The sequence below is a fragment of the Actinomadura sp. 3N508 genome, assembly GCF_044326375.1.
Classification (GTDB): domain Bacteria; phylum Actinomycetota; class Actinomycetes; order Streptosporangiales; family Streptosporangiaceae; genus Spirillospora.
In genome coordinates this window covers 229,933-343,632 of sequence record NZ_JBIRAX010000004.1, presented here as the reverse complement: position 1 = coordinate 343,632, position 113,700 = coordinate 229,933, and the positions used below count along the sequence as shown (strand labels likewise).

Here is a 113,700-nt window from a genome sequence, read left to right as displayed (position 1 = left end):
GCGCGTAGAACGACGGCCAGCCGCAGTGGCTCTCGAACTTGGTCTCCGAGCGGAACAGCTCCGTCCCGCAGGCGCGGCACCGGTACACGCCGACGGTCTTGGTGTCGGTGTACTCGCCGGTGAAGGGCTTCTCGGTACCGGCCTCCCGCAGCACGTGGAACTCCTCGGGGCTGAGCTCCGCCCGCCACTCATCCTCGCTCTTGCGGATCTTCTCCATACCGTCGACGGTACCCGCCGCCCTGTCCGACCAGTGGGTTAACGTGCTGGGTATGGCCTCGCCCTACATCGAGATCCCGGTCGGGGATCGGCTCGTCAAGGTGTCCAACCCCGACAAGGTCTACTTTCCCGAGCACGGCTACACCAAGCGGCAGCTCGTGGAGTACTACCTGGCCGTGGGGGAGGGCATCCTGCGCGCCACCCGCAACCGCCCGACGACGCTGGAGCGCTGGCCCGCCGGCGTCTTCGAGGGTGCCCGCATGGCCACCCGCGAAGACTACGCGCGCGGTCAGGCGGGCGTGGGGGGCGCGGGCAAGTCCGACGCGTTCTACCAGAAGCGCGTCCCCAAGGGCGCGCCCGACTGGGTGAAAACGTCGCGCATCGCGTTCCCCAGCGGCCGCTCCGCCGACGAGGTCCGCCCGACGGAGGTCGCCGTGATCGCGTGGGCGGCCAACCTCGGCACGCTGACGTTCCACCCGTGGCCCGTCCGCGACGGCGACGTCGACCATCCCGACGAGCTGCGCATCGACCTCGACCCGCAGCCCGGCACCGACTTCTCCGACGCCGTCCGCGTCGCGCTCGGCCCGGCCCGCGAGCTGCTCGCCGAGCTGGGGCTCACCGGCTTCGTGAAGACGTCCGGGAAGGGCGGCGTGCACATCTACGTCCGGATCGAGCCGCGCTGGACGTTCACCGAGGTCCGCCGGGCCGCGCTGGCGTTCGGCCGCGAGGTGGAGCGCCGGGCTCCGGCCGAGGTCACCACCCGGTGGTGGAAGGAGGAGCGCGGCGAGCAGGTCTTCATCGACTACAACCAGAACGCCCGCGACCGGACGATCGCGTCCGCCTACAGCGTCCGGCCCGCCCCGCACGCGCCCGTCTCGGCGCCCGTGACCTGGGACGAGCTCGCCGACGCCGACCCGCACGACTTCACCATCGCCACCATGCCCGCCCGCTTCGCCAAGCTCGGCGACCTGCACGCCGCGATCGACGACGAGTCGTTCTCCCTCCAGGGCCTCCTCGACCTCGCCGACCGCGACGAGCGCGACCACGGCCTCGGCGACATGCCGTATCCGCCGAACTATCCGAAGATGCCGGGCGAGCCGAAACGCGTCCAGCCGAGCAAGGACACCGACAACCGCTGACCGCGGAAAGTCCGGGGTTCCTGGGGCACCCGTGTGGTGTATTTCACTGGCCGATTCCGGACGGGGAAGGTGTCGCGCGGTGAGCTGTCACTGTCGCGTTGAGTGATCAACCAGGTCATTTTCTGCGCCTGTCAAGAATCGTCGGAAGTCATTTACCGTGCTGTCCGTCACGTGCCGTCGTCGGCACGTCTCCCAGAAGGAGCATGATGGACCAGCCACACCATGGCTCTTCCCGCCGGACGTTCCTGGGCATGGCCGCCACCGCCACCCTGGTGCAGGTCATGACCGGTGCCGCGCCGGCCGAAGCGGCGTCCGCGCCGGCCGGCCCGCCGAAGCCGCCGGGGCGGAAGGGCCGCGGTAAGACGGTCGCGATCCTCGGCGCGGGCGTCAGCGGGCTGACCGCCGCGCTCAGGTTCACCGAGGCCGGCTACAAGGTGACCGTCCTGGAGGCGCAGGACCGCGTCGGCGGCCGCAGCTTCACCGCCCGCCGCGGCGCCACGATCACCGAGGTGTGGGCGGATGGATCGGCCCGCACCCAGACCTGCCGGTTCGACCGCGGCCTCTACGCCAACCTCGGCCCCGCGCGCCTGTCGAGCGACGACCAGCGGGTCATCGCGATGTGCCGCAGGCTCCGCATCCCGCTCGAACCGTTCCTGATGAAGTCCCACGCGAACCTGTACCAGACCGAACGGGTGTGGCAGCGGGCGGCCGTGCCGCACGGCCGCATCACCAACGACGTCCAGGGATATGTCGCCGAATTGGCGGCCGCGGCCGTCAAGAAAGGGCTGCTCGACGGCGGCGGAGGCGGGCCGTCGGGATTGAGCGAGGCCCAGCGCCAGGCGTTGCTTGTTCTGCTCACCGAATTCGGCGATCTGGACGAGTCCGACCACGTTTACAAGGGGTCCACGCGGTCGGCTTTGGCCAAACCCCTCAGCGTCAAGCAGCAGCCCGAGAAGGCCGATCCGCTCGCTCTTCCGGACCTGCTGGAAAGCGCATTCTGGGAGCATCGGTATTTCGATTACCTCTATCACGGCTACCAGCCCTCGATGCTCCAGCCGGCCGGCGGAATGGACGTGATCGTCCGCCGGATGGCCGCCGCGCTGCCCGCCGGGACCGTCACGCTCGACGCGCCCGTCCATGCCATCAGGGCCGCCGAAGACGGGGTGCGCGTCGCGTGGAAGGACGGCGACGGCGAGCACGACGAGCGGTTCGACTACTGCCTGAGCAGCATCCCCGTCCCGGTCCTGCGGCAGCGCGTCGAGCTCGCCGGGTTCTCCGCCGAGTTCGCGCGCGCCGTCGCGGGCGTCGGGTTCGCGCCCGCGTGCAAGATCGGCTGGCAGGCGAACCGGCGGTTCTGGGAGTCGGAGAAGTACCGGATCTACGGCGGGATGAGCCGGATCGACAACGAGATCACCCAGGTCTGGTATCCGTCCACCGGCCACGTCGACCGCGCGGACAAGGGCGTCCTGATCGGCGCCTACTGCTCCTACGACAACGCCGAGACGCTCGGCGACCGGCCGCACGACCAGCGCCTGAAGGTCGCCCGGGAGGCCGGGGCGAGGCTGCACGGCGAGTTCGCCGACCGGTCGATCGTCCCGGACCGGCAGGGCATGTCCGTCGCCTGGCACAAGGTGCCCTACCAGCTGGGGTCGTGGGCCAACTGGGACCACACCGTCCCCGAGCAGCGGGAGATCTACGAGACGCTGATCAACCTCCAGGGGCACGGCAACGTCCTGGTGATCGGCGACCAGATCTGCCCGCTGCCCGGCTGGCAGGAGGGCGCGATGATGTCCGCGGACTGGGCCTTCGAGTCCATTCACGGGCGGCGGCGCGGTCGCGTGACCGCCCACCGCGTCCCCGACTCCAGGCGCGTGACGGCCGTCCGCTGACCGCGCCGCTCCGGACATGGCGAGGCCGCCGCCCCCTCGGGGGACGGCGGCCTCTTCGTCGGATCAGTGGAACTTGCGTTCCTGGACGGGCAGCGTGACACCGGACGGGCCGCGCCACGTCGTGAGCGGCTGCGGGGCGAGCGCCGTGGCGTCGTCCCCGCCGACGACGACCGGGATGCTGATGGAGCTGCCGCGCAGGTCCACCGTCACCTTGGCCTCGGTCGGCGTCTCGGTGTTGTAGTCGGCGTCCGTCCCGGCGATGACCAGCGCGAGGCGGTGCCCCTTCTTCAGCACGTACTCCTGGCTGAGCGTCTCCCACCGGACGTCGTAGTAGCGGCCCGGCTTCAGCGGCGCCGGACGGCTCAGCGACCGGTCGTTCTGCGCGTCGAGCCAGCCGCGGGCGACCACGTTCACCGGCGAGGTCACCGTGGTGGTCTCCGTCTGCTTGTAGCAGGCGTCGTCACCGGGCGCGCTCTCACCGTTGCAGTCCTCGGTGTCGAGCGTCCGGATGCCGGAGCCCCGCCCGAGGTAGTCGACCCGGGTGTCCTCGCCATAGTCGACGAGCAGCGCGGTCAGGTTGGACGTCGGCTTGTCCAGCATGATCCGCAGGCGGGCGTCGGGCGTCCCGGACAGGCGTCCGGTCAGCGGCAGCGGGCCCGACACGAACGCGGCCCTGAACGGCTTCGCCGTCCCCGGGTCGCTGACCATCTCGCCCTCCGAGTGGCCCGCACCGCGCGGGCCGGCGGCGTCGGTGAAGGTGACCGTCGAGCCCTTCGCGGCGGGCTTCAGGCCGAGCGAGCCGTCCGCGGCGGGCCGCAGGGTGAGGGGCCGGGCGTCCCGGGACGGCCAGTCCCGCTGCGTGATCCACTGGTCGGGGCCGATCTCGATGTCGGCGCGCGGCTCCCGCATCACATCGTTGCGGATCTTGTGCAGCTCGTGGTCGAACCACTTGTGCAGGGTCGCGACCCACTCGTCCCGCCGCGTGTCGAACGGGTCGACGTGGCCGCGCTGCGACAGCCACACCTTCCGGTCGATGCCGCGCCTGGCGAGCTCGTTCCACCAGAGCGAGAAGTGGTTGCCCTTCACGTTCAGGTCGTTCACGCCGTGGAAGGCGAACAGGCTGGCGCGGACGTTGCGGACGTCGCCGACCGTCCCGTGCCGGTGGTCGGCGGTCCGCCAGTAGGCGTTGTAGTTGCCGGTCGCGTCGTCCTCGCCCTCGTCGAGCGCGGCCCTGACGGCGGCGCACTTCTCGGGCGGGTCGGTGTCGACGTAGTCGGAGAGCCACGGCTGCTCGTCCGTCCAGTACTTCACGCCGTTCATGCGGCTGTAGTCGTACCAGCTGCTGATCGCCGAGATGGGGACGATCGTCTCCAGGCCCTCGACACCGGTCGCCGCGACGCCGTTGGCGAGCGTCCCGTCGTAGGACTTGCCGATCATGCCGGTGCGGCCGGTGCTCCACGCGGCCTTCACCGCGCTGCCGTCCGCCCGGGTCGCCTTCGCGCGCCCGTTCAGCCAGTCGACCACGGCCTTGACGCCGAGGATGTCGGTCGGCCCGCCGCTCACCGGGCAGCCGTCGGACTTCGTCGTCCCGATCATGTCGACGGCGAGGAACGCGTACCCGCGCGGCACGAAGTAGTTGTCGTAGTAGAGCGGGAACTTCACCGGGTTCCCGTTCGCGTCGTAGGTCTTGCGCTCGCCCTCGTTGCCGCGTCCCGCGTTGTCGTAGTACGGGCTCGCGTCCATCACGATCGGGACCTTGAGGCCCTTCTCGGTCTCCTTGGGCCGGATGATGTCCACGTTGACGCGGTCCTTCTTGCCGTCGCCGTCGCTGTCCACCCCGGACTCGACGTACACGTGCTCGCGGATCGCGTCCTTGTAGGAGAAGACCGGCTGGGTCACGCCGTCCTTCACCACGATCCTGGGGGCCGCCTGGGCGAACGCAGTCGCGCCGCCCGCCGCGATCAGGGCCGCACCGGTCAGTACGGCCACCGCCCCCGTCCGCCGGGTCCGTCTCAGGGATCTCCTGGCCAACCCGCACCTCCCGAATAAAGAATGATCTCTACGGGGGCACAGGCTCTCGCCCGGGGATGGCCGGGTAAAGGGCGGGTGCTCGGTTAACTCCGGCCGGATTTGGTCATGTCCTGCCCTTGCCATCAGGCCAGGTCGGCGAGGAGGGGCGGCAGGTCGCCGTCGTGGACGAGCGTCAGCCGGCGGGTGGCCCTGGTCAGCGCGACGTAGAGGTCCTGGCCGCCCTTCGGGGAGCCGGCCAGGATGCCCGCCGGGTCGACGATGATCACGGAGTCGAACTCCAGGCCCTTGGCCTCCTCGGTGGTCAGCACGACGACGGGGGAGTCGAGCGCCTCCGGGGTCGCGCCCGCGGCGGCGTGCGGGAGGGCGGCCAGGACGGCGGCGTGCCGGGCGGCGGACGCGATGACGGCGAGCCGCCCCTCCTTGAACGCGCCGCCGATGCCGTCGGGGGTCCCGGCGGCGATGCTCGACAGCTCCGACCGGACGAGCGAGGGCAGCTCCGCGACCGGCAGCGCGAGCGCGGCGGGCGGCGGGCCGTCGTCGCGGACGGACTCGGGCGGTGTCTGGCCGGGCGCGACGGCGGCGAGGACGCGGGCGGCGACCCGCATGATGGCGGCCGGGGTGCGGTAGTTGACCAGCAGGCGCTGCTCGCGCCAGCGGCCGGGGACGTACCGGTCGAGCATCTGGCCCCAGGACGCGGCCCCGGCGGCGTTGCCGGTCTGGGCGATGTCGCCGACGACGGTCAGGGAACGGGTCGGGACGCGCTTCATCACCGTCCGCCAGGCCATCTCCGACAGCTCCTGCGCCTCGTCGACGATCACGTGCCCGTACACCCATTCGCGGTCGGCCAGGGCGCGCTGGGCGGTGGTGAGCGGCGGGCCGCCGTCCTGGTGGCGTTCGGCCAGGTCGGTCCCGGAGATCAGATCGCCGGCGGCGAGCGCCTCGGCGCTGCCGGTGCCGGCGGACTCGATCACCTCCTGGGCGTACTTCGCCTCCCGCGCGCGCTCTGCGGCGGCGGCGCGCTCGCGGGCCTTGTCGGCGGAGTCGTCCTTGCCGAGCAGGTCGGCGGCCTCGTCCAGGAGGGGGACGTCGGAGACCGTCCAAGGGGCGCTGGACGGGCGGGGCGCCGAGCGGAGCTCGTCCGTTGAACGGTGGTGGGTGGGGGCTGGAGGACGGTGCAGGAGTGCCGACTCGGCGGGCTTCAGACCTGCTTGGGCGCCCAGGCGGTCTAGGGCATCGGGGTCGGCGAAGAGGTCGGACAGGAGCCGCTCGGGGGTCAGTTCGGGCCAGAGCGCGTTGATCGCGGACTGGACGGCGGGTTCCTGCCAGAGGTTCTCCTTGGCGAGGCGGAGTTCCGTCTCGTCCAGGAGGGGCTCGTCCTCGGCCTCGTCGATGAGTTCCTGGAGCCAGGCGGGCAGGCCGCCGTTGCCGGCGATGTCCTCCAGGGGCTCGTCCATGATGCGGTCGAACTGCTCGGCGCGGTTGACGGCGAGCGCCTCCAGCAGGTCGTGGACGAACCGGCGCCGCTGGATGTTGTGGGGGAGGTGCAGGCCGCGCGCACGGTCGCGTGCCTGTTCGCAGGTCTCGGCGTCCACGACCAGGGTGAGGCCGTCGGCGCCGACGTGCAGGCCGTCCTCCGGGACGCGCTGCCGGTCGTGGACGGCCTCCCGCAGCAGATCGGCCATGCGCAGGTCGCCTTTCACGACGGCGACCGCGGGGTCTTCCGTGGCGGTCGCCTTCAGGCCCGGATACAGCTCGCCGACCGTGGAGAGGGCGACGTCCGTCTCGCCCAGGCCGGGGAGCACCTGCTCGATGTAGCGGAGGAACGTGGCGTTCGGGCCGACGACGAGCACGCCGCGCCGTTCGAGGACGTCCCGGTGCGTGTACAGCAGGTACGCGGCACGGTGCAGCGCGGCGACCGTCTTGCCGGTGCCGGGGCCGCCCTGGACGACGAGCACCCCCTGCAGGCCGGAGCGGATGACCTGGTCCTGCTCCTCCTGGATGGTGGCGACGACGTCGCTCATCCGGCCCGTCCGGCCGCGGCGGAGCGTGGCGAGGAGCGCGGCCTCCCCGACGATGCCGCCGCGCTCGGACTCCGCCAGGCCCTCCAGGTCGAACACCTCGTCGTCAAGCCGGACGACCTCGCGGTGGCGCAGGTGCAGGTGGCGGCGCCGGGCGAGGGTGCCGGGCGCGCCCGGCGTGGCGGTGTAGAACGGGCGGGCCGCGGCGGCGCGCCAGTCGATCAGAAGGGGCTCGCGGTTCTCGTCGCGGAGGCCGACGCGGCCGATGTAGAACGTGTCGCCGGGGCCGTCCGCGTCGGCGCGGTGGTCGATCCGGCCGAAGCACAGGCCGTGCTCGACGCCGCCGAGCCGGGCGAGGCGGCGGGCGGCCTCGTCGGTGGCGACGGCGCTCTCCAGCCGGGCCTGGAAGGCGCTGCCGCCGCCCGTCGCGGGGCCCTCGCGCAGCGCCCGCTCGGCCTGCTCGCGCTCGATGTCGAGCCGCGTGTACACGCGGGACACGTACTCCTGCTCGGTGCGTATCACGGCCTGCCGCGCATTTTCCTCGCGTTCGGGGTTGACAGCGTCCGCTTGACGGAGTCCCATGCCTGTGCTACGCTCCTATTCATAGGATGGAATTTTTGTGCGCAACTCGTAAGTTGCCACCCTACCATCCTTTTCCTGCGCGCTGTGCGCGATCTTTCGGCCCGGCCCAAAAAAGATCATGTCTGTTGGGGTCGTGGTCATCCCGGCGGTACCCGCGGGCCATCGGCCTCGGTGAGGCTTTCGGCGATCGATGCCGGAATCTCCCGAAAGGTCGCTACCCCCATGGCCGACATCGCACGCCCGCTGAACCGGCGACGCTTCCTCGTCACCAGCGGGCTCGCCACCGCCGTCGCCGTGGCCGGCGCCCCCGGCCCCGCGCACGCCGCCCCACGACCCCGGACCCTCGACGGTGACCCGTTCACCCTCGGCGTCGCGTCCGGCGACCCCGAACCGGACGGGTTCGTCCTCTGGACCCGGCTGGCCCTCGACCCCATCGCCGAGGACGGCCTCGGCGGCATGCCGTCCCGGACGATCCCCGTCGGCTGGGAGGTCGCGTCCGACGAGCGGTTCCGCCGGATCGAGCGCCGCGGCACCGCCGCCGCCCGCGCCGCGTCCGCGCACTCCGTCCACATCGAGCTGAACGGCCTGCGCCCCGGCCGCGAGTACTGGTACCGCTTCCGCGCCGGCCGCCACATCTCCCCGGTCGGACGGACCCGCACCGCCCCCCACCCCGCCACCTACGGCCCGGCCCTCGCGATGGCCTTCGTGTCGTGCTCCCAGTTCGAGCACGGCTACTTCACCGCGTACCGGCGGCTCGCCGAAGAGAACCCCGACCTGATCCTGCATCTCGGCGACTACCAGTACGAGTACAAGAAGGACGTCTACAACATCCCGGGCGGCAACGTCCGCGACCACGAGGGCCCCGAGACCGTCACGCTGGCGACCTACCGGCAGCGGCACGCCCAGTACAAGTCCGACCGCGACCTGCAGGCCGCGCACCAGTCGGCGCCGTGGCTCGTCGTGTTCGACGACCACGAGGTCGAGAACAACTGGGCCGACGACGTCCCCGAGAACAACTCCGACACCCCGTCGCCCGAGGCGTTCCGCGCCCGCCGGGTCGCCGCGTTCCAGGCGTACTACGAGAACATGCCGCTGCGCCGCCGCTCCATCCCGCGCGGCCCCGACATCCAGGTGTACCGGCGCGTGTCCTGGGGCCGGCTCGCCAACTTCCACATGCTCGACACCCGTCAGTTCCGCGACGACCAGGCCTGCGGCGACGGCTACAAGGACTGCCCCGACGCGCTCGACCCGAAGCGCTCCATCACCGGCGACCGGCAGGAGCGCTGGCTGCTGGACGGCTTCCGCCGCTCCCGCGCCCAGTGGGACGTCCTCGGCCAGCAGGTGTTCTTCGCGCAGCGCGACAACACCGACGGGCCCGTCAAGAAGACCTCGATGGACTCCTGGGACGGCTACGCCGCGTCCCGCGACCGGATCACCAAGGGCTGGCTGGACGCCAAGGTCCGCAACCCCGTCGTGCTCACCGGCGACGTCCACGTCCACTGGGCCAGCGACCTGAAGGCCGACTACGACGACCCCGGCTCGAAGACGGTCGGCGCCGAGCTGGTGTGCTCGTCCATCACCAGCGGCGGCGACGGGGCGGACTCCGACCCCGCCGACCACCCCTTCCTCAAGATCAACAAGCATCTGCGGTTCTACAACAACCAGCGCGGCTACGTCCTGACGACGATGTCCAGGGACGAGATGAAGGCCGACTTCAAGACGCTGCCGACCGTCAGGACGCACGACGCGCAGGCGTCCGTCAAGGCGACGTTCGTCGTCGAGGACCGCGTGCCCGGCGTCAAGCAGACCTACCTGCGCCCCTTCGACGCGCCGAAAGGAGCTACGCGCTCGGGCTCGGACGAGGAGCTGATCCGCCAGACCATCGAGAACGAGACCCAGCGACCCTGACGATCCGGCCGCCCGCCCTGGCCCGGGACGCAGCACCCGGGCCAGGGCCTCAGCGGTCGACGCGGGGGCTGGTGGCCTCGCCGGAGAGGATGTCGGCCAGGTCGTAGGCGACCGGGACCTCCAGCTGCTCGTAGGTGCACGACCCGGGCGTGCGGTCGGGGCGCCAGTTGCGGAAGCGGGCCGTGTGCCGGAACCGGTCGCCCTCCATCGCCTCGTACGCCACCTCGACCACCAGGTCGGGGCGCAGCGGCACCCAGCTGAGGTCCTTCTTGCCCGTCCAGCGGGAGATCGCGCCCGGCATCCGGTCGGCGGTCGCCTCGGACTGGCTCGCCCACTCCGCCCACGGATGGTCCGCGATGTCCTGCAACCGGTACGGCTGGAGCTCCTCGACCAGCTCGGCGCGGCGCTTCATCGTGAACGACGCCGCGACCCCCACATGCTGGAGATGCCCCTTGTCGTTGTAGAGGCCGAGCAGCAGCGACCCCACGATCGGGCCGGACTTGTGCCAGCGGAAGCCCGCCACCACGCAGTCGGCGGTCCGCTCGTGCTTCACCTTGAACAGCACCCGCTTGTCGGGCTGGTACGGGACGTCGAGCGGCTTGGCGATGACGCCGTCGAGCCCGGCGCCCTCGAACTCGTCGAACCAGCGCAGCGCCAGCTCGTAGGAGTCGGACGCGGGCGTCACGTGGATCGGCGCGCCCACCCCCGACAGCGTGCCGACGAGCCGCTGCCGCCGCTCGCCGAGCGGAACCTCCAGCAGCGACTCGTCGCCGATCGCCAGCAGATCGAACGCGACGAACGACGCCGGAGTCTCCTCCGAAAGCAGCTTGACCCGCGACGCGGCCGGATGGATGCGCTGCTGGAGGGCCTCGAAGTCGAGGCGCGTCCCGCGCGGCAGGACGATCTCGCCGTCGACCACGCACCGCTCGGGCAGCTCGCGCCTCACCGCCTCGACCAGCTCGGGGAAGTACCGGGTCAGCGGCCGCTCGCCCCGGCTGGACAGCTCCACCTCGTCGCCGTCGCGGAACACGATGCAGCGGAAGCCGTCCCACTTCGGCTCATACAGCAGGTCGCCCTTGGGCATGGTCTTGACCGCCTTCGCCAGCATCGGCGAGAACGGCGGACTGATCGGCAGGTCCATCCCCCTATAGTGCGCCCCCGGACCGACAGAGGGACACGGCGGGGGCCGGAAAGATCGTCCGATAACCTGCAGGTCATGCGCCGTCTGCTGCCCGAACCCGCCGTCGACGGCGTCGATCCGTACGACGCCTACGGCGATGCGCCCGGGCTGCGGCTCGGCATGGTGATGAGCGCCGACGGGTCCGTCACCGACGCCGACGGCTGGACCGACGGGCTCGGCGGCGACGCCGACTTCCGCGTCTTCCGGACGCTGCGGGCCCTCGCCGGCGCGATCCTCGTCGGTGCCGGGACCGCCCGGACGGGACGCCTCGGCCCCGCCCGCCTACGCCGCGATCTGCGCGCGCGCCGCGGCGGGCCGCCCGCGCCCATCGTGGTGGTCAGCCGCTCGGCCGACCTCGACTGGACGCTCCCGCTGTTCACCGAGGCCGAGACGCCGACCGTCGTCGTCACCTCGCGCGCCGCCCGCAGCCGCGTCCCGAGCGGGATCCAGGTGGTCGCCGAAGGCGAGGACGACGTCGACCTGCCGGCGGCAGTGCGAGCGCTCCGCGAAGGGCTCGGTCATGAGCGCCTGCTCTGCGAAGGGGGCCCGGCGCTGGCGACCGCGCTGATCCGCGCGTCCCTCGTCGACGAGCTGTGCCTCAACATCGCTCCGACGCTTCTGGGCAGCCCCCGCCACACCCGCCTGCTCCATGAGCTGGACGTTGAGGTGCCGCTCGAACCGGCTGCCCTCTACCTGGACGAAGGCGTGCTGTTCGTCCGCTACCGGCTGCGGACGTAGCGGAGGAAGAGGAAGTCGTCGTCCTGCAGCGCGTGGGCGAGGCTCAGCTCCGGCGGGACGTCCACCGGCGGCCCGTTCAGGATCCGGGTCGGGTTCCCGCCGAGCAGCAGCGGGCTCAGGGTGAGGCACAGCTCGTCCAGCAGCCCGGCCGCCACCACCTGCGCCAGGACGCCCGGCCCGCCCTCGCACAGGAGGCGCCGGTGGCCGCGCGACGCGAGTTCCGCGAAGGCGGCGGGGAAGTCGAGCGAGTCCGTCCCGGCGACGATCACGTCGGCGCGTTCCCGCGCGGTCTCCAGCCGGGACGGGGTGGCTGACGCGGTCGTCAGCACGATCGTCCGGGCCTTCGCCTCCGTGAAGATCGGGGCGTCGAAGTCGAGGTCGAGGGTGCGGGAGACGATCGCCAGCGGCGGGACGGGCGGGCGCCCGTCCCGGACCCCGTCCCAGCCCTCGCTCGGCGAGACGGGCCCGTAGCCCTCGGCGCGCACCGTGCCGGCGCCGACGATGACGACGTCGGCGAGCCCGCGCAGCAGCAGGAACAGGTGCTGGTCGGCGGGGCTGCCGAGGCCGGCGCTGCGCTCGTCGCGCTGCGCCGCGCCGTCCAGGCTGGCGACCATGTTGGCCCGCAGCCAGGTGCCGTCGGGCGGGTAGGCGTACCGCTCGGCGAGGTCGACGTCGCCGGCGTCCTGAGTGAGGGCTCGCATAGGACGCCCAAGCTACTGCACACCGATGCTGACCGTCCGTGCACCAATCTGTACGAATCCGTCATGGCAGGCCCCTGAAAAGGTGACACTGGGGCGGGGGACGGGGGTTTGAGAATTGCATGGAAGGAGCCGGGGGTGGAGTTCGCCGCGCTTGCCGCGTGGATCCTCGCCGCCGTGGCGGGCGGCTACCTGCTGATCATCTGGATGGCGCACGGGGGAGCCTCGACGAAGGTGACGCGCTTCCCGGTCCTGGTCGTGGTCGGCCATCCGCTGGCCGCGATCGGCGGCCTGGCCTTGTGGATCCTGTACGTGGCCACCAGCGGCGCCGCCTACGCCTGGGGTGCGTTCGCGGCGCTGCTGGTCGTCATTCTCCAGGGGTTCATGCTGTTCACGCGCTGGCTCGTCGGCCGCGGTGGCCGCCACGCCCGCGGCACGGAACAGGCGTTCCCCGCGGCGGCCGTGGCCGTCCATGGCGGCGTGGCCGTCGCGACGGTCGTGCTCGTCTTCCTCACCGTCATGGAGATCACCGGAGGCTAGGGGCGGGGTTCACGGGACACGGCGCAGGACGGTCAGCGACCGGTCGGTGAGGGCGAGGGTGTCGCGCGCCTTGACCCGTGGGCGCTCGCCTGCGGTGCCGGGTTCGGCGGTGTCGAGGGCGACCTCCCAGCGCTCGCCGTACTCGCCGCCGGGCAGCGTGAACTCCACCGGCCCGGCGCCCGCGTTGATCAGCAGGAGGAAGGAGTCGTCGCGGACGCGCCGCCCGCGCGGGTCGGGCTCGGTGATCGCGTCGCCGTTGAGGAACACGCCGAGGGACTTGGCGAACCCGACGTTCCAGTCATGGTCGGTCATGCTCTCGCCGGCCGGGGTCAGCCACGCGATGTCGGCGGCCGCGCCGGTGCCCGTCCCGGTGAAGAAGCGGCGGCGCCGGAACACCGGATGGTCGTGCCGCAGCCGCGACAGGGTCCGGACGAACTCGGTGTCGCCGGTGTCGTCCCAGCGGACCCAGGCGATCTCGTTGTCCTGGCAGTAGGCGTTGTTGTTGCCCTGCTGGGTGCGGCCGAGCTCGTCGCCGTGGGAGAGCATCGGCACGCCCTGGGACAGGAACAGGGTCGCCAGGAAGTTGCGCCGCTGGCGTGCGCGCAGGTCGAGGACGGCCGGATCCCGGGCCGGGCCTTCGACGCCGCAGTTCCACGACCGGTTGTCGTCGGTGCCGTCGCGGTTGTCCTCGCCGTTGGCGTCGTTGTGCTTGTGGTCGTAGGAGACGAGGTCGGTCAGCGTGAACCCGTCGTGGCAGGTCACGAAGTTGATGGACGCGAACGGCCGCCGCGCGCTGTGCTCGTACAGGTCGGACGACCCCGTGAGCCGGGACGCGAACTCCGGCATGGTCGCGTACGAGCCGCGCCAGAAGTCGCGGACGGTGTCGCGGTACTTGCCGTTCCACTCCGTCCACAGCGGCGGGAAGTTCCCGACCTGGTAGCCGCCCTCGCCGACGTCCCACGGCTCGGCGATCAGCTTCACCTGCGACACCACCGGGTCCTGCTGGACGAGGTCGAAGAACGTGGCGAGCCGGTCGACGTCGTGCAGGTCGCGGGCCAGCGCGGACGCCAGGTCGAAGCGGAACCCGTCGACGTGCATCTCCAGGATCCAGTAGCGCAGCGAGTCCATGATGAGCTGCAGCGCGTGCGGGTTGCGGACGTTCAGCGAGTTCCCGCAGCCGGTGTAGTCGAGGTGGTAGCGCCTGTCGTCGTCGCGGAGCCGGTAGTAGGAGGCGTTGTCGATGCCGCGGAACGACAGCGTCGGGCCGAGATGGTCGCCCTCGGCGGTGTGGTTGTAGACGACGTCCAGGATGACCTCGATGCCCGCCTCGTGCAGCGCCCGGACCATCGCCTTGAACTCCAGCACCTGCTCCCCGCGCTGCCCGGACGACCCGTAGGCGTTGTGCGGCGCGAAGAACCCGATCGTGTTGTAGCCCCAGTAGTTGCCGAGGCCCCGCGCCACCAGCGCGTGCTCGGGGATCGACTGGTGCACCGGCATCAGCTCCACGGCCGTCACGCCGAGGTCGAGCAGATGGTCGATCATCACCGGGTGCGCGAGGCCCGCGTACGTGCCGCGCTGCTCCTCCGGGACGCCGGGATGCAGCTTCGTGAGGCCCTTGACGTGCGCCTCGTAGATGACGCTCTCGTGGTACGGGACGCGCGGCGGCCGGTCGTCCGCCCAGTCGAAGAACGGGTTGATGACGACGTTCTTCGGCATGTGGGGGGCGCTGTCGTCCTCGTTCAGGACGTCGGGGTCGGCGAACCGGTACGAGAACAGCGACTCGTGCCAGCGGACCTCGCCCTCCACGGCCTTGCCGTAGGGGTCGAGCAGCAGCTTGGCCGGGTTGCAGCGATGACCCTCGCGCGGATCGAACGGCCCGTGGACGCGATACCCGTACCGCTGCCCCGGCCCGATGCCCGGCAGGTAGCCGTGCCAGACGAACCCGTCCACCTCGGGAAGCGCCAGCCGGGTCTCGTGCCCGTCGGCGTCGAACAGGCACAGCTCGACGCAGTGCGCCACCTCGGAGAACAGAGCGAAGTTCGTGCCGGTGCCGTCCCAGGTGGCGCCCAGCGGATAGGGGTCCCCGGGCCAAACCTCCCGCATGCGCTTCAACTCCTCGACCGGTCCGTCCTGGCACGTCGATTGTGGCCTACCCACCGTCCTCCAGCCCCCACCCACCACCATCCAACGGACGAGCTAGCTCGACGCCCCCTGCTCCAGCCCCCACCCACCGCCATTCAACGGACGAGCTAGCTCGACGCCCCCTGCTCCACCCCCCACCCCGCGTGGGGAAGGCGCCAGACGGTTTCGCCGTCGTCGGTGGTCTCGGGGGTGGGCCGTAGCCCGAGCTTGGCGGCGACGGCCTTCGACGGATGGTTGTCCGGGTGGACGGTCGCGACGACGTCGCGGACACCGTGCGCGAGCAGCCAGTTCAGCAGCGCGCGGGCGGCCTCGGTCGCGAACCCGAATCCCTGGTACGGCATCCCGATGACCCAGGCCACGGACGCGATGCTGCGCGGCGGGCCCGGCGTCACCGTCGAACCGGCGGACGCGGGCGTCACGGTGAAGCCGGGCGGCGCGGGCGCGACGGTCGCCTGGACGTACCCGATCGCCTGCCCGTCGCGGAGGCGCCGGACGATCCAGTTCAGCCAGTGCTCCTGGTGGTACGGCGCGGGCCCGGCGACCAGGTGCGCGTAGCGGGCGCGCAGCTCGGCCAGGGTGAGGGGCTCGCCGCCGATGTGGCGGTGCAGGCGCGGATCGTCGAGGACGGGCGCCATCTCGTCGGCGTGCTCGACGGCCAGCGGCTCCAGGACGAGGCGCTGGGTCCGGATCGGCTCGGAGAGCGTCCCGTACACTCCGCCGATCGTATGTCCTCGGCGGGAGATCGGGGCCGGTCAGAGCCGCCGTGTCCAGACCCCGCGCGCGTGCTGCTTCGGGGTGAGCCACAGCCACGGCTGGGAGTGCCGGAACGGCAGGTCGGTGCCGGGCTGCCAGGGGAACAGGCCGTCAGGGTTGGGCCAGACGACCTGCAGCATCGGCAGCGGCGGCCGCCGGTAGAACGCCACCGCCCCGCCGAACAGGCCGTCGTACCAGTGCGGGTCGACCTCGCGGAACGCGGCGGGCTGCCCGCGGACGATGCCGTCGCGGCGGTCGCCGTCGGCCGGGAGCCGCCCGTCGGCGGTCTGGCGGCCGAGCGTGTTGAGCGTCTCCTCCATCTCGTACACGTCGCCGCCGAACATGGCCAGCTCGGGCGCGCCGTGGCTGTGCCACAGGCCGATCGTGTACGCCCAGCCGGGCCCGGCGTCGTCGGGATGGACGAGGACGACGCTCCACCCGTACTCCGTGATGTGCACGATGGTGCGGAGCTGGAAGTTGTCCAAGCGGTCGCGGTCACCGTAGTCATTGCAGATGACGCAGGTGCACGGGGAGCGGCCGTCGGACATGACCTTCAGTTTACGATCCGTCGACGATCGGCATCGCTCCACTCCCCATACCGCCGGGTCACCAGAACACTCCCGTGTCGCGCGGCCGGGCCTCGCGGGCCGCGGGGGCGCCGGGCCGGGTGAGGCCGCGGGCGGCCACCGCGGCCAGCAGCATCGCGGCGGGCAGCCCGAGCGGCACGGCCGCGAGCGGCGCGATGGTGGCGAGCTCCAGCGCGGTCCCGCCGAGCAGGCCCGCGACGCCGAGGTTGTCGCCCTGCCGCGCCGCGGGCAGGACGAGCGCGGCGAGCGCGGCGGCGACGGCGACGCCCGCGGCGGGGAGCGCGAAGATCCGGCGCCGGACGAAGAAGCCCAGCGCGACCCCCGCCGCGCCCAGCACCGGCAGCGTGAGCAGCGCGAACCAGCGCACCGGGCTGGGACGCATCTCGACCGTCACGACCGGCGGTGGCGGTCCGGCCGCGTGCAGCCGCCAGGTTCGCCGGCCGGTCTGCGTCCCGTCCGTCTCCACCGTGGACGGCACGGACGGCAGCCGCAGCTTCATGGACGTGTCGCGGAACCCTTTCGCGTGGAGCAGCCGCAGCGCACCGGCCGTGTCGATCCGCACGGAGGCGCCGCTTCCCGTCCGGTAGGCGCGGTCGATCTCGGCGCGGGCGAACGGCATGCCGCGATCGTGCTCGGTGCGCACCCGGATGTCCGGCGCGCCGGGGAACATCGAGCCGGCGATCTGGCGGGCGAGGGCGCGGACTTCGGCGTCCGACCGCAGCCGCCCGGCCGCGTGGAGGTCGAGCAGCGCGCCGCCGTCCGGCCGGATCTCGACCCGGAACCAGGCCCGCTGCGGCGGGACGGGGCCACCGCCGCCGGCGCATCCGGCGAGCACGGCGACCGCGAGCAGCACCGCGCCGAGCGCGGCGAGCCGCCGAACCGACACCCCGACCTCCGATGCTGGACGCACGATCGCCTCCCAGCCTGACCGGACGAGGTCGCACGCGCGTCTCGTTCCGGTTTCGGACCGAAATTCGCTGATTCGGCTGCCGGAAATCGGAGATCCGGATGATCATCGCAGAGTTATCGCTTTGCGATCTTCACGGCGCATACTCGGCGGCTGTCAGCTGAAAACGCCGTTCAAGGGGCATTGGTGGCACAAGCGGAATTCGCGCCGTACGACTTCGACGCGAACACGCCCAATGCGGCTCGCATGTACGACTACTACCTGGGCGGAAAGGACAACTACCCGGCCGACCGGGAGGCCGCCGAGAAGATCATGGCGCTGGGCCCGAGCCGGGACATCTGCGTCGCCAACCGGCGGTTTCTCGGCCGCGCCGTCCGGCTCGCCGCCCGGGACGGGATCCGGCAGTTCCTCGACCTCGGCACCGGGCTGCCGACCCAGGAGAACGTGCACGAGGTCGCCCAGCGGGAGGCGCCCGGCTCGCGCGTGGTCTACGTCGACTACGACCCGGTCGTCCTCGCGCACGCCCGCGCGCTCAAGGCCATCGACGCGACCACGAACGTCGTCCGGGAGGACATCCGCACGCCCCGCGAGATCCTCGCGCACCCCGAGGTGCTGGGGCTGATCGACTTCGCGGAGCCGGTCGCGGTGCTGTTCGTGGCCGTCCTGCACTGCCTGACCGACGCCGAGGACCCGTGGGGCGTCGTCCGGACGTTCGCCGAGCGGATGGCGCCGGGCAGCCATCTGATCGTGTCGCACCTGACCGACGACGCCCATCCCGAGGCGGGCGCGGCGGCCCGGGAGGTCTACGACGGCGCGACCGCGCCCCTGATCCATCGCGGCCACGCCGCGATCTCCCGGTTCTTCGACGGGTTCGAGGTGCTGGAACCGGGCGTCACGGTCGTCAACGAATGGCGGCCCGAGAGTGACCTCGACCGGGAGCGTCCCGGCGGGGAATGGTTCTACGTGGGAGTGGGGCGGAAACCGTGAAAAGGCTGGGCGTGATCGCCGCGGCGGGTCTTCTCCTCGCGCTCCCGGCGTGCACCGATTCCGGCGGCTCCGGCTCGTCCGGCGCCGGTGACCCCAAGAGCATCGCGTTCTTCGGGTTCGCGAAGGCCAATTCGTTCTCGCAGGCGACGTTCGAGGGAGTGAGGGAGCAGGCGGCGAAGGAGGGCGGGAAGGCGGAGTTCTTCGATTCCGGTTTCGACGCGCAGACGCAGATCCGCCAGCTCCAGGACGCGATCACGGCCAAGCGTTTCGGCGTTTTCGTCCTCCAGGCCAACGACGGGACCGCGGTCGTGCCCGCCGTGCGGCAGGCGGTCCGGAGCGGGATCGCGGTCGTCGTGCAGTTCACGCCCGTCGGGACCCGCTACGACACCGCCGCGCCGCAGGTGCCGGGCGCGATCTCGCTGGTGGACGTCCCCGTGCAGAACGGCAGGCAGCTGGGCGTCCTCGGCATCGGCGCCTGCCAGTCCGTCAAGGCCAAGCCCTGCAAGGTCGCCTACCTGGAGGGCCTGAAGACGCTGCCGCTCGACAACGCGCGCACGAAGGCGGTCGTCGACTCCCTGAAGGCCGCCGACGGCGTGGCGGTCGTCGCGCGGATCGAGGGCGGCTACACCCGCGACTCCGGCCGCAAGGCGATGCAGGACCTGCTCCAGTCCCACCCCGACGTCGACGTGGTCATCGGGGCGTCGCAGGCGCTGTTCGGCGCCGAGGGCGTGGCGAAGGGCAAGGACATCCTGTACGTCGGCAACGGCGCGTCCCGGCAGGCGGTGACGGCCGTCCGCGAGGGGCGCTGGTTCGGCATCCCCTACCTGCCGGTCCGGACGGCCGGGGCGAAGGCCGCCGAGCTGGGGCTGGCGAAGGCGGGCGGCAAGGGCGTCCCGGCGACGACCGAGATCTCCTCCCTCGTGCCGAACGGGGGAACGCTCACCAAGGACCTGATCGTCTCGTCCGGGATCACCGGCGAGTACGACGAGTAGCGGTGTGGGTGGCGGCGTGGACGTCGCGCTCGAAGGCATCCGCAAGCGCTACGGCGGGATCACCGTCCTGCACGACGTCTCGCTGACCCTGCGTGGCGGGCGGGTGCACGGCCTCGTCGGCGAGAACGGCGCGGGGAAGAGCACCCTCGCCCGCGTCCTGTGCGGCGCCGTCCCGGCCGACTCGGGGCGCGTCGCCGTGGACGGCGAGCCCGCCGCCCTCCGCTCACCGCGCGACGCGCTGCGGCACGGGCTCGCGCTCGTCACGCAGGAAGGCGCGATCGTCCCCGGCCTGAGCGTGGCCGACAACGTCTTCCTCGGCGCCGGATCCCGCCGGCACGGCCTGCGCGACCCGGCGGGGGACCGCCGCCGCCTCGCCGCCCTCCTCGACCGGACGGGGTTCGTACTGGACCCGTCCGCCCGCGCGGGCGGCCTGCCGCTCGTGCACCGCCAGCAGATCGAGATCCTGCGCGCGCTGGCCCGCGGCGCCCGCCTGATCGCCCTCGACGAGCCGACCGCCCTGCTGCCCGCGCCCGCCGCCGAGCGCCTGCTGCGCCTGGCGCGCGACCTCGCCGAGCGCGACGGCATCGCGATCGTCCTCATCTCGCACCGGCTGGACGAGGTCCTCGCCTCCTGCGACACCGTCACCGTCCTGCGCGACGGGCGGCACGTCACCACCGCCCCCGCCGCCGGCCTGACGCCCGCGGCCCTGCTGCGCGCCATGGCCGGCCGCCCCGTCGAGATGCTGTACCCCGAGCCCGCGCCCGTCCCGGACGGCGCCCCCGTCGTGCTGGCCCTGCGCGGGCTGTCGCGCGGGACCGCGGTGCGCGGCGTCAGCCTCGACGTGCGGGCCGGGGAGATCGTCGGGCTGGCCGGGCTCGTCGGCAGCGGCCGGACGGAGACGCTGCGCCTCGCCTTCGGCGCCGACCGCCCGGACGGCGGCGAGGTGACGATCGCGGGCCGCCGGGTCACCGGGCGGGCGCCGTCCCACGCGATGGCCCTCGGAGCCGGGCTGGTGCCGGAGTCGCGCGCGGACCAGGGGCTCGTCCTCGTCCGGTCCGCCGCCGAGAACCTGGCCCTCGCCAGCCTGCCGGACCGGCGCCGCCTCGGCTTCGTGCGGCGCGGCGCGGAACGCCGTGCCGTGGGCGGCGCGGCGGAGACGCTCGGCATCCGCGGCGCGGGCCTCGACCGTCCCGCGTGGACGCTGTCCGGCGGCAACCAGCAGCGGTCGGTGTTCGGCAAATGGCTGGTCCGGTCGCCGCGCGTCCTGCTGGTGGACGAGCCGGCCCGCGGCGTCGACGTCGCCGCCAAGGTCCAGATCCACCGGCTGATCGCCGGCCTGGCGGCGCGGGGCGTGGGCGTGCTCCTGGCGTCCTCGGAGGTCGAGGAGGTGCTCGGGCTCGCGCACCGCGTCCTGGTGATGCGGGACGGCCGCGTCGCGGGGGAGTTCCCCCGGGGCGCGAGCGCCGAGGACGTCCTGGTGGCGGCGGGCCTGCGATGAGGTACGCGGCCGTCCGGGACCACGGGATCGTGGTGGCGCTCGCCGGGCTGGTCGTCGCGCTGTCCCTGTCGACGAGCACGTTCCTCACGAAGGGCAATCTGGTCAACGTCCTCGACCAGGCCGTCGTGGTCGGGCTGCTGGCGTGCGGGATGACGCTGTGCATCGTCTGCGGTGTGTTCGACCTGTCGGTGAGCGCCGTGCTGGCGGTCAGCGCGGTCGTCGCCGTGCTGGTCACCGAGTCGGCCGGGGTGCCCGCCGGGTATGCGGCGGGCGTCGCGAGCGGCACGCTGATGGGCATCGTGACCGGGCTCGTCGTCGCGCTGTCGCGCGTCCACTCGTTCATCGCGACGCTGGCGCTCAGCATCGTCTACCGGGGCCTCGCGGTCGTGATCACCGGTGGTGCCATCGTCTCCCCGCACGCCGATCGGCTCGACGCGTTCCAGGCGCTGAGCCTGCCGACCGTGCTCGGCGGGATCACCGTCCCGACGCTGGTCCTCGCGGGCGTCGCCGCCGCCTGCTGGGTCCTGCTCGCCGCGACGACGTTCGGCCGGGCCGTCTACGCCGTCGGCGGCAACGCCGAGGCGGCGCGGCTGTCGGGCATCAGGATCGCGCCCGTCCGGGTCGCCGTGTTCGCCGTCAGCGGCGCCTGCGCCGGGACGGCGGGCCTGGTCATGGCGACCCGCGCCGGCTCCGCCCAGGCCGGTCTCGGCTCGCTCCTCGAACTCACCGCGATCGCCGCGGTCGTCATCGGCGGGACGAGCATCCTCGGCGGCGAGGGCGCCGTGTGGCGCTGCCTCGCAGGCGTGCTGATCCTGACGCTCATCTCCAACGGGTTCAACCTGCTCGGCTGGGACCCCACCTACCGGCAGGTGATCGAGGGCCTGCTCATCCTGGCCGCCGTCACCCTCGACCGCCTCCTGCGCCGCCCGGCGCCGGGGCCGCCCGCCCTGTGAACCCCCGGCGTCCGCCCCCGCGGGGACCCCGTTCGGGCAAGGCTCGATCCTGCCGGTAGCCTGGCCTTGGCGTCCATCCTCCTGAAGTGGTGGGGCGATCTCGTCCGCGCGGCGGATTGCCCACGGTCACCGGGGGCATACCTTCGGAATCATGAGTCAGTCCAGTCCGCAGCCGGAGCGGCCGTCCCCGGGACGCCCGCGGGACGGGCGGCAGGACCTGCGCCCCGACCGGCCCGTCGGCGCTCCCCGCGACGAGCTCACGGCGGCGTCCGACGCGATCACGGCGGCCTCCGACGCGGTCCGCGTGCCCGGGGCGACCCAGTCGCCCGAGGCGATCCGCGCGTCCGACGCCGAGCGGGAGGCCGCCGTCGAGCGGCTGCGGATCGCCTCCGTCGAGGGACGGCTCACCTTCGAGGAGCTCGTCGAGCGGACCGAGGCCGCCTGCACGGCCGTCACCCGCGGCGACCTGGAGCACATCACCGCCGACCTGCCCGGCATGGGCGCGCCCGGCGCCAACCCCGCGCCGCTGCAGGTCAAGCGCAAGTTCAGCGCCTTCATGGGCGACTGCAAGGAACGCATCGTCGGCCGCATCGACGGGCCGCTTGAGGCCATCTCGGTGATGGGCGACGTCGAGCTCGACCTGCGCGGCGCCCAGGTCCCCGCCGGCGAGGTCAGCGTCACCGCGCACGCCGTGATGGGCGACATCAAGATCATCGTTCCGGACGGCGTCCGGGTCGAGGTGACCGGCCACAACTTTCTCGGTGCCCGCAAGGTCGCCGTCCGCGACCCGCTGCCCGGCGCCCGCGTCCCCGTCGTGCACGTCACCGCGCACGCCGTGATGGGCGACGTCAAGATCGTCGACGACGAGCACCACGCCCCCATCCGCCGCGCCATCGCCTCCTGGTGGCGCGACCGCACCTGACTCCGGCCGCCCGCGCCGCACATGTGTGGCGTGAAGACGGCGGGGAATGTACAATCGGCGTGCGGCAGCGTTCGCGCTGCCTCACCAGTCTGAGTCGACCAGTCCGCGTCCGAGTCCTGCAGTCGCAGTTGAGCAGTCGCAGTTCTGAGTCCCAGTCTTGAGTCTCCCAGTCGTCAGTCATCCATTCCCAGTCGCCAGTCGGCGTCGCAGTCCTCCAGTTTCACAGTTCTCGTCTGAAGTCGAAGTCCACCAGGAAGTCGCCGTCCCAGTTCGAGTCGCCCGAGAACGACACGTTAGAGGCGATGATGGACCGAGAGACCGAGTTCCTGATCTGTGCCGTGGTGCTCACCGGAACAGCCGTGACAGCGACGATCTTTCCCGCGCAGACCGTGGGTCTGCTGCTGGGCGTCAGCGTCGGCGCTTTCCTGAAGTGGGCATTGCTCAAGCGGGGCTAGCCAACGGGCGGCCCGCTCACTTTACTTCCGCTGGGGACCTCACTCATTCGATGATGAGGTCCCCAGCGTAAACGGAGGACGAGATGTACAGGCTCATTGATCTGACGCGCGCGCATGCGGGAACCGAAGGCGCGATTCTGGAGGCGTTCAACGCCGCCCATGAGGGCCCGCCCCCCACGAAGACCGAATACATCGTGGTGCCGGGCCAGGCCAGGCCCGCCGGCACCGATGGCCATATATGGACCGAACTCCCCGGGACGGTCGACGACGCGGCGGTCACGGCCGCCGTCCACGAGCGGGTCGGGCAGGCGCAGAAATCCGGTGTCGCGATCGCGGTGGCGTCGTTTCGCGGCAGCGTGAAGAGCGTCGCGGAGATGCTCGCCACCATCCACGGCGGCGTCGAGTTCATCCACCTGGGGACGTTCGCGCCCCCCACGGCCGGGGGCGAGCGCCTCGACTGGGACGACGGCTGGATGAAGCGCGAGGACGCCGTCAACACGCTGGTCCACGCGATAGGCGCGGCGTCCGGGCAGTCGCGGATGACCGACCTGCGCAAGCACCTCTCCGCGCGCGACCCGCGATTCCAGAAACAGGTCGGGACGTTCACGGCCCGCCCGAAGTTCATGTCCACGCTGGTGTCCCTGGCCGAGGAGCGTGGCCTGGTGGCCGTCGTCCCCACCGCGAACGGGGACAACAACCCGCAGATCGCCCTCACCGCCGCCGGGTACTCGCGGCTCGCGCCGGCGTCCCCCGCCGCCCCCGCGGACACCCCGGCGCCCGCCCCGGCCGTCTCCCCGAACGGCCACGAGCCCCGCTCGCTCTCGCACCTGTGCGTGGACGTGCTGAGGCAGAACAACATGGGGCCGTTCCAGGAACTGCGGCAGGACATCTACCGCGAGCTGGAGCGGCTGGTCGAGGACAAGTCCCGGACGCCCGACCAGCTCATCAGGGACGCGGTGCACGCCGTCCGGGACAGGACCCAGGACGCGCCGAGCAAGTCGGGCAAGCGGTTCCCCTGGAGCCGGATCAGGGCGTTCCTCACCCGGCTGACCCGGCAGGTGCCGGTCTTCCTGAGCGGCGGCGAGCCGGTCGCGGTCTCCCTCGGCAACAACGGGACCGTGGTCGACGGGCTCGCCGACGACTGGTGGCGGATGCTCGACGGCGAGCTCATCTGCTACGTCCTCGGCAAGGGCGTCACGATCACCCAGTACGACTACGAGGAGCTCGCCGGGGCCCTCTACAACAGCCGCTCCACCGCGTCCTACGACAAGGTGCAGGAGGTCGTCGACTACCTCGCCCGCGCGAGCCGGATCACCGAGGCGCCCGACGACGTGATGCGGATCGTGCTCGCGGGTCCGCCCCTGTCCGACGACGGGACGCCCCCGCCGGGCGGCTGACACGGGCTCCGGCGGCGCGAGAGCGCCGGGCCCTGGCGCGACGTGAGCGCGCCAGGGCCCGCCCACGCCTGTCAGACGGCGGTGGCGGTGCGGGCCGTCTCCAGCGCCTCGTTGTAGCGGCGGACGATCAGATCGGCGACCTCCGGGGCCGCGCCCAGGACGGGCGAGACCGCGGCGGCCCCGGCGGCGAGGGACTCCGCCCGGACCTTGTCGGCGAAGTAGCCCGGGGCCAGGAAGTACGACGCCACCGCCACGCGAGGGGCGCCCGCGTCGAGCAGGCCCGCGACCGCTTCGGCCGGGGTGGGCCGCGCCGCCGACGCGTACGCCGGGACCACGTCGTGCCAGCCGCGCGTCCGCCACTCGCGGGCCAGCCGCGCGATGGTGGCGTTCGCGGACGCGTCGCTGGAGCCCGCCGAGACCAGCACGACGGCCGTGTCCGGGTCGCCGGCGACGACGCCCGCGTCGGCGAGGCGGCGCTCCAGCGCGGCCACGAGCAGCGGGTGCGGGCCGAGCGTCCCGGCGGTGCGGATCCGCAGCCGCGGGTGCAGGCCGCGCACCCGGTTCAGCACGCCCGGGATGTCGGTCTTGCTGTGGTAGGCGGCCGTGAGCAGCAGCGGCAGCACGACCGCCGCACCGTCCTCCAGCCCCCGCCCGCCACCAATCAATCGACGAGCTCCGCTCGACCGCTCAAAGTCGCGGGCGAGGCCGTCCAGGACGCGGTCGGGCGCGGGCGCCGCGTGGTCCAGGAACGAGGCGTGCACGGGCACGTCCGGGCGGCGGGCCCGGACCGCGTCCAGCAGCGCGGCGACGGTCGCGGCGGCGCGGGGATCCCGGCTGCCGTGCGCCACCGCCACCATCGGCCGGCCGTCATGACTCACAGGTGGATACCGCATTCGGTCTTGCCCATCCCGGCCCAGCGGCCGCTGCGCGGGTCCTCGCCGGGCGCGACCGGACGGGTGCACGGCGCGCAGCCGATCGAGGGGTAGCCGTCGTAGTGCAGCGGGTTGACGAGCACCCCGTTGTCCTCGATGTAGTTGTCCATCTCCTCCTGCGTCCAGTCGAGGATCGGGTTCACCTTGACCATGCCGCGCTTGCGGTCCCACTCGACGACCCTCCGGTCGCGGCGGCTCACGGTCTCGTCCCGGCGGATGCCGCTGAACCACGCCATGTAGCCCTCGAGCGCGCGGCCGAGCGGCTCCACCTTGCGCAGGTGGCAGCACAGGTCGGGGTTGCGGCCGAACAGCCGCGGGCCGAGCGCGGCCTCCTGCTCCTCCACCGTCCGGGACGGCGTGACGTTGATGACGTTCACCGGGTAGACGGCCTCGACCGCGTCCCGGGTCCCGACCGTCTCGGCGAAGTGGTAGCCGGTGTCGACGAACAGCACGTCGATGCCCGGCTTCACCTTCGACACCAGGTGGATCAGTGCCGCGTCCGACATGGACGAGGTGAGGCAGATGCGGTCGCCGAACGTGGCGACGGCCCAGCGGATGACCTCCAGCGTGGGCGCGCCCTCCAGCGCGGTGGCGGCGGACTCGACGATGTCTTCGAGGTCAAGGGTTGGTCTGTCGGTCTCCAGAAGAGTCACCGAGGGATCTCCTTGCTCGTGGTGCGGGGAGCGCCGACACCGAGGAACTTCAATGTGAAGGAGCGAAGGCAGTCGGGGCAGAACCACGACCCGTGCTCTTCGCGGGGTTCGAGGCTCTCCTCGCCGCAGTACGGGCAGTAGAACGGCGCCATCCGCTCGCTCATTTGAGGTCCGCTTCGTCCGCGCGGTGCACCCAGTCGGCGAACGTCTCGCCGTCGGTGCGCTGCTCGTCGAACCTGCGGACGACCCGCTCGACGTAGTCGGTCAGCCCGGCCGAGGTGGTCTTCAGCCCGCGGACCTTCTTGCCGAACGACGCGCCGAGCCGCCCGCCCAGATGGATCTGGAAGCCCTCGACCTGGTCGCCGTTCTCGTCCACGACGAGCTGGCCCTTCAGGCCGATGTCGGCGACCTGGATCCGGGCGCACGCGTTCGGGCAGCCGTTGACGTTGATGGTCAGCGGCTGGTCGAAGTCCGGGAGCCGCTTCTCCAGCTCGTCGATCAGGTCCATGGAGCGCTGCTTGGTGTCGACGATCGCGAGCTTGCAGTACTCGATGCCCGTGCACGCCATCGTCTGCCGGCGGAACGTGGACGGACGCGCCTGCAGGTCGTGTTTCGCCAGCTCCTCGACGAGCGCCTCGGTGTTCCCCTCCGGGACGTCCAGGATGACGATCTTCTGCTCGTTGGTCGTCCGGACCCGGCCGGAGCCGTAGCGGCCGGCGAGGTCGCCGATGACGCCGAGCATCTCGCCGCTCACCCGGCCGACGCGCGGCGCGAACCCGACGTAGAAGTTCCCGTCCCGCTGCGGGTGGACGCCGACGTGGTCGCGGCGGGGGAGCGGCGCGGCGGGCTCGGGGCCGTCCGGCAGCGCGTACCCGAGGTACTCCTTCTCCAGCACCTCGCGGAACTTCGCGGCGCCCCAGTCCTTCATCAGGAACTTCAGCCGCGCGCGGCTGCGCAGCCGCCGGTAGCCGTAGTCGCGGAAGATCGAGGTGACGCCGTGCCACACCTCGGTGGCCTGCTCGGGCTTGACGAACACGCCGAGGCTCTGCGCGAACATCGGGTTCGTGGACAGCCCGCCGCCGACGAACACCTGGTACCCGGTCTCGCCGGCCTCGTTCACGACGCCGACGTAGGCGATGTCGTTGATCTCGTGGACGGTGCAGTGCGCCGTGCAGCCCGACATCGCCGTCTTGTACTTGCGCGGCAGGTTCGAGAACTCGGGGGAGCCGATGTAGTTGTCGTGGATGTCGCGGAGCTGCGGCGTCGCGTCGATGATCTCATCGGCCGCGATCCCGGCGAGCGGACAGCCGATGATGACGCGGGGCACGTCCCCGCACGCCTCCATCGTGTGCAGCCCGACCGCCTCAAGGGCCTCCCAGATGGCCGGGACGTCCTCGATCCGCACCCAGTGCAGCTGGACGTTCTGCCGGTCGGTGATGTCGGCGGTGCCGCGCGCGTACCGGGTGGAGATGTCGGCGATCGTGCGCAGCTGCTGGCCGCTGAGCTGCCCGCCGTCGATCCGCACCCGCATCATGAAGTAGCGGTCCTCGAGCTCCTCGTCCTCCAGCGCGCCGGTCCTGCCGCCGTCGATGCCCGGCTTGCGCTGGGTGTACAGGCCCATCCAGCGGAACCGGCCGCGCAGGTCGGCGGGGTCGATCGAGTCGAAGCCCGTCTTGGAGTAGATGTCGATGATGCGGCGGCGGACGTTCAGCCCGTCGTCGTTCTTCTTGTTCTCTTCGTTCTTGTTGAGGGGTTCGTGATAGCCCAGGGCCCACTGGCCCTCGGCCTTCTTGCGCTTGATCGCGGGTGGCACGGCGCGCGTTCCTCATCTGTGATGTGAGGGACGCGTAGCGCACCGGCAGTCATGGGCAGCCGGCTCGACACTGAGCTGGGTGGAGTGAAAGGTGACGCCGGTGCACCACGCGCCCGGCTGAGCAGGGGCGTGGTCGGAGCGTCACCGACAGATCGCGCTGCGGACGCGGAGGAAGTCGACGTGCCGGCGCTTGGCCAGCAACGGATCCGCGGCAGTCATACCTGAACTTTGACACGCCCTCTCGCGGGCTGTCCAGTTACGTCCGGCATGCGGGCGGGTGAGATGCGTCATCCTTGCCGCCTCCAGTTCACCGGAGGCTCCGCATCGTCGCTGGTCTCCGTGCCGGTCTCGGGAGGCCCGCCGTCGCGAGTCGCCGGGCCCCGCTTGTGCTGGCAATCGCACCAGGACCCGCCACGGCACTCCTCGTGGCGGCGCTCTCGGCACGACTCGCAGATCACGCTTCCATTGTCACCGATGGAGGACGGTGCCCTGTCCGTCCCCCCGCCGTGCCCTGTCCATCCGGAGACGATCTTGGTCCGGGCGACGTTCTGTGCCGTCAAATCGGGTATGTGCACAGGGATGCGCGGGGAACGGCAGCCAGCCCTGCGAGATGCGGGGGCAGGGGAGGCGGACGGGACGCGATGCGCGGAGCAGATCACTGGGATGGGTGATGCGACTTGTTCCGGGCGCGTAACGCTCTACGGTGGGGCGGTGTGACCACCGTCTCCGACCGCGCGGGCGTCTCCCCGGCCGGGGACTCCGACCGCGATGCCGAGCAGGACGCGCCGGATGTCCCGGATGCCCCGGACACTCGGAACGGCCCGGAATCCGGTGGCACCGATGGTGAGCGGCTCGATTCGCGCCTTCGCGCGTCGGTGGGGACGTCCGGACGGGTCGGCTGGGAGCTGATCAAGGGCACCGCGGCGGGGGCGTTCCGCTACCGGGTGACCGGGCTGGCGGCCGAGGCCGCGTTCTTCGCGTTGCTGTCGCTGCCGCCGCTGGTCATCGGGCTGATCGGCACGATGGGGCACCTGCGCGGCATGATCGGGCCCGAGACCGTCGCCGACATCCGCACCTGGGTGATCGAGCACGCCCAGCAGGTCCTCACCGGGCCGGCGGTCGAGACCGCCGTCGAGCCGCTGCTCGACGACGTGATCAGGGGCGGCAGCCCCGACATCGTGTCGGTCAGCTTCCTGATCTCGCTGTGGGCGGGCTCGCGGGCGACGAACGTCTACGTCGACACGATCACCATCGCCTACGGGCTGTCCGGCATCCGCGGCGTGATCCGTACCCGGCTGCGCGCCTTCTTCCTCTACCTCATCGGCCTGCTGATCCTGCTGATCGTCATCCCGCTGCTGGTGGCCGGGCCGACGCTGGCGCGGGAGGCGCTGCCGGAGAGCGCCGAGGCCGTCCAGGTGCTGTACTGGCCGGTCGTGGTGACCCTGTCGATCGTCTTCCTGGCGACGCTGTACCACGTGAGCGTCCCGGTGCGGACGGCCTGGTGGCGTGCGGTGCCGGGCGCGGCGCTGGCGCTGCTGATCTGGATCGTCGGCAGCATCACGCTCCGGCTCTACCTCACCGGCTCGCTGAGCGGCGTGTCGGTGTACGGGTCGCTCGCCGCCGCGATCGCGCTGCTGGCCTGGCTGTACGTCGCGGCGCTCGCGGTGCTGATCGGGGCGACGCTGAACGCCGAGATCGACGGGCGGTGGCCGAGCGAGGTCACCGCGCGGGCGCGGGCCGAGCTCGCCGCCAAGGCCGCGAAGGCCGCCAATGGAGACGCCGGCGCGCAAGCCGCGGCAGGGCCGGACGGAGATTCGGACACCGGGGTGGCCGAAGGTAAAAACAGGGCCGACTAGGGTCTTGAAAAGGTCAAACATGTCGTAGCCTCGCGTGACATGACCCCCCGACAGGACTCCGGCAGGCTCCGTACCGTGACCGGAACGATCCCGACGTCCGAGATCACCGGGCCGGTGCTGTCCCACGAGCACCTGCAGATGGACCTGCGGTGGCCCGCGCGCCCGCAGCTGGTGGAGTCCGACCCGGGCCGGTGGCTGGACGAGGAGAAGTCCGTCCAGCGGGAGCTCGCCGCCCTGCGCCGCGACCACGGGCTCGGCCTCGTCGTCGACCTCACGTGCTCGGGGATGGGGCGCAACGCCGCCGCGCTCGCGCGGATCAGCGCCGGGGCGCGGGTCGCGGTCGTCGCCGGGACGGGCGTGTTCACCGAGCCGTTCCACCCGTCGTTCGTCCGCGAGGCCCTGCAAGCAGGGGACGCGGAGGGCCCGGACGGGCGGACCGGCGTCGAGCGGCTGGCCGAGCGGCTCCTCGCCGAGGTCGGCTTCGGCATGGACGGGACCAACTCGCTGCCCGGCGTCATCGGCGAGATCGGCACCTGGGGCGAGGCGCCGACCGAGGCGGAGGAGCTGTGCCTGCGCGCCGCCGCCCGCGCCGCCCGCTACTCGGGCCTGTCGGTCGCGACCTACGGCCGCGCCGGCCTCGCCCAGCTGGAGATCCTCACGGGCGCCGGCCTGGCGCCGGAACGCGTCGCCGTCGGCCAGCAGGACCGGGTGGACGACCCCGGCCAGCACCGCAAGATCGCCGAGTCGGGCGCGTACGTGTCGTTCGGGACGCTCGGCCTCGCCGGGGACGACCACGCGGCGATCGGCGCCCGGGTCCGCTGCGTGATGGACCTGCTGGAGGCCGGGCACGCGTCCCGGGTGCTGCTGAGCACCGGCGTGTCCCGGATGACGCAGATCACCCGGTACGGCGGCGGGGGCTTCGGCTACCTCTTCGACACCTTCCTGCCCGCGCTGCGCGCCGCGGGAGCGGACGACGCGACCCTCGACACCGTCCTGCGCGACAACCCGCTGCGCTGGCTCACCGCCGCCTGACGAGCAGCCGGTCGCCGTCGAGGCTGCGGGCATATGCCTGCATAAGGCCGTGTACGTGCCTGTAACGGACGCGGGAGTGGGTAGGGGTGTCCCCGGAAGGGGGTGCGCCGAATGTCCTGGAAGAGACCCGCACGCGACCGCGGCGACGTCCGGCAGGCCGAGACCGTCCGGCTCCCCTACACCGACCGCACCGAGGCGGGCCGGGTGCTCGCCGAGCGGCTCGTGCCGCTGGGGCTGGACGGCGCCGCCGTGCTCGCGCTGCCACGGGGCGGCGTCCCCGTCGGGCATGAGATCGCCCGGCGGCTCGGATCGCCGCTCGACGTCCTGGTGACCCGCAAGATCGGGTACCCGCCGCAGCCGGAGCTCGGGGTCGGCGCGATCGCCGAGGGCGGCGCGCCGGTGTTCGACGGCGAGCTGCTGGAGCGGCTCGGGCTCCGCGAGGACGACCTGGCGGAGACCGTCGCGGCCGAGCGCGCCGAGCTGGACCGCCGGGTGGCGGCCTACCGGCGCGGGCGGCCGCTGCCGGAGACGTCCGGGCGGCCGGTGATCGTCGTGGACGACGGGCTCGCCACCGGCGGGACCGCACGCGCCGCCGTCCGGGCGCTGCGCGAGCAGGAGCCGTCCCGGCTTGTCCTCGCGGTGCCGGTGGGCGCCGCGGAGACCGTCCACGACCTGGAGTCCGAGGTCGACGAGCTGGTGGTCCCGGCGGCGCCGTGGGAGTTCCGCGCGGTCGGCCAGTGGTACCGCGACTTCGACCAGCTAACCGACGACGACGTGATCGCCTGGCTGGACCGGGCGGCGGGGGCCGGAACGACCGGCTGAGGCGCCGGGCGAGGCTGAGGCCGGGCTGAACCCGGGGCGGGCGGAGGCCGCGGGCGAGTCCGTGGCGCCGGAGCGCCGGGGTGCGGCCGGGGGCGGCAGAAAAGGGGTGTGGCGAATTTCTGCGAAATGGCCACACCGGGGGAGGCGGTGCGGTAAAAGCGCGGTTCGGTGGAAAGTCGAGGCCGTTGTAACGCAGATGTGACGCACATGTGACGAAGCCGCCGCGCCCGGTTCGAGTGGAACGGGGCGCGGACACGCAAACGGCCCCGCGATGCGGGGCCGTGACGTTTTCTCGGTGGCGTGCCGGGGTGCGCGATGGGAGCGTTCTGGCGGTGCGTACCGGCCTTGTCAGCTGACTACGCGGCGTTGGCGCGGCGCATCCTGCGACGGCGCTCGGACGCGCGCTCGTCTTCGTTGAGACCGCCCCACGTGCCGTACTTCTCGGGCCTGGAAACCGCGTAGTCCAGGCACTCCGTGCGGACGGGGCAGCCCATGCAGATCTGCTTCGCCTTGCGCTCGCGGATCTCCCGCTCGGGCTGGCGCTCACCGTCGGGACCGAAGAAGAGGACGAGGTCTTCCCCCCGGCACGCCGCGGCGTCCTGCCAGCCCCAGCTGGGACGAGGGAGGTTTGCCTGCCGACGTACCTGAGCCATGGAACACCCACCTTGATTGGTTTGAACAATTCAGGACATGGACGCTCGACATGCTTCGGGTGACATGCGTCAGAAGCGCCGAATGGTCCAACGTCTGGAGTTGCCGCTCTGTTCCCCGTCCGGTTACTCCGGAAACCTGGGGACGTGCGACAGGGAGACCCACGAATGGGGCCTCAGAAAGATTACACGAGGGCCGCCTCGTTGAGAAGGGTGAGTTCCCTAACAACGTAGGTTTTCAGGTTCTCCCCGCAGTCCGCTCCACATGGGGCGGACTGCTGGACGGCCTCCACGACGATGTGGTAACGGCTCTCCCGTAGCTGAACGACGGCCTCGTACCTGGTTGTTCCCGCGACCGCGCGGATGGAGACGCCGGTCACGTCGGCCAGCCCCAGCCGGCCCGCGTGCGCGCGGACGAAGTGCTCGGCGGCCTGCTCGGGCTCGGGCGTCCCGGCGCGCCCGCGCAGCCTGTCGAGGACGACCTCGCCCCGCAGGTAGGCGTCCGCCGCCGCCACCGCCTCGGTCTCCCCGAGGTTGCCGTAGCAGAACCCGTGGGGGAGGCACACGAGGTTGGCGGCGAAACGGTCGCCGCCGACGTGGGTCGTCTCCCAGACGAGGCCGTCGAAGCGGGCGGCGAGCGTCCGGGCGAGGGGCGCTCCGGTGCGGGCGCAGCAGGCGTTGTGGCGCCCGTGCGTGCAGACCAGGAAGATCGGCTCCGTCGTGCGCTCGCCGAGGCCGGGGGACCGTCCGGCGGCGAGGGCGGCCAGGTCGAGCGAGGCCAGCTCGGCGGGGTCGGCGAGCTCGCGTGCCTCGGCCCAGACCTCGGCGCCGCGGGAGTAGGCGGCGTAGACCTGGAGCGGCGGGGTGGCGCGGCGGCGTCCGGACCGGCGGATCAGCTGCGGGCGGACGCCCGCCCGCTTCGCGGCGCGCACGGCTTCGGCGACCGGCGCGGGCCGGGCGAGGTCCTCGACGCGCTCCGGCCAGGGGCCCGGGTGCTCGATGAGCAGCCAGGATCCCGCCTTCTCCGTGGCGCTGGCCAGGCACGGCCGCTGGCCGCTATGACTCCCTGGACAGTGCCCGCAGCCATTGCCGCGCGTCACAGTACCCCCCGTTGACCGCTCTCAATTAGGTAAGGTTAACCTAATCCAGCGCCGCGAAACCAGCGGGTCCGGGATGTAAACGATCAGCGCAGGGCGGCCCGGGGCAGCAGCGCCTCCGCGGCGGGGCGCGCGGCGGCCCGGTCGGACGCGACCAGCCCGATCCTGGTGCGGCGGTCCAGGAGGTCACCGGCGGTGAGGGCGCCCTCGTGCCGCACCGCCCACGCCAGCTCCACGCCGAGCACCGGCAGCCCCGGCACGACCGGCTCCAGCAGCGCCGGGTCGTCCGCGGCGAGCGCGGCCACCAGCGGCGCCTCGACCCCGTACCGCTGGACGAGACGCCGCGGGGCGTCGAGCGCGTCGAGCCGGTCGCGCGCGGCGGCGCCGGCGAGCGGGAGCCGGGCGGTCCGGCTCGGCCCCGCGTCCAGGCCGCGGATGCGGAGGGCGGCGTCGACGGCGTCCTGCGCCATCCGCCGGTAGGTGGTGAGCTTGCCGCCGACGATCGTGATGACGCCGTCCCGCGAGGTCAGCACGGCATGGCGCCGGGAGATGTCGGTGGTGGCCTTGCCGTGGCCGGCGTCCAGCAGCGGGCGGAGCCCGGCGAACGCGCCGATCAGGTCCGCGCGGCGGACGGGAACGTCCAGCGCCGAGCCGAGCACGTCCAGCAGGAACCCGATCTCGCCGTCCGTCGGCTCGGGGACGTCCGGGATCGGGCCGTCGGCGGGCTCGTCGGTCAGGCCCACGTACACGCGGCCGTCGCCCTGCGGCATCACCAGCAGGAACCGGCTGGACGTGCCCGGGACGGCGACCTGCATCCCGGCGGTCAGCCCGCGCAGCGTCTCCGCCCGCACCACGATGTGGGTGCCGCGCGAGGGGCGCAGCCGCACCCCGTCCACCAGGCCGCCCGCCCAGACCCCGGTCGCGTTGATCACCGAGCGCGCCCGGATCGAGAACTCGCGGCCGGTCAGCTCGTCGCGGACCTGCGCGCCGTCGCCCGCGAGCGCGACCGCGCGGCAGCGGGTGAGGACGCGGGCGCCGTGCCCGGCGGCGGTCCTGGCGATCGCGGTGACCAGCCGCGCGTCGTCGGCGAGCTGGCCGTCCCACGACAGCAGCCCGCCGCGCAGCCCGTACGGGCGCAGCGCGGGCGCGAGCCGCAGCGTCTCGACCGCCGACAGGCGGCGCGGGCCCGGCAGCACCGAGCGCGGGGTGCGCGCGGCGAGCCGCAGCGCGTCGCCCGCGTGGTAGGCGGCCAGGGTGGCGGCCGCCCGGGTGCGCGGCACCAGCGGCGTCAGCGGCGTGACGAACGGCAGCGCCCGGACGAGGTGCGGCGCGGTGTGCCGCATCAGCACGCCCCGCTCGACCGCGCTCTCGTGCGCCACGTCCACCTGCCCGGCCGCCAGGTAGCGCAGCCCGCCGTGGATCAGCTTGGAGCTCCAGCGCGACGTGCCGAACGCCAGGTCGTGGGCGTCGATCGCGGCGACCGACAGGCCCCGGGACGCGGCGTCCAGCGCGGCGCCCGCCCCGGTCGCGCCGAGGCCGACGACCAGCACGTCCACGATCTCGTCCGGCAGTTCGGCGAGCTCGCGCTCCCTGCGCGCGGCGTTGAGCGACGTCCGCGGCTCCGGTTCCGGTGTTCTCATGGCGCGAGCATCCTTTCCAGGACGTGGTGCAGGTCGGCGTCGAAGGCGTCCGAATCGAGCTCGCCGTCCGCCTCGTCGATCACCGTCCGCCCGGACAGCACATAGGACTGGACGACCAGCAGCACCGACCGTGCCTGCCGGGCGGGATGGTCGCGGCGGATCGTCCCGTCGGCGTGGCCCGCCCTGAGCGTCTCCTCGAACTGGCCCAGGAACACCAGCTGGCTGGCGCCGCAGCGGTCCACGATGTAGGGCAGCAGCAGTTCCGGGTCCACCTCGATGATCTTGCGGAACAGCGGGTGGTCGCGAAACGTCCGCACGCCGGTGACCAGGCCGTCCACCATCCGGGGCCGGACGGGACGGCCGTCGTCGGGCGGCTGCAGCGAGAGCCCGACCCACTCGCGGGTCATCAGGTCGGCGACGATCGTGCGGACGTCCGGCCAGCGGCGGTACAGCGTCATCCGCGACACGCCCGCGCGGCGGGCGATGTCGGTGAGCGTGGTCCGGCGCACGCCGACGGCCAGCACGCAGGCGCGGGCGGCGTCGAGCACCACGTCGTCGGCGGTCCGCCCGGCGGGTCTGTTGTGACGATTCGACGTCATGTGTCACAGTGTAAGCACAAACTCGATGACCTGGGGAGGCGCGGGGTGCGGACGCGGGACATGCTGTGGAGCGGCTGGGGCGACCCGGGCCGGGCCGCGCCGCTGCCGGAGGCGGTGGCGGGGCTGCTGCGCGATCTGCTCGGCGTCCGTCCGGCCGAGGCGCCGCCGGTCGCGCTGGCGGACGTCGAGGTCCCCGAGCCCCGGCTGACCGCCGGCGGGCTGGCCGCGCTCGCCGGGATCGTCGGCGACCGCAACGTCCGGGCCGACACCGAGTCGCGCGTCCGGCACACGCGCGGCAAGTCCACGACGGACCTGCTGCGCCTCCGCGCGGGGGAGACCTCCGGCGCGCCGGACGCGGTCGTCCTGCCCGGCACGCACGACGAGGTCCTCGCGGTGCTGCGGGCCTGCGCGGACCACCGCATCGCGGTGGTCCCGTTCGGCGGCGGAACCTCGGTCGTCGGCGGCCTCGCACCGGGGGACGTGGACGCCTTCATCGCGCTCGACCTCCGCCGCATGGACGCCGTCGTGTCGATCGACGAGGTGTCGCGGACGGCCGTCCTGCAACCCGGCCTGCGCGCGCCCGACGCCGAGGCGGCGCTGGCGGAGCGCGGGTACACGCTCGGGCACTTCCCGCAGTCCTACGAGTGGGCGTCGATCGGCGGGTTCGCGGCGGCGCGCTCCAGCGGGCAGGCGTCCGCCGGGTACGGGCGGTTCGACGACATGGTCGTCGCGCTGACCGCCGCGACGCCGGAGGGCACCCTGGAGCTCGGCCGGGCGCCGAAGTCCGCCGCCGGGCCCGATCTGCGGCAGCTCGTCCTCGGGTCGGAGGGCGCGTTCGGGGTGATCACGTCGGTGACCGTGCGGATCCGGCCGGTCCCGGCGGCGAAGGCGTACGAGGGCTGGCGGTTCGCGTCCTTCGGGGAGGGCGCCGCCGCGCTGCGCGGGCTCGCCCAGGACGGCCCGCTGCCCACCGTGCTGCGCCTTTCCGACGAGACCGAGACGATGGTCGGGCTGGCCGACCCGTCCGAGCTCGGCTCGGGTTCGTCCGCCGGATGCCTGGCCGTGCTGGGCTTCGAGGGGACACTGGAGCGCGTCGCCGAACTCCGTGCGGGCGCGGCGGACGCGCTGCGCGCCGCGGGCGGCGAACCGCTCGGCGCCGGGCCGGGCGAGAAATGGGAGCACGGCCGCTTCGACGCCCCCTACCTGCGCGACGCGCTGCTGGACGCGGGCGCGTTCGCCGAGACGCTGGAGACCGCCGCCTTCTGGACGGACGTCCCCGCCCTCTACAAGGCAGTCCGCGCCGCGCTGACCAACGCTCTCGCCGACGCCGGGACGCCGCCGCTGGTGATGTGTCATATCTCGCACGTCTACCCGTCTGGCGCGTCGCTCTACTTCACCGTGGTGTCCGCGCAGGGCGAGGACCCGGTCGCGACCTGGGCGCGGGCCAAGCGGGCCGCCGGGGAGGCGATCATCGACGTGGGCGGCACGATCAGCCATCATCACGGGGTGGGCACCGACCATCGCGACGCGTACGCGCGGGAGATCGGGCCACTGGGCGCGGCGGTGCTCCGCGCCGTCAAGGACCGGGTCGACCCGTCCGGGATCATGAACCCGGGCATCCTGATCCCGCCCGTCGCGAAGGAGCACCGATGAGCGAAGCGAACCGGGGGGTGTGGGGGGTCGACCCCCCACAGGAAGGTAGGCACATGGCCGAGGCACGCTCGTTCACCGCCATCGTCAACCCGGCGGCGGGCGGCTCCGCGTCCGCCTCCTCGCTGATCACACCGGCCCGGCTGCTGCGCGAGGCGGGCGCCGAGGTCGCCGTGGAGTACAGCCGCGGCCTGGAGCACGCCGCCGACGTCGCCCGCGCCGCCGCGGAGGACGGGCGCGTCGTGCTGGCCGTCGGCGGCGACGGCATGGCCGGCTGTGTCGGCGGCGCCCTCGCCGGGACGGACACGATCTTCGGCATCGTCCCCGCCGGGCGCGGCAACGACTTCGCGCGGCAGCTCGGTGTCCCGTCCGATCCGGAGGAGCTGGCCAAGCTGCTGCTGGAGGGCGAGCCGCGCGCCGTGGACGCCATCGACGCCAACGGGACGGCCGTCCTCGGCAGCGTCTACGCGGGCGTCGACGCCGTCGCCAACGACAACGCCAACAAGACCCGGCTGCTGCGCGGCTCGGCCGCCTACTACTTCGGCGCCCTGCGCGCGATCGTCTCGTGGCGGGCCGCCGACTACCTGATCACGGTGGACGGCGAGACGCGCGAGCGGCAGGGCTACACCGTCGTCGCCGCCAACTCCGGCTACTACGGGTTCGGCAAGCACATCGCGCCCGACGCCCGCGTGGACGACGGGCTGCTCGACGTGATCCTCATCCGGACGGCGCCCAAGCGGCTGTTCTTCGCCGTCATGCGCGAGCTGGAGGACGGCACGCACGTGCGGCGCCCCGAGGTCGAGGTCATGCGGGGTGAGGAGGTCCGGATCGAGCTGGCGGGCCCGCCCGGACGGACGCTCCCGTACGGCGCGGACGGCGAGCTGCCAGGCACGCTGCCGGTCACGGCCCGGGTCATGCCCGGCGCCCTCCGCGTCCTGGCCCCCTGACGCCCCGGGGCATCTCCTGGACTTGGCCCGAAGTTTGGGTCGATTTACGACTGCATTACGGCCCCTCGGGTACGGTCAGTTACGTCCCGCTAAGGGACCTTGGGGTTGTCTGCGGAGACATCATGGGAAGGCGACTGATCGCCGTTCTGGGGGGACTCATGATGACCGCGGACACCCGCGACGTGGTGGCGCCGGCGTCTCTGGGGGTGGCGCCGGTGTCCACCACGCTTATGGCCGCCGCGTAGCCCGTTCCTGGGCGCGCGCAGAAAGGGCCGATGCGCCCCGGTGAGTCGCTTGACGACCGGAATCGCCTCCGGACACGCTGTGAGAATCCCCTCACACGCTGCCGGAGGCGCCCTGTGTCCGCCGAGGAATCCCCCGGTCCTGAGAGCTCGCGCGACTCCGAGGCCGGGGCCGGGTGGGCCTGCGGGAAGCCCGGTACCTTCCATGACCTGCTTCCCGAGCGCGTCGCCGACTTCTCCTGGCGCCGTCCGAAGGTGCTGTGGCGGTCCCGCAACGACGTGCTCGCACGCTGGTTCGGCGACCCGTCGAACGCGATCCGCGGCCGCTGCATCACGGCCCTGGGCGAGCGCGGGACGCCCGCCGCGTTCACCGTCCACCGCTCCGACCCGGAGTTCTCGTTCGTCCTGCTCGGCGACACCGGCGAGGGCGACAAGTCGCAGTACGCGGTGGTCCCGCCGCTGCTGCACGCCGCCGGCGACACCGACTTCATGATCATCGCCAGCGATGTGATCTACCCGACCGGGGACGCGTCCCAGTACACCGAGAAGTTCTTCCGCCCCTACAAGGACTACCAGGCCCCCATCTACGCCGTGCCGGGCAACCACGACTGGTACGACGGCCTGCGCGGCTTCCTCCACGTCTTCTGTGACCTGGACGCCGACTGCACGCCGCCGCCCTGGCGCGGCCCGCTCTCGTTCCTCCCGCGCATGCTCTGGCGCCGCCCCGGGCACGTCGACCGGGACGCGCTCGCGGAGGCCCGCCGGAAGTACCGGGGCGCGCCCGGCCAGCAGGCCGTCCAGCCGGGGCCGTACTGGGCGATCGACACGCCGTCGCTGCGCGTCATCACCGTCGACACCGGGATGACGGGCGTCGTCGACCGCGCCCAGGGCCGCTGGCTCCGCGAGGTCTCCGCGGGTCCGAAACCCAAGCTGCTCGTGACCGGAAAGCCCCTCTATGTGGACGATGATCACCGTCCGGGGACGATCGAGGGCGGCGGGACGATCGACGAGATCGTCCGCGACCCGGCGCACAACTACGTCGCGGCCATCGGCGGCGACACCCACAACTACCAGCGCTACCCGGTGACGACCGAGGGCGGGCGGACGATCCAGTACATCGTCTCCGGCGCCGGGGGCGCGTTCATGCACGCGACCCACATCATCCCGAAGACGCACACCGTGGACGAGGACGACTTCCGCTGCTACCCGCTGCGCGGCGACTCCCTCTCCCGCTACAGCAGGCTGTACGGCCGGTGGCTGCACCTGCCCAGGCTCTTCGAGCTCACCCCCGAGGAGGCGACGGCCGCCGTCGAGCACCGGCTGGGCATCACCGCGGGGCGCGGCTACGGCAAGCCCGCGCCGACCCGCCGCGCCCGCTTCGTCGCCGCGCTCCTCGGCGTCCCGCGCGACGGCCGGGCCCGGTCCCGGTTCCTGCGGTTCCCCGTCCGCAAGGTGCCGCAGCGCTTCCGCTCGGAACTGGCCGACTGGGACGACCCGCCGTTCTTCAAGAGCTTCCTGCGCCTGGACGTGACCGAGTCGCAGCTGCGGATCCGCTGCCACGCGGCGACCGGATGCGGCGACCACGAGACGGCACCTCCGTGCGAGGACGAGGTGACGATCGACTTGCGTTGACCAGCCGATCTCTAGAGAATTCGCCGGTAATGTCAGGAAAGTCGGCGATCCCCGCGCGTCCCGTGCGCGGATGCCGTTACAGTCTTGGCTCACCGAACGGGTGAACGGTAACGGACGGTCGGCCGGAGAACGACCGCGTCCTTCAGGAGCGAAACTCAATGAGCTACCCCCAGCAGGGCCAGGGCCAATCACACCAGCAGCAGCAGGCCTACCAGGGCGGCTACGCGCCCGCCCAGCAACAACAGCAGGGCGCCGTCGCGCGCGGCACCGGCATCAACATGAAGCGCCGCAACCCGGCGGGCGTCTGGCTCGGCCTGCCGATCATCACCTTCGGCATTTACGGCCTCGTGTGGTTCTTCAAGGTCCACAACGAGCTGCACGAGTACGACCGCCGCATCGACAACGCGGCCACCAACGCGCTGCTCTCGATGCTCTTCGGCGCCATCACCCTCGGCATCTGGCCGCTGATCATGTGGGTGAAGCTCGCGGGCCGCATCGCCCAGGCCCAGCGCGCCGCCGGCCTCCAGCCCAGCTGCAGCGGCGGCATGGGCTTCCTGCTCGGCATCATCGGTTTCGGCACCCTCTACTACCAGATCCAGCTGAACAAGGTCGTCGACCGCTACGGCGAGACGCCCGCCGGCCAGCAGGTCTCCCTGGTCGCCTGACCGACCTCGGGGGCTACGGCCCTGGCTCCCCGCAAGCCAACAGAGAACCCCTCCGCGCTCACCCGTCGCGGAGGGGTTCTGTTGTTTATCTGGGGGGCGACCCCCAGACCCCCGGCTGCGCGGCACGGGTCTCCTCGCTTCGGTCGCTGGCGCTCCCTGCGCTGCGGGGACGCGGCGCGCCGGGCAGGCCCGCTGCCTTGTTTACCTGGGGGGCGACCCCCAGACCCCCGGCTGCGCGGCACGGGTCTCCTCGCTCTGGTCGCTGGCGCTCCCGCCGCTGTGGGGACGCGGCGCGCCGGGCATGCCCGCTGCGCTCGCTGGGGCTCGCTCCGCGTGCCTGCCCGTAACTGGTGGCTGTGGTTCAAACTGCCGGGGCTGGGGTTCAGGCCGTCGCCGTGCTGCGGGGACGCGGCGCGCCGGGCGCTGGGGTTCAATCTGCCGGGGTCGGGGGTTCGAGCCTCTGTCGGTGGGTGGGGGCAGTATTGGGCGTGTGAGGGTCGCGGTGGCGGTTGGGGCGCGGGGTGGGGGTGACCTGCGCGTTCTTGAGGAGGACGGCTCGCCTGCGGGGGCCGTCGAGCATGTGCCGGATCTGGTGGCGGCTATTGCTGAGCGCGAGAAGGCTGAGGCGCCCCGGTGGGTGTGGGCGTCTACGGCGCGGATCTATCCGCGGCTCATCGAGGCGGGTGTGCGGGTGGGGCGCTGTCATGATCTGGAGCTGGTGGAGAGTCTTCTGCTTGGGCATGCGGGCCGGTATGGGGAGCCACGGTCCGTCCGGGCGGCGTGGGCTCGGTTGCGGGGAGAGCCGGTGCCTCCTGATCGGGTCCCGCAGGAGGAGTCAGCGCAGGGTTCGTTGTTCGAGGATGAGCGAGAAGAGGCCGCTGACGACATCGGGCAGGTTGTTGGTGTGCATGCGGAGCAGCAGCGGGGGATGCGCGGGCTGGACGGGTTCGCTCTGCTGGCGGCGGCCGAGTCGGCGGGGGCGCTCGTGGCGGCCGAGATGGGGCATGACGGGCTGCCCTGGTCGGCGGACGAGCACGACGCGCTGCTCACCGAGCTGCTCGGGCCGCGTCCGGCCCGTGGGCTGCGGCCTCGCAAGCTGCAGGATCTCGCTGATCGCATCAGCGCGGCGTTCGGCCCGCGGGTGCACGTCAACCCTGATTCGCCCGCGCAGATTCTCAAGGCGTTCGCGTCGGCCGGGTTGCCGGTGACGTCGACGCGGGCGCATGTGCTCAAGCGGCTCGACCATCCGGCCGTGCCGCTGCTGCTGGAGTACAAGGAGCTTTCGCGTCTCCACACGGCACACGGCTGGGCGTGGCTCGACACGTGGGTGAGCGGCGGGCGGTTCCGTCCCGAATATGTGGCAGGCGGCGTGGTGTCCGGGCGGTGGGCGACGAGCGGCGGGGGAGCGCTGCAGATTCCGCGCGTCCTGCGGAAGGCGGTCGTCGCCGACCCGGGCTGGTCGCTGGTCGTCGCCGATGCCGCGCAGCTCGAACCGCGCGTGCTCGCCGCGCTGGCGGGCGACCGGGCGTTCACCGACGCCGCCGCGCACGGCGACCTCTACGCGGCGCTTTCCGACGTGTTCCACGACGAGGGCGGCGAGGGGATGAGCGCGCGCGACAAGGCGAAGCTCGCGCTGCTGTCGGCAATGTACGGCGGTGGGACGGGCGAGGCGGTGCAGCTCCTCGGCGTCCTGAAGAGCCGGTTCCCCGACGCGTTCGAGTACGTGGAGGCGGCGGCGCGGGCGGGGGAGCGCGGGGGGCTCGTCCGGTCGAGGCTGGGGCGGACGTGCCCGCCGCCGTCCGCCGGATGGCGCGAGCTGACGTCGGCGGGCGACGACGACGCGCCGGTGGCGGCGGCCGCGCAGGCGCTGCGCGGCCGCGGCCGGTTCACCCGCAACTTCGTCGTCCAGGCCACGGCCGCCGACTGGGCGCTCGCCCTCCTCGGCTCGCTGCGCCGCCGCCTCACGGCGATCGGACCGTCCTCCAGCCCCCACCCACCACCAATCAATCGACGAGCTTCGCTCGGCGCCCCCCGGTTGGTGTTCTTCCAGCACGACGAGGTCATCGTGCACGCGCCCTCGGGGCTGGCCGGGGACGTCGTCGCCGCCGTCCACGCCTCGGCGGACGAGGCGCGGCGGCTGCTGTTCGGCGACACACCGGTCGCGTTCCCGATGGAGATCGCGGTCGTGGACCGCTACTCCGACGCGAAGTAGGCCGCCATGGCGCGGACGGTATTGGCCGCGGCGAACGCGTGCCCGCGCGCGTTGAGGTGCAGCTGGTCGCCGCTGTAGATGCCGGGGTCGGTGGAGACCGGATGGTCGTAGGGGTTGGCGGCGTGGCAGGCGCCGTGCTCGGCGGCGACCTCGGCCGCCAGCTCGTTCAGGCGCCGCGTCCGGGCCGACATGACGTCCCGGTAGCGGGACGGGCCGAGGCCCGCGACGGTGATGTCGAGGAGGCCGATCGTGACGACGTCCGCGCCTGCGGCACGGAACGCGGACACGATCGCGGTCAGTTCGCGGCGCACCTCGTCCTCGTCGAAGTGCGGGCGGAGCATGTCGTTGCCGCCGGCCGCGACGAGCGCGAGGTCGGGGCCGAACGCCAGCGCTGTTTCGAGCTGTTCCGCCGCGACCTGCGCGGCGACGAGGTCGCGGCGGCCCAGGTTGCGGGCCGTGAACCCGGGCGTCACCAGGCGGAGGGCCTCCTCGACCCGGTCGGCCCACGACAGGTTGCGGTAGCCGGGCACGGGCTCGCGGACGCCCTCGGCGACGCTGTCGCCGACCGTCACCATCCGCTTCCAGGACACGCCGGCCAGCAGCGCGGCGGCCTCGGCCGTGGGCAGGACGGACGGGTCCGTCCATTCGGAAAGGGCCGTCTCGGTCATCTTCTCTCCTAGGAGGGCGCGCCGCGCCGGACGGTCAGCAGCAGCCCCGCGAGGCCCGCGCCGCCGGCGGCGAATGTGCAGAACAGGTAGACGTCGGTGTAGTCGTCGTGCACGGCCCCTGCGGGCAGCAGCGCGGCGAGCACGGCGATGCCGAACGCGCCGCCGAGCTGCCGGGCGGTGGTGTTGAGGCCGGTGGCCCCGGCGAACCGTAGCGGGTTCACGGCGAGGGCGGCGGCGGACGCGGTGCCGGTCGTGATCATCCCCATCCCGGTGCCGACCAGCAGTCCGATCGGGAGCCAGAAGGTGACGTAGTGCGGGTCGGACGGCATCGACAGCACCGCCCAGAGCCCGCACCCGACCATGATCAGCGCGCCGCCGGTCACGGCGGGGCGGACGCCGATGCGGCCGGTGAGGCGGCCCATGAGGATCGCGGCGGCGGTGGCGGTGAGCGCGCCGGGCGTCGAGGCGAAGCCCGCCTTCAGGATCGAGTAGTCCCACTCCGCGGTGAGGTAGAGCACGCCGACCAGCAGCCACGTGTAGAGGGCCGTCCCGTACAGGAACGAGGCGGCGTTGGCGACGGCGAACTGGCGGCTGCGCCACAGCGAGATCTCCAGCGCGGGCACCGGATGCCGCGCCGACCGCCACAGCGCCAGCGCGACCAGGGCGCCGCCGCCGATCAGCAGGGCGAGGGTGCGCGCGTCGGTCCAGGCCCAGTCCTGGGTCTGGGTGACGCCGAGCGCGACCGCGCCGACGCCGCCGCCGAGCAGGACGGTCCCGATCAGGTCGGGCAGGCGTCCCTTGCCGTGCTCGGCGCGGGGGAGGCGCAGCCCGCCCAGCAGCAGCGCGAGCCCGACGGGCACGTTGATGAGGAACAGCGACCGCCAGCCGAACTGGTCGACCAGGATCCCGCCGAGGCTGGGGCCGATCGCGGCGGCGAACGCGCCCGCGGCGCTCCACAACCCGATGGCGCCCGCGCGCCGCTCCGGTGGCGTGTCGCGCAGCAGCAGCGCCAGCGACGCGGGGATCATCGCGGCGGCCGCCGCCCCCTGGAAGGCGCGCGTCGCCAGCAGGATCGGCACGTTCGGCGCGAGCGCGCAGGCCAGCGACGCCAGCGTGAACAGCCCGATGCCCCAAAGGTAGAGCGTCCGCCGGCCGACCAGGTCGGCGAGCCGCCCGGCGGGGGCGAGCAGCGCCGCGAACAGCACCGCGTACAGGGTGATCACCCAGGTCAGCCCGGACAGCGAGGCGCTCGGGAAGTCGGCGTGCAGGTCGGGGACGGCCAGGTTCGCGACGGTGGCGTCGAGCATGGCCAGGAACGTCGCCCCGGCCGCCAGCCAGGGCACGTCGCGGCGTGCGCGGGGCGCGGCGTCCGGCGCCGCTGCGGTCTCAACGGACATGGGTGCCCTCCAGAAAAATAAACGACCGTTCGTACAATCTTCTTTGGAGGGCCCGTCCGTCAAGGGGGTGGCGGCATTGACTTTGAACGAACGGTCGTGCAGATTAGGCCGCGTGAGCACCGACGGAAGGATTCTCAAGGGCGAGCAGACCCGCAGGACGATCCTCGACCGCGCCGCCGACATCGCCTCGGCGGAGGGCCTGGAGGGCCTGTCGATCGGCCGGCTCGCCACCGAGCTGCAGATCAGCAAGAGCGGCGTGTTCACGCACTTCGGGTCCAAGGAGGAGCTGCAGCTCGCGACCGTCCGGCGGGCCGTCGAGGTGTTCCGCGAGCACGTGATCCAGCCCGCCCTCGCCGTCCCCCGGGGCCTCGGCCGCCTCCGGGCGCTCCTGGACGCGTGGCGCCGCTACCAGCGCGAACCCGTGTTCCCCGGCGGCTGCTTCTTCGACTCCACGATGGCCGAGTTCGACGCCAGGCCCGGCCGCGTCCGCGACGCGATCGCGTCCTCGCAGCGCGACTGGCGCGAGTTCTTCGAGCGCTGCATCCGCGAGGCCCGCGACCTCGGCGAGATCGACGCGTCCGCCGACGTCGCGCAGCTCGCCTTCGAGCTGGACGCCCTCTGCCGCACCGGAGCCACGTACGCGCTCCTGCACGACGACCCGTCCCTCTACGCCCGCGCCGCCCACGCCATGGACACCCGCCTCGCGGCGGTGACGACCTGAGTCAGCCCTTCGGCGGCGAGTACGACGGCCGCGAGTTGAGGGTCTTGACATCGTCGAAGGACGTCCGGCGGTAGGCGCCCGTGATGGTCGCCAGCTCATCGGCGGTCAGGACGTCCTCGATGGCGTCGAAGCCGTGCGGCGCGCGCTCGCTGACGGTGTGCAGGATCCGGTCGGCGGGCATGTCGCGGCAGGCCAGCACGATCGCGTTGACCGTCTCCCGGCGCGCCCGGTCGTAGGCGAGCAGGCCCTCGGCGGGGTCGTCGGCGCGCGCCAGCTCGTGCGCCAGGACGCGCGCGTCCAGCACGGCCTGCGATCCTCCGTTGGAGCCGATCGGGTACATCGGATGGGCGGCGTCGCCGAGCAGCGTCACCCGGCCGGTCGTCCAGCGGTCGAGCGGGTCCCGGTCGACCATCGGGTACTCCAGGATCTCCGCGGAGCCCGCCAGCATCGCCGGGACGTCGAGCCAGTCGAACTTCCAGTCGGCGTAGTAGGGGAGGACGTCCTCCAGGCTGCCCTCGCGGTTCCAGTCGGCGGTGGTGTCGAGCCCCTCGCCGGCGACCTTCACCTCCGCGACCCAGTTCAGCAGGGCCCGCCCGCGGCGCTCGGCCGGCATGGAGATCGGGTAGACGACCATCTTCGCCGCGGTGTTGCTGCCCGCGACGGCCAGCGTCCGGCCGGTCAGGAACGGGTCGCCCTCGGTGATGCCGCGCCACATCCGGATGCCGTTCCACAGCGGCGGCGGCTCGTCCGGGTTGAGCTGCGCGCGGACGGCGGAGTGCAGCCCGTCCGCGCCGATCAGCACGTCGGCCTCGACCGTGCCGGTGGTCCCGGACGCCCGGTCGAGCACCCGCGCCCGTACCCGCGTCCCGTCCTGCTCGAACCCCTCGAAGAGCGTCCCGGCGCGGACGGCGTCCTTCCCGAGCCGCGCCAGCACGGCGTCGAGCAGCGCCATCTGCAGCTCGCCGCGATGGATCGAGTACTGCGGCCAGTCGTAACCGAGCGCGCGGCCCCGCGGCTCGCCCCAGATCCGGCCGCCGAACCGGTCGAAGTGCACCATCTCGCCGGTCGGGATGCCGAGCTCGGCCAGCTCCCCGCCGAGCCCCAGCTCCGTCAGCTCGCGCACGGCGTGCGGCAGCAGGTTGATCCCGACGCCGAGCGGCCGCAGCCGGGCGGAGGAGTCGACGACGAGCGTCTCCACACCGGCCTCGTGCAGGCTCAGCGCGCAGGTCAGCCCGCCGATCCCCGCCCCCACGATGAGTACGCGCATGGAAGGTGTTCCCCCTATTTCTCCGTCACGATGTCCGATCCGGAATCGGTGTCCTCGGGTGCCCGCGCGCCGCCGCGGACGAGCCGCCCGACCTCCGCCCGCAGCCGGACGAACTCGGGCAGCCCCCGCGTCTCGATCTGGTCGCGGGACGCGGGCAGCCCCACCTCCAGGTCCGCGTGGACGCGGGCGGGCGAGCGGTGCAGCACGACGACCCGGTCACCGACGTAGACGCTCTCGTCGATGTCATGGGTGACGAGCAGGATCGTCATCTTCTGCGTCCGGTGCACCTGGAGGAGGAGGTCCTCCAGGTCCTCGCGGGTCTGCGCGTCCACGGACCCGAACGGCTCGTCCATCAGCATCAGCGACGGCCGGTACGCCAGCGCCCGCGCGATCGACACGCGCTGCTGCATGCCGCCCGACAGCTGCCACGGGTACTTGCGGCCCGCGTCCGGCAGGCCGACCGACTCCAGGGCCTCCTGCGCCGCCGCCCGCCGCTCCTGGCGCGACTTTCCCCGCCTGCGCAGCGGCAGCGCCACGTTGTCGCGGACGCTCAGCCACGGGAACAGCGACCGGCTGTAGTCCTGGAAGACGACGGCGAGATCGTCGGGCACGCCGTCGATCGGCGCGCCGTCCAGCGTCAGCGTCCCGCCGGTCGGCCGGATCAGCCCGGCGATGCAGCGCAGCAGCGTGGACTTCCCGCAGCCGGACGGGCCGACGATGCTGACCAGCTGCCCGTCCGGGACGGTCAGGTCGATCCCGCCGAGGACCCCGTGGTCGCCGCCGTAGGAGTGCGTCAGGCCGGCTATCTGAAGCATGGCCCAGCCCTTTCTCTAGGACGCCTTTTCATTGCGAACGTCATGTGAGCCGCCGCGCTCCCGTGTGCCAGGCCAGCAGGCGGCGTTCCAGGAGCATGAAGAGCGTGTTGAACAGCAGGCCGAGGACGCCCAGCATCACGATCGCCGCCCACATCGGGTTCGCCTCGAACGCGCGCTGCGCGCCCACCAGCCGCGCCCCGATGCCGGCGGTGCTGCCGAACATCTCGGAGAAGACCATCAGGATCAGCGCGAACGACAGCGCCACCCGCAGCCCCGCGAAGATCTTCGGCGCCGCCGCCGGGAGGATGACGACCACGAGGCGGCGGACCCGCCCGATGCCGAACACGCGGGCCGTGTCGAGCTGCAGGGCGTCCACGGCGCGGACGCCGTCGCAGGTGTTGAGCAGCACGGGCCACACCACGCCGAACGCGATCGTCACCACCTGCATGGTCGCGCCGAGGTGGAACACGATGATGAAGAACGGCACCAGCGTCGGCGGCGGCACCGCCCGCAGGAACTCGAGGACCGGGTTCAGCAGGTCGTACAGGACGCGCGACCGTCCGGTCACCGTGCCCGCCACCACCCCGGCGACGCCCGCGGCGGCCCAGCCGATGAACAGATGGGCGAGGCTCGTGGAGAAGTCGTCGACGGCCTCGCCCGTGAGGAACGCGCGCGACGCGGGCCCGGAGAACCACAGCTCGTGCAGCGACGTCGCGATGGTCGTCGGCGGCGGGTAGTAGACGTCGTTCACCGCGCGCGTGACGAGCTCCCACACCACGACGACGGCCGCGACGAGCCACGCCCGCTCCGCGAACCCCCGCAGCGGCCTCATGCGGTGTCTTTGTGAGGGGACGACCCCCCACACCCCCCGGTTCGCTCCGCTCATGCGAGGCCCTCCACCCGTTCCTCGTGCCAGCGGAACGCGATCCGCTCCAGCCTCCGCAGGCCGGTGGCCACCAGCAGCCCGATGACCCCGCTCCAGACGGCGCCCGCGAGCAGCAGGTCCGTCCGGCCGCCCGCCGACTGGGTCTCGCTGAGATAGATCCCCAGGCCGTTGACCCCGCCCGCGTACAGCTCGGTGCTGATCACGACGATGAGGGCGACGGACGCGGCGATCCGGACGCCGGTCGCGATGAACGGCGCCGCGCTCGGCAGCGAGACGTGCCACAGCACCGCCGGCGTCCCGAACCCGAAGCTGCGCAGGCTGTCCTTCGCCATCGGGTCGACGTCGCGGAGCGCGTACAGGGTGTTGATGAGGATCGGCCACAGGCAGGCGTAGAAGATCAGCGACATCTTCATCCGGGCCGGCTCGGCGACCAGGATGATCACGAGCGGGATCAGCGCGACCGACGGGATCGGCCGCAGCAGCTCCACCAGCGCCCGCGCGGCGGTGCCGAGGAACGGGACCGAGCCGAGCAGCACCCCCAGCGGGACCGCGACCAGCACCGCCAGCGCGAGCCCGCCGGACCAGGCCCCGAGCGTCGCGCCGACGTCGACCAGGAACTCCCCGTCGGCGGCGAGCTTCGCGGCCTCCCAGAGGACGGTCGAGGCCGGCGGCAGGGCGGTGTCGTCGACGAGACCGGTGCGGCTCACGACCTCCATGACGGCCACCACCCCGGCGACGCCGGCGGCGCCGAGCGCGATGCGGCGATGGTTCATGAAGGCGTCGCGACGAAGTTCTTGACGTCGATGGGCTTGTCCACGTACCCGAACCGCTGCATCAGGTCGGACACGCGCTTCAGGTGGGCGGCGTCCAGCGTGGTCGGGTACACGCCGAAGCCCATGGCGGCGGCGACCTTCGCGTCGATGCCCTTGGCGTAGGTGGGCAGGATGTCCTGGACGACCTTGCGGTCGGCGCACATGCCCTGCGCCTTCACCACCGCGCGCTGGAAAGCCGCGACCGTCTTCGGGTTCTTCTCCACGAACTTCTCCGTCGCGGCGAACCCGGCGATCGGGAGGTTCGCGGTCTCGCCGCTGGACAGGTCGGCGACCATCCGGGCGCCCATCGTCTGCTGCATCTGGGTGCCGAACGGCTCGATCGCCATGACGCCCTCGACGCTCCGGGACTTCAGCGCGTGCTCCATCGCGGGCGGTGGCACCTCGACGAAGCTCTTGTCGTCGTCGAACTCGACGCCCTGGGCCCGGCCGGCGGAGCGGACCAGCAGCGTGCTGATGTTGCGCTTGGTGTTGACGGCGATCGTCTTCCCGGCCAGGTCCTTGATCGTCTTGTAGGGGGAGTCGCCGCGCACCATGACGACATGGGTCCTGGCCGCGCTGTTGAAGCCCTCGGCGATGATCTTCGGTTCGAAGCGCGGGTCCTTGACCCCGGCGGTGAACAGCGAGACGTAATTGGTGAAGCTGATGTCCAGCCGGCCGCTGCGCAGCAGCGGGATTCCGGCGGCGCCGCCCTGGATGACCTGCGTTTTGACCGTCAGCCCTTCGTCCTTGAACAGACCCTTGGAAAGGGCGAGCTGAACGGAGGCGGTGTCGGCGATGGTCATCGTGCCGAGCAGGATCTCGGACTTCTCCAGGCCGTTGGCCGAGGCGCCGTCCTCGCCGCCGCCGCAGGCGGTCGCGGCGAGGAGGACCGTGATGGCGACCGCCCCGGCAACGGCCGCGCGGCGGTGGGAAGCGGTCATCAGCAGTGCTCCAACCATTCGGGGGAAGCCCGTCAAGTGCTGATTTTCAATGAGCCGGGAGCGTAGCGCAATGCGTGCCCGGCCGGAATGAGACGCGAGGTTCATTCGCGTTATTCCGAATTGCGCGTCCCGGGCCGCCAGAAGAGGACGCGGCGCTCCACCGCCAGCAGAATCGTGTTGAACAGGTAGCCGAGCACGCCCAGCAGGACGATCACCGCCCAGATCGTGGGCACGTCGGACGTGCTCTGCGCGTTGGTCAGCTCGAACCCGAGCCCGTCGGACGTGCCCGGCAGCAGCTCGGAGAAGACCATCAGGATCAGCGACAGCGACAGCGCCAGCCGCAGCCCCGCGAAGATCTTCGGCAGCGCGGCCGGGACGATGACGAACCGGATCCGCTGGGCGGCGGAGAGCCGGAACGCGTGCGCGGTGTCCATCTGGACCGCGTCCACGGCGCGCACCCCGTCCGCCGTGTTGAGCAGGACGGGCCAGACGGCGCCGAACACGATCGACGTGACCTGCATCTGCGTGCCGAACTCCAGCAGCACGACGAACACCGGCACCATCGCGGGCGGCGGGATCACCCGCGCGAACCGCAGCAGCGGCTCCAGGTAGGCCAGCGCCCGCTCCGAGCGGCCGAGCGCGATGCCGAGGACGACACCCGCCACGACCGACAGCAGCAGCGCGAGGCCCATCCGGGCGAGGCTCGGCGCGATGGACTCGCCCGCCGCCGCGCTGAGGAACAGCCGGTCCGCCGGGCCGGAGAACCACAGGTCCCGCATCCGCGCCGCGATGTCGGACGGCGGCGGGAAGAACGGGCTCCGCGCGCCGCGCGCCGCCGCCTCCCAGCCCGCGATGAGGACCGCCAGCGGGAGCCAGCGGTGCAGCAGACCGCCCACGAGCCGTCCGGCCAGGCCCCGGCGGGGCACGGTGCGGGCGGCGGCGCGGGCGGTGGCCGTCATGACGCACCGCTCCGCTGCGCCCGGTGCCACCGGAACACCCGGTTCTCGGACCGCACCAGGACGGTGTCGATGACCAGCCCGATGCAGCCCGCCCACACGGTCCCGGCGAGGACGTCGCGCGTCCCCTCCGGGTCGTTGCCGGCCTGCGCGATGAACATGCCGAGGCCGTCGCCGAACCCGGACAGGATCTCGGTGCCGACGGCCAGGATGAGCGCGATCGACGCGGCCAGCCGCACCCCGGTCGCGATGAACGGCGCGGCGCTGGGCAGCGAGACCCGCAGCAGGACCTGCGCCCGGCCGAAGCCGAACGCGCGCAGCGTCTCCTTGGCCGTCGGGTCGACGTCGTGCAGCCCGTACATGGTGTTGAACAGGATCGGCCAGCTGGAGGCGTACACGATGAGCGGCACCTCCATCGCGAGGCCCGAGCCGAGCAGCAGCCCCGCCAGCGGGATGAGCGCCACCGACGGGATCGGCCGCAGGAACTCCACGATCGCCCGGACCGCGGTGTTCACCGCCGGGACGCTGCCGAGCAACAGCCCGAGCGGCACCGCGATCGCGATGGCGATGGCGAGGCCGAGCGCCCACGCGGTGAGCGTGACGCGGACGTTGAACAGGAACTGCTGGTCGCCGGCCAGCTCGACGGCGCGCGCGGTGATGCTGGACGCGGGCGGCAGGTAGGAGCGGTCGACGATGCCCGCCCTGCCGAGGATCTCGCTCGCCAGGAACAGGCCCGCGATACCGGCGGCGCCCCGCGCCCACCTCCCCGGACGGGAGAGGCCGCGGGGCCGCGTCGTCGTCGAGCCGGTCATCCTGTGCCCGCGCCCCCGGTTAGGACGGCGGCCGAGCCTGGAACAGCACCGGCTTCAGGTCGGTCTTCTGCTTGAGCATCCCGGCAACGGTCATCAGGTCCACGACGCGCTGCATGCGGTTGGTGGTCAGCGTGCTCGGGTAGCCCGGCAGCGTGATCACCGCGGCGACCCGCCCGTCGATCTTGGTGTAGCCGGGCAGGGCCTGCTCGACCGGCTCCCGGTCGGTGGTGGCCAGCTGCTGGGCGGCGAAGATCGCGCGCTGGAACGCCGCGGCCGTCTTCGGGTTCTTCTGCGTGAAGTCCCGCGTGGTGACGAAGCCGGAGATCGGCAGGTTCGTCACGGGCTCGGACCCGCCGTCGACGGCCACCCGGGCCCCGAGCTTCTTCTGGATGTCGGTCGTGAAGGGCTCGACGGCGTGGATCGCGTCGACCTGCCCCCGCTCCAGCGCCGACGCCATCTGCGAGAACGGCACCTGGACGTAGTCGACCTGGGCGGCGTTGACGTTGTTGGCCTTGAGGATCGCGTTCAGCGTCAGCGTCTGGACGTTGTTCAGCAGGTTGACCGCGACCTTCTTGCCCTCCAGGTCCCTGGGAGTCCTGATGTCGGAGCCGGGCATGACGAGGACGTCCATGAAGTGCGAGGTCAGCGAGGCGCCCTCGGCCAGGACGCTCAGCTTGATGGTGCCCTTGTCGTTGGCCTGCAGGAAGGACACGTAGTTCGCGCCCGCGATCGCGTTCACGTCGCCCTTGACGAGCGCGGGGATGGCCTGCGTGCTCTGCTGCACCGGCCTGATCTGGACCTTGAGGCCCTCGTCCTCGAAGAACCCGTGCTTCTGCGCGAGGTAGACGGCCACGTTGTCGGCCAGCGGGAGCGCCGCGACCGTCATGGTGTCCATCTCCAGCGGCCCCCCGCCACCCGATGAGGATCCGCCGGAGTCGCTGCAGCCCGAGACCGCGACGGCCAGGGCGACGGCGCTGAGCAGCGCCGTGAGACGCAGAGATTTCCGCATGGGCTCTCCTTAACCTGCGGGGAGTTCCGTGCGCAGGGCTTGGGGCTTAGGGTCGGGACGAGTGGGCCAGGGGAGCGACTCTGACCACCACCGCTGGCTGACCAGGTGTGCCCGGAGATTATCGCGGACCGGCGGCTTGAGTGGATTCGCTCCGAATTGCGTGACTTTCTTGTGTCCTCCACAAGCTACAGTTGTCGCTCATCGCCGAGCCGAATCGGAGAGTGACCGGTCATGCCCGTTCCGGGACGGCCGGGCGCCCGCCGGTCACCGGCTCGCCGGCCGGGTGATGAGGTGGACAACACGGTATTACCGTCCGCGCTGTTGTGATCACGGAACGTCCGTGTGCGAAGAGTGAGCATCCGTGCTCGATAAATCGGACATACGGGCACGAAGTCACAATCGCGTCATTGGTGCATATCGAGTGGCCTATGGTCCTTTGCGGCCTATCCGTGGATGTGCTGCAATGTCGTGCGCCGAGGGTGGAGGTGATGTCGCTTTAACCCTTTGCGCCGGTGAGGCCACGGAGCGTGCGACATCGTGTGGAGAGGGTGTTAACGGCGGATGCAACCTAGCGACGAAGGTCGCGACCGTCCTCGACCCGGCAACGTCGAGGTGCAGTCGGACCGTTCGAGACGTGCGGGCAGCAGACTGAGCCTGCGGAACTGGCGCGTGCCCCAGCGGCTCATCGTCCTGATCCTGGTTCCGACGGTCGCCGCCGTCGTCCTCGCCGGGACGCGCATCACCGACTCCGTGAGCGAGGCGGAGACCTACGGGCGCGTGGAACGCATGGCGGAGCTGGGCGCGAGCATCACGCAGTTCGTCACCGAGTTCGCCTCCGAGCGCGACCTCGCCGTCGACTTCGCGGCCGCCGGCCGGCCCGACCCCCTCCTGCCCGGCGTGCAGTCCTCCCAGTTCAGCACCGACTCCCAGCTGCAGCTGGTGCGCGACAGCGCGACCGCCATCGACGGGTCCGACGGCGCCGACGCCGTCCGCGGCGCCGACGCGGTGCTGAACCGCCTGGACGCCGTCAAGGCGCTGCGCTCCCTCGTCATCGGCGGCAGGGTGCCCGCCACCGTCATCCTGCAGAAGTACACCCAGGCCATCCAGGACCTCATCGCCGTCCTCGACAGCGTCGCCTCCAACGTCGTCGACACCCGCCTCCTCCAGACCACCCGCGCGCTCGGCGCGCTCGTCCGCGCAAAGGAAGCGGTCTCACGCGAGCGCGCTCTGCTCCTGCTCGCCGCCCGCAGCCGGGGCCTCCCGCCCGACCAGATGAGCGCCCTGAACGCCGCCCGCGCGCAGGAGGACAGCGAGCTCGCGACCTTCCGCAACTCGGTGACCCTGGAACAGACGCAGGTGTTCGAGGACTTCGTCGTCGGCGGCCAGGTCGACCTGGCCGCCGAGCTGCGGCAGCGGATCATCACCGCCATCGCCGCGTCCGGCGGGCGGCTGTCCACCAAGCTCGCCAACCCCGGCTCGGCCGAGGCGATCAAGAACGCCATGTCCGACATGATCAACAAGATGCGGCTGACGGAACTGGACCTGACCCAGGACATCCTGGACGTCAGCGCCGAGCGCCGGTCCGACGCCCGCACCTCCACGATCGTCGACTCGATCATCGTCGCGCTGCTGCTGGCCATCGTCCTGCTGATCACGATCGTGATGGCCCGGTCCCTGGTGCGGCCGCTGCACCGGCTGCAGGCCGGCGCGCTCGACGTGGCCAGCACCCGGCTGCCCGGCCTGGTCGACCGGCTGCGAGATCCGGAGGCCGCGGCCGGCGGCATCGAGGTGGAGCCGATCGACGTCGAGTCCACCGACGAGATCGGCCAGGTCGCGCGGGCCTTCGACGAGGTCCACCGGGAGGCGGTCCGGCTGGCCGCCGACGAGGCCGTCCTGCGCGGCAACATCAACGCGATGTTCGTCAACCTCTCCCGCCGCAGCCAGTCCCTGATCGAGCGGCAGCTGCGCCTGATCGAGACGCTGGAGCAGAGCGAGCGCGACGAGGAGCAGCTCGGCAACCTGTTCCGGCTGGACCACCTCGCCACCCGCATGCGCCGCAACTGCGAGAACCTCCTCGTCCTCGGCGGCCAGGAGCAGGTGCGCCGGTGGAACCGGCCCGTCCCGCTGATCGACGTCATCCGCGCCTCGCTGTCGGAGGTCGAGCAGTACGAGCGGGTCGCGCTGCGCGTGCAGGGCGACATGACGGTCGCCGGGCCCGTCGTCAACGACCTCGTCCACCTGCTGGCCGAGCTGGTCGAGAACGCGACGGTGTTCTCCTCCGAGCACACCAAGGTGACCGTGTCCGGGCAGCTGCTCAGCGGCGGCGGCGCCATGCTGCAGATCACCGACAACGGCGTCGGGATGTCGCCCGACGACCTGGAGCAGGCCAACTGGCGGCTCGCGAACCCGCCCGTCATCGACTTCTCCGCGGCCCGCCGCATGGGCCTGTTCGTGGTCGGCCGCCTCGCCGTCCGGCACGGCATCCGCGTCGAGCTGCGCGCCGCGCAGGGCGGCGGGCTCACCGCGTTCGTGGTGCTGCCCGACGCGGTGATCACGCCCGGCGAGGCCGGCGGGATCGGCAGCCGCGGCGGCGGCCTGCCCGCCCGCGAGAACGACGGCCAGGGCCAGCTCGCCGCGCTCACCACCGCGCCCGAGCCGCCCGCGCTCGGCAGCGGCGGCGCGTTCCGGCAGGACGGCCGCGGACCCGCCGAGCTGCCCGCCTCCCCGCTGTCCGGATCGACCGGCTCGCACCCGATGGTCGGCGGCACCGGGCCGCTGCGGCCCGTCCGCGGCGCCACCGGCCCCCAGCCCGCGATGAACGAGACCGGGCCGATCCCCACCGGCGGCTCCGGCCAATACCCCACGTTCCCCACCGGCGCGCAGCCCCAGGTCCCCTACGGCGAGCAGCCCGTCCCGCCCTACGGCGAGCAGGGCCCCGCCGACGACCAGCGGCCGCCGCGCAGGCCCGGCGAGCTGCCGGTCCGCATGCCGGGCGCGCAGCTCCCCAGGCGCCCGTCCGACGACGGGCCGAACGGCCTGTTCCAGCCGCGCAACGAGCGGCCGCAGAACGACCGCACGCAGGACGAGCGCTTCTCGAACGAGCGCCCGCAGAACGACCGGCCGCGGAACCAGCGGCCGGAGAACGAGCGCCCGCACGACACCGGCAACGGCGTCTACCGGCGGGAACCCTGGCAGACCGGGCCGCAGTCCGTCGTTCCCGAGGCCCAGCCGATGCTGCCGGAGGCCGGCTCGTCCCGTCCGATCCCCTGGGAGACCGGGCCGCTGGGGCAGATCTCCGGCGACCCGGGCCAGTCGCAGACAGACCCGTACGCCGACGCCTCGCAGCCAGAGGCCCGCTGGACGGAGCCCGCCACGCGCCACCCCGAGCGATCCACCCCGACACCGCCGCGCCCGTCCGAGGACGCCGTCCCGGAACTGGCCGCCGCGCAGCACGAACCGCCCCCGCAGCAGGCGCAGGCCGCGCCGCCACGGCTGCCGGAGCGCTCGCCGATCTTCGACGCGATGCAGTCGGAGTGGTTCCAGCGCAGGTCGGAGGGTGCGGGCGAGGACCCCGTGCGCGGCTGGGAGTCCCCGGCGGACGCGGGCTTCCGCGCCGCCGAGGCCGCCCGCGAGCCCGTCACGGCCTCCCGCACCAGTGTCGGGCTGCCCAAGCGGGTGCCCGGCAAGAACCGCGTGCCGGGAGCGGTCGGCCGCGCGACGGCCCCCGCCGGAACCGAGCAGATGCCCGCGGCGACCCAGGCCGGGCCGTTGCCGGGAGGCCCCGCGGACGGGCAGGCTGTGCAGGGCCGGCACGAACAGGGCCAGTCCGGACATGGCCAGCAGGGACAGGGCCAGGTGGCCGACGTCGTACGCAGCCGGTTCGCGAGTCTCCAGCGGGGCGTCCACCGGGGACGTCACGAGGTTCGCGGCGATGGCACGTCAGGTGAGGCGTCGCAACAGGGCGACGGCGAGACAGGAGGCACCCGGTGAGCGGGCAGGATCTCAACTGGTTGGTGACGAACTTCGCGGACCGTGTCGCGAAGGTCGCGCACGCCGTCGTGGTCTCCTCGGACGGATTGCCGATGGCGTACTCGTCGGGCTTCCCGCCCGAGCGGGCCGACCAGCTGTCGGCGATCGCCTCCGGGCTGATGAGCCTGACCCAGGGCGCGGCGAAGATCTTCGACGCGGGCGGGGTGAACCAGACCGTCGTCGAGATGGACCGCGGGCTGCTGTTCGTCATGTCCATCACGAACGGGTCGGTGTTCGCGGTGCTGGCCGCGCCCGACTGCGACCTCGGTCTCGTCGCGTACGAGATGACGCTGCTGGTGGAGCGGGTGGGCCGGGTGCTGACCCCCGCGCTGCGCGCCCAGGACCAGCAGCAGCCTCCGCATTCGGGGCCTTCGGTGACCGAGATGGGCGCCGGGCCCGCCCGGTTTTGATGTGACTGACTGACGGAGGTCGGCGACATGGATCGAGGCAGTCCCTACGGAGGGGGCCCCGGCGGGCCGGGGCGCTGGCCCGGCGAACCCGTCCGCGCCGAGGGTGGACGGGCCCCGGCGCAGGGACGGTCCCCCGAGGGACAGGAGGGCGACTCCAGCTCGCTGGTGCGCCCCTATGCGGTGACCGGGGGCCGGACGAAGCCGCGCTACGACCTGGCCATCGAGGCCCTGGTCACAGCGTCGCCCTACCCGCCGCGGGACGTGGCCGCGCTGACCCCGGAGTACCGGGCGATCATGGACCTGTGCCGGTCCGCCCGCTCGGTCGCGGAGGTCTCGGCCCTCCTGCGCCTGCCGCTCGGGGTCGCGCGCGTGCTCGTCGCCGACATGGCCGTCGAAGGACTGCTGCGGCTCCACCAGTCGCAGCCCGCCACCACCACCGGCGGACAGCCGGACCTCCGCCTGCTAGAAAGGGTGCTCAGTGGCCTTCGGAAGCTCTGACCAGGTCCCGGGGCCGCCCGGTGGGGAAGCCGAGCTGACCTCGGTCAAGATCGTCGTCGGCGGCGGCTTCGGCGTCGGCAAGACCACCTTCGTCGGTTCGGTCTCGGAGATCATGCCGCTCACCACCGAGGCGGTGATGACCGCGGCCAGCGCCGACGTGGACGACCTGTCGGCCGTGCCCGACAAGACGACCACCACGGTCGCGATGGACTTCGGCCGCGTGTCGCTCGACAGCGAGCTGATCCTGTACCTGTTCGGCACGCCCGGTCAGCACCGGTTCTGGTTCATGTGGGACGACCTCGTCCGCGGCGCGATCGGCGCCGTCGTGCTGGTCGACACCCGCCGGCTGGAGGACTGCTTCGCCGCCGTCGACTACTTCGAGGAGCTCGGGCTGCCGTTCGTCGTCGGCGTCAACGGGTTCCACGGCGAGTTCCAGTACGCCGTGGAGGACATCCGCGAGGCCCTGTCGATCAGCGCGCACGTGCCGATAGCGCAGTGCGACGCGCGCAGCCGCGAGTCCACCAAGCAGGTGCTGATCACGCTCGTCCAGCATGCGATGACGGTGCACGCCACCGCGCCCGCGGGCGCTGCGGCGCCGCCCGCCCGGCCGGGGGCGCCGGGCACCACGTCGCCCAGCTGGACCTGACGCGCGGCCGGGCCTTGGGGCGGGCCGGGCCTGACGTCGCGTTCCCCACATCCGGGTGGCCTACGGTCGCGTAGCCGGGATGCACGAGTGCATCATTCTTCTACGTGATCGACCGCGAATCGGTGATGGGGGTTGCGATGCGAGAAATGGAGCGGATCCGGACGTACGTGGCCATCGGCGACAGCTTCACCGAGGGCCTGAACGACCCCTACCCGGGCGAGGAGGACCGGTTCCGCGGCTGGGCGGACCGGCTCGCCGAGCACCTCGCCGAGCGCAGCCCTGGGTTGCGGTACGCGAACCTCGCGGTGCGGGGCAAGCTCGTCCGGCAGATCGTGGACGACCAGGTGCCGCGCGCCGTCGAGCTCGCGCCCGACCTCGTCACGTTCTGCGGCGGCGGGAACGACATGCTCCGTCCCGGCGCCGACCCGGACGCGCTCGCGGTCGTGTTCGACGACGCCGTCCGGCGGCTGCGCGCCACCGGCGCCCGCGTCGTCGTCTTCACCGGGTTCGACACCCGCGGGCTGCGCTCCGGCGCCCGCATCCGCGGCAAGGCCGCCACCTACAACATGCACCTGCGCGCCATCGCCGACCGGCGCGGCTGCACCGTCGTCGACCTGTGGCCGGTGCGCGTGTTCCACGACCCGCGCGCCTGGTACGAGGACCGGCTCCACCTGTCGCCCGAGGGCCACCGCCGGATGGCGCTGTTCGTCGCGGACGCCATCGGCGTCCCCGTCACCGGCGACTGGCGCGAGCCCTGGCCGCCGCTCGACCGCGCCGACTGGCTCACGATGCGCCGCGAGGACGTCCGCTGGGCACGCACGTACCTGCTGCCCTGGATCGGCCGCCGCGCCACCGGACGTTCCTCCGGCGACGGCCGCGAACCGAAGCGTCCCACTCCGCTCCCGCTTTGACTCCTCCTCGTTCAGGCGGGGTCGGGTTCGCCGAGGGCCTCGTCCAGGGTGTCCTTGACGGGGATGCGGCGGTGCAGGCCGGTGATCTCCAGCGCCCGCCGGACGATGGAGCGCGGCGCCGCGAGCACGAGGCTCCCGCCCGCCGCGGAGGTGGCCTTGTAGCAGGCGACGATGACCGAGAGGCCGCCGGAGTCCATGAACTCCAGGTCGGCGAGGTCGAGGACGAGGTCCTCGCCGTGCTCGCGGCGGGCGTCGTTCAGGTGCCTGCGCAGGTCGTCGGAGGAGGCGATGTCGAGCTCTCCGCGCAGCCGCACGACGGCGCGCCCGCCGTGTGGCCGAATGGTCACTTCCAATGGCGGCACGGGCGCTTCCCCTCCAGTCGATGCGCATCCGCCCGGCTCCGCCCGCGGATGCTTTCCGTCCGACAACTATTGCCGAGGACGGCCCCGCCTGCCAACCCGGCGCGCTACACCCGCCAACCCGCCGCGCTGAGGGGTGTGCGCGGTGGTGCCGGGCCGTAGGGTGCTGTCCGACGTCACCGTCCTCCAGCCCCCGCCCACCACCAATCAATCGACGAGCTCCGCTCGGCCCAGACCCCCACCCTCGTAGGAGTAAAGGACCCCCAGGTGAGTTCCCCCCGGTTGCCGGACCATCTCGAAGTGCTGCTCACCGAGGAGCCCGTCCTCGACGTTTACGCGTACGGGCCCTGGCGGGTGCCCGACGGCCTGTACGAGGAGCTGCGCGAACGCGCGCTCGAGTACAACCGCGACCCGCGGGCGGTGGTGCTGACCCGGCAGCTCAGCGACTTCTACGGGGACGACACCAGCGCCGCCGGGGCCGAGCAGTGGTCGCTGCTGACGTTCCTGCTCGGCGCGTCCGCGGTGCGCGGCGGGTCGTGCGGCGACGTGGACTACGAGCTGCTGTCGGCGTTCCTCGCGACGCCGGAGACGGCCGTCCGCGAGCCGACCGCGTGGTTCACCCAGGGCGGCCGGTGGCGGCCACCGGGCCTGTGGCTGCCGGAACCGGCCGGCAACGACCGGGAGCGGCGCGCGGTGATGTTCGATCTCGCGCGCGCGGGCCTGGACGTCTTCGAGGGCCTCGAACCGGTGGAGCGCCGCCGCCGGGCCCTGATGGACCTGTTCGACCGGCGGGCCGCCGACCCCGAGCTGCGCGAGACGGACATGACCGTCCCCAACGCGCGGCTGGACGACGTCTGGGCCGCGCAGCTCACCGACGAGGAACTGGCCGTCCTGCCCGAGCTGGCGGGGCCCGTCGGGTATCTCGGGTGGGTGTGCGCCGGGCTGGACGCCGCGCACGCGCACCTCGCCGGGACGATCTCCGACGCCGACGAGCCCGACGACGCGCTCGCCAAGCTGCTGCTGGCCGCCGAGGCGCAGGTCGTCCCGGCCGAGCTGGCGGTGGTGCTCGGCACGGCCCGCTACGAGAACGTGGAGGAGCGGCTCCGCGCGGCGCGCGAGGGGTTCTCCTCGGAGGCGTGGCAGCACGACGTCCGCTCGTGGCTGGCCCGCGGACTCGTCGCGGGGGAGGCCGACGCGGCCCGCGCCTGGCTGGACATGGCCGTCCGCGTCACCGGGGCGGTGCAGGGCCTGCCGGACGCGCCGGTGAGCCCGCGCTGCCGGGTGCCCGTCCGGCTGTTCCAGGCCGACCTGCGACGGCTGTTCACGATGCGCCGCGTCTTCAACCCGCTCGGCGAGGCGCTCGGCACCACCGGGACCCGGCGGGCGGACGGCGAGAGCGAGCAGGCGCGCGCCGAACGCGGCGAGGACCTCGCGGACGCGCTCGTCGGCCAGCCCGAGCTGTCCCGCGCGCTGCAGGACGCGGTGGCGGCGCGGCTGGCGGGCGAGCGCCCGGTCCGGCTGCTGATCGCCGGCCCGGAGGGCACCGGCAAGGGCACCGCGGCCGAGGCCGTCGAGCGGCGGCTCGCCGAGGCGGGCGCGGTCCGCGAGGCGCTGTGGATCTCCGACCAGGTGTTCGCGTCGCTCGGGGTGAGCGACGCCGTCCTGTGGCTGCAGACCCGCGTCCGCGACTGCCTCGACGCGCGGATGCTCCTCGTCGTGGACGACCTGGAGAAGCTCGCCGCGCACGAGCGGTGCGGCGCCGCCGCCGTGGAGGAGCTGCGGCGGCTCATGGCGCGCTCGCCGTCGCTGAACGTCGTCGCGCTGTGCCGCCCCGGCGGCGACCGGCGGCTGTTCGACGCCAACCCGGCGCTCGTCCGCGCGTTCGACGTGGCCCGCACCCGCGACTTCGGCGAGGACGACTTCGCCGAGCTGTTCGCCCTGGCCGTCACGCGGCGCGGGTCGCGCGTCGCCCGGGAGGTGGCCGCGACCGCCGGCGGCATGCTGCGCCGCACCCCGCCGCTGCGGAACCTGCGCGGCGCGCGGCTGGTGGAGCACATGGCGGGGGAGGCCGTCGCCGCCGCCGTCCGGCGCACCGCGAAGGACGCCGCCGAGACGGACGACGCCGAGAACCCGGAACCCGGCCCGCCGGAGATCACCGCGGCGGACCTGCCGCAGCGGATCATCCCCGGCGGTCCTTCTGACGCCGACCCGCTCGCCGAGCTCGCCGCCTGCGCGGGCATCGAGCCCGCCAAGCGGGAGGTGGACGCGCTGGTCGCCGAGGCCAAGGCCGCCCGCCTGCGCCGCGAGGCGGGGATGACCGCGCGGACGCGGCCCCGGCACCTGGTGTTCGCCGGGAACCCGGGCACCGGGAAGAGCAAGGTCGCGGGCATCCTCGGCCGCCTCTACGCCGATCTCGGGGTGCTGTCGTCCGGGCACCTGGTCGAGGTCGAGCGCGCCGACCTGCTCGGCGAGTACGCCAGCGAGAGCGTGCTGCGGGTCCGGCGGGCGGTCGAGCAGGCCCACGGCGGCGTGCTGGTCGTCCGCGACGCGCACGCGCTGGTGTCGGCCGCGACCGACGCGGCACGCGGGCGCGAGGTCCTGGACGTGCTGCTCACCGGCGTCCAGTCGCACAGCGAGGACCTCGTCGTCGTGCTGACCGGGCCGGAGGCGGAGCTGAACGGGCTGCTGAAGTCGCATCCCGACCTGGCCGCGTACTTCCCCCGCACCGTCCTGTTCCCCGACCTCACCGTGGCCGAGCTGGTCGACGTGTTCGCCGCCAAGGCCGCCGATGCCGGGTTCGAGCTGGCGCCAGGCGTCCTCGACCGGGTCCGCGAGCTGGTCGAGGGCGCGCCGCGCGAGCGCGGGTTCGGCAACGCCCGCGCCATGATCCACCTGCTGGACCGGGCGGTGGCGATGCAGGGCCGCCGCGTCCTCGCCGACGGCATCGTCGACGAGACCGAGTCGCTGGACGAGATCCTGCCGGAGGACGTCCCCGGCACGCTGAGCCGCAGCCGCGACGATGTCCCCGGCGATCCGCTCGCCGAGATCGAGCGGCTGATCGGCCTGGCCGACATCAAGCGCGAGGTGGCCGGGCTGGTCGCCGAGGTGCGCGCCGACCAGCTGCGCCGGGACGCGAAGCTCGCCCCGGCGTCGCCGTCCCGGCACATGGTGTTCACCGGCAACCCCGGCACGGCCAAGACGACGATCGCGCGGCTGATCGCCGCCGTGTACGCGCGGCTCGGGCTGCTGTCGTCCGGGCACCTGGTGGAGGTCACCCGCGCCGACCTCGTCGCCGAGTTCATCGGGCAGACCGCGCCGCGGGTGCGGGGCGCGGTCGAGCGCGCCCTCGGCGGCGTCCTGTTCGTGGACGAGGCGTACGCGCTGACGTCGGCGAGCGGCGACCGCCGCGACTTCGGCCACGAGGCCGTCGCCGAGCTGCTGCGGCTGATGGAGGAGCACCGCGGCGACCTGGTCGTCATCGTCGCGGGCTACGAGGCGGAGATGGAGCGGTTCCTGGACGCCAACCCCGGGCTGAAGTCCCGGTTCCCGAAGGTGCTGCGCTTCCCCGACTACTCCGCCGACGAGCTCGTCACGATCTTCGAGTTCATGGCGGCGGAGGCGGGGTTCGCGCTCGCGCCCGGCATCCTGGACGGCCTGCGCCGCATCGTCGCCGCCTACCCGCGGGACGCCTCGTTCGGCAACGCGCGGCTCGTCCGGAACCTGCTGGAGGCGGCGATCTCCCGGCAGGCGCAGCGCATCACCGCCACCGACGACGAGACGCCCGCCGGGATCGAGCCCGCCGAGGTCGGGCTGCTGCGTCCCGAGGACCTGCCGGACGCCCCGCCGCCCGAGCCGGGCATCGGCTTCGGGCGCAACCGCTTCGGCCCCTACATCTAGCCGGTGGCCCGGGGGTCCGCGGCCGCCTGCGGATCCCCGGCCTCGGCCCCGTAGGCGGCGGCCTGCAGGGAGTACAGGTCGGCGTAGAGGCCGCCGCGGGCCATCAGCGTCGCGTGGTCGCCCTCCTGGATGACCCGGCCGTTCTCCAGGACGTAGATCCGGTCGGCGTAGCGGACGCTCGCGAGCCGGTGCGTGATCAGCAGGACGGTCCGTCCGTCGGCGTGCGTGCGGATCCGCTCGAACAGGTTGTGCTCGGCCCGCGCGTCCAGGGCGGCGGTGGGCTCGTCGCAGATCAGCAGCGGCGCGTCCCGGAAGAAGCCGCGGGCGACGGCGAGCCGCTGCCACTGCCCGCCCGACAGCTCCGCGCCGCCCTTGAACCGGCGGTCCAGCAGCGTGTCGTAGCCGCGGGCGAGCCCCTCGACGACCTCGTCGGCGCCGGAGGCGCGGGCCGCGGCGAGCATCGACGGGTCCTCGCCGTCACCGTTGGCACCGGCACCGGCACCGGCACCGTCCTCGCCGTGGCCCATCGTGACGTTCTGCCGGGCGGTCATCGGCCAGTGGGTGTACTCCTGCGCGATGACGGCGACGCGCTCCCACACGTCCGCCGGCGCCACCGTCGTCAGCGGCACGTCGTCCCACCGGACCAGCCCCGCGTCCGGGTCGTACAGCCCGGCCATGATCTTGGCGAGGGTGGTCTTGCCGGAGCCGTTCTCGCCGACGAGCGCCACCACCTCGCCCTTGCGGACGTGCAGCGAGACGCCGCGGAGGGACGGCTCGTCCGCGCCCGGGTAGGTGAACGCGACGTCCTCGACGGCGATGTCCGCGAAGTCGTCCGGGAGCCGCCCGCGCTTGTCCAGCCGGGCGGGCGGCAGCGCGCGCGGCGGGATCCGCCCCTCGGCCGCTGCGCAGAAGCTCACGTAGTCGCCGAAGTAGAGGCCTTCCTCGTAGCAGCGGTTGACGGCGAACACGAGGTTGGCCAGGGACGTCTGGCCGGTCCGGATGGCCAGCACTGCCGTGCCCGCCACCGCCAGCGGAACCGCGCCCTTCCACAGCATCACGCCCAGCGCGATGTAGACGAGCGCCGTCGCGACGCCTTTCAGCAGGTCGCCGGTGATCTTCACGATCGTCTGGCGGCGCGCCACGTCCAGCTCGACGTGCCGCTGGTAGGACGCGGCCCGGTCGTACTGGCCCAGCAGGAACGCGCGCATCGTGAACGAGCGCACCTCGGCGGCGTGCCGCCGGTCGACCATCAGGTCGGACAGGATCCATTTGCGGCGCGTCACCCCGACCAGCGAGAGCAGCATCAGGTACCGCATCCGCGCGCTGCGGACCGACGCCCATCCCTCCGGCACGGCCGTGAGCAGGAGCAGCGGGAGCAGCAGCGGGTGCAGCACGCCGAGCGTCCCGGCCGCCGCGATCATGCCGACGGCGGCGGTGAGGACGTCCACCGCGTGCTGGACGACCATCGGCGCCGCCATCAGCCCGCGGCCCTGGGCGCGCTTGAGGTCGTCCAGGAAGTCGGAGTCGTCCAGCGCGGTCAGGTCGACGGCGGTCGTCGCCTCGTACAGGCGCAGCTCGACCAGCCGCTCGACCTGCGGGTCCAGCCGTGCCTGCGCCCATCCGGCGCCCGCCTGCAGCGCGGCCCGCATCGCCACCGCGCCCGCGACCAGCGCCAGCGAGGGCAGCGCGTCGCGGACGCGCGCCGGCGTCGGCGCCTCGCTGAACAGCGCGGTGAGCACGCCGGTCGTGGCCAGCAGCCAGAACGCGGTGAAGAACCCGGCGGCGAGGTTGAGGCCGACCGTCACGATCGTGTCGGTGCGGCTCGCCCGCCAGGCCAGCCGCGACGCCTGGGCGATCACCGCGGGGAGCCGCCGCGCGATCGTGCGCATGCCCGTTTCGGTGAGTTCCTTGTCCCGCGCGTGCCAGTTGAGAATCACCTCGGGGAGGCCGGGATCGGGCGGCGGCTCCCGGCGACGGCGGCGCGGGACCGCCCCTCTAAGTCGGAAACGTCGTGGTAAACGCCGTCGTGTGCCCATGCGTGGCCCTTCGCCCGTCCTGTACGCCAGGGGCAGTGTGCTTCCTGAGAGGGACGGTGTCCGCCGCGAATGTCACATAGCGTGGTTATTTGGAGTAGTCGAGAATCATGCGGTGGAGGGACGCCTCCGACCCCCTAGGGTGTCTAAGGTTCACGCCAGGAGCCACGACCGGCCACCAGGCCGGACACGCAAGGAGGACGACCGCGTGGGGCGCAGCAGGGACCACTCCGCACGTTCGGAGCACCATCACGCCGCCTACGGGCGGGAGACGTACGGCGACCCCTACGACGACCCGTACGCGGGAGACCAGCTCGGCGGGCGCAGGTACGACGACGACGGCCCCTACGGCGGGCCTCCGCTCAGGCCGCGCCGACGGCGGCGCCGCTGGCCGCGCGTCCTGGGCGTCCTCTCGGTCGTGCTGATCATGATCATGGTGGGCGGGTACCTCTACCTCGACTCGCGGCTGAAGCGCGAGAGCGTCCTCGTCGACTATCCCGGCCGGGTCGCCGACACGCCTGGGACGAACTGGCTGATCGTCGGCTCCGACAGCCGCGAGGGGCTGTCCAAGGCCGACCAGAAGCGCCTCAAGACCGGCTTCTCGGGCGGCCGCCGCACCGACTCGATGATGCTGCTGCACTACGGCTCCGGCGGGACGTCGCTGATCAGCCTCCCGCGCGACTCCTACGTCCCGATCCCGGGCCGGGGGTCGAACAAGCTCAACGCGGCGTTCGCGTTCGGCGGCCCCAAGCTGCTCGTGCAGACCGTGGAGAAGGCCACCGGCATCCGCATCGACCACTACGCCGAGATCGGCTTCAACGGCTTCGTCGGCGTGGTCGACGCCGTCGGCGGCGTCGACATCTGCGTCAAGGACGACGTCGAGGACCCCAAGGCGGGCCTCGACCTCAAGGCCGGCTGCCAGACGCTCGACGGCGGGCAGGCGCTCGGCTACGTCCGCACCCGCGCCTACGCTCGCGCCGACCTCGAGCGGGTCGAGAAGCAGCGGGAGTTCTTCGGCGCGCTGATGAAGAAGTCGACCAGCTGGGGGACGATCCTCAACCCGTTCCGGAGCATCCCGCTGGCGACGAACGCCACCAGCAACTTCCTGGTCGACGACGGTGACCACCTGCACCATCTCGTCCGCATGATGTGGGCGATGAAGGGCGTCAGCGGCAAGGACGGCGTGACCACCACGGTCCCGATCGGCGGCGGCGGCAGCTCGGCGAGCGCCGGGTCCTACATCACCTGGGACAAGGCCAAGGCGTCCAGGCTCTTCGAGGCCCTCCAGCAGGACCAGGAGATCCCGAAGGACGTCATCACGAAGACGTGACCGGGATTGGCGCGCGGCCGCCCGGGGGATTGGCGCGCGCCCGCCTGGTTAGAGTCGGGTCATGCCGGATGTGACGCCGGACGGCGCCGCCAGCCTGGACGAGCTGCCGTCCAAGGAGCTGTACGAGCGTGCGATGAGCCTCGCGAAGGAGCGCCGCGACGTCGGCTTCCTGTGGGAGCTGCTGCGCGCGATCCCCGCCGCCGCGGCGGCCACGGGGGAGGTCGACCGCGCCGAGTTCGACCTGTTCCACGGCCTGTCGCTGCTGGAGGAGTTCACGCACGCGGGGGAGGGCGAGCTGGCGGACGCGCTCCGTCCCCTCTACATCGAGTACCTCACCGCCCACGCCGGGGAGACCTGAGCGTCTCATGGCCAAGGAGACCTGACCGTCTCATGGACCGCCCTTGATCGTCGTTCGGGGCCGCTCGGGCATCACCCTCCGTAGGCTATTGATGGCGGAGGGTGGTTGAAATGAACAAGAAGCATATGAAGATCGTCGCTATCGCCTTCACGGCGTGGTACGTGATCAGCAGACCCGAGGGGGCGGCGACCCTCGTCAACAACGCGCTGAGCGGGCTCGGCACGGCCGCCGAGTCGTTGTCGCAGTTCATGAGCGCGATCCCCAGCTGACGGACCCCGCCAGGGTCCGCCGTGGGGGCGTCCCGCCGCACCCCCCGGTACCGGCCGCTGGAGCCCCGTGCCCGCGATGGCACGGGGCTTCTTCGCGCGCGGGCAGCAAGCCGTGGCCTCGCGTCAAGTAAAATCGCGCTTTGCGGGCAGACGCGCCTGGGCACAATGTGATCGGGTCAGTTGTGTCGTTGCGCTACAACCAGGGACGGCGTACGGATGTTGAAGAAGAACGCGCGCTATATTGCCATCGCCTTCGTTGTCTTCTACTTGCTGAGCTCCCCCACGGACGCGGCGGCAGTGGTCAACAACGCCTTCAGCCAGCTGGGCAACGCGGGCAACCAGCTCGCCGCCTTCGTGAACGCCTTGGGCACCTAGCCCGGCGCAAGGCGCACACACTCGCGTAGAACGGACACACGCGCGTAGGCGGGTACGTAAGTGGGACGGCCGGTCGCCGGGAGTGATCTCCTAGGATCGGCCTCATGTCTGTCTTCGATGTAGAGATCGACGGCCTGAGCGGCGGGTCCGCCGACCTCGGCCAGTACCGGGGCAAGGCCGTGCTCGTCGTCAACGTCGCCTCCAAGTGCGGCCTCACCCCTCAGTACTCCGGGCTGGAGCGGCTGCAGGAGCGGTTCGCCGGACGCGGCTTCACCGTCCTCGGGGTGCCCTGCAACCAGTTCATGGGCCAGGAGCCCGGCACCCCCGAGGAGATCGCGGAGTTCTGCTCGACGACCTACGGGGTCACGTTCCCGCTGACCGAGAAGGTCGAGGTCAACGGCGAGGGGCGGCACCCGCTGTACCAGGGCCTGGTCGGCACGCCCGACGCCGAGGGCCACACCGGCGACATCCGCTGGAACTTCGAGAAGTTCCTCATCGGCCCGGACGGCGCGGTCGCCGCGCGCTTCGCGCCGCAGGCCGAGCCCGAGTCCGCCGAGGTCGTCGCCGCCATCGAGAAGACCCTCCCCGCCTGACACGCGCGTCCGGACGTGCCCCTCCGGGCGGGAGGGGCACGTCCGGCGGCTGTGAACCGCGCCACATCGGGCCGCCCTTGTCCTCTATTGGCATCGCGTCTAACTTGTGAAGTCGCGATATGACGTGGGAGGTGCCCATGGGAGGGTGGACGGCCGGTGACATCCCCGACCTGAGCGGCCGGCGGGCGATCGTCACCGGAGCCAACAGCGGCCTCGGCCACCACACCGCGCTGGAGCTCGCGCGGCGCGGCGCGTCCGTCGTGCTGGCCTGCCGCAGCGCCGAGCGCGGCCAGGCCGCCGCCGACCGGATCAGGGCCGCCGCGCCCGCCGCCGACGTCGCCCTCGGGCCGCTCGACCTGGCCGACCTGTCGTCGGTCCGGACGTTCGCCGCCCGGTACGGCGACGTGCCCCTCGACATCCTGGTCAACAACGCCGGGGTCATGGCCCTCCCGCGCCGCGCCACCGCCGACGGGTTCGAGATGCAGTTCGGCACCAACCACCTCGGCCACTTCGCGCTCACCGGGCTGCTCCTGGACGCGCTGCGCGCCGCTCCGTCGGCCCGCGTCGTCACGCTGACGTCCGGATTCGCCTGGACGGGCCGCCTGCGCTTCGACGACCTGCAACGCGAGCGCCGCTACGGCAAGTGGGCCGCCTACGGCCAGTCGAAGCTCGCGAACCTGGTCTTCGCCAAGGAACTCGACCGGCGCGTCCCGGACCTGACCAGCGTCGCCGCCCATCCCGGCTACGCCGCCACCAACCTCCAGCAGACCGGGCCCAAGATGCAGGGCAGCACGCTCATGGAGCGGGCCTTCGGGCTCGGCAACGCGCTGATGGCGCAGTCGGCCGCCGCGGGCGCGCTGCCGTCCCTGTACGCCGCGACGGCCCCGGACGTTCAGGGAGGCGCCTGCTACGGTCCCCGCCTGCTCCAGTACCGGGGCGCACCGGTCAAGGTGGTCACGCCGCCGCATGCGGGCCGCCCGGGCATAGGCGAGCGCCTCTGGCAGGTGTCCGAAGACCTCACGTCCGTCACGTACGCGCCCGCGCGCACCTAGCGCTCGGGAGCGGACGGGCGCCTCACGGGGCGCGGGTGATGTCCCAGTCGAGGGTGGCGGGCAGCGCGCCCTCCATCGTCAGCAGCCAGCGCTTGACCTCGACGCCCGAGCCGCCGCTGTAGCCGCCGAGCCCGTTCGAGGCGACGACGCGGTGGCACGGCACGATCAGCGGAATCGGATTGCCGCCCATCACCTGCCCGATGACCTGCGCGTGGACGCCCGTGCCGCTCCGGTCGCCCAGCTCGCCGTAGGTGACGACCTGCCCGTACGGGACGGACTCGTACAGCGTCGAGAGCACCCGCCGCTGCACGTCCGACGTCAGCCGCCAGTCGATGGGCACCTCGAAGTGCTTCAGGTCGCCGGTGAAGTAGTCGCGCAGCGCCGACAGCACCGGGGCAAGGCGGTCCGGCGCCTCCACCACCGGCAGACCGGCCGCCTTGGCGGTGCGGGCGCGGGCGGCGGGCGTGTCGCGGAAGTGCAGCGACACGACCCCCGTCCCGGTCTCGGCGACGAGGAGGCGTCCGAGCACGGTGTCGACCGTGCCGAACGCGAGGGTCTCGGTCATCGTTCAGCGCTCCTTCCCGGCGCGTCCAGCGTCCCACGCGGGTCCGTCATCGGGCCCATGTCTCCTATGAACACCGGGGAGGGGACTCACGTTGCGAGGGACCGTCGAGCGAAGCTCGTCCGTTGAATGGCGGCGGGTGGGGCTGGAGGACGGTCCTGTGGAGGCGGGCGGACTCCTTCACCAGGCGGCTGGACCCGCCACGGGACGCCACCTCCGCGACGGCCGGGATCGTGCCCCGCGCGCCGGTGAGCTCGGCGAGGCGGGTGGCCAGCGCGAGCAGGTCGGGCACCCCGGCCCTGGCCCGCTCACCCGGTCCGGGAAGGGCGTGCGGGAGGGCGGCGGCCAGCACCGTCCACACCTCGGCGTGGGCGCCCGCGTCGGCGGCGGCCGTGAGGGACTTCACGATGCGCGGGACGGTGATGACTCCGATGGCGGCGAGCCGCCCGAGGGCCGTGCCCGTCTCGGCCGCCGGGAGGCCGCCCCGGCCCGAGAAGGCGAGGAACGCCTCCACGGCGGTGGCGCGCTCGTGCTGCTCCCGGTTCGCCAGCGCGCAGGCGAGGAGCGTCCCGACGGCGGTGCCCGCGGGCCCGTCGCCCTCGGCGAGGTCGAGCATGACGGTGCCCTGGCCCCAGCCCACGTCCTCGGTGCCCACGAAGTAGGGGAGCAGGTGCGCGGCGGCGACCTCCCGGTGGGACGGCATCACCGACGGCCAGTACCCGGTGAAGGCGTTGTAGATCGAGCCTTCATGGTCCGTCCAGGCGTCCCTGGAGACGGCGCAGATGCGGGCGACGTCGGTGTCGCCGGGCACGTCCACCGTGGACACGACATAGGCCGGGTGCGGGAGGCCGTGCTCGGCGAAGGACGTGATGGGCTCGTCGGGGAACGTGCACTCGACGTCCGGGTCGGCGAGACCACCGGTCGCCAGCCAGGACGCGACCGCCCGGCCCGCATCGGACGCCAGCCCCTTCGCGCGCGCCACCGCGGCCGGGTCGACCTCGCGGGGGAGGCGCAGCATGGCCTGCGCCAGGTCGGCCCGGCCGGGCTCGGCGCCCGCCTCCTCCAGCCGTTCCAGGCGGGCGACCAGGACGTCCGGGTCGACGTGCCCGCTGCCCTCGGTCGGCGTCGCGAGCAGGACGGGCACCTTCCCGAGCACGGACACGATCTCGTGCCGCCGCCAGGCGAGGAACCGCTCCATCCGCGGCATGACCCCGCTCCCGAAGATCCGGGGCTTGCCCTTGACGAACGCGGCGCGCACCTCGCCCACCCGGGCGGGGGTGTCGTCCGGGAACAGGAGTCTCCGCACCGGGAACTGGATCCAGCTTCTCCGGACGTAGGTGCGCGAGGCCGGCCGCCGCAGATTCTCCAGCAGCCACGCCGCGCGGTCGGAGCAGGCGTCCCGCAACGCCTTCCCGGTCCCGTCGAAGTCGCGGAAGGCGAACTCGACGAGCGCGGCCAGGAAGCGCTCGGTCACGGGCCACTTCTCCTCGGCCGCGATACTGGCGATGAACTCCGAGGCCACTTCGTCGAGCGACCCGATCGGAGCGAGCGCCTTGCGGGGCGTGAACGGCGGCGGGGCCGGGAGCGGCTCGGGCTCGGGCTCGGCCGCGGCGACCTCTCCGAACGCGGCGGCGATCGCCTGGCGCAGGTCGGCCGGGAGTTCGGCGGCGGCGTCCCGGACCTCCGCGCGGACGTCGCCGCCCGCCAGGGACGCGTGCTTCACCGCGATCTTCACGGCCCGTTCTCGCAGGTCGAGCGCCTCGGAGGTGAAGACCGCCGAGACTGCGCGCAGCGTCGCGTCGACCCGGTCGCGGGCGCGGGCCGTCCGGTCGAGCCAGGTGAGCGCGGCCCGGACGAGCTTCTTCTCCGGGCGGAACAGCAGCGCGCCCGCGGCCTCCTCGAACAGCGCGCCGTCGAGGGCCCCCAGGTCGTCGGCCCGGCGCACCTGCCGCAGCGCCGTGTCCGCGACGGCCGGCGGCGCGACCGGCAGGAGCCGGACGTAGTCGCGCACGCGGGCCGCCACCTCCTCCCCGGTGGGCGCGAGCTCCTCGTGCAGCCCGACGAACCAGCGGAGGTTGTGGGCGGTGCCACCGCGCAGGAAACGGCTGATGCAACCGTCCAGGAGGGCCGTGCGGTCGAGCCGCCCGGCGTGCGCCAGGTCGGCGAGCCCGGCGGCCCAGGCGCCCTTGCGGGTCTCGTCCTGCTGGGGACGCGCCGCGTCGAAGGCGAGCGCCGCGCCGACACCGTCCACCTCGAAGAGCCGGGGGACGAGCGCCTCCAGAAACGGATCTTCCGCGAGCCTGCGCGCGCTGCCGCCCTCCTCCACCCACCCCACCACGAAGCCGTCGGACACCGGAACGACACCGGCGGACCTGGCGAGCGCGGCCGCGATGTGCCAGTAGGTCCAGAACTCCTCGGAGGTCTTCAGCCGGGCGGCGATCCGCTGCGCGACCTCCGCCCGCCACTCGTCCGGGCGGGAGGACGTGAGGTCGCACAGCAGCGGGCAGTACTTGTCCTCGTCCCACCAGGGCCGCAGGTCCGCGCGGGTCATCCAGGCGGCAGCGGCGGCGGCGCCGCCGATCGTGCCCGCACCGGCCAGCAGGAGCGCCTGTGCCGTCAGCGGCTGGAGGAACCCGTGCGCCGACGCCGCGCGGAGCTCCTTCAGCGCGCCAGGCAGCTCCTTGGCCACGGCCCGCCGCCCGGGCTCGTCCAGCTCGGAAACCAGGCGCACCGCCCGTTCCAGAGCGCCGGAGCGGATGGCCTTGTGGAGGTCGTCCCACACGTTCATCGAGCGACCTCCACGGTGGCTTCGGCGCTGCGGCGGACGATGCGCGCAGCCAGGACGTGCTTGCACGGCCCGCGCTCACCCCGATGATCGAACCACCACGGGCAGGTGCACGTCTCCCGGTTCTCCTCGAAGCGGACGTGCCGCTCGCCGCCATTGCTGAGGACGACCGCCGCGTCGTCGGCCGTGAACCGCACGGCGCCCTCCTCGACGAGCGCGCGCGCAGAGCGCAGCCGCGGGTTGAGGTCGGCCACGCGGGCGGGGTCGTAGGGGAGTTCACGGTGGAAGAACGCGGCCTCCGCGGCGTCGAAGCCCACGCGCCCCGACGTCCCCAGCTGCGTCAGCGCCGCCTTCGTCCGCGCCGGGCTGAGACCGGACCGCTCGGCCAGCAGATCGGGCTCGACGCGCGGCTCGAAGGACAGCAGTGCGACGAGCAGGTCGGCGTCTCCGGCGGCCTCGTCGGCCGAGAGGGCGTCCAGCACCGCGCCCTCACCGGAGAAGCCGCGCGAGTGCCGGGGGGACAGCGTCAGGACGTACCGCATCCCGGGCAACTCCAGCTCCCAGACGCTCGACAATGGGCCGTCGACACCCTCAGGGGGCGGTCCGTAGATGCGCAGTGCTCGCGCGAAGCGGAGCAGCGGCATCATCGTCCGCAGGCGGTCCGGCCCGGCCAGGCACACGGCGCCGGCGGCGGGGCGTGGCACGAGCCGCAGCGTCCGCCCGGCGGGAACGGCCCACAGCGTCTCGCGCTGCCCGCGCGGCATCGAGCGCATGAACCGCACCGCGTCCGTGGCCTTCAGCTCGGCGCGCAGGTCGAACCCGGCCGTGATCACCTGGACCTCGGCGAATCCGCGCAGCCACCGGTCGGGCAGCGGCACCTTCTTCTCCACGACGGCGCCGTCCATCGTGGTCACGGCCAGCTCCTCCGCGCCGACCGCCAGATGCAGCGGATCGGACCCGCCCACCCGGGCCAGGGCCTCGCGCAGCGGGCCGTTCACGTCCACGTTCGTCGTGCCGCGCTCGTGCACGTCGCCGTCCATCGCCGGCTCCAGCACGTCCAGCCGGGCGTAGACGCCGCCGCAGGCCGAGAACGACTCCATCCGGAGCCGGTCGCCGTTGCAGGTGACTACGGGGTCGCGGAACGAGGTGGGGCGCGGCTGGTGGTAGCGGGTCTGCGCGACGTCCGCCAGGGCCAGCAGGCCCGCCGCGGCGGGCGCCGCCTGCGTGAGCACGCCGCTGAAGAAATGCGGATGCGGTTGCGGCCCGCTGGTGGTCGTCCCGCCGGACGTCGACAGGCCGAGAAGCCCGCCGTCCAGCCCGGACGGCCGCGTATACGTGTAAGCCTGTGCGGCCCCTGCCGCCACGCTGGTGCTAGCCATGCCGAGAACGTAGAGCCGCCTACCGACAAATTCCTGGATATTCCGCTGATCAGGCGATCTGGCCTGGGGCGGGGTCGTGGACGGGTCCCGCGCGCCCGGGGGTAGGCTCGGGGGCGTGCGACGGTTCCTCACCCCTGGCTGGATCGGGCTGCACGTGCTCGCGATCGTGCTGTGCGGCACGTTCCTCGGCTTCGGCTGGTGGCAGTACGACCGGGCACAGGGCGGCAACGACCGCAGCTGGGCCTACACGTTCGAATGGCCGATCTTCGCGCTGTTCGTGATCGTGATGTGGGTCAAGATGATCCGCGACGAGCGGTCGGGCGCCGCCCCGGCGCCGAAGGTGATCGAGGAGCCCGCCGAGGCCGAGGTGAAGCGGGAGATCATCCGGCGGCAGGAGGAGGAAGATCCGGCGCTCGCGGCCTACAACCGCTACCTCGCGCGGCTCAACTCCCAGAGCGGCCGGCGCGGCTGACCCCGCCGCATGCGGGCCCTTGTGGGCCGTCGACGAAAGGTGTGTTCTGTGGAAGGCGCGGTGACCCGGTACCGGATCCTGGCGCTGGTGGTCGGCACGCTGCTGGTGCTGCTGACGATCGGCATGGTCCTGAAGTACGGCCCGCCCGACGAGCCCGGCCTGGCGGGCGTCGTCGCGCCCGTCCACGGCTTCCTCTACATGGTCTACCTGCTGGCCGCGTACGACCTGTGGCGGCGGGCCGGCTGGCCGCTGGGCAAGATGGTGCTCATCGTGCTGGGCGGCATCGTCCCGCTGATGACCTTCTACGTCGAGCGGCGGATCGTCCAGGACGCGCGGGCGCTGCGCGCCGCCCAGGCGAAGGCGGAGGCGAGCGCCTGACCGCGGCGCGCCTGACCGTCGCGCGCGCCTGATCGTCCCTCCGGACTGGAAAAACGGCCTGCCCGTCGCGTAATGTTTGACTGAGTCAAACGTTAGGAGGGTCAGGCATGGAGGTGACCGACGGGGACATCGGCACGGTCCGGGCGTTCAACCGGTTCTACACCGGCGTCATCGGAGTGCTCGGCGAAGGGCACGTCCAGACCCCGTACTCCCTGACCGAGGCACGGGTGATCTTCGAACTGGCACAGCGCGAGGACACCGAGGTCCTCGCCCTGCGCCGCGACCTCGGCCTGGACGCCGGCTACCTCAGCCGGCTGCTGACCCGGTTCGAGGCCGACGGGCTGGTCGCGCGGGAGCGCTCGCCCGGCGACGCCCGCCGCCAGGTCGTCCGGCTCACCCCGCGCGGCCGCGAGGTCTTCGCGATGCTGGACGAGCGCTCCGTGACCGAGATCCGCGGCCTGCTGGACGGGCTGCCCGCCGCCGACCGGGGGCGCCTGCTCGCCGCGATGCGCACGATCCACGGCGTCCTCGGCGACCGGCCCCGCCGCCCGGCCGGCGACGTCGTCCTGCGGCCGCTGCGCCCCGGCGACCTCGGCTGGATCGTGGAGCGCAACGGCGCCCTCTACGACGTGGAATGCGGCTGGGACCGCACCTACGAGGCGCTCGTCGCCAAGGTCGTCGCCGACTACGTGGACGGTCACGACCCGGAGCGGGAGAACGCGTGGATCGCCGAGTCCGGCGGCGTCCGGGTGGGCGGCGTCTTCTGCGTCCGCCGCGACGACGACGTCGCGCAGCTGCGGCTGCTGCACGTCGAGCCCGAGGCCCGCGGCCTGGGCGTCGGGGCCGCGCTGGTCGGCGAGTGCGTCCGCTTCGCCGCCGAGGCCGGATACACGGAGATGATGCTGTGGACGACGGCGCTCCAGCGTCCGGCGCACCGTGTCTACGAGCGCGCCGGGTTCGTCCTGGAGGAGGAAGAGGCCCCGGTGGCGCGCTTCGGGGACGTCGTCCACGGGCAGGTCTGGCGCAAGAAACTGTGACCGGGCCCGTGGGGGCTTTCGCGCCTCCACGGGCCCGGCTCCGCAGCGATCCCTTGATGTGCTGCGCAGGCGGCCGGGACGGGGGTCGGACGGAGTTCCGGCCGCCTTGGATTCACCGGCATGACGCCGGCTGGTGCTAAGGACCGATTCCCACCTCCCTTCCACTGCCGGCCGGGCGGGGGTTCCGCTCGGTGGACGGGGGAGGGCGCCGTCGCGGCGCCCGGAAGTCTGGGGCCGGGCCGGCGGCACGGCTGGAGGGTGCCGCTGGCCCGGCCATGGGGGACGCCGGCGCCGCGGGGGCATGCGGCACCGGGGTCCGGGAGTGGCCCGGGATGACAGGGGAGCGGGGCGCGGGCGGTCCGGCTGGCCCGGTACGGCCGAGAACCCGAGGTGTGCCGCCGGGCGTCCCCGTCGCGGCGCCCGTTGGGGGACGGCGCCTGCCGCGGGGGGACGAGCCGTGGACGCCCTCGGCCGTACGGACCGGGCCGCGCGGGGGGAGCGCCGGCCCGGTCACCTTCTCGGTACGCCGCATCCGGGCCCCCTCCCGCATCTCCACCTGGGGCTTTGCCGCCCCGATGATCTTTCATTCACGCTTAGTCACTAACTCGTTGCGGTAGGTACCCTCGCGTCATGCGCACGTAAACCGGAGCCGTCGCAAAGAATCGTGATCAAGAACGGGACTTTGCCTCCGCATTGCCCGTGATGTCGCCGGTCGCCTCAGATGTCTCCGCCGCCCCACCGGGACGATGCAGGAGATACCGGGTCAGCCCCACCGCCGCCAGGACGGCCAGGAGCGCGCAGACGCCCGTCCAGCCGAACCGGCCGTACGCGGCGGCGCCCAGCCAGGACCCGGTGCTCCCGCCCAGGAACGAGCACGTCATGTAGGCGGTGTTGATCCGGCTGCGGGCGTCCGGGCGCAGCGCGAAGATCCGGGCCTGGTTGGCGATCGTGCCGGCCTGCAAAGCCACGTCCAGCAGGAGCGTCCCGGCGGCCAGCGCGACGAGACCGGCCATGCCGCCGAGCCCGCCGAACGCGAGGACGCCGGCGGACGCGAGCGTCCCGATCATGACGGCCAGGCTGACCGGATCGGAGCCGCGCCGGTCGACCTGCCGTCCCGCGTGCGGCGCGGAGACCATGGTGGCCGCGCTGACCAGGGCCAGCAGCCCCACGGCCTGCGCGCCCAGGCCGTACTCCGGGCCCGTCAGGTACAGCGCGACGCCCGTCCACACGGCCTGGAAGCCGCCGAAGATCGTCGCTTGGTAGACGCAGGTCCGCCGCAGGCCGGGCTCGCGGCGCAGCAGCCGCAGTGGCTCGGCCAGCAAGGCGGGGTACGGCTGCCGCGAGGTCGGCACGGTCGCGGGCAGCACGAACGTCAGCGCCGTCGCCAGGCACAGCGCGACGGCCGCGGCGACCAGGTAGGGCGCCCGCCAGCCGAGCCACTCGCCGATCATCCCGCCGAACGTGCGGGCCAGCAGGATGCCGCCGACCGACCCGGACATCAGCGTCCCCATGACCGCGCCGCGCCGGTCGTCCGCGACCAGCCCGGCCGCCATCGGCGCGATGACCTGCGCGACCACGGTCGTCACCCCGACCAGCGCGCTCGCGCCGAACAGGCCGGGCAGCCCGCCCGCGCCCGCCGCGCCGAGCAGCCCGATCCCGGTGACGCCGAGCAGCACCGCGATCAGCGGCCGGTGCGGGAGCCGGTCGCCGAGCGGCACCAGCAGGAAGTTCCCCGCCGCGTACCCGAACTGCGCGGCGGTCACCACCAGCGCGGCCGAGTCGGGCGAGACGCCGAGACCGGACGCGACGAGCGGGCTGACCGCCTGCGGGAAGTAGAGGTTCCCCACGGCGACGCCGCAGGTCAGAGCCAAGAGAAAGATCATCCGGCGGCTGAGCCCGCCGCCGGGCCGTGCGTCCGCGGACGCGACGGAAGAGGACACGAACGCTCCAGAAGGTCGAGCCGCGGGCGAAAGCCGCGCAAGCAAGAACGCACGCCGAGCGGAGCTCGTCGATTGAATGGTGGTGGGCGGGGGCTGGAGGACGGTGAGGCGTTTTACCTCGCTCGGGCTCGCCTCGGCGTCGAGGAGCGCGCCGCCGGTCAGCCGGTGCCGCGCTCCGAGGCCGAGGCGCCCGTCGTGACCTTGCCGAGAACCATGCGCACGATGAGCCTCCCGATCCGGAACGTCCAGCGCGACGCTCGCACGCCACATCACCGTCCCGCAACGCGTTTTCAGCCGGGAGCCCGGCGGGCGGTTCGGATGGCGTGGTCGCTCAGCGTCCGCCAGGCGGCTGCGGTGAGCGTGGCGGTGCAGGCCAGGCCCAGCCAGAAGGGTGCGGTCAGGCCGAAGCGGTGTGCGAGGACGCCGCCCAGGATGGCGCCGAGGAACATGCCGCAGTTGGTGACCAGCCGGTAGGCGCTGTGCACACGTCCAAGCAGATGAGCGGGGACGATCTGCTGGCGCAGCGAGGCCCCGATGGTGGAGAAGACGACCAGATGAAGGCTGAGCACCGCGAACAGCCCACCCGCGATGATCGCGCTGTGGGTCAGGGCCAGCCCGAGGTGGACCACCATCTCGACGATCAGACCGGCGCGCAGTGTCGTGCCGGTGCCGAGCAGGCCGGTGATCCGACCGGCGGTCAGGCCTCCGATGACTCCCCCCACGGCTCCGGCGGTGAGGAGGAACCCGTAGCCGGCCGGGCCGACGCCGAGCCGTTCGCGGGCGATGAGGACGGCGATGGAGAACACCGCGCCCAGTCCCAGGTTGGACAACCCGACGGTGACCGACATGGTGCGCAGCAGCCTGTGGCGTGCCAGCCAGCCAAGTCCTTCGCAGATCGCGCCGTGGATGGACGTGTGCGAAGGTCCGGTCGAAGCGCTGAGCGACCGCTGTGCGGCTCTGGTGGGCAGCGCGCTGATCAGGATCGCGGCGGTCAGCAGGGCGAGGGCGTCGACCGTGAAAGGTGCCCATGCCGCCATGGCGAACAGCACTCCGCCGAGCGGTCTGGCGAGGAGTTGCTGGCTGAGCACGGCCGCCGCCTGGAGCCTGCCGTTCGCGCGTTCCAGTTGGGCGGTGTCGACGAGGGATGGCAGCAGCGCTACGGATGCGTTCTCGAACAGCAGGCCGACGCAGCCGACCGTGAAGAAGGTCGCGTAGAGCAGCGGCAGTGAGGCGTGCCCGGCGGCGGTCGCCGCGGCCAGGAGGCCCAGCGCGGCGGCGCGGGCCAGGCAGGCGGCGACCATGACGCGGCGGTGGTCCAGCCGGTCGACCAGTGCTCCGCCGGGGAGTGCGAACAGCATCAATGGAAGCTGATGGGCGATCATGAGCCCGGCGATCTGGACCGGGTCGCGGGTGAGGGAAGCGGCCAGCAGGGCCGCGGCGATCTGGGTGGTGCCGTCACCCAGTCCGGACAGGGTGCTCGCCGCCCACAACTTCGCGAAGGGGCGCCCAAGCTTCCTGCGCTGGCCCGACGTCCGGCGGGGCCCGGCCGAGTGCTGGCCACCGGTGTCCGGTCTGGGCTCGGCCATGCGGTGTATGACGCTGATCGTTCAGGGGCGGTTCGCGGGAGCGCGGGGAGGTGGTCATGTTCGGATTACTTTGCGGGCTCGGTGAGTTGCCTTGAGGGCGTCCGCGAGGTTGCCGGGGCGGCTTGATCGCTTAGAGCGAACGTTGCTGCGGAAACAAATTGCTGCTCCGTTTTCTTGAGTGTGGGTGACTCAACTTACGGTTGGGTCTCTAGACGGACTTGGAGCTGAGCATGAGCGAGACCCTGACGCTGCCGGTGCTGCCCCTGGACGACGGGGCCGTTCTGCCCGGCATGGTCGTGCCGCTGGACCTTTCCGAGAGCGGCGAGGTGCGCGCCGCCATCGAGGCCGCGCGGGCCGTGGCGCAGTCCAAGGGGCCGGGCATCCGGTCGGCGGCCAAGCCGCGGGTGCTGCTGGTGCCCCGGCTGAACGGGCAGTACGCGGGCGTCGGCACGCTCGGCGTGATCGAGCAGGAGGGGCGGCTGCCCGGCGGTGAGCCGGGCGCGGTCGTCCGCGGCGTGCAGCGGGTGCGGATCGGTACCGGGACGACCGGGCCGGGCGCGGCGCTGTGGGTCGAGGGCACCCTGATCGAGACGCCGCCCGCGTCCGGCCGCGCGCAGGAGCTGGCCAAGGAGTACAAGAGCCTGGTCAGCGCGATCCTGCAGAAGCGCGGCGCCTGGCAGGTCGTGGACATCGTCCAGCAGATCGACGACCCGTCCACCCTGGCCGACAACGCCGGGTACGCGCCGTACCTGTCGGACGAGCAGAAGATCGAGGTCCTGGAGACCCCGGACGTGGTGGAGCGGCTCACGCTGGTGATCGGCTGGGCGCGCGACCACCTCGCCGAGCTGGACGTGGCGGAGACGATCCGCAAGGACGTCCAGGAGGGCATGGAGAAGACGCAGCGGGAGTTCCTGCTGCGGCAGCAGCAGGAGGCGATCCGCAAGGAGCTGGCCGAGCTGAACGGCGACCCCGCCGACGAGGAGGACGACTACCGGGCCCGGATCGAGGCCGCGAACCTGCCCGAGAAGGTGCGCGAGGCGGCGCTGAAGGAGGTCGACAAGCTGGAGCGGTCGTCCGACGCCTCGCCGGAGGGCGGCTGGATCCGGACGTGGCTGGACACCGTCCTCGACATCCCCTGGAACGACCGCACCGAGGACGCCTACGACATCGCCGGCGCCAGGGAGATCCTGGACGCCGACCACGCCGGGCTCGACGACGTCAAGGAGCGCATTGTCGAGTACCTGGCCGTGCGCAAGCGGCGCGAGGAGCGCGGCCTGGGCGTTGTGGGTGGACGCAGGAGCGGCGCTGTGCTCGCGCTTACCGGGCCTCCTGGCGTCGGTAAGACGTCGCTTGGCGAGTCGGTCGCGCGGGCCATGGGGCGCAAGTTCGTCCGGGTCGCGCTGGGCGGTGTGCGGGACGAGGCCGAGATCCGCGGCCACCGCCGGACGTACGTGGGCGCGCTGCCGGGACGGATCGTCCGCGCCATCCGCGAGGCCGGCTCGATGAACCCGGTCGTCCTGCTGGACGAGGTCGACAAGGTCGGCGCCGACTACCGCGGCGACCCGACCGCGGCGCTGCTGGAGGTCCTCGACCCCGAGCAGAACCACACCTTCCGGGACCACTACCTGGAGGTCGAGCTCGACCTCAGCGACGTGCTGTTCCTCGCCACCGCGAACGTGGTGGAGGCGATCCCGGGGCCGCTGCTCGACCGGATGGAGCTCGTCCAGCTGGACGGCTACACCGAGCACGAGAAGGTCACCATCGCCCGCGACCACCTGCTGCCGCGCCAGCTCGACAAGGCGGGCCTGGAGGCGTCCGAGGTGGCCTTCGGCGACGACGCGCTGCGGCTGCTGGCGGCCGAGTACACGCGGGAGGCGGGCGTCCGGTCGCTGGACCGGTCGATCGCGCGGGTGCTGCGGAAGGTCGCCGCGAACGTGGCGCTGGAGAAGGCGACGCTGCCGGTCTCGATCGGCGCCGGCGACCTCAAGGACTACCTGGGACGACCCAGGTACACGCCGGAGGTCGAGCTGAGCAGGAACGAGCGGCGGACGGGCGTCCCCGGCGTCGCGACGGGCCTGGCGGTGACGGGCGCGGGCGGCGACGTCCTCTACATCGAGGCGTCGCTCGCCGACCGGGAGACCGGCGACACCGGCGTGACGCTCACCGGGCAGCTCGGCGACGTCATGAAGGAGTCGGCGCGGATCGCGCTCAGCTACCTGCGGTCGCGGGGCGCCGAGCTGGAGCTGCCGGTCGGCGACCTGAAGGACCGCGGCGTGCACGTCCACGTCCCGGCCGGTGCGATCCCGAAGGACGGGCCGAGCGCGGGCATCACGATGACGGCCGCGCTGGCGTCGCTGCTGTCGGGGCGGCCCGTCCGCTCGGACGTGGCGATGACCGGCGAGGTGTCGCTGACCGGGCGGGTGCTGCCGATCGGCGGCCTGAAGCAGAAGCTGCTGGCCGCGTCCCGGCTCGGGATCACCACGGCGATCGTGCCGAAGCGCAACGAGCCGGACCTTGAGGACGTCCCGGACGAGGTCCTGGAGAACCTGACGGTCTTCACCGTCAGCGACGTCCGCGAGGTGCTGGACCTGGCCCTGGAACCGGCCACCACGGCGATCGCCGCCTGACCGGCGTCGATCGCGCTCGCTCAACGCCCGCGCCGGGCCTCCGCCCGGCGCGGGCGTTCGGCGTGGGCGTCAGCGGCAACCCGGGTTTCGGGTCCGCCGTTATCCACGACCGTGCATGTTCGGTGACGCAGCGGGGAGCACGCGCCGGGTGTTGGCAGAAATGTGGCAGCGTGCAGAGCCGGGTCAGAAGTCCCCCTGGTACGTCGTGGCCTTTCGCGTCGTCGTCGTGGCGGTGGCGCTGGGCGTCCTCGGCGTCTTCTTCTATCTGGCGTTCAAACTGACATTGACGCCCGTCCGCGACCGAGGGCAGGCGGGCGGGAACACCGATCCGGGCCGCTCTCTCCGGTTCTATCTGGACCGTCCGACCAAAGACGCCTACTTCCAGATCGGCGGCAACCTGGCGCTGCTCATGCCGTTGGGTGTGCTACTGCCGATCGTCTGGACGACCCTCCGCGGACCCATCCGGCTGGCCCTTCTGACCGGGGTCATGTCGCTGGCCATCGAGACGGTGCAGGGCGCCTTCGTCATCGGGCGGGCCTTCGACATCGACGACGTCATCCTCAATGTCATCGGCGTCGTGATCGCGTATCTCCTCCTGGGCCGCCGCCTCTCGAAAACGCTTCGCGGTTCTTGAGGAACGGATCCGTTCAGGTCAGCGTGGGGTGAGGCGGAAGATTCTCAGCTGGCGTGTTGTGCGTTCCACGTAGCGGTCGTACACGGGCCAGATGGCGATGAGGCGGGGCCAGATAGCGGTGCGTTCCGCGTCGTCCAGCAGATGGGCCGTGACGGGAACGGTGCGCCCCTGGAAACTGACCTCGGCTTCGGGATTCTTGAGGAGGTTGCCCGTCCAGGCGGGGTGCTTCTCGCGGCCGAAGTTGGAGCCGACGACGTACCAGCCGCCGCCTTCCGAGGCGGGGCCGGGGAGGCAGGCGAGCGGGGTCCGGCGGGGGAGGCCGCTGATGGCGCCGGTCGTCGTCAGGACCAGGCTCGGGACGAGGAGCTGGCCGAGCAGGAAGCGCCCGCCGGTGAGTCTGTGCAGCGTCCGGTCGATGGGCGGGACGATCTTGGGCCCGACCTTGGAGAACCACTCGGCGCCCGAGATCCGCTGGAAGAGCGGCCCGAACGCGCGCTGGACGAGGGTCGGCATCGGGTGCTCCTCGGTGCGGTGCGGCGGCGGTGCGGGGTTCGCGAGGCGCCCGGCGCGGCGGGGGTCGAGGTGGCCGCTCTCCGCCAGCCAGCGCAGCGCGTCGGCGACCGTCTCCTCGACGGGACGCAGCGTGAGGTCCAGCGCGTCCAGGACGGGACGGTCGTCGGTCGGCACCAGCGTGACCATGAACTCGGCGGCGTCGCGGGTGAGCGGGTAGTCGAAGGGGCGGACGCGCTTGGCGGCGTCCAGCGCGGAGCCGAGCCCGAGCATCAGGCGGCTCGGGACGCGGACGCGGCGGCACCGCACGCCCGTGAGGCGGTCGCAGAGGTCCGCGTACTGCGGCCACGTCAGGTAGTGGCCGCCGAGCACCCAGCGGCTCGGCGGCTGCCGGGCCTCGACGGAACGTGCCAACGCGGTGGCGAGGTCGCGGACGTCGATGACCGAAACGCCGCCGCCCGGAAGTGGCCACACCTTGCCGAGGGCGGCGGCGAGCCCTTCCATGAGGGCGTCGAGTGTGGGCTGGTGGGGGCCGCACACGCCGCCGGGATAGACGATCGTGACCGGCGCGCCGTCGTCCTGGAGGCCGCGCACGTACCGCTCGGCGGCCAGCTTGGACCTGCCGTAGCCGGTGCGCGGGCTCGCGAGGGCGCCGCCGGCGGTGATGACCTGCCCGGACGGCGGGACGAACACCGCTACCGTCGACACGTGCACGACCGGGTTCAGCCCCCGCGCGACGGCCCCGCCGACCACGTTCCGGGTGCCGCGGACGTTGACGTCCACGAGATCGGGCGCGCCCCCTGTGCCGGTCACGCCGATCGCGGCGGCGGCGTGGATCGCGGCGTCGCAGCCGTCGAGCGCGTCGGTGACCGCGTCCGCGTCCAGCATGTCGCCGGGGACGAGCTCCACGTCCTCGGCGGCGACGCCGATCGACTCCAGGACCTTCGTCGTCCGCCCCGGATCGCGGACCAGCGCGCGCGGCCGGTGCCCGGCGGCCAGCAGCGCGCCGACCGTGTGGGACCCGACGAACCCGGAGGCGCCGGTGACGAAGACCCGCATGCCGGACAAACTAGCGCTTGGTTCCTGCGGGCGACACCCGGCGCGCTGCGTCGCCGGTGAGTAACCGCCGAGTTTTCGGACACCTCCATTGCCGATAAGCCCACCCTCGTTCGTTGACGATGCTGGAACGCTCCAGCACACTCGTGTCTCACCTACCGCCGTCCGGGAGGGGTTCTATGAGGATCGGTCTGGCCGGCGCGGGGCGCATCGGGGCGCGCCACGCCGCGGCCATCTGCGCATTGCCCGAGGTGGACGCGCTGCTCATCGCCGACGCCGAGGCGTGCCGCGCCCGCGAGCTCGCCGCTCGCCTTGCCCCGGCTTCCCCCGGCTCCCCGGCCGCGCGCGTCATGGCGCTGGACGCGGTCGAGGGCCTGTTCTCCGCCGGCCTGGACGGGCTGGTCGTCGCGGCCGCCACGGACGCGCACGCCGGCCTGGTGACGCGGGCGGTGGCCGCGCGGATTCCCGTGTTCTGCGAGAAACCGCTCGCGTCGGATACTGATGGAACGTTCCAAACAGCGACCGCGGCCGCCGCCGCCGGGGTCCCCGTGCAGGTCGGGTTCCAGCGCCGGTTCGACGCCGGGAACGCGGCGGCGCGCGAGGCGCTGGCGTCCGGGCGGCTCGGCTGGCTGCACACCGTCCGCTCGTGCAGCTTCGACCCCGCGCCGCCGCCCGCCGGGTACGTCCCGACGTCCGGCGGGCTGTTCCGCGACTGCGTCATCCACGACCTGGACCTCATCCGCTTCGTGACGGGACGCGAGGTCGTCCGCGTGATGGCCGCGGGCGCCAACCGGGGCGACGACGTCTTCCGTGAGTGCGGCGACGTGGACACCGGATCGGCGCTGCTCGTCCTGGACGACGGCTCGCTCGGCGTCGTGTCGGCCACCCGCTACAACGCCGCCGGGTACGACTCGCGGCTGGAGCTGTTCGGGTCCAAGGACAGCATCGTCGCGGGCCTGGACGAACGGACGCCCACGACCGCGCTGCCTGAACGGGGCGAAGAGCCTAGGGCCGCCTACAGCGGGTTCATGGAGCGCTTCGCCGACGCCTACGACGCCGAACTGCGCGCCTTCGTGGACGTGGTGGCCGGACGGCGCGGCAACCCATGTCCCCCTGAGGAGGCATTAGAGGCGTTCTATCTGGCCGAGGCGTGCGAGCTGTCCCTGCGCGAGGGCCGCGCCGTCGGGACGGGGGAGGTGCGGCGATGAGGGTCGCGGGTGCGCCGATCTCCTGGGGCGTGTGCGAAGTCCCTGGGTGGGGGCACCAGATGGAGCCCGCGCGGGTGCTCGCCGAGATGCGCGACCTGGGACTCGCCGCCACCGAACTGGGGCCGGACGGCTTCCTGCCGGGCGGTGCGCGGGCGAGGGGGGAACTGCTGGCGTCCTATGGGCTGGGGCTTGTGGGCGCGTTCGTTCCGGTAGTCCTGCACGATCCGGCGTCCGACCCCATGTCGGCCGTAGACGGGGTGCTGGACGCGATGGACGGCGTCCTGGTGCTCGCCGCCGCCACCGGGCTCGACGGCTACGACGGGCGGCCGGACCTGGACGCGGAAGCGTGGAAGACGCTGCTCGCCAACCTGGACACCATCACGCAGAGGGCCGCCGAGCGCGGCCGCCTGGTCACGCTGCATCCGCACGTAGGGACGGTCGTGGAGCGCCGTGCGGAGGTCGAGCGGGTGCTGGAGGGCTGCAACGTCCCGTTGTGCCTCGACACAGGGCATCTGCTGGTTGGCGGCACGGATCCGGTGTGGCTGACGCGTTTCGCTGCGCCGCGCATAGCGCACGTCCATTTGAAAGACGTGGACGTGGGTCTCGCGGGGCGAGTGCTCGACGGCGAGGTCGCCTACACGGATGCGGTGCGCGACGGTCTGTACCGGCCGCTCGGGGACGGCGACATCGACGTCCCCGGCATCGTCCGCACCCTGGAGGACGCCGGTTACGAAGGCTGGTACGTGATGGAGCAGGACACCGTCCTGACCGAGGAGCCCGCAGACGGTGGCGGGCCGTACGACGACGTCCGCAGGAGCCTCGACTTTCTCGCCTCCCTCCCAGGAGCGGTCCGATGACGTTCGACCTCATCACCATGGGACGGGTGAGCGTCGACGTCTACCCGGACCAGGTGGGCGTGCCGCTGGAGGACGTCGAGTCGTTCGGGAAGTACCTCGGCGGCAGCCCCACGAACGTCGCCGTGGCGGCGGCACGGTACGGGCGACGCGCCGCCGTCATCACCCGTACTGGCGAGGACCCGTTCGGACGGTTCGTCCACAAGGCGCTCCAGGTGTACGGCGTGGACGACCGGTACGTCACGGCCGTCCCCGGGCTGCCCACCCCGCTCGCGTTCTGCGAGATCTTCCCACCGGACGATTTCCCGCTGTACTTCTACCGCTATCCCAAGGCACCCGACCTGGAAATCCACGCACACGAGCTGGATTTAGAGGCGATCCGGGCAGCGCCCATCGTGTGGGGAACCGTCACCGGCCTGTCCCAGGAGCCGAGCCGTGAAGCGACCCTGACCGCGCTGGCCGAGCACCCCGGGCAGACCGTCATCGACCTGGACTACCGGCCGATGCTCTGGGACGACCCAGGCGAGGCGTCGGACTGGGCAGGGCTCGCTCTGCAACGAGCCTCCGTCGCCATCGGAAACCTGGAGGAGTGCGCAATCGCAGTGGGGGAGCGGGAACCGCGCGCCGCGGCCCGCGCGATCCTGGAACGCGGCCCGGAACTCGCCATCGTGAAGATGGGCCCGGACGGCGTGCTCGCCGCGACGTCCACCGAGGTGGTGGAGGTTCCGCCGGTCAAGGTCGAGGTCGTCAACGGGCTCGGCGCCGGGGACGCGTTCGGCGGCGCGATCTGCCACGGCCTCCTCGCCGGGTGGGGCCTGCGGCGGCTCATCGAGTTCGCGGGCGCCGCCGGGGCCCTCGTCGCGTCCCGCATCGCCTGCTCCGACGCGATGCCCGCGCAGGACGAGGTCGAGGAACTCCTGGAGGGCCGATGAAGTATTACCTGCCTGCCGGGACCGCCGGCGAGGGGCCGTACGCGCTGGCCGTGACGCCGGAGTCGGCAGGATGGACGTACTCGGCGCTGCGCATCCTGGAACTGCCGGAAGACGGCTCCCACGAATTCGAGACCGGCGAATTCGAGACGATCGTGCTGCCGCTGTCCGGGTCGGGCACGGTCGAGTGCGACGGGGAGCGAATCGAACTGGCCGGACGTAGCGACGTCTTCAGCCGAGTCACCGACTTCGCCTACGTGCCGCGTGACGCGCGCGTACGAGTGCGGGGCAGAGGACGGTTCGCGCTGGCAGGGGCCCGGTGTGAGGCGCGCCTGGCACCGCGCTACGGCCCAGCCGGAGACGTCCCCGTGGAATTGCGGGGCGCGGGTGCGGCGAGCCGCCAGGTGAACAACTTCGGCACGCCAGAGGGCTTTCCCTACGCCGAGAAGCTGATCGCGTGCGAGGTGCTGACGCCGGGTGGCTGCTGGTCGTCGTTCCCACCGCACAAGCACGACGAGGAGACGCCGGACGAGGCCGTCCTGGAGGAGATCTACTACTTCGAGGTGGCGGGCGAGTCCGGGATGGCTTATCAGCGCGTGTACGGGTCGCCGGGGCGTCCGATCGACGTGCTGGCAGAGGTGCGCAGTGGTGACGCGGTACTGATTCCGCATGGCTGGCACGGGCCGTCCATGGCCGCGCCAGGGCATGACCTGTACTACCTGAACGTGATGGCGGGCCCGGCCGACGAGCGCGCCTGGCGGATCTGCGACGACCCGGCGCACGCCTGGATCCGCGGCACCTGGGCGGGGCAGCCGGTCGACCCGCGCCTGCCGCTCACCTCGGCGGAGGAAACGCCGAGCGGAGCTCGTCGATTGATTGGTGGCGGGTGGGGGCTGGAGGACGGGCGGCCATGAGACTCACGGTGGGCCAGGCGCTGATCCGCTTCCTGGCGGCGCAGTACAGCTCGCGGGACGGGGCAGAGCGGCGCTTCTTCGCGGGCTGCTTCGGCATCTTCGGGCATGGCAACGTCGCCGGGATCGGGCAGGCGCTGCTGGAGCACGCCGACGACTTCCCCTACTACATGGCGCGCAACGAACAGGCGATGGTGCACACCGCCTCGGGTTTCGCCCGGATGAACGACCGGCTGGCCACCTTCGCCTGCACCACGTCCATCGGGCCGGGCGCCACCAACATGGTCACGGGTGCGGCGCTGGCCACCATCAATCGGCTTCCCGTCCTCCTCCTGCCCGGGGACATCTTCGCGACCCGCCCGTCCAACCCGGTCTTGCAGGAGCTTGAGGACGCGCGCTCCTACGACCTGTCGGTCAACGACTGCTTCAAGCCCGTGTCGAAGTACTGGGACCGCATCAACCGTCCCGAACAGCTGCCGAGCGCGTTGCTGGCGGCGATGCGAGTACTCACCGACCCCGCCGAAACCGGTGCGGTCACGCTTGCCCTGCCCCAGGACGTCCAGGCCGAGGCGTACGACTGGCCGGAGGAGTTGTTCGCCCGCCGTGTGTGGCGCGTTCCGCGTCCGCTGCCGGAACCGGCCGCGTTGGAGGAAGCGTCCGCCGTCCTGGAAGCGGCCGAGCGTCCGCTGATCGTGGCGGGCGGCGGCGTCATCTACTCCCACGCGACCGACGAACTGCGCGCGTTCGCAGAGCGCACCGGCATCCCAGTGGCCGAGACGCAAGCAGGCAAGGGCTCCCTGCCCTGGGACCACGAACGCTGTGTCGGCGCCATAGGAGCGACGGGCACGACGGCCGCGAACGCACTCGCCCACACAGCGGACGTGGTGCTCGGCATAGGAACCCGCTACAGCGACTTCACGACCGCGTCCCACAGCCTGTTCGCCCACCCGGACGTGCGGTTCGTGAACATCAACGTCGCCCGGCCCGACGCGGTCAAACTCGGTGGCGTGTCCGTCGTGGCCGACGCCAGGGAAGGGCTCAGAGGGCTCAACGCGGCCGTCGACGGTTACACCGTGCCCGAGACCTACCGCGGCGAAGCCAGAGCCCTGACGGCCGACTGGAACTCCCAGGTGGACGACGCCTGCGCCGCCCAGCACGGGAGGCTCCTCACCCAATCCGAGGTGATCGGGGCCGTCAACGCGGAGTCAGGGCCACGGGACGTGGTGGTCTGCGCGGCCGGTTCCATGCCGGGCGACCTGCACAAGCTGTGGCGGGCCCGCGACCCGAAGGGCTACCACGTCGAGTACGGCTACTCCTGCATGGGCTACGAGATCGCCGGTGGGCTCGGCGTGAAGCTCGCCGCGCCGGACCGCGAGGTGTTCGTCCTGGTCGGGGACGGTTCGTACCTGATGATGGCGCAGGAGCTCGCCACGGCCGCCGCCGAAGGGATCAAGCTGATCGTCGTGCTCGTCCAGAACCACGGGTTCGCCTCGATCGGGAACCTGTCGGAGTCGGTCGGCGCGGAGCGGTTCGGCACCCGCTACCGCGCCCGCACCGCCACCGGGCTCGACGGCGGCCCGCTCCCCGTCGACCTCGCCGCCAACGCCGCCAGCCTCGGCGCCGACGTCGTCCGCGCGTCCACCCTCGATGACCTGCGAAAGGCGCTCCACCAGGCGCGGAAGGCCGCCCGGACGACGGTTATCCACATTGAGACCGACCCCTTGGCAGGCCCCCCGGACAGTGCGGCATGGTGGGACGTCCCGGTCGCGGAAGTGGCGGCGCTGGACTCCACCCGGGAGGCCCGCGCCCGATACGAGGCGGATCGGCGCGCGCGCCGCCACCATCTGTGATCAACTCCTCTGACCGACCATTCGGGGAGAAACGGAGAGCATCCGATGAGAGGCGTTTTCGCGCGGGGCACGTCCAGGAAACTCGCGGCCCTGGCCGCCGCGGCACTCCTGGCGCTGAGTGCCTGCAGCAGTGAGGGCGGCAAGAAGTCCGAGAAGGCCCCGGAGGGCGCCGGGCCCCGGCTGAAGATCGCGATGGTCACCCACTCCAACCCCGGCGACACCTTCTGGGACATCGTCCAGAAGGGCGCCAAGGCCGCCGCCGCCAAGGACAACGTCGAGTTCCTCTACTCGGCCGACCCTGACGGCGGCAAGCAGGCCCAGCTAGTCCAGGCCGCCATCGACCAGAAGGTCGACGGCATCATCGTCACCCTCGCCAAGCCCGACGCGATGAAGGACGTCCTGGCCCGCGCCACCGCCGCGAAGATCCCGGTGGTCTCGATCAACTCCGGGCAGGGCGAGTCGGCGCGGCTCGGCGCCATCGCGCACTTCGGGCAGGACGAGTCCATCGCGGGCGAGGCCGCCGGGACCGAAATGGCCAAGATCGGCTCGAAGAAGGCGCTGTGCGTCATCCACGAGCAGGGCAACGTCGGCCTGGAAGACCGCTGTGCCGGTGCGAAGAAGACGTTCGGCGGCCAGATGGAGAACCTGTTCGTCCAGGGCGCGAACATGCCGGAGGTCAAGTCGTCCATCACGGCCAAGCTCCAGGCCGACGACGGCATCGACGGGATCCTCACGCTCGGCGCGCCGTTCGCCGCGACCGCCGTCGACTCGGTCAAGGAGACCGGGAGCAAGGCCAAGGTCGGCACGTTCGACCTGAACAAGGACCTCATCGCCTCGATCACCTCGGGCGCCATCGCGTTCGCCGTCGACCAGCAGCCCTACCTGCAGGGCTACGGCGCCGTCGACCAGCTGTGGCTGCTGAAGAACAACGGCAACGTGCTCGGCGGCGGACGTCCCGTGCTGACCGGCCCGGCGATCGTCACCAGGCAGAACGCGGCGCAGCTCGAGGCGTTCGCGAACCGGGGCACGCGATGAGCCAGTCATCGACCCTGGCCGCGAGGCCGGGCGCGGACGAGCGGCTGACCCGCGAGTCGCTCGTCCGGCGCCTCCTGGGCCGTCCCGAACTGGGCGCGCTGCTCGGCGCGGTCGCGCTGTTCGCGTTCTTCTCGGTCGTCGCGGACGCGTTCCTGGAGGCCGGATCGTTCTCCACCGTCCTCTACGCCGCCTCCACGTACGGGATCATGGCGGTCGGCGTGTCGCTGCTGATGATCGGCGGCGAGTTCGACCTGTCCGCCGGGGTGATGGTGACCTCCGCGGCGCTGATCGCCGCGCTGACCGCCTACCAGTTCACGCTGAACGTGTGGGCGGGCGTGGCGATCTCCCTCGTGCTGACGCTGGCGCTCGGCATGGTGAACGGCCTGCTCTACGTCCGGACGAAGCTCCCCAGCTTCATCATCACCCTCGCCACGTTCTTCATGCTCGCGGGCCTGAACCTCGGCGTGACGAAGGCGCTCACCGGCAACGTCGCCAGCGACTCCGTCCGCGACATGGACGGCTTCGACAGCGCCCGCCTGATCTTCGCGTCCGACATCGACGTACCGGGCAACCTGAGAATCAAGATCACGGTGCTCTGGTGGCTGCTGTTCGTCGCGATCGCGACCTGGATCCTGCTGCGCACCCGCATCGGCAACTGGATCTTCGCGGTCGGCGGCTCCGCCGCCAGCGCCCGCGCCGTCGGCGTCCCCGTCGCCCGCGTCAAGATCGGCCTGTTCATGGGCGTCGCGTTCTGCGCCTGGTTCTCCGGGATGCACCTGGTGTTCGCGTTCGCGACCGTCCAGTCCGGGGAGGGCGTCGGCAACGAGTTCCTGTACATCATCTGCGCGGTCATCGGCGGGTGCCTGCTGACCGGAGGCTACGGCTCGGCGATCGGCGCCGCGATCGGCGCGTTCATCTTCGGCATGACGAACAAGGGCATCGTGTACGCGGAGTGGAACCCGGACTGGTTCCGCTTCTTCCTCGGCGCGATGCTGCTCATCGCCACCGTGGTCAACCTGATCGTCCGGCGCAGAGTGGAGCGCTCGTCATGACGGAGAAGCCGCTGATCGAACTGACCGGCGTCGGCAAGCACTACGGCAACGTCATCGCGCTCCGCGACGTGAGCCTGGAGGCGTCCGCCGGCGAGGTCACCTGCGTGCTCGGCGACAACGGCGCGGGCAAGTCCACCCTCATCAAGATCGTCGCCGGCCTGCACCGCCACGACACCGGCACCTACTCCGTCCAGGGCGAACAGGTAACGTTCGCCTCGCCCCGCGAGGCACTGGACCGCGGCATCGCCACCGTCTACCAGGACCTCGCGGTCGTCCCCCTGATGCCGGTCTGGCGGAACTTCTTCCTGGGCTCCGAGAAGCGCAAGGGCTTCGGCCGCCTCGACATCGAGTTCATGCGCAAGACCGCCCACGGCGAGATGGCCGCGATGGGCATCGACCTGCGCGACGTCGACCAGCCCATCGGCACCCTCTCCGGCGGCGAACGCCAGTGCGTGGCGATCGCCCGCGCCGTCCACTTCGGCGCCAAGGCCCTCGTCCTGGACGAGCCCACGGCCGCCCTGGGCGTCAAGCAGGCCGGCGTCGTGCTCCGCTACATCGTCCAGGCCCGCGAACGCGGCCTCGCGGTCATCTTCATCACCCACAACCCGCACCACGCCTACCCGGTCGGCGACCGCTTCCTGATCCTCAACCGCGGCCAGAGCATCGGCTACCACACCAAAACAGAGATCACCCGCGACGAACTGACCGCCCTGATGGCCGGAGGCCGCGAACTGGAAGAACTGGCCCACGAACTGGACACCGCAGGCTCCACCACCACCGCAGAACAACTAACAAAGGAGGCAGAACACCTAGGCCTAACCAACGACTGACCTGGGAGGTTGGCTATTCGGGGGTGGTGTGGATTCCGTGGGCGGCGAAGGTCGTGTCGGGGTGGGGGTGGGTGCGGAGGAGATTCCGCCAGGCTTCAGGCCAGCCTGCGCGGGGGGGGGGGGGCGTGGCGGCCGGTGAGGGCGCAGGCGAACAGGCCGCCGGGCAGGTCGCCAGGTCGCCGCGTGCGGCGAGCCGGGCGGCGTGCGGAAGGATCAGCGCCAGGTCGGCGGGGCCGGGGAGCTGGGCGTACGGGTCGGGGGCGTCTCCGGCGAGGGCCTCGGCGACCTGGAGGCTGGGCGCGCATGGCGCGCCATCCGGCCCGATCAATCCGCCACTTTCATCCGATTTCGTCCCCCGGACGGGGGTGCGGCTTCGCGTGCCGGCCGCACGCGAAGACCGCGCAAGGCTCGATGCCCTCCGTGAAGCGCCGATCACTGTGCGGCCGCGAACAGGTGAACAATCAAGTACACGAAACCATGGCGGTATACGCAGAGCGATGTCACACTCACAGTGCCATGACGGATGTCCCGGTCAGCGCGCCGCGGCCGGGCTCGGAACGGCGGGGGAGCATGACCGCGACGACCACTCCCGTGAAGACCAATCTCCCCACCGAACCCAACGCCTTCGTGGGCCGCGAACGCGACGTCGGCGACCTCGCCCGGCTGCTGGAGGGCATGCGCGCCGTGACGCTGTGCGGCGCCGGGGGCATCGGCAAGACCAGGCTCGCGCTGCACGTCGCGCACACCGTGCTCGGCACCCGCCCCGACGGCGTCTGGTTCGTGGAGCTGGCCGACGTCCGCCCGGACGGGACGACGGAGCCGGTCGCGCGGCGCGTCGCCACCGTCCTCGACGTCGCCGAGGAGGACGGCCGCCCGCTCACCGAGACGCTCGCCGACGCGCTCCGCGCGCCCGCCGCGCTGATCGTCCTGGACAACTGCGAGCACCTCATCGAGGAGTGCGCCAAGCTGACCGGCGCGCTGCTGGCCCGCTGCCCGCGGCTGCGGGTGCTCGCCACCAGCCGCGAACCGCTGCGGATGGCGGGCGAGAACGTGTGGCGCGTCCCGCCCCTGGAGCCCGACGAGGCGCGGCGGCTGTTCATCGACCGCGCGAGGGCGGCGCGGCCCGGGTTCGACGGCGCGGACGCCGTCCACGAGGTCACCCGCGCCCTCGACGGGATGCCGCTCGCGCTGGAGCTCGCCGCGGCCCGCGTCCGCGTCCTGTCGGTGGACCAGATCGCGCGGCGCCTCACCGACCGGTTCCGGCTGCTCAGCGCCGGCGACCGCACCGCACCCGCCCGGCAGCGCACCCTCCGCGCCGCGATCGACTGGAGCCACGAGCTGCTCGACGACCCGGAGCGCATCCTGCTGCGCCGCCTGTCCGTCTTCTCCGGCTGGACGCTGGAGCAGGCCGAGCACGTCTGCGCCGACGCCGCGCTCCCCGCCGACGACGTCCTCGACCTGCTCACCGCGCTGGTCGACAAGTCCCTCGTGACCGTGACCGGCGAGCTCGCGGGTGAGGTCAGGTTCCGGCAGCTCGACAGCATCCGCGAGTACGCGGCCGAACGGCTCGCCGACGCCGGCGAGGACGAGACGTTCCGCCGCCGGCACCGCGACGCCGTCCTGGCCGCGGGCGAGCGCCACGAGCGGATCGGCGTCGCGCGCGACGACGCCTCCTGGGCCGAGCGCGTGGCGCTGTTCAACTGGTACGACGTGCAGCTCGGCAACGTCCGCTCCGCGCTCACCTGGTCCCTCGACCGCGGCGACGTCCGCGAGGGCCTGCGGATCTGCACCGCGCTGCGCACGTTCTGGATCGTCCGCGGCCGCGTCACCGAATGGGCCGACTGGACCGACCGCTTCCTCGCCGCCGCCCACGGGGTCGGCCCCGAGGTCCTCGGCCCGGCGCTCGTCACCCGCGCCCAGCTCGCGCTCGGCGTCCGCGACTTCGCGCAGGCCGCCCGCTACGCCGACGACGGCCTCGCGGCCTGCCGGAGCTGCGGCGACGACTTCATGGCCGCGTCCGCCCTGATCGCCGGCGCCGAATGCCTGGTCCGCGCCGGACGGCTCGCGGACGCCGCCGCGCGCCTCGACGAGGCCGACGCGATCGCCGCCGCGCCCCGCCAGGAGTGGAACCGCGGCTACGCCGCCGCCGTCCGCGGCTACCTGCTGATCCGCGGCTCGCGCCTGCGGGAGGCCCGCGAGCATCTGGACGCCGCCGCGACCGTCATGCGCGACATCGGGCAGCTGTGGGGCGCCTCCCACGCCATGATCGGCCTCGGCCGCCTCGCCGAGCTGCGCGGCGACCAGGCGTCCGCGCGGGGCCACTACGCCGAGGTCCTGCCGATCCTCGCCGAGATCGGCGCCCGCCCCGAGATGGCGCGGGCCCTCGCCGGCCTCGGCCGGGTCGCCCTCGAACAGGACGACCTCCGCACGGCCCGCGAGTCGCTCTCGCAGAGCCTCACGCTGAGCCGCTCGTCCGGCATCCGGCTGGACATGTCCCGCGCCCTGGACGCGTTCGCCGACCTGGTCGCCCGCGAGGGCGACGGCCGCGGCGCGGTGATGCTCGCCGGCGCCGCGTCCGCGCTCCACGAGGCCACCGGCCGCGCCCCCGGCACCGGCGCCCGCCGCGAACGCACCCTGGAGCCGATCCGCCGCAAGCTGGGCGAACCCCTCGTCGCCCAATCCTGGGGCGAGGGCCGGGTCATGCCCGCCGACGACGCCATCGCCTACGCCCTCCGTGACCCCGGCACCACCCGAGTCCCGCAGCCCCGCCGAGCGGCCCCCGAACAGCCCGCCCCCGCGGCTCAGGGCCCCGCGCCGAACCACGAAGTGCCTTCTTCCAGTAGCAGCAGCACCGCTGCCGATCCCGGAAGTCCCAGCCCCGCGTCCGACCTTGGCCGGTCTGGCCCGGCGTCCGGTCTTGCGAGGTCCGCCGCCGCGTCGGGCCTTGAGGGATCTGCTGCGGCGTCCGGCCATGAGCGTCCCGGCCCCGTGTCCGGCTTTGAGCGGCCTGGCGCGGCGTCCGGTCTTGATCTGGATGGCCCCGCGCTCGGTCTTGACGGGGCCGCTGCGGTGCCCGGTTCTGAGCGGGGTTCCTTTACGTCTGAGTCCGCACGGCCTGCTCCTGACGGTGAGCCGGGACGTCTGGGGGCCGGGGTCCCCTCCGAGCTCGGGTCGCCTGGGCGTCGCGCTGAACCGGTGACCCCGCCGAGCACCCTGACCCGCCGGGAACGCGAGATCGCCCTCCTCGTCGCGCGCGGCCTCAGCAACCGCGGCGTGGCCGAGGAGCTCGTCATCAGCCCCGCCACCGTCGCCCGTCACGTCACCAACATCCTGACCAAACTGGGGTTCTCCTCCCGCGCCCAGATAGCCGCCTGGACCGTGGACAACATCCCCACCGAACCACCCCCCTCCTGAGGCGGTGTGTACACAGGCGCTGCCACCGCGGTGCGTCGAATACGACGGTGGTTGCGCAGTTCGGAGCATGTGCAGAGGTGAGCGTCGATCTAGGTTCGCGGCATGCTCTCCAAAGGATCGGACCCGGCCGCCGTCTATCCGGCGGTCACGGTGACGCGGGCGGTGCTGGGCGCGTCCGGCGCTGATCCGGGACGGGCCGCGGTGGTGGACGTCGCGTCCGGGCGCTCGGTGACGTACGCGGAGCTGGCCACCATGGTCGATGCCGCGGCTTCCGGCCTCGCCCGCGAGGGGATCGGGCCGGGCGACGTCGTCGGGCTGTACCTGCGGGACGGGCCGGAGTTCGCCGTCGCGCTGCACGCCGTCACCACGGCCGGTGCGGTGCCGTTCCCCGTCGACGCGCCACACCTGGTGGACGCCGTGCGCGCCAAGGCCGTCGTCACCTCGTCTGGACGGTTCGACGGCCAAGCGCGGGCGCTGGGGATCTGGGGCCTGGTGGCGGCGGGATCGGGCCGGGTGTCCTTGCCGGATGCCGATCCCGACCGGGACACGGCCCTGCTCGCCTGCACGCGCGGCCCTGGACGGACCGTCCGGCTCACGCATGCGGAGGTCGTCGCCGGGCTGGTCCGGGTCGCCGACGCCGGGATGATCGGCGGCGGTGACACCGTGCTGAGCGCGCTGCCGTTCGCCGACGTGCTCGGCCTGAACGGTGTGCTCAATCCGGCGTTGCGGCTCGGCGCGACCGTCGTCGGGCTGGGCGGTCATGACCTGCTGCGGGCGCTGCGGGACCACCGGGCGACCGTGGCGGTGCTGCCGCCCCGGCTCGTGCGGTCCCTCGCCTGCGACCGTGCCGTGTCCCGCTACGACCTGCACCGCCTGCGCGCCGTCGTCGCCGCGGGCGGGCCGCTCGCCGCCGAGGACGCCCGCGCCGCCGCGGCCCGGCTCGGCTGCCCCGTCCGGCAGGCGTACGGGCTGGCGGAGGCGGCCGGGTTCACCCATCTCAACCTGCGGGCCGCCGAGGAGGGCACGCTCGACTCGGTCGGACGGGGCCTGCCCGGCGTGACCTGGCACATCGTCGATCCCCGCAGCGGCGTCTCGCAGCCGTCGTACCGGCCGGGCGAGCTGTGCGTCCGCCTTCCCGTCGCGCGGACGGCGGACGTGCCCGTCCGGTGGCTGCCCACCGGGGACTCCGCCTTCGCCGACGACCACGGCCGCGTCTTCGTCCTCGGCCGCGCGACCGGCGTGCGTCCCGACCCGCCAGGCGAGCCGGAGACGGTCCTGGCGGCGCACCCGTCGGTCGGCGACGCCGCCGTGATCCCCGTCCCGGACGGCGATCTCGGCCTCGCGCCGCACGCGTTCGTCGTGCTGACCGCACCGGCGTCGGAGATCGACCTGTTGCGGCACGTCAACGGCCATGTTCCGCGCACCCGCGCCGTCTCGGCCGTGCACGTCGTGGACGAGATCCCCCGCACGCCGGGCGGGGAGATCCGGCGGCGAAAGCTCCTGGAACGCGCTGGTTTCGGCCACTGATGTACACATCCGTCTACACACTTCTTCGGATGTGGCGCCGGGGACACGCGGCGTACGTTCGGCGCATGCCCCAGGCAACCCCCGCAACGCCCATGGCACCAGGCAGCACGATCACCGAGACCGTCCTGGACGCGGTCAGGGCCAACGCAGCCCGCCGCGCCGGCGCCGCCCTCATCGACCCGGCGCGGAGGCTCGGCTACGCGGCGTTCGCCGAGCAGGTGGCGGCGGCAGCGGACGGGCTGCGCCGCCACGGCGCGCGTCCCGGCGACGTCGGCGCGGTCCACGTCTCGGGCGTCTGCGACCTGGCACTCGCCGTCCACGCCGTGTCGGCGTCCGGTGCCGTTCCCGCGCTCCTCCCGCCGGACGCCGGGCCCGCCGAGGCCGCCGCCCTGCTGACCGAGTCCGGCGCGCGCTTCCTGCTGACCGGCGCGGACACCGCGGCCCGCACCCTCCCGGCGGCGGAACGCTCCTACGTCAGGCAGGTCTTCGCGTTCGGGGACGTCCCGGGCACGACGCCGTTCGAGCGGCTGCTGGAACCCGGCCCCGACACCGGCTCTGACACCGGCGACGCGCCGTCTCCCGACCCGCTGCGCGACCCGGCGCTGCGGCTGTGCGCGCCGCCGGAGGAGATCACGCACGCCGACCGGCTCGCCGACCTCTACCGGCTCGGCGGCGCGCTGGGCCTCGGCCGCGGCGACGTGCTCGTCCTCTCCGGCCGCGACGTCCCCGCCCCGACCTGGATCGGCCTGACCGACCTGTGCCTCACCCAGGGCGCGACCGCCGTCGGCGTCGCCGACCCCGGAACCCGCGCTCTCCTCGACGCGATCCTCGACCATCAGGCCACCGCGGCCGTCGTCACCCCCGCCAAGCTCCGCGCGATCGCGTTCGACCACGGCCGCATCCCCGTCACGGGCGTCCGGCTGCTGGTGACGGGCGTCCCGCCCGCCGAAGCGGCCCGGGCCTGCCGCGACCGGTACGCCTGGACGGTCTCGCCCCTCTGCTGACCCGCGCCCGCGACGTCCCGCTCGTCAGGACGCCCTGGGGATCGACTTGTGCTCCAGGTAGGCGTGGAGGCCCTCGGGGCCCAGCTCGCGGCCGAGGCCGCTGTTCTTGTAGCCGCCGAACGGGGTGTTCGGGTCGAGGGTGTACATGTTGACGCCGCAGCTTCCGGTGCGGATGCGGCGGGCGACCTCGACGCCGTGGTCGGCGTCGGACGTCCAGACCGAGCCGCCGAGCCCGTAGTCGCTGTCGTTGGCGATGCGGACGGCGTCGTCCTCGTCGTCGTAGGGGATGAGGACGAGCACCGGCCCGAAGATCTCCTCGCGGGCGATGCGCATGTCGTTGGCGACGCCGCCGAACACGGTCGGCGCGACGTACCAGCCGCGGTCGTGCGGGCGGTTCAGCCCGCCGGTGATGATCTTGGCGCCCTCGTCCTGCCCGACGCGGATGTAGTTCTCGACGCGTTCCTGCTGCCGCCGCGCGACGAGCGGGCCGATCTCGGTGCCGTAGTCGGCGGGGTCGCCGACCGCGAGGCCGCCGACCATGGTCGCGAGGGCGTCGGCGACCTCGTCGTAGCGGCGGCGCGAGGCGAGGATGCGGGTCTGCGCGCCGCACGCCTCCCCGTTGTTCATCAGCGACGCCAGCTTGAAGCCCTCGACGGTGGCCGCCAGGTCGGCGTCGTCCAGGATGATCGCGGCGGACTTGCCGCCCAGTTCGAGCGTCACCCGCTTGAGCTGCTCGCCGCACACCGCGCCGATCTTGCGTCCGGCGGCGGTGGAGCCGGTGAAGGACACCTTGTCGACGCCCGGGTGCGCGACGAGGTACGCGCCGACCTCCCGCCCGGCCGGGACGATGTTGACGACGCCCTCCGGGATCCCGGCCTCCTCGATCCACTCGGCGAGCAGGTAGCTGTCGAGCGGCGTCTCCGGGGACGGCTTGGCCACCACGGTGCAGCCTGCGATGAGCGCGGGGGCGAGCTTGAGCATGAGCGTGAACTGCGGCACGTTCCACGGGACGATCGCGGCGACGACCCCGACGGGCTCCCGCGTCACGGTGACCGGGCCGAGCATGCCCGGACGCTCGTCCTCCCACGTGTAGGAGGCGGCGAGGTCCACGTAGTACTGCAGGACCATCTGCGGGATGGCGGCCTGCCCGAACACCGAGAACAGGATCGGCGAGCCCATCTCGGCGGTGACCAGCTCGGCCATCCCGGTCTGCCGCTCGGCGTAGATGGCGGAGAGCCGCCCGACGATCTCGGCGCGCTCGGCCGGTGTCATCCGCGGCCAGGGGCCGTGGTCGAACGCGTGGCGGGCCGCGGCGACGGCGGCGTCCATGTCGGCCTCCGTGCCCTCGGGCACCCGCCCGATCACCTCCTCGGTGTGCGGGGAGATGACGTCGATCGTGCCGGTGCCGGACGGGGCGGCCCACTCGCCGCCGATGAACAGCCGATCGTGCTCGCGCATGCTTGCCGTGCCTCCCTGCCCCGGCGGGATCATCCGCGCCTGATCCGCCGGGCCGATCCAGGTAACCGAATGCTTGCTTGGTCACAGCATCGCATGCGGGACCCGCGCGTTGGCAAGAGGATGAGACTCGCGTCTCATCCTCTAGAGGAGGTGGGCGTTCGGCTTGCGGGCGCGAGGGGCCAGTTCGGGCAGTTCGACCAGCTCGACGCCCGCCGCGGCCAGGAGTTCCGCGCCCGTGCCCGCGGCGAAGAGGACGGGCTCGCGCCACGCGAACACCACGCGCCGGGCGCCCGAGGCGATGATCAGTTCCGCGCAGGGGCGGGGCCGCGACGCCCGGTGGCCGCACGGCTCAAGGGAGCTGTAGACCGTCGCGCCCGTCAGGTCGCCTGCGGTCTTCGCCAGCGCGGCCTCCTCGGCGTGGTCGTGCGGGTCGTCTTCCCGGGAGTGGCCGCGGGCGATCTCGCGGCCGTCCGCGCCGACGATGACCGCGCCGACCGAGAACGCGGTGCGCGACGGCGGGCACAGCGCCGCGAGGTCGCAGGCCAGGCCCAGCCAGCCGAGATCATCCACGCGCGGCCCCGGTGAGGTAGCGCAGCATCGCGAGATCGCCGATGCGCGTGACCTCCGCCAGCCGCATCGGGCTGTCCGGCGACTGCGGGAACACCCCGGACTGCACGAACCGCGGCGCGGACGGGTCGCCGATGAAGAACGGCGCGACGACGAGCTGCAGCTCGTCCACGAGCCCGGCCGTCAGGAACAGCGTGTGGACGCCCCCGCCGCCCTCGACCATCAGCCGCCGGACGCCCCGCGCCGCGAGGTCGGCGAGCATCGCCCCGAGCGCGAGCGGGTCGCCGGCGTCGACGACCTCGGCCAGGCCGTCCAGCCGCGCGGCGAGCGCGCCGGCCGTCCGGGACGGCGCGTACACCAGCTTCGGCGACTCGCCCGTGGTGAAGAACCGCGCGCCGGGGTCGAGGTCGCCGCTCCAGGTCAGCGTCACCTTGGTGAGGTCGGGCGGCAGCCCGCGCTCGGCCCGCTTCGCCCGCCGCCGCTCGGACCTGACCAGCAGCCGGGGGTCGTCGGCGCGGACCGTCCCGGCGCCGACCAGGATCGCGTCGCAGCTCGCGCGCACCGCGTCGACGCGGTCCCAGTCCGCGGCGCTGGACAGCCGGAGCCGCTCCGGGCTCGCGTCATCGATGTAGCCGTCGGCGGACATCGCGCAGCTCAGCAGCACGTAGGGGCGCTCGCTCACGCCGTCACCCTACGGCAGCGCCCGGACCGGGCGACCGGCGGCATTCGAAGATTGTTTCGAGGCGCACGGCGTTTCTGCGCGGGATGTGTCGCACGGGATGCCTATGGTTGCTGCGACATGCGACTGCTGCACACCTCCGACTGGCATCTCGGCAGGTCGTTCCACCGGGAAGATCTGCTGGCCGCACAGGCGGCGTTCGTCGACCATCTGGTCGAGACCGTGACGGCGGAGCGGGTCGACTGCGTGCTGGTTTCTGGTGACGTCTACGACCGCGCGCTGCCCGCCGTCGACGCCGTCCGGCTGTGCAACGAGGCGCTGGAGCGGCTCGCCGCCCTCACCCGGGTCGTGCTCATCGCCGGCAACCACGACTCCGCGCGCCGCCTCGGGTTCGGGTCGGCGCTGATGGACGCGGCGGGCGTGCACGTCCGCACCGACTTCGCGAAGGTGGGAGAGCCCGTCGTGGTGGGGGACGCCGCGATCTACGGGATTCCCTATCTGGAGCCCGAACTCGTCCGCCAGCCGTGGGATCTCGACGAGCGCAGCCACGCCGCCGCGCTGACCGAGGCCATGCGCCGCGTCCGCGACGACGCCGCCTCCCGCCGCGACCTGCGGTCGGTTGTGCTGGCCCACGCGTTCGTCACCGGCGGCGCGGCGAGCGAGAGCGAGCGCGACATCTCGGTCGGCGGCTCGTCGCACGTGCCGGCCTCGGTGTTCGACGGCGTCGACTACGCGGCGCTCGGCCACCTGCACGGGGCCTGGCGCATCACCGACCGCGTCCGGTACTCCGGCTCGCCGCTCGCGTACTCGTTCTCGGAGGAGAAGCACGTCAAGGGGTCCTGGCTGATCGACCTGCGGGACGGCGGCGGCATCGCGGCGGAGTTCGCGGAGGCGCCCGTCCCGCGCCGCCTCGCCCGGGTGCGCGGCCGCCTCGACGACCTGCTCACCGACCCGTCCCATGACCGGCTCGAAGACCGCTGGCTCCAGGTGACGCTCACCGATGCGCGCCGTCCATCCGCCGCGATGGAGCGGTTGCGGCGGCGGTTCCCGCACACGCTCGTCCTCGGCTTCGAGCCCGAGGGCGGCGGGACGGACGACGCCCGCACCTGGTCCGACCGCGTCCGCGAACGGTCCCCTCTCGACATCGCGGGCGACTTCGTCGCCGAGGTCACCGACGGCCCGGCGACCTCCGCCGAGCGCGCCCTGCTGGACGAGGCGTTCGAGACTTGCCGTCGCAGGGAGGCCATGGCGTGAGGCTCCACCGCCTGGAGATCAGCGCGTTCGGGCCGTTCCCCGGCACCGAGGAGATCGACTTCGACGCGCTGTCCGACGCCGGGCTGTTCCTCATCCAGGGCCGGACGGGCGCGGGCAAGACCAGCATCCTCGACGCCGTCTGCTTCGCCCTGTACGGGCAAGTCCCGGGCGTCAGGAACGCGGTGAAGGGGCTGCGCAGCGACCACGCGGCGCCCACCGCGGGGCCGCGCGTGGTGCTGGAGACGACGATCCGGGGCCGCCGCCTGCGCATCTCGCGCTCGCCCGCGTGGGAGCGGCCGAAGATCCGCGGTTCCGGGACGACGACCGAGCACGCGAAGGTCATTCTGGAGGAGTTCGAGCACGGCGCCTGGGTCGGGCTCACGACGCGGCTGGACGAGGCGGGCGACCTGGTGTCGCGGATGCTCGGGATGACCGCCGTCCAGTTCTGCCAGGTCGCGCTGCTGCCGCAGGGCGAGTTCGCGGGATTCCTGCGGGCGGGCGCCGACGAGCGCCGCAAGGTGCTGGAGCGGCTCTTCGCGGCGGAGGTGTTCACGCAGGTCGAGAAGTGGCTGGCCGACCGCCGGGCCGCCACCCGCCGCGAGGCCGACGAGCTGGGTGCGGCGGCGGCGTCGATCGCCGGCCGCATCGCCGAGACGACCGGGGCCGAGCCGCCGGGCGCCGAGCCGGTGGGCGGGAGGCGGCCGGCCGTTCCCGCGCCGCGCCGGCCGGAGCCCGCGGGGGAGCCGTTCGGCGAGGTGGAGGCGCTGCCCGCGTGGGCCGCCGAGCTGGCGGGCGGGCACGAGGATGTCCGCGCGGCCGCCGAGGAGCTGCGCCGGGAGGTCGCGGAGACGCTGCGGGCCGCCCGCGCCGCCCTAGACGACGCGAGGGCGGTCGCCGAACGCCGGCGCCGCCATGCCGACGCCGCCGCCCGCCGGGACGCGCTGCGCGAGCGTGCCGCAGACAAGTCGCGGATGGCGTCGCGGCTCGACGCCGCCGCCCGCGCCGACCGGGCCGTCCCGCTGGTCAAGGCCGTCGAGACAAGGCATCACGAGGCGGTGCGGGCGCGCCGCTGGGCCGACGAGACCCGCGCCAGGGTCGGCGTGCTCCTTCCGCCGAACGCCTCCGAAGACGTGCTGGCCAAGGCCGAACGCGCCCGCCGCGACGAGATCGCCGCGCTGGAGGGCAGGCGCGCCACCGCCGCCAGGCTCCGGCAGATCGACGCCGAACGCACCGCCCTCGCCCGCGACCTGGCCGGGCTGGAGCCGGAGGAGGCGCGGACCGCCGCGACCCTCGCCGAGCTGCCGGGCATCGTGGACGCGCGCCGCGCCGAACTGGACGATGCCCGCATCGCGGCGGCCGGACGTTCCGGAGCCGAGGCCGCCGTCGCCGAAGCCCGCCGCCGCTTCGACGCCGCGCAGCGCCGCGACCAGGTCGAACACCGGCTCGCTGAGGCGGAGGCCGCGCACCGCGACGCCGTCGACGCCGCGCAGGACGCCCGCCAGCTCGTCCTCGACCTGCGCCAGGCGCGGCTGGACGGCATGGCCGCCGTCCTCGCCGGCGACCTGGCGGACGGCGAGGCCTGCCGGGTCTGCGGTTCCACCGAGCACCCGGCGCCGGCGACGTCCCTCGTGCCGATCCCGACCGAGGAGCAGATCGGGCGGGCCGAGCAGGAGTCCGACCAGGCGCAGGCCGTCCGGGAGCAGGCGGGCAAGGAGGTCGAGGCGCTCCGCACCGAACGCGACCACCTCCTCGACACCGCCGGCGAGGCGGTCGCCGAGGTCCTCGCCGAAGAGGTCGCGGACGCCGAGCAGGCGCTCCAGGCGGCCGTGGCGCGCGCGGCCGAGGCCGAACGGCTGGAGATCGTCCTGCACCGGGACGAGCAGGAGCTCGAGCGCGTCCGCGACAGGCGGGGCGAGATCGTCCAGGCGCTCACCGAGAACCGCACGCAGGAGAAGGAGCTGGCCGCCGAGCACGCCCGGCTGTCGGCCGAGCTGGACGAGGCGCTCGGCGGCGACGCCACGCTCGAAGCCCGCGTCGCGCGGCTCGGCGGCGAGGCCGGCGCGCTCGCGGAGGCCGTCGAGGCGCTGCGCGAGTCCGTCCGCGCCGCCGGGGAACTGGCCGCCGCCCGCGCCGCCGCGAAGGCGGCCGCCGAGGCCGAGGGGTTCCGCACGCCCGACGAGGTCGCCGAGGCAGCGATGACCGACGAGGAGCAGGGCGTCCTGCGCGACCGGATCCGCAAGCTGGACGACGAGGAGGCCGCCGTCCGCGACCTGCTCGCCGACCCCGCGCTCGCCGCGGCCGCCGCCCAACCCGCCCCCGACCTGCCCGCACTCGAGGCGGCGCTGCACTCGGCCGACGCCGCGCACGCCGGGGCCGCGTTCGCCGCCGACCGCGCCCGCCACCGCTGCGAACGCCTCGCCGAGCTGCGCGAACTGCTGGACAAGGCCGTCCGGGCATGGCGTCCCGCCGCCGGCCGCCACGAGGTCGCCGAACGGCTCGCGGGCCTGACGTCCGGCAAGCACCCCGCGAACCGGCACGCCATGTCGCTGTCGGCGTACGTCCTGGCCGCCCGTCTCGAACAGGTCGTCGACGCCGCGAACGAGCGGCTGTCGCGCATGTCAGGGGGCCGCTACGCCCTCATTCACACCACGGAGAAGGCGGCGGGCGACCGGACGAAGGGCGCCGGTGGCCTCGGCCTGCGCGTCGCGGACGCCTGGACGGGCCTCGACCGCGACCCCGTGACGCTGTCGGGCGGCGAGTCGTTCATCACCTCGCTGTCCCTGGCGCTCGGCCTCGCCGACGTCGTCACCGCAGAGGCGGGCGGCGCCGAGATCGGCACGCTGTTCGTCGACGAGGGCTTCGGCACCCTCGACGAGGAGACGCTCGACGAGGTCATGGACGTCCTGGACGGCCTGCGCGACGGCGGCCGGGCCGTCGGTGTCGTCAGCCACGTCGCCGAGCTGCGCGCCCGCATCCCCGCGCAGCTCCGCGTCACCAAGCGCCGCGCCGGGTCCACCGCCGAGATCATCGTCTGACCCGCCCGCCCGCCCGGCGCCGGCGACGCCCCGGTCAGGACGAGATGTGCTGCAGGATCACGTTGTGGACGTGGTGGCTCTTGTCGCTGCCGCGGAACTCGACCTCGTAGGTGTGCGTCCCCACGTTGATCGCGATCGAGCCGGTGGAGAAGTACGACCCGGCCCACGACTTGTTGCTCACCACGCTCACCGAGGTGATCTTGGCGTAGGGGACGCTGGTGATGGCGAACTTCTTCCCCGCGAAGCTCTTGTCCTGGATGATCACCCGGCGGTCGGTGAGGCCGATGAACCCGGTGCCCGCGCCTACCGCGTCGTAGACGGCGATGATCTGCTCGCCGGGCAGCAGCCCGCTCTCGATCTGCTTGAGCTGGCTCGACCTGTCGTGCTGGATCTCCTCGCCCATACGTCCTCCCGAGTCGTCGTGTTCGTTCCGGTTCGAGAGGAGTGTCTCAGTCGGTACCGGTGGTGCGCGCGCCTTCGAGGAAGCCGACGCAGCGGCCGAGCAGCTCGACGAGCGTCGCGCGTTCCGCGTCGGTGAACTCGGCGGCGAGGCCCCGCTCGACCCGCACCGCGCGGACGTCGGCGTCCGCCAGCGCGGCGGCGCCGTCTGCGGTGAGCCGGGTCTCCAGGATGTTGCGATGCCACTCGTGCGGGGTGCGCTCGATCAGCCCGCGCTCCTGAAGGTTCTTCAGGACGGTGTTCATCGTCGGCGGGGTGACCGCGCAGGCGCGGGCGAGCGCGGCGGCGGACATGCCGGGGTTCTCGTCGAGGAGGAGCAGCGCGGCGTACTGCGGCACCGTGAGCCCGCTCGGCCGGACCGCCGCCTGCTTGGCCCCGTTGAGCGCCTGCTCGGCGCGCTTGAGATGGGAGCCGAGGCGCTCCGACGTGGGCATCGAGGTCATTTCCGCATGGTATCGAGCCGTCGAAGAGAAGACAGTTGACGAGCATTAGAACACTAATTAATGTACGTACACATCCGAATGCATCACCTCGAAGGAGTAGTTTCGGTGCGTCTTCACCGCTTCACCGTCACCACCACCTCCACCGCCGCGCTCGCCGTGGCGGTGCTGCTCGCGCCCGTCGCGCCGGTTCCGGTGGCGCGTGCCGCCGTCCACGCGCCGGCGCGGGTCTTACCCGCCTACGTGCTGCCGGGCGACCGCGTGTACCCCGAGGGCATCGCCGCCGATCACCGCACCGGCGCCCTGTACGCGGGGTCGTACCAGGACGGCACCGTCTACCGGACGACTCCGAACCGTCCTCCAGCCCCCACCCGCCGCCATTCAACGGACGAGCTCCGCTCGACGGGCCGCCGCGTCGCCGAGGTGTTCCTCCCGGCGGGCGCCGACGGCCGCCGCACCGCCAACGGCCTGAAGATCGACCGCGCCGGACGGCTGTGGGTGACCGACTCCACGGCCGGGGTCTCGGTCTACGACACCCGGACCCGCCGCCTGCTGGCCCGCTTCGACGTCCCCGGGACCGCGGGCCTGTTCGTCAACGACCTGGCCATCGCCCGTGACGGCGGCGCCTACATCACCGACAGCGTCCGCGCCGTCGTCTACCGCGTCACGCCCCGGGACCTGGCGCGGGCCCGTGGCGGACGCGCCACGCTCGTACCGCGCTTCGACCTGGGCGACGTGCTCGAACCGCACGAGCCCGGCGCCTTCACCTTGAACGGCATCGTCGCCGACCCCGCCGGACGCTTCCTGCTGGCCGCCGACATGCACGGCGGCGACCTGTACCGGCTGGACATCGCGACCGGCGCCGTCCGCAAGGTCGTCCTGTCCGGCGGCGACGTGCGCAACGCCGACGGCCTGGAACTCCAGCACGGACGGCTGTGGACGGTCCACAACGTCGACAACGCCATCAGCCGCTGGCGTGTCGCGCGCGACGGCACGGGGGCCCGCCGCGAGCGACTGCTGTCGGACGCGTCGCTGCAGATCCCGACGACGCTCGTCCGCAGCCGCGGAACCCTGTATGTGGTGCGCTCGCAGTTCGACAAGGGCGGCCCGCTCGGCGGCGGGACGCCGGAGATCCCGTTCACCGTCGCCGCCGTCCGCGGCATCTGACGATCCCGCGGTGCGGAGGTCCTCCAGGGCGAGGTGCCCTGCAGGACCTCCGCGCACGGCGCGGGCGATGACCCGCCGCGCTCAGGACCGGCGGCCGATCTCGTAGCCGAGCTGGAAGTGTGTGAGGACCCCGTAGTCGGACTTCATGCGGGCGATCCGCTTGGCGAAGGTCCGGTCGCTGATCCCGAGCCGTTTGGCGATCACCGTGCCCGTCTCCCCGGCGATGAGCATGCGGACGGTCCGGCTCTCGGCCGGCGTGCCCGGTCCGGCGGTGAACCGCCCCGACCGCTGCCAGACCCGGTCGAAGGTGTCGGCCAGGTAGCGCACCACGGACGGCACCGTCACCGCGACCGCCGTCACGGAACCCGGGGAGCCGTTGGAGCCGGAGGAGCCGTTGGCGCCGGGCCCGCGACCCGCGGAGCCGGGCAGGAAGCAGATCCGCCGGTCCACGATGATCAGCCGGTCGAAGACCTCGTCGCACATGCGGACCTCCGCGCCCGCCGCCGAGATCTCCTCGACGTAGGCGACCGTCGCCGCGTCGTAGCGGGCGGTGTGCCCGTACAGCGTCCGGATCGACGCCCCGCGCGCCAGCGCGCACCAGTCGCGCTCCAGCGCCACGCGAAGCGTCCTGCCCTCGCGCGACGCGTCCGGCCGGGCGGTGAGCAGCTCGCCGCGGCACCGGCCGACGGCGTCCGCGATCCGCCGGTCGATCATCTCGGCGCCCTCCAGCGGCTCGAACCCGGCGGCGCCCGCCCCCGGCCGGGTGGCCTCGGTGCGGGCGAGCGTCGTCAGCTGCGCCTCCATCTCCCGGACGGCCAGGGCCGCCTGCTCGGCGTGCGACCGGAGATGCCGCAGCGCCTGGTCGAATCGACCCTGGGCGGGCGGCGACCCGTCCGCGGGCTCCTTCGTCCGGGCGGCACCGTTGATCTCGCGCATCACGATATTTCCCCCTATGAATGGACTTCTCCTGACGTGGATTCGTCCGTCGGAGGGGGGAGGGACCTGGCCGCTAACGGCCTCGCCCGGATCCCGGCGATCCGGCCGCGATGATCGTCAAAGGTAGAGGCCCGTGCCGTGCTCGGGGCGCTCGCTGGCGATCGCGTGCAGGTCGCGCTCGCGCATGACGAGGTAGTTCTCGCCCTGGATCTCGACCTCGAACTGGTCGCCCGGGTGGAACAGCACCCGGTCGCCGGGCTTGACGACCCGGACGTGGTGACCGACCCCGCAGACCTCGCCCCAGACCAGGCGGTTCTCCTGCTCCACGGTCGCGGGGATGACGATTCCGCCGGTGCTGCGGCGCTCCCCGCTGTCCTTCTCGACCTTGATCATGACCCGGTCGTGGAGCATCTGGACTTCGAACTTCGGCTCGGACACGCAGGGGAGTTTAGTGGGAGGGCCGAGTGGAGCTCGTCGATTGATTGGTGGCGGGTGGGGGCTGGAGGACGGTAAGAGCGTTCCACGAGGTGGCGATGATCTCCGGCAGGGTGGAGCGTTCGGGACGCCACCCGAGACCCTCCCGGACGGCCGTCGCGTCGCAGACCAGCACGGGCGCCTCGGTGCGCGGCGGGCGCCGCAGCGTGGGCACGGGACGGCCCGTCACCTCCTCGACGGCGGCGACGACCTCGTGGACGGCCGTCCCGATCCCGCTGCCGACGTTGTAGACCCGCTCCTCACCGGGCTCCACCGTCTCCAGCGCCCGGACGTACGCGGCGGCGAGATCGTCGACGTGCAGGTATTCGCGGACGGCGAGCCCGTCGCCGTTGATCTCCAGATGCGGCGCGCGCCCGGCCGCCACGGCCAGGGCCTTCGGGATCAGCCGCGTCTCGTCGGGGTCCGGCCGGCCGTCCACCGACCCGGCGACGTTGAACGTGCGCAGGACGACGGCGCCGATCGCGCCCGTCCGGGCATGGAACCGGACGGCCTGCTCGGCGGCCAGCTTCGCCGTCCCGTACGGGCTGGACGGCGCCGCCGGCTCGCCCTCCGGGATCGGCTGCCGCTCCGGCGCCCCGTACACGGCGGCCGTCGAGCCGAACACCACCCGGTCCGCGCGCACCGCCTCCAGGAGGTTCACCGTGCCCTGGACATTGGCGGCGAAGTACCGCAGCGGGGCGTCGAACGACTCGCGGACCCGGGTGAGCGCGGCGAGATGGCACACCCCGTCGTACGGGCCGCCCGGGAGGCCGTCCGGGTCGAGGAGGTCACCGCGGACGGGACGGACCCCGGGCGGCAGCCCGGCGCTCCGCCGCACCAGCCCGTCGACGTCATGCCCGGCCGCGGCCAGCCGCCGCGCGACCGCGTATCCGATGTACCCCGCCGCCCCCGTCACCAGCACCCGCATGAGCCTGTGTCTACCGCAGGCGGCGGCGCTCGGGAACCCTAGGTCACCGGTAGTTGCGGCCGGTGCCGGACGACAGGCGCGCGACGAGCCCGCGCGGCAGGAAGCGGGTCGCGCCGATGAGCGCCTTGTACTGCGCGCCCGGGATGCTGACCTGGACGCCGCGCCGCAGGTCGCGGAGCCCGGCGGCCACGACGGCGTCCTTGTCCAGCCACATGAACTCCGGCAGGTCCGACATGTCCATCTCGGCGCGGTCGTGGAACTCGGTGCGCACGTAGCCGGGGCACAGCGCCATCACGCGGACGCCGCCGTCCGAGCGCCGCCGGATGTCGGCGGCGACGGCCTGGCTGAAGTTCACCACCCACGCCTTGGACGCCCCGTACGTGCCGCGCGTCGCGAACGCCGCCGCCGACGCCACGTTCACGATGCCGCCCCGGCCGCGGTCGAGCATCCCGGGCAGCACGGCGTGGGTCAGCCGCAGTACGGCCTCGCAGTGCACCTTCAGCATGGTCACCTCGTCCGACACCGGGACGTCCAGGAAGACGCCCTTGTGGCCGAACCCGGCGTTGTTGATCAGCAGGTCGACGCCGTCACGGACGCGTTCCTCGGCCGCCGCGAGGCCGTTCTCGGCGGCCAGGTCGGCGGGCAGCGCCTCGGCGCGGACGGCGTATCGTTCGTGCAGCTCGGCGGCCGTCCGTTCCAGCCGCTCGGCGTCACGGGCGAGCAGGACCAGGTCGAATCCGTCGGAGGCGAGGCGGCGGGCGAAGGCGGCACCGATCCCCGCGGTCGCGCCGGTGATGAAGGCGGTCGGCATGCCACCGAGCCTAAGAGATCGGCCAAGCGGTGGCGCGGCGGGTGCGGAAGTGCCGCGGGTCGGGGCGGCGGGTCGCGCGGCGGTAGGCGAACGTGAACCCGGGCCAGTTGTTGACGACCTTGCCGTCGGCCCTCATGTACCAGCTCTCGCAGCCCGCCTCCCACACCGTGGTGCGGAGCCGCTCGCGCATCTCGCGGGTGAACGCGTCCTGCACGTCCCGCCGGACGTCGATCCAGTCGAGCCCGCCGCGGCGCAGCGCCTCGACGCAGCCGAGGACGTACCTGAACTGCGACTCCAGCATGTAGATGATCGAGTTGTGGCCGAGGTTGGTGTACGGGCCGTACAGCAGGAACAGGTTCGGGAAGCCGCTGACGGTGATGCCGAGATGGGCCTGCGCGCCGTCCCGCCACGCCTCGTTCAGCTCCCGCCCGCCCCGGCCGACGATCTTCATGGGGGAGAGGAACTCGGTGGAGCGGAACCCGGTGGCGTAGACGATGACGTCCACCTCGTGCTCGCGCTCCCCGGTCCGGACGCCGGACGGCGTGACGGCGGTGATCGGGTCGGTGACGAGGTGCACGTTCGGCCTGGCCAGCGCCGGATAGTAGTCGCTGGACAGCAGGATCCGCTTGCAGCCCATCGGGTAGCGGGGGAGGAGCGCGTCCCGCAGGACGGGGTCGCCGACGCCGTCCGCCAGCGCGTTCCTGAACCGCTTCTCCAGCAGCGCCATCAGCCTCGGATACTTCACGAACCCCAGCGCCCGCGACTCGTAGGCGGCGTAGATGCGGGCGCGGCTCAGCTCGTACGCGCCCGGCACGCTCGCCAGGACGGCCTTCTCCCACCCCCGGTACGGCCGGTCCTTCTTGTCGATCACGTACGGCGCGGACCGCTGGAACAGCCGCAGCTCCGCCGCCTCCCGCGCGATCTCCGGGACGATCTGGATCGCGCTCGCCCCCGTCCCGACCACGGCGACGCGCCGTCCCCGCAGGTCGGTGCCGTGGTCCCAGCGGGCGGAGTGGAAGCTCGGCCCGGCGAACGAAGCGCGCCCCTCGATCGGCGGCAGCACGGGCCGGTCGAGCTGCCCGCACGCCGACACGAGCACCCGCGCGTCCAGCTCGCCGGACGTGGTGGAGATCCGCCAGAGCGCCGCGCCCTCGTCGAACCGCGCCTCGGTGACCTCCGTCCCGAACCGGATCTTCTCCAGGACGCCGTGCCTGCGGGCGCAGTGCCGCAGGTATTCGAGGATCTCCGCCTGTGGCGGGAAGCGCCGCGACCAGTCCGTCTTCTGCTCGAACGAGAACGAGTACAGGTGGGACGGCACGTCGCACGCCGCCCCCGGATAGGTGTTGTCCCGCCACGTGCCCCCGAGGTCGGCGGCCTTCTCCAGGATCACCACGTCGCGGATCCCGGCCCGCCGGAGCCGGATCGCCATCCCGATCCCGCCGAACCCGCTCCCGATGATCACCACGCTGTGCGCCATGGCCGTCCCGAATCTCGTCACGCCGCCGGTCCTCCCGAGCGTAGGCGACGGTGAAGTCAGGCGGACAGACGCCGGAATCGCGGTTTTGTCGGCGGCCCCTGCCACGATTTCCGCCATGCTTTCCGACACGCTCGCCGCCGAGGCGCGCCAGGGCGACACCCTCGACGCCGTCCGGCTCGCCGCGTTCGGCAAGGCCCGCGGGATCGTCGACCTCGCCGACCGCTGGGAAGCCGCGATGTGGGGCGACGGCATGACGGCGGAGCAACGCTACGCCGGCGGGTACATGACGATCGAGCACGAACTTCGTGCGTGCCTCGAAGCCTGCGCGGACGAGGACGGCCGGGCGGCCCTCCTGTGCCTGCTGCCGTTCATGGGTTCCGACGTCGCCTTCTCCTTCATCTTCGAGAGGGAGCTGCT

Annotated in this window: 99 protein-coding genes (2 of these 99 cut by a window edge); 53 read left to right on the top strand and 46 right to left on the bottom strand. The window is 72.7% G+C overall.

The annotated features are described in order from the left end of the window. Window positions 1–217: the 5' portion of a peptide-methionine (R)-S-oxide reductase MsrB gene (gene msrB, locus ACH34S_RS16995; RefSeq protein ID WP_395953613.1), read on the bottom strand. Its footprint begins 185 nt before the window's first position; only the first 217 of its 402 coding nucleotides appear in the window; the start codon lies at window positions 215–217; its stop codon lies off the left edge, out of view. A 52-nt stretch (window positions 218–269) separates the two neighbouring features. Here msrB and ACH34S_RS16990 point away from each other — a divergent pair, with 52 nt between their 5' ends. Together ACH34S_RS16990 and ACH34S_RS16985 are read left to right on the top strand one after the other, a co-directional pair. Further along, a complete protein-coding gene (locus ACH34S_RS16990) occupies window positions 270–1,355 on the top strand; it encodes a DNA polymerase domain-containing protein (protein WP_395953612.1) in 1,086 nt (361 codons plus the stop codon). Window positions 1,356–1,561: 206 nt separating this feature from the next. Continuing rightward, window positions 1,562–3,244, top strand: coding sequence for a flavin monoamine oxidase family protein (locus tag ACH34S_RS16985; RefSeq protein WP_395953611.1), 1,683 nt, complete (start codon window positions 1,562–1,564; stop codon window positions 3,242–3,244). A gap of 63 nt (window positions 3,245–3,307) precedes the next feature. Here the strand turns inward: ACH34S_RS16985 and ACH34S_RS16980 are convergent, their stop codons facing one another. Next, entirely contained in the window at window positions 3,308–5,233 is a 1,926-nt protein-coding gene (locus ACH34S_RS16980; protein WP_395953610.1) for a Xaa-Pro dipeptidyl-peptidase, read from the bottom strand. 164 nt (window positions 5,234–5,397) lie between these two features. Beyond that, window positions 5,398–7,875 carry a HelD family protein gene (locus ACH34S_RS16975; protein WP_395953609.1) on the bottom strand — a complete coding sequence of 826 codons (2,478 nt, stop codon included), beginning with the start codon at window positions 7,873–7,875 and terminating at the stop codon, window positions 5,398–5,400. 222 nt (window positions 7,876–8,097) lie between these two features. Between ACH34S_RS16975 and ACH34S_RS16970 the strand changes: the two genes are divergently transcribed. After that, window positions 8,098–9,783 (top strand): alkaline phosphatase D family protein, encoded by a 1,686-nt coding sequence (locus ACH34S_RS16970; protein WP_395953608.1) that lies wholly within the window; start codon window positions 8,098–8,100, stop codon window positions 9,781–9,783. Between the two features lie 49 nt (window positions 9,784–9,832). Here the strand turns inward: ACH34S_RS16970 and ACH34S_RS16965 are convergent, their stop codons facing one another. Then, window positions 9,833–10,924 (bottom strand): ATP-dependent DNA ligase, encoded by a 1,092-nt coding sequence (locus ACH34S_RS16965; RefSeq protein ID WP_395953607.1) that lies wholly within the window; start codon window positions 10,922–10,924, stop codon window positions 9,833–9,835. A 75-nt stretch (window positions 10,925–10,999) separates the two neighbouring features. Between ACH34S_RS16965 and ACH34S_RS16960 the strand changes: the two genes are divergently transcribed. Next, the gene (locus tag ACH34S_RS16960) at window positions 11,000–11,701 is read left to right on the top strand and encodes a dihydrofolate reductase family protein (RefSeq protein ID WP_395953606.1); all 702 of its coding nucleotides are present in this window, start codon (window positions 11,000–11,002) and stop codon (window positions 11,699–11,701) included. On the opposite strand, the gene ACH34S_RS16955 is transcribed toward ACH34S_RS16960, so the two are convergent. Further along, entirely contained in the window at window positions 11,683–12,402 is a 720-nt protein-coding gene (locus ACH34S_RS16955) for a pyrimidine reductase family protein (RefSeq protein ID WP_395953605.1), read from the bottom strand. The two genes, ACH34S_RS16960 and ACH34S_RS16955, sit on opposite strands and share 19 nt — an antisense overlap. Before the next feature lie 135 nt (window positions 12,403–12,537). On the opposite strand from ACH34S_RS16955, the gene ACH34S_RS16950 reads away from it, so the two are divergent. Beyond that, window positions 12,538–12,939 carry a hypothetical protein gene (locus tag ACH34S_RS16950; protein ID WP_395953604.1) on the top strand — a complete coding sequence of 134 codons (402 nt, stop codon included), beginning with the start codon at window positions 12,538–12,540 and terminating at the stop codon, window positions 12,937–12,939. Between the two features lie 9 nt (window positions 12,940–12,948). Here the strand turns inward: ACH34S_RS16950 and glgX are convergent, their stop codons facing one another. From glgX to ACH34S_RS16930, 4 genes are all read right to left on the bottom strand, one after another. Beyond that, window positions 12,949–15,042, bottom strand: a complete 2,094-nt coding sequence (glgX, locus tag ACH34S_RS16945; protein ID WP_395953603.1) for a glycogen debranching protein GlgX — start codon at window positions 15,040–15,042, stop codon at window positions 12,949–12,951. Between the two features lie 146 nt (window positions 15,043–15,188). Beyond that, on the bottom strand, window positions 15,189–15,794 hold the full coding sequence (locus ACH34S_RS16940; protein WP_395953602.1) for a GNAT family N-acetyltransferase: 606 nt from the start codon (window positions 15,792–15,794) through the stop codon (window positions 15,189–15,191). A 39-nt stretch (window positions 15,795–15,833) separates the two neighbouring features. After that, complete coding sequence (locus ACH34S_RS16935; RefSeq protein ID WP_395953601.1) at window positions 15,834–16,382, bottom strand: DUF4262 domain-containing protein; 549 nt, start codon at window positions 16,380–16,382, stop codon at window positions 15,834–15,836. 58 nt (window positions 16,383–16,440) lie between these two features. Next, on the bottom strand, window positions 16,441–17,331 hold the full coding sequence (locus ACH34S_RS16930) for a hypothetical protein (protein ID WP_395953600.1): 891 nt from the start codon (window positions 17,329–17,331) through the stop codon (window positions 16,441–16,443). A gap of 183 nt (window positions 17,332–17,514) precedes the next feature. Here ACH34S_RS16930 and ACH34S_RS16925 point away from each other — a divergent pair, with 183 nt between their 5' ends. The 7 genes from ACH34S_RS16925 (at window position 17,515) to ACH34S_RS16895 (ending at window position 24,532) form a co-directional block, all read left to right on the top strand. Further along, window positions 17,515–18,315: an SAM-dependent methyltransferase gene (locus tag ACH34S_RS16925; protein WP_395953599.1), complete on the top strand. Its 801-nt coding sequence runs from the start codon at window positions 17,515–17,517 to the stop codon at window positions 18,313–18,315. Then, window positions 18,312–19,307, top strand: a complete 996-nt coding sequence (locus tag ACH34S_RS16920) for a sugar ABC transporter substrate-binding protein (RefSeq protein WP_395953598.1) — start codon at window positions 18,312–18,314, stop codon at window positions 19,305–19,307. Before ACH34S_RS16925 ends, ACH34S_RS16920 begins: the two co-directional genes overlap by 4 nt. Window positions 19,308–19,323: 16 nt before the next feature. Continuing rightward, window positions 19,324–20,805 carry a sugar ABC transporter ATP-binding protein gene (locus ACH34S_RS16915; protein ID WP_395953597.1) on the top strand — a complete coding sequence of 494 codons (1,482 nt, stop codon included), beginning with the start codon at window positions 19,324–19,326 and terminating at the stop codon, window positions 20,803–20,805. Next, entirely contained in the window at window positions 20,802–21,758 is a 957-nt protein-coding gene (locus ACH34S_RS16910; protein ID WP_395953596.1) for an ABC transporter permease, read from the top strand. Before ACH34S_RS16915 ends, ACH34S_RS16910 begins: the two co-directional genes overlap by 4 nt. 151 nt (window positions 21,759–21,909) lie before the next feature. After that, complete coding sequence (locus ACH34S_RS16905; protein ID WP_395953595.1) at window positions 21,910–22,680, top strand: DUF1707 domain-containing protein; 771 nt, start codon at window positions 21,910–21,912, stop codon at window positions 22,678–22,680. Window positions 22,681–22,982: 302 nt separating this feature from the next. Further along, complete coding sequence (locus tag ACH34S_RS16900) at window positions 22,983–23,135, top strand: hypothetical protein (protein ID WP_165964538.1); 153 nt, start codon at window positions 22,983–22,985, stop codon at window positions 23,133–23,135. A gap of 83 nt (window positions 23,136–23,218) precedes the next feature. Beyond that, window positions 23,219–24,532, top strand: a complete 1,314-nt coding sequence (locus ACH34S_RS16895; RefSeq protein ID WP_395953594.1) for a hypothetical protein — start codon at window positions 23,219–23,221, stop codon at window positions 24,530–24,532. A 71-nt stretch (window positions 24,533–24,603) separates the two neighbouring features. Here the strand turns inward: ACH34S_RS16895 and ACH34S_RS16890 are convergent, their stop codons facing one another. The 4 genes from ACH34S_RS16890 to ACH34S_RS16875 are packed head-to-tail and all read right to left on the bottom strand — an operon-like array spanning window position 24,604 to window position 27,930. Then, window positions 24,604–25,425 (bottom strand): sirohydrochlorin chelatase, encoded by an 822-nt coding sequence (locus tag ACH34S_RS16890; protein ID WP_395953593.1) that lies wholly within the window; start codon window positions 25,423–25,425, stop codon window positions 24,604–24,606. Continuing rightward, window positions 25,407–26,117 carry a phosphoadenylyl-sulfate reductase gene (locus tag ACH34S_RS16885; RefSeq protein WP_395953592.1) on the bottom strand — a complete coding sequence of 237 codons (711 nt, stop codon included), beginning with the start codon at window positions 26,115–26,117 and terminating at the stop codon, window positions 25,407–25,409. The genes ACH34S_RS16890 and ACH34S_RS16885 overlap by 19 nt, the downstream gene beginning before the upstream one ends. Next, on the bottom strand, window positions 26,114–26,281 hold the full coding sequence (locus ACH34S_RS16880) for an Insertion element protein (RefSeq protein WP_395953591.1): 168 nt from the start codon (window positions 26,279–26,281) through the stop codon (window positions 26,114–26,116). The genes ACH34S_RS16885 and ACH34S_RS16880 overlap by 4 nt, the downstream gene beginning before the upstream one ends. After that, window positions 26,278–27,930 carry a nitrite/sulfite reductase gene (locus ACH34S_RS16875; RefSeq protein ID WP_395953590.1) on the bottom strand — a complete coding sequence of 551 codons (1,653 nt, stop codon included), beginning with the start codon at window positions 27,928–27,930 and terminating at the stop codon, window positions 26,278–26,280. Before ACH34S_RS16875 ends, ACH34S_RS16880 begins: the two co-directional genes overlap by 4 nt. Window positions 27,931–28,643: 713 nt before the next feature. Between ACH34S_RS16875 and ACH34S_RS16870 the strand changes: the two genes are divergently transcribed. From ACH34S_RS16870 to ACH34S_RS16860, 3 genes are all read left to right on the top strand, one after another. Beyond that, entirely contained in the window at window positions 28,644–29,786 is a 1,143-nt protein-coding gene (locus tag ACH34S_RS16870; RefSeq protein WP_395953589.1) for a YihY/virulence factor BrkB family protein, read from the top strand. A 39-nt stretch (window positions 29,787–29,825) separates the two neighbouring features. Continuing rightward, window positions 29,826–30,818, top strand: coding sequence for a phosphotriesterase (locus tag ACH34S_RS16865; RefSeq protein ID WP_395953588.1), 993 nt, complete (start codon window positions 29,826–29,828; stop codon window positions 30,816–30,818). A 111-nt stretch (window positions 30,819–30,929) separates the two neighbouring features. Beyond that, window positions 30,930–31,640: a phosphoribosyltransferase gene (locus ACH34S_RS16860; protein WP_395953587.1), complete on the top strand. Its 711-nt coding sequence runs from the start codon at window positions 30,930–30,932 to the stop codon at window positions 31,638–31,640. Between the two features lie 356 nt (window positions 31,641–31,996). On the opposite strand, the gene ACH34S_RS16855 is transcribed toward ACH34S_RS16860, so the two are convergent. The 4 genes from ACH34S_RS16855 to ACH34S_RS16840 form a co-directional block, all read right to left on the bottom strand. After that, entirely contained in the window at window positions 31,997–32,293 is a 297-nt protein-coding gene (locus ACH34S_RS16855; protein WP_021600082.1) for a WhiB family transcriptional regulator, read from the bottom strand. A 182-nt stretch (window positions 32,294–32,475) separates the two neighbouring features. Continuing rightward, a complete protein-coding gene (locus ACH34S_RS16850) occupies window positions 32,476–33,390 on the bottom strand; it encodes a sucrase ferredoxin (RefSeq protein WP_395953586.1) in 915 nt (304 codons plus the stop codon). Between the two features lie 83 nt (window positions 33,391–33,473). Continuing rightward, window positions 33,474–35,027, bottom strand: a complete 1,554-nt coding sequence (locus tag ACH34S_RS16845) for a glycerol-3-phosphate dehydrogenase/oxidase (RefSeq protein ID WP_395953585.1) — start codon at window positions 35,025–35,027, stop codon at window positions 33,474–33,476. After that, a complete protein-coding gene (locus ACH34S_RS16840) occupies window positions 35,024–35,626 on the bottom strand; it encodes a TetR/AcrR family transcriptional regulator (protein ID WP_395953584.1) in 603 nt (200 codons plus the stop codon). The genes ACH34S_RS16845 and ACH34S_RS16840 overlap by 4 nt, the downstream gene beginning before the upstream one ends. A gap of 60 nt (window positions 35,627–35,686) precedes the next feature. Here ACH34S_RS16840 and ACH34S_RS16835 point away from each other — a divergent pair, with 60 nt between their 5' ends. From ACH34S_RS16835 to ACH34S_RS16815, 5 genes are all read left to right on the top strand, one after another. Further along, window positions 35,687–37,279, top strand: a complete 1,593-nt coding sequence (locus ACH34S_RS16835) for an FAD-binding oxidoreductase (RefSeq protein ID WP_395953973.1) — start codon at window positions 35,687–35,689, stop codon at window positions 37,277–37,279. Between the two features lie 53 nt (window positions 37,280–37,332). Beyond that, window positions 37,333–38,223 carry a diacylglycerol/lipid kinase family protein gene (locus tag ACH34S_RS16830; RefSeq protein WP_395953583.1) on the top strand — a complete coding sequence of 297 codons (891 nt, stop codon included), beginning with the start codon at window positions 37,333–37,335 and terminating at the stop codon, window positions 38,221–38,223. Between the two features lie 359 nt (window positions 38,224–38,582). Beyond that, complete coding sequence (locus ACH34S_RS16825; protein WP_395953582.1) at window positions 38,583–40,097, top strand: metallophosphoesterase family protein; 1,515 nt, start codon at window positions 38,583–38,585, stop codon at window positions 40,095–40,097. A gap of 158 nt (window positions 40,098–40,255) precedes the next feature. Continuing rightward, window positions 40,256–40,762, top strand: a complete 507-nt coding sequence (locus ACH34S_RS16820) for a DUF4234 domain-containing protein (RefSeq protein ID WP_395953581.1) — start codon at window positions 40,256–40,258, stop codon at window positions 40,760–40,762. A gap of 490 nt (window positions 40,763–41,252) precedes the next feature. Continuing rightward, entirely contained in the window at window positions 41,253–42,974 is a 1,722-nt protein-coding gene (locus tag ACH34S_RS16815) for a bifunctional 3'-5' exonuclease/DNA polymerase (RefSeq protein ID WP_395953580.1), read from the top strand. Here ACH34S_RS16815 and ACH34S_RS16810 read toward each other — a convergent pair. After that, window positions 42,956–43,642, bottom strand: coding sequence for an SGNH/GDSL hydrolase family protein (locus tag ACH34S_RS16810; protein ID WP_395953579.1), 687 nt, complete (start codon window positions 43,640–43,642; stop codon window positions 42,956–42,958). The two genes, ACH34S_RS16815 and ACH34S_RS16810, sit on opposite strands and share 19 nt — an antisense overlap. Window positions 43,643–43,650: 8 nt before the next feature. Continuing rightward, window positions 43,651–45,039: an MFS transporter gene (locus ACH34S_RS16805; RefSeq protein WP_395953578.1), complete on the bottom strand. Its 1,389-nt coding sequence runs from the start codon at window positions 45,037–45,039 to the stop codon at window positions 43,651–43,653. Between the two features lie 112 nt (window positions 45,040–45,151). On the opposite strand from ACH34S_RS16805, the gene ACH34S_RS16800 reads away from it, so the two are divergent. After that, a complete protein-coding gene (locus ACH34S_RS16800; protein WP_395953577.1) occupies window positions 45,152–45,760 on the top strand; it encodes a TetR/AcrR family transcriptional regulator in 609 nt (202 codons plus the stop codon). Window position 45,761: 1 nt separating this feature from the next. On the opposite strand, the gene ACH34S_RS16795 is transcribed toward ACH34S_RS16800, so the two are convergent. From ACH34S_RS16795 to ACH34S_RS16760, 8 genes are all read right to left on the bottom strand, one after another. Beyond that, window positions 45,762–47,027 (bottom strand): flavin-dependent oxidoreductase, encoded by a 1,266-nt coding sequence (locus ACH34S_RS16795; RefSeq protein ID WP_395953576.1) that lies wholly within the window; start codon window positions 47,025–47,027, stop codon window positions 45,762–45,764. A gap of 14 nt (window positions 47,028–47,041) precedes the next feature. Beyond that, a complete protein-coding gene (locus tag ACH34S_RS16790) occupies window positions 47,042–47,842 on the bottom strand; it encodes an ABC transporter ATP-binding protein (protein ID WP_395953575.1) in 801 nt (266 codons plus the stop codon). A 40-nt stretch (window positions 47,843–47,882) separates the two neighbouring features. Next, window positions 47,883–48,674, bottom strand: coding sequence for an ABC transporter permease (locus ACH34S_RS16785; protein WP_395953574.1), 792 nt, complete (start codon window positions 48,672–48,674; stop codon window positions 47,883–47,885). Between the two features lie 50 nt (window positions 48,675–48,724). Then, window positions 48,725–49,501: an ABC transporter permease gene (locus tag ACH34S_RS16780; protein WP_395953573.1), complete on the bottom strand. Its 777-nt coding sequence runs from the start codon at window positions 49,499–49,501 to the stop codon at window positions 48,725–48,727. Continuing rightward, window positions 49,498–50,481, bottom strand: a complete 984-nt coding sequence (locus ACH34S_RS16775; RefSeq protein WP_395953572.1) for an ABC transporter substrate-binding protein — start codon at window positions 50,479–50,481, stop codon at window positions 49,498–49,500. Before ACH34S_RS16775 ends, ACH34S_RS16780 begins: the two co-directional genes overlap by 4 nt. A 110-nt stretch (window positions 50,482–50,591) precedes the next feature. Continuing rightward, on the bottom strand, window positions 50,592–51,440 hold the full coding sequence (locus tag ACH34S_RS16770) for an ABC transporter permease (protein ID WP_395953571.1): 849 nt from the start codon (window positions 51,438–51,440) through the stop codon (window positions 50,592–50,594). Continuing rightward, on the bottom strand, window positions 51,437–52,249 hold the full coding sequence (locus ACH34S_RS16765) for an ABC transporter permease (RefSeq protein ID WP_395953570.1): 813 nt from the start codon (window positions 52,247–52,249) through the stop codon (window positions 51,437–51,439). Before ACH34S_RS16765 ends, ACH34S_RS16770 begins: the two co-directional genes overlap by 4 nt. Before the next feature lie 19 nt (window positions 52,250–52,268). Further along, window positions 52,269–53,258: an ABC transporter substrate-binding protein gene (locus ACH34S_RS16760; RefSeq protein ID WP_395953569.1), complete on the bottom strand. Its 990-nt coding sequence runs from the start codon at window positions 53,256–53,258 to the stop codon at window positions 52,269–52,271. 669 nt (window positions 53,259–53,927) lie between these two features. Between ACH34S_RS16760 and ACH34S_RS16755 the strand changes: the two genes are divergently transcribed. From ACH34S_RS16755 to ACH34S_RS16735, 5 genes are all read left to right on the top strand, one after another. Next, window positions 53,928–57,248 carry a nitrate- and nitrite sensing domain-containing protein gene (locus ACH34S_RS16755; protein ID WP_395953568.1) on the top strand — a complete coding sequence of 1,107 codons (3,321 nt, stop codon included), beginning with the start codon at window positions 53,928–53,930 and terminating at the stop codon, window positions 57,246–57,248. Beyond that, window positions 57,245–57,697 (top strand): roadblock/LC7 domain-containing protein, encoded by a 453-nt coding sequence (locus ACH34S_RS16750; RefSeq protein WP_131967349.1) that lies wholly within the window; start codon window positions 57,245–57,247, stop codon window positions 57,695–57,697. The genes ACH34S_RS16755 and ACH34S_RS16750 overlap by 4 nt, the downstream gene beginning before the upstream one ends. A gap of 27 nt (window positions 57,698–57,724) precedes the next feature. Beyond that, window positions 57,725–58,195, top strand: a complete 471-nt coding sequence (locus ACH34S_RS16745; RefSeq protein WP_395953567.1) for a DUF742 domain-containing protein — start codon at window positions 57,725–57,727, stop codon at window positions 58,193–58,195. Between the two features lie 34 nt (window positions 58,196–58,229). Beyond that, on the top strand, window positions 58,230–58,841 hold the full coding sequence (locus ACH34S_RS16740) for a GTP-binding protein (RefSeq protein ID WP_395953972.1): 612 nt from the start codon (window positions 58,230–58,232) through the stop codon (window positions 58,839–58,841). Between the two features lie 137 nt (window positions 58,842–58,978). Next, window positions 58,979–59,752, top strand: a complete 774-nt coding sequence (locus ACH34S_RS16735; protein ID WP_395953971.1) for an SGNH/GDSL hydrolase family protein — start codon at window positions 58,979–58,981, stop codon at window positions 59,750–59,752. A gap of 11 nt (window positions 59,753–59,763) precedes the next feature. Here ACH34S_RS16735 and ACH34S_RS16730 read toward each other — a convergent pair whose 3' ends face one another. Further along, window positions 59,764–60,099, bottom strand: a complete 336-nt coding sequence (locus ACH34S_RS16730) for an STAS domain-containing protein (protein WP_395953566.1) — start codon at window positions 60,097–60,099, stop codon at window positions 59,764–59,766. A 279-nt stretch (window positions 60,100–60,378) separates the two neighbouring features. On the opposite strand from ACH34S_RS16730, the gene ACH34S_RS16725 reads away from it, so the two are divergent. Continuing rightward, window positions 60,379–64,008, top strand: a complete 3,630-nt coding sequence (locus ACH34S_RS16725; protein ID WP_395953565.1) for an AAA family ATPase — start codon at window positions 60,379–60,381, stop codon at window positions 64,006–64,008. Here the strand turns inward: ACH34S_RS16725 and ACH34S_RS16720 are convergent. Beyond that, on the bottom strand, window positions 64,005–65,945 hold the full coding sequence (locus tag ACH34S_RS16720) for an ABC transporter ATP-binding protein (protein ID WP_395953564.1): 1,941 nt from the start codon (window positions 65,943–65,945) through the stop codon (window positions 64,005–64,007). The genes ACH34S_RS16725 and ACH34S_RS16720 overlap by 4 nt on opposite strands. Before the next feature lie 304 nt (window positions 65,946–66,249). On the opposite strand from ACH34S_RS16720, the gene ACH34S_RS16715 reads away from it, so the two are divergent. The 6 genes from ACH34S_RS16715 to ACH34S_RS16690 all read left to right on the top strand — a co-directional run bounded on the left by ACH34S_RS16715 (window position 66,250) and on the right by ACH34S_RS16690 (window position 70,018). After that, window positions 66,250–67,371, top strand: a complete 1,122-nt coding sequence (locus tag ACH34S_RS16715; protein WP_395953563.1) for an LCP family protein — start codon at window positions 66,250–66,252, stop codon at window positions 67,369–67,371. Window positions 67,372–67,432: 61 nt separating this feature from the next. Further along, complete coding sequence (locus tag ACH34S_RS16710; protein ID WP_395953562.1) at window positions 67,433–67,729, top strand: hypothetical protein; 297 nt, start codon at window positions 67,433–67,435, stop codon at window positions 67,727–67,729. Between the two features lie 110 nt (window positions 67,730–67,839). Then, window positions 67,840–67,998, top strand: coding sequence for a hypothetical protein (locus ACH34S_RS16705; RefSeq protein WP_171064540.1), 159 nt, complete (start codon window positions 67,840–67,842; stop codon window positions 67,996–67,998). Window positions 67,999–68,214: 216 nt separating this feature from the next. After that, window positions 68,215–68,373 (top strand): hypothetical protein, encoded by a 159-nt coding sequence (locus tag ACH34S_RS16700; protein ID WP_165964182.1) that lies wholly within the window; start codon window positions 68,215–68,217, stop codon window positions 68,371–68,373. A 104-nt stretch (window positions 68,374–68,477) separates the two neighbouring features. Continuing rightward, window positions 68,478–68,966 carry a glutathione peroxidase gene (locus tag ACH34S_RS16695; protein ID WP_395953561.1) on the top strand — a complete coding sequence of 163 codons (489 nt, stop codon included), beginning with the start codon at window positions 68,478–68,480 and terminating at the stop codon, window positions 68,964–68,966. Window positions 68,967–69,103: 137 nt separating this feature from the next. Continuing rightward, window positions 69,104–70,018, top strand: a complete 915-nt coding sequence (locus ACH34S_RS16690) for an oxidoreductase (RefSeq protein WP_395953560.1) — start codon at window positions 69,104–69,106, stop codon at window positions 70,016–70,018. Window positions 70,019–70,040: 22 nt separating this feature from the next. Here ACH34S_RS16690 and ACH34S_RS16685 read toward each other — a convergent pair whose 3' ends face one another. From ACH34S_RS16685 to ACH34S_RS16675, 3 genes are all read right to left on the bottom strand, one after another. Next, window positions 70,041–70,583 carry a methylated-DNA--[protein]-cysteine S-methyltransferase gene (locus tag ACH34S_RS16685; protein ID WP_395953559.1) on the bottom strand — a complete coding sequence of 181 codons (543 nt, stop codon included), beginning with the start codon at window positions 70,581–70,583 and terminating at the stop codon, window positions 70,041–70,043. A gap of 64 nt (window positions 70,584–70,647) precedes the next feature. Continuing rightward, on the bottom strand, window positions 70,648–73,368 hold the full coding sequence (locus tag ACH34S_RS16680; RefSeq protein ID WP_395953558.1) for a DUF6493 family protein: 2,721 nt from the start codon (window positions 73,366–73,368) through the stop codon (window positions 70,648–70,650). Continuing rightward, the gene (locus ACH34S_RS16675; protein ID WP_395953557.1) at window positions 73,365–74,744 is read right to left on the bottom strand and encodes an SWIM zinc finger family protein; all 1,380 of its coding nucleotides are present in this window, start codon (window positions 74,742–74,744) and stop codon (window positions 73,365–73,367) included. Before ACH34S_RS16675 ends, ACH34S_RS16680 begins: the two co-directional genes overlap by 4 nt. Before the next feature lie 115 nt (window positions 74,745–74,859). On the opposite strand from ACH34S_RS16675, the gene ACH34S_RS16670 reads away from it, so the two are divergent. The 3 genes from ACH34S_RS16670 (at window position 74,860) to ACH34S_RS16660 (ending at window position 76,631) form a co-directional block, all read left to right on the top strand. Then, window positions 74,860–75,216, top strand: coding sequence for a hypothetical protein (locus tag ACH34S_RS16670; RefSeq protein ID WP_395953556.1), 357 nt, complete (start codon window positions 74,860–74,862; stop codon window positions 75,214–75,216). Window positions 75,217–75,264: 48 nt separating this feature from the next. Further along, window positions 75,265–75,594 (top strand): DUF3817 domain-containing protein, encoded by a 330-nt coding sequence (locus ACH34S_RS16665; RefSeq protein ID WP_395953555.1) that lies wholly within the window; start codon window positions 75,265–75,267, stop codon window positions 75,592–75,594. A 107-nt stretch (window positions 75,595–75,701) separates the two neighbouring features. Further along, complete coding sequence (locus ACH34S_RS16660; RefSeq protein WP_395953554.1) at window positions 75,702–76,631, top strand: GNAT family N-acetyltransferase; 930 nt, start codon at window positions 75,702–75,704, stop codon at window positions 76,629–76,631. A gap of 668 nt (window positions 76,632–77,299) precedes the next feature. Here ACH34S_RS16660 and ACH34S_RS16655 read toward each other — a convergent pair. Both ACH34S_RS16655 and ACH34S_RS16650 read right to left on the bottom strand, forming a co-directional pair. Further along, window positions 77,300–78,571, bottom strand: coding sequence for an MFS transporter (locus ACH34S_RS16655; RefSeq protein ID WP_395953553.1), 1,272 nt, complete (start codon window positions 78,569–78,571; stop codon window positions 77,300–77,302). 290 nt (window positions 78,572–78,861) lie between these two features. Next, window positions 78,862–80,157: an MFS transporter gene (locus ACH34S_RS16650; protein ID WP_395953552.1), complete on the bottom strand. Its 1,296-nt coding sequence runs from the start codon at window positions 80,155–80,157 to the stop codon at window positions 78,862–78,864. A gap of 230 nt (window positions 80,158–80,387) precedes the next feature. Here ACH34S_RS16650 and lon point away from each other — a divergent pair, with 230 nt between their 5' ends. Beyond that, a complete protein-coding gene (lon, locus tag ACH34S_RS16645; RefSeq protein WP_395953551.1) occupies window positions 80,388–82,784 on the top strand; it encodes an endopeptidase La in 2,397 nt (798 codons plus the stop codon). A 115-nt stretch (window positions 82,785–82,899) separates the two neighbouring features. Further along, entirely contained in the window at window positions 82,900–83,418 is a 519-nt protein-coding gene (locus ACH34S_RS16640) for a VanZ family protein (RefSeq protein ID WP_395953550.1), read from the top strand. An 18-nt stretch (window positions 83,419–83,436) separates the two neighbouring features. On the opposite strand, the gene ACH34S_RS16635 is transcribed toward ACH34S_RS16640, so the two are convergent. Continuing rightward, complete coding sequence (locus tag ACH34S_RS16635) at window positions 83,437–84,987, bottom strand: nitroreductase family deazaflavin-dependent oxidoreductase (protein ID WP_395953549.1); 1,551 nt, start codon at window positions 84,985–84,987, stop codon at window positions 83,437–83,439. A 176-nt stretch (window positions 84,988–85,163) separates the two neighbouring features. On the opposite strand from ACH34S_RS16635, the gene ACH34S_RS16630 reads away from it, so the two are divergent. The 8 genes from ACH34S_RS16630 to ACH34S_RS16595 are packed head-to-tail and all read left to right on the top strand — an operon-like array spanning window position 85,164 to window position 93,653. Then, window positions 85,164–86,192: a Gfo/Idh/MocA family oxidoreductase gene (locus ACH34S_RS16630; protein WP_395953548.1), complete on the top strand. Its 1,029-nt coding sequence runs from the start codon at window positions 85,164–85,166 to the stop codon at window positions 86,190–86,192. Next, window positions 86,189–87,049 carry a sugar phosphate isomerase/epimerase family protein gene (locus ACH34S_RS16625; RefSeq protein ID WP_395953547.1) on the top strand — a complete coding sequence of 287 codons (861 nt, stop codon included), beginning with the start codon at window positions 86,189–86,191 and terminating at the stop codon, window positions 87,047–87,049. The genes ACH34S_RS16630 and ACH34S_RS16625 overlap by 4 nt, the downstream gene beginning before the upstream one ends. Then, window positions 87,046–87,978, top strand: a complete 933-nt coding sequence (gene iolC / locus ACH34S_RS16620) for a 5-dehydro-2-deoxygluconokinase (protein WP_395953546.1) — start codon at window positions 87,046–87,048, stop codon at window positions 87,976–87,978. The genes ACH34S_RS16625 and iolC overlap by 4 nt, the downstream gene beginning before the upstream one ends. After that, window positions 87,975–88,889, top strand: coding sequence for a 5-deoxy-glucuronate isomerase (gene iolB, locus ACH34S_RS16615; protein ID WP_395953545.1), 915 nt, complete (start codon window positions 87,975–87,977; stop codon window positions 88,887–88,889). Before iolC ends, iolB begins: the two co-directional genes overlap by 4 nt. Next, window positions 88,886–90,736, top strand: a complete 1,851-nt coding sequence (gene iolD / locus ACH34S_RS16610) for a 3D-(3,5/4)-trihydroxycyclohexane-1,2-dione acylhydrolase (decyclizing) (RefSeq protein ID WP_395953544.1) — start codon at window positions 88,886–88,888, stop codon at window positions 90,734–90,736. The genes iolB and iolD overlap by 4 nt, the downstream gene beginning before the upstream one ends. Before the next feature lie 45 nt (window positions 90,737–90,781). After that, window positions 90,782–91,771, top strand: a complete 990-nt coding sequence (locus ACH34S_RS16605) for a sugar ABC transporter substrate-binding protein (RefSeq protein WP_395953543.1) — start codon at window positions 90,782–90,784, stop codon at window positions 91,769–91,771. Then, entirely contained in the window at window positions 91,768–92,823 is a 1,056-nt protein-coding gene (locus ACH34S_RS16600; protein ID WP_395953542.1) for an ABC transporter permease, read from the top strand. Before ACH34S_RS16605 ends, ACH34S_RS16600 begins: the two co-directional genes overlap by 4 nt. Then, window positions 92,820–93,653, top strand: a complete 834-nt coding sequence (locus ACH34S_RS16595; RefSeq protein ID WP_395953541.1) for an ATP-binding cassette domain-containing protein — start codon at window positions 92,820–92,822, stop codon at window positions 93,651–93,653. Before ACH34S_RS16600 ends, ACH34S_RS16595 begins: the two co-directional genes overlap by 4 nt. Before the next feature lie 13 nt (window positions 93,654–93,666). Here the strand turns inward: ACH34S_RS16595 and ACH34S_RS16590 are convergent, their stop codons facing one another. Continuing rightward, window positions 93,667–93,981 (bottom strand): hypothetical protein, encoded by a 315-nt coding sequence (locus tag ACH34S_RS16590; protein ID WP_395953540.1) that lies wholly within the window; start codon window positions 93,979–93,981, stop codon window positions 93,667–93,669. A 242-nt stretch (window positions 93,982–94,223) separates the two neighbouring features. Between ACH34S_RS16590 and ACH34S_RS16585 the strand changes: the two genes are divergently transcribed. The 3 genes from ACH34S_RS16585 to ACH34S_RS16575 all read left to right on the top strand — a co-directional run bounded on the left by ACH34S_RS16585 (window position 94,224) and on the right by ACH34S_RS16575 (window position 99,598). After that, the gene (locus ACH34S_RS16585; protein WP_395953539.1) at window positions 94,224–97,067 is read left to right on the top strand and encodes a LuxR C-terminal-related transcriptional regulator; all 2,844 of its coding nucleotides are present in this window, start codon (window positions 94,224–94,226) and stop codon (window positions 97,065–97,067) included. 102 nt (window positions 97,068–97,169) lie between these two features. Continuing rightward, window positions 97,170–98,594, top strand: coding sequence for a class I adenylate-forming enzyme family protein (locus tag ACH34S_RS16580; protein WP_395953538.1), 1,425 nt, complete (start codon window positions 97,170–97,172; stop codon window positions 98,592–98,594). Window positions 98,595–98,659: 65 nt separating this feature from the next. Further along, the gene (locus tag ACH34S_RS16575; RefSeq protein ID WP_395953537.1) at window positions 98,660–99,598 is read left to right on the top strand and encodes an AMP-binding protein; all 939 of its coding nucleotides are present in this window, start codon (window positions 98,660–98,662) and stop codon (window positions 99,596–99,598) included. Between the two features lie 24 nt (window positions 99,599–99,622). On the opposite strand, the gene ACH34S_RS16570 is transcribed toward ACH34S_RS16575, so the two are convergent. From ACH34S_RS16570 to ACH34S_RS16560, 3 genes are all read right to left on the bottom strand, one after another. Further along, the gene (locus tag ACH34S_RS16570; RefSeq protein ID WP_395953536.1) at window positions 99,623–101,056 is read right to left on the bottom strand and encodes an aldehyde dehydrogenase; all 1,434 of its coding nucleotides are present in this window, start codon (window positions 101,054–101,056) and stop codon (window positions 99,623–99,625) included. Between the two features lie 141 nt (window positions 101,057–101,197). After that, window positions 101,198–101,626 carry a deaminase gene (locus ACH34S_RS16565; protein WP_395953535.1) on the bottom strand — a complete coding sequence of 143 codons (429 nt, stop codon included), beginning with the start codon at window positions 101,624–101,626 and terminating at the stop codon, window positions 101,198–101,200. Then, window positions 101,619–102,305: a RibD family protein gene (locus ACH34S_RS16560; protein WP_395953534.1), complete on the bottom strand. Its 687-nt coding sequence runs from the start codon at window positions 102,303–102,305 to the stop codon at window positions 101,619–101,621. Before ACH34S_RS16560 ends, ACH34S_RS16565 begins: the two co-directional genes overlap by 8 nt. A 117-nt stretch (window positions 102,306–102,422) precedes the next feature. Between ACH34S_RS16560 and ACH34S_RS16555 the strand changes: the two genes are divergently transcribed. Both ACH34S_RS16555 and ACH34S_RS16550 read left to right on the top strand, forming a co-directional pair. Next, on the top strand, window positions 102,423–103,556 hold the full coding sequence (locus ACH34S_RS16555; RefSeq protein ID WP_395953533.1) for an exonuclease SbcCD subunit D: 1,134 nt from the start codon (window positions 102,423–102,425) through the stop codon (window positions 103,554–103,556). After that, window positions 103,553–106,591, top strand: a complete 3,039-nt coding sequence (locus ACH34S_RS16550; RefSeq protein ID WP_395953532.1) for an AAA family ATPase — start codon at window positions 103,553–103,555, stop codon at window positions 106,589–106,591. Before ACH34S_RS16555 ends, ACH34S_RS16550 begins: the two co-directional genes overlap by 4 nt. Before the next feature lie 34 nt (window positions 106,592–106,625). On the opposite strand, the gene ACH34S_RS16545 is transcribed toward ACH34S_RS16550, so the two are convergent. Next, a complete protein-coding gene (locus ACH34S_RS16545; protein WP_395953531.1) occupies window positions 106,626–106,994 on the bottom strand; it encodes a PH domain-containing protein in 369 nt (122 codons plus the stop codon). A 46-nt stretch (window positions 106,995–107,040) separates the two neighbouring features. Continuing rightward, window positions 107,041–107,493: a MarR family winged helix-turn-helix transcriptional regulator gene (locus ACH34S_RS16540; protein ID WP_395953530.1), complete on the bottom strand. Its 453-nt coding sequence runs from the start codon at window positions 107,491–107,493 to the stop codon at window positions 107,041–107,043. 105 nt (window positions 107,494–107,598) lie between these two features. On the opposite strand from ACH34S_RS16540, the gene ACH34S_RS16535 reads away from it, so the two are divergent. Next, entirely contained in the window at window positions 107,599–108,657 is a 1,059-nt protein-coding gene (locus ACH34S_RS16535; RefSeq protein WP_395953529.1) for an SMP-30/gluconolactonase/LRE family protein, read from the top strand. 81 nt (window positions 108,658–108,738) lie between these two features. Here ACH34S_RS16535 and ACH34S_RS16530 read toward each other — a convergent pair whose 3' ends face one another. The 5 genes from ACH34S_RS16530 to ACH34S_RS16510 all read right to left on the bottom strand — a co-directional run bounded on the left by ACH34S_RS16530 (window position 108,739) and on the right by ACH34S_RS16510 (window position 113,304). Then, window positions 108,739–109,593 carry a hypothetical protein gene (locus tag ACH34S_RS16530; RefSeq protein WP_395953528.1) on the bottom strand — a complete coding sequence of 285 codons (855 nt, stop codon included), beginning with the start codon at window positions 109,591–109,593 and terminating at the stop codon, window positions 108,739–108,741. A 117-nt stretch (window positions 109,594–109,710) separates the two neighbouring features. Further along, window positions 109,711–110,031 carry a GroES family chaperonin gene (locus ACH34S_RS16525; RefSeq protein ID WP_395953527.1) on the bottom strand — a complete coding sequence of 107 codons (321 nt, stop codon included), beginning with the start codon at window positions 110,029–110,031 and terminating at the stop codon, window positions 109,711–109,713. A gap of 10 nt (window positions 110,032–110,041) precedes the next feature. Beyond that, window positions 110,042–110,995, bottom strand: a complete 954-nt coding sequence (locus ACH34S_RS16520; protein WP_395953526.1) for an NAD-dependent epimerase/dehydratase family protein — start codon at window positions 110,993–110,995, stop codon at window positions 110,042–110,044. A 43-nt stretch (window positions 110,996–111,038) separates the two neighbouring features. Then, window positions 111,039–111,806: an SDR family NAD(P)-dependent oxidoreductase gene (locus ACH34S_RS16515; RefSeq protein ID WP_395953525.1), complete on the bottom strand. Its 768-nt coding sequence runs from the start codon at window positions 111,804–111,806 to the stop codon at window positions 111,039–111,041. A 10-nt stretch (window positions 111,807–111,816) separates the two neighbouring features. Beyond that, entirely contained in the window at window positions 111,817–113,304 is a 1,488-nt protein-coding gene (locus ACH34S_RS16510; RefSeq protein WP_395953524.1) for a flavin-containing monooxygenase, read from the bottom strand. 94 nt (window positions 113,305–113,398) lie between these two features. On the opposite strand from ACH34S_RS16510, the gene ACH34S_RS16505 reads away from it, so the two are divergent. Further along, window positions 113,399–113,700, top strand: the 5' end (the start) of a protein-coding gene (locus ACH34S_RS16505; RefSeq protein WP_395953523.1) for a DUF4132 domain-containing protein. 2,200 nt of this gene lie beyond the right edge of the window; the window shows 302 of its 2,502 coding nt (coding positions 1–302); it begins with the start codon at window positions 113,399–113,401; its stop codon lies off the right edge, out of view.

Coding starts and splice junctions, on each gene's coding strand:
- ACH34S_RS16705 (WP_171064540.1), top strand. CDS start 67,840: ATGAACAAGAAGCATATGAAGATCGTCGCTATCGCCTTCACGGCGTGG.
- ACH34S_RS16685 (WP_395953559.1), bottom strand. CDS start 70,583: ATGACCGAGACCCTCGCGTTCGGCACGGTCGACACCGTGCTCGGACGC.
- ACH34S_RS16880 (WP_395953591.1), bottom strand. CDS start 26,281: ATGAGCGAGCGGATGGCGCCGTTCTACTGCCCGTACTGCGGCGAGGAG.
- ACH34S_RS16640 (WP_395953550.1), top strand. CDS start 82,900: ATGTTCGGTGACGCAGCGGGGAGCACGCGCCGGGTGTTGGCAGAAATG.
- ACH34S_RS16570 (WP_395953536.1), bottom strand. CDS start 101,056: ATGCGCGAGCACGATCGGCTGTTCATCGGCGGCGAGTGGGCCGCCCCG.
- ACH34S_RS16985 (WP_395953611.1), top strand. CDS start 1,562: ATGGACCAGCCACACCATGGCTCTTCCCGCCGGACGTTCCTGGGCATG.
- ACH34S_RS16745 (WP_395953567.1), top strand. CDS start 57,725: ATGGATCGAGGCAGTCCCTACGGAGGGGGCCCCGGCGGGCCGGGGCGC.
- ACH34S_RS16650 (WP_395953552.1), bottom strand. CDS start 80,157: ATGGCCGAGCCCAGACCGGACACCGGTGGCCAGCACTCGGCCGGGCCC.
- ACH34S_RS16695 (WP_395953561.1), top strand. CDS start 68,478: ATGTCTGTCTTCGATGTAGAGATCGACGGCCTGAGCGGCGGGTCCGCC.
- ACH34S_RS16860 (WP_395953587.1), top strand. CDS start 30,930: ATGTCCTGGAAGAGACCCGCACGCGACCGCGGCGACGTCCGGCAGGCC.
- ACH34S_RS16635 (WP_395953549.1), bottom strand. CDS start 84,987: ATGCGGGTCTTCGTCACCGGCGCCTCCGGGTTCGTCGGGTCCCACACG.
- ACH34S_RS16625 (WP_395953547.1), top strand. CDS start 86,189: ATGAGGGTCGCGGGTGCGCCGATCTCCTGGGGCGTGTGCGAAGTCCCT.
- ACH34S_RS16905 (WP_395953595.1), top strand. CDS start 21,910: ATGAGTCAGTCCAGTCCGCAGCCGGAGCGGCCGTCCCCGGGACGCCCG.
- ACH34S_RS16960 (WP_395953606.1), top strand. CDS start 11,000: ATGCGCCGTCTGCTGCCCGAACCCGCCGTCGACGGCGTCGATCCGTAC.
- ACH34S_RS16680 (WP_395953558.1), bottom strand. CDS start 73,368: ATGAACGTGTGGGACGACCTCCACAAGGCCATCCGCTCCGGCGCTCTG.
- ACH34S_RS16530 (WP_395953528.1), bottom strand. CDS start 109,593: ATGCGCGAGATCAACGGTGCCGCCCGGACGAAGGAGCCCGCGGACGGG.
- ACH34S_RS16575 (WP_395953537.1), top strand. CDS start 98,660: ATGCCCCAGGCAACCCCCGCAACGCCCATGGCACCAGGCAGCACGATC.
- ACH34S_RS16975 (WP_395953609.1), bottom strand. CDS start 7,875: ATGGGACTCCGTCAAGCGGACGCTGTCAACCCCGAACGCGAGGAAAAT.
- iolC (WP_395953546.1), top strand. CDS start 87,046: ATGACGTTCGACCTCATCACCATGGGACGGGTGAGCGTCGACGTCTAC.
- ACH34S_RS16735 (WP_395953971.1), top strand. CDS start 58,979: ATGCGAGAAATGGAGCGGATCCGGACGTACGTGGCCATCGGCGACAGC.
- ACH34S_RS16785 (WP_395953574.1), bottom strand. CDS start 48,674: ATGAGGCCGCTGCGGGGGTTCGCGGAGCGGGCGTGGCTCGTCGCGGCC.
- ACH34S_RS16840 (WP_395953584.1), bottom strand. CDS start 35,626: ATGACGTCGAATCGTCACAACAGACCCGCCGGGCGGACCGCCGACGAC.
- ACH34S_RS16790 (WP_395953575.1), bottom strand. CDS start 47,842: ATGCTTCAGATAGCCGGCCTGACGCACTCCTACGGCGGCGACCACGGG.
- ACH34S_RS16520 (WP_395953526.1), bottom strand. CDS start 110,995: ATGCGGGTGCTGGTGACGGGGGCGGCGGGGTACATCGGATACGCGGTC.
- ACH34S_RS16690 (WP_395953560.1), top strand. CDS start 69,104: ATGGGAGGGTGGACGGCCGGTGACATCCCCGACCTGAGCGGCCGGCGG.
- ACH34S_RS16605 (WP_395953543.1), top strand. CDS start 90,782: ATGAGAGGCGTTTTCGCGCGGGGCACGTCCAGGAAACTCGCGGCCCTG.
- ACH34S_RS16865 (WP_395953588.1), top strand. CDS start 29,826: ATGACCCCCCGACAGGACTCCGGCAGGCTCCGTACCGTGACCGGAACG.
- ACH34S_RS16935 (WP_395953601.1), bottom strand. CDS start 16,382: ATGTCCGACGGCCGCTCCCCGTGCACCTGCGTCATCTGCAATGACTAC.
- ACH34S_RS16830 (WP_395953583.1), top strand. CDS start 37,333: ATGGCCGAGGCACGCTCGTTCACCGCCATCGTCAACCCGGCGGCGGGC.
- ACH34S_RS16540 (WP_395953530.1), bottom strand. CDS start 107,493: ATGACCTCGATGCCCACGTCGGAGCGCCTCGGCTCCCATCTCAAGCGC.
- ACH34S_RS16910 (WP_395953596.1), top strand. CDS start 20,802: ATGAGGTACGCGGCCGTCCGGGACCACGGGATCGTGGTGGCGCTCGCC.
- ACH34S_RS16760 (WP_395953569.1), bottom strand. CDS start 53,258: ATGCGGAAATCTCTGCGTCTCACGGCGCTGCTCAGCGCCGTCGCCCTG.
- ACH34S_RS16845 (WP_395953585.1), bottom strand. CDS start 35,027: ATGAGAACACCGGAACCGGAGCCGCGGACGTCGCTCAACGCCGCGCGC.
- ACH34S_RS16660 (WP_395953554.1), top strand. CDS start 75,702: ATGGAGGTGACCGACGGGGACATCGGCACGGTCCGGGCGTTCAACCGG.
- ACH34S_RS16820 (WP_395953581.1), top strand. CDS start 40,256: ATGAGCTACCCCCAGCAGGGCCAGGGCCAATCACACCAGCAGCAGCAG.
- lon (WP_395953551.1), top strand. CDS start 80,388: ATGAGCGAGACCCTGACGCTGCCGGTGCTGCCCCTGGACGACGGGGCC.
- ACH34S_RS16580 (WP_395953538.1), top strand. CDS start 97,170: ATGCTCTCCAAAGGATCGGACCCGGCCGCCGTCTATCCGGCGGTCACG.
- ACH34S_RS16900 (WP_165964538.1), top strand. CDS start 22,983: ATGATGGACCGAGAGACCGAGTTCCTGATCTGTGCCGTGGTGCTCACC.
- ACH34S_RS16805 (WP_395953578.1), bottom strand. CDS start 45,039: ATGTCCGTTGAGACCGCAGCGGCGCCGGACGCCGCGCCCCGCGCACGC.
- ACH34S_RS16855 (WP_021600082.1), bottom strand. CDS start 32,293: ATGGCTCAGGTACGTCGGCAGGCAAACCTCCCTCGTCCCAGCTGGGGC.
- ACH34S_RS16810 (WP_395953579.1), bottom strand. CDS start 43,642: ATGACCGAGACGGCCCTTTCCGAATGGACGGACCCGTCCGTCCTGCCC.
- ACH34S_RS16765 (WP_395953570.1), bottom strand. CDS start 52,249: ATGACCGGCTCGACGACGACGCGGCCCCGCGGCCTCTCCCGTCCGGGG.
- ACH34S_RS16600 (WP_395953542.1), top strand. CDS start 91,768: ATGAGCCAGTCATCGACCCTGGCCGCGAGGCCGGGCGCGGACGAGCGG.
- iolD (WP_395953544.1), top strand. CDS start 88,886: ATGAGACTCACGGTGGGCCAGGCGCTGATCCGCTTCCTGGCGGCGCAG.
- ACH34S_RS16775 (WP_395953572.1), bottom strand. CDS start 50,481: ATGACCGCTTCCCACCGCCGCGCGGCCGTTGCCGGGGCGGTCGCCATC.
- ACH34S_RS16890 (WP_395953593.1), bottom strand. CDS start 25,425: ATGCGGTATCCACCTGTGAGTCATGACGGCCGGCCGATGGTGGCGGTG.
- ACH34S_RS16770 (WP_395953571.1), bottom strand. CDS start 51,440: ATGACGGCCACCGCCCGCGCCGCCGCCCGCACCGTGCCCCGCCGGGGC.
- ACH34S_RS16835 (WP_395953973.1), top strand. CDS start 35,687: ATGCTGTGGAGCGGCTGGGGCGACCCGGGCCGGGCCGCGCCGCTGCCG.
- ACH34S_RS16895 (WP_395953594.1), top strand. CDS start 23,219: ATGTACAGGCTCATTGATCTGACGCGCGCGCATGCGGGAACCGAAGGC.
- ACH34S_RS16675 (WP_395953557.1), bottom strand. CDS start 74,744: ATGGCTAGCACCAGCGTGGCGGCAGGGGCCGCACAGGCTTACACGTAT.
- ACH34S_RS16990 (WP_395953612.1), top strand. CDS start 270: ATGGCCTCGCCCTACATCGAGATCCCGGTCGGGGATCGGCTCGTCAAG.
- ACH34S_RS16700 (WP_165964182.1), top strand. CDS start 68,215: ATGTTGAAGAAGAACGCGCGCTATATTGCCATCGCCTTCGTTGTCTTC.
- ACH34S_RS16970 (WP_395953608.1), top strand. CDS start 8,098: ATGGCCGACATCGCACGCCCGCTGAACCGGCGACGCTTCCTCGTCACC.
- ACH34S_RS16585 (WP_395953539.1), top strand. CDS start 94,224: ATGACCGCGACGACCACTCCCGTGAAGACCAATCTCCCCACCGAACCC.
- ACH34S_RS16955 (WP_395953605.1), bottom strand. CDS start 12,402: ATGCGAGCCCTCACTCAGGACGCCGGCGACGTCGACCTCGCCGAGCGG.
- ACH34S_RS16595 (WP_395953541.1), top strand. CDS start 92,820: ATGACGGAGAAGCCGCTGATCGAACTGACCGGCGTCGGCAAGCACTAC.
- ACH34S_RS16630 (WP_395953548.1), top strand. CDS start 85,164: ATGAGGATCGGTCTGGCCGGCGCGGGGCGCATCGGGGCGCGCCACGCC.
- ACH34S_RS16515 (WP_395953525.1), bottom strand. CDS start 111,806: ATGCCGACCGCCTTCATCACCGGCGCGACCGCGGGGATCGGTGCCGCC.
- ACH34S_RS16555 (WP_395953533.1), top strand. CDS start 102,423: ATGCGACTGCTGCACACCTCCGACTGGCATCTCGGCAGGTCGTTCCAC.
- ACH34S_RS16545 (WP_395953531.1), bottom strand. CDS start 106,994: ATGGGCGAGGAGATCCAGCACGACAGGTCGAGCCAGCTCAAGCAGATC.
- ACH34S_RS16795 (WP_395953576.1), bottom strand. CDS start 47,027: ATGCGCGTACTCATCGTGGGGGCGGGGATCGGCGGGCTGACCTGCGCG.
- ACH34S_RS16710 (WP_395953562.1), top strand. CDS start 67,433: ATGCCGGATGTGACGCCGGACGGCGCCGCCAGCCTGGACGAGCTGCCG.
- iolB (WP_395953545.1), top strand. CDS start 87,975: ATGAAGTATTACCTGCCTGCCGGGACCGCCGGCGAGGGGCCGTACGCG.
- ACH34S_RS16965 (WP_395953607.1), bottom strand. CDS start 10,924: ATGGACCTGCCGATCAGTCCGCCGTTCTCGCCGATGCTGGCGAAGGCG.
- glgX (WP_395953603.1), bottom strand. CDS start 15,042: ATGCGGGAGGTTTGGCCCGGGGACCCCTATCCGCTGGGCGCCACCTGG.
- ACH34S_RS16780 (WP_395953573.1), bottom strand. CDS start 49,501: ATGAACCATCGCCGCATCGCGCTCGGCGCCGCCGGCGTCGCCGGGGTG.